This is a genomic window from Alteromonas salexigens (genome assembly GCF_025628895.1).
Taxonomy (GTDB): domain Bacteria; phylum Pseudomonadota; class Gammaproteobacteria; order Enterobacterales; family Alteromonadaceae; genus Alteromonas; species Alteromonas salexigens.
In genome coordinates, this window is sequence record NZ_JAOTJC010000012.1 from 115343 (window position 1) to 230685 (window position 115343).

92 protein-coding genes and 1 pseudogene (1 of these 93 cut by a window edge) are annotated in these 115343 nt (G+C 50.3%); 40 read left to right on the top strand and 53 right to left on the bottom strand.

Going from position 1 to position 115343, the window contains the following annotated elements:
- Window positions 1-3: 3 nt before the first annotated feature.
- Window positions 4-444, bottom strand: a complete 441-nt coding sequence (locus OCL06_RS16220) for a DUF3718 domain-containing protein (RefSeq protein ID WP_373318489.1) — start codon at window positions 442-444, stop codon at window positions 4-6.
- 261 nt (window positions 445-705) lie between these two features.
- Here OCL06_RS16220 and OCL06_RS13355 point away from each other — a divergent pair, with 261 nt between their 5' ends.
- The gene (locus OCL06_RS13355; RefSeq protein ID WP_262995394.1) at window positions 706-1491 is read left to right on the top strand and encodes a FlgO family outer membrane protein; all 786 of its coding nucleotides are present in this window, start codon (window positions 706-708) and stop codon (window positions 1489-1491) included.
- Between the two features lie 276 nt (window positions 1492-1767).
- On the opposite strand, the gene OCL06_RS13360 is transcribed toward OCL06_RS13355, so the two are convergent.
- Window positions 1768-2298, bottom strand: coding sequence for a DUF305 domain-containing protein (locus OCL06_RS13360; RefSeq protein WP_262995396.1), 531 nt, complete (start codon window positions 2296-2298; stop codon window positions 1768-1770).
- Between the two features lie 829 nt (window positions 2299-3127).
- Here OCL06_RS13360 and OCL06_RS13365 point away from each other — a divergent pair.
- The 11 genes and pseudogenes from OCL06_RS13365 (at window position 3128) to OCL06_RS13415 (ending at window position 17620) form a co-directional block, all read left to right on the top strand.
- Complete coding sequence (locus tag OCL06_RS13365; protein WP_262995398.1) at window positions 3128-3616, top strand: DUF411 domain-containing protein; 489 nt, start codon at window positions 3128-3130, stop codon at window positions 3614-3616.
- The gene (locus OCL06_RS13370; RefSeq protein ID WP_262995401.1) at window positions 3613-5040 is read left to right on the top strand and encodes a TolC family protein; all 1428 of its coding nucleotides are present in this window, start codon (window positions 3613-3615) and stop codon (window positions 5038-5040) included. The genes OCL06_RS13365 and OCL06_RS13370 overlap by 4 nt, the downstream gene beginning before the upstream one ends.
- Window positions 5040-6806 carry an efflux RND transporter periplasmic adaptor subunit gene (locus OCL06_RS13375; protein WP_262995402.1) on the top strand — a complete coding sequence of 589 codons (1767 nt, stop codon included), beginning with the start codon at window positions 5040-5042 and terminating at the stop codon, window positions 6804-6806. Before OCL06_RS13370 ends, OCL06_RS13375 begins: the two co-directional genes overlap by 1 nt.
- Window positions 6807-6825: 19 nt before the next feature.
- Window positions 6826-9927 (top strand): annotated as a pseudogene (locus OCL06_RS13380) (efflux RND transporter permease subunit); the annotation flags it as partial.
- 746 nt (window positions 9928-10673) lie between these two features.
- Window positions 10674-12506, top strand: a complete 1833-nt coding sequence (locus OCL06_RS13385; protein WP_262995403.1) for a 2Fe-2S iron-sulfur cluster-binding protein — start codon at window positions 10674-10676, stop codon at window positions 12504-12506.
- 198 nt (window positions 12507-12704) lie between these two features.
- Window positions 12705-13172, top strand: a complete 468-nt coding sequence (locus OCL06_RS13390) for a CreA family protein (protein ID WP_262995404.1) — start codon at window positions 12705-12707, stop codon at window positions 13170-13172.
- Window positions 13173-13285: 113 nt separating this feature from the next.
- The gene (locus OCL06_RS13395) at window positions 13286-14317 is read left to right on the top strand and encodes an L-dopachrome tautomerase-related protein (RefSeq protein WP_262995405.1); all 1032 of its coding nucleotides are present in this window, start codon (window positions 13286-13288) and stop codon (window positions 14315-14317) included.
- 390 nt (window positions 14318-14707) lie between these two features.
- On the top strand, window positions 14708-15037 hold the full coding sequence (locus OCL06_RS13400) for a hypothetical protein (RefSeq protein WP_262995406.1): 330 nt from the start codon (window positions 14708-14710) through the stop codon (window positions 15035-15037).
- A 341-nt stretch (window positions 15038-15378) separates the two neighbouring features.
- Window positions 15379-16104, top strand: coding sequence for a hypothetical protein (locus OCL06_RS13405; protein ID WP_262995407.1), 726 nt, complete (start codon window positions 15379-15381; stop codon window positions 16102-16104).
- A gap of 302 nt (window positions 16105-16406) precedes the next feature.
- Window positions 16407-17102 (top strand): substrate-binding periplasmic protein, encoded by a 696-nt coding sequence (locus tag OCL06_RS13410; protein WP_262995408.1) that lies wholly within the window; start codon window positions 16407-16409, stop codon window positions 17100-17102.
- Window positions 17103-17383: 281 nt separating this feature from the next.
- Window positions 17384-17620 (top strand): helix-turn-helix domain-containing protein, encoded by a 237-nt coding sequence (locus OCL06_RS13415; protein WP_262995409.1) that lies wholly within the window; start codon window positions 17384-17386, stop codon window positions 17618-17620.
- Window positions 17621-17636: 16 nt separating this feature from the next.
- Here the strand turns inward: OCL06_RS13415 and OCL06_RS13420 are convergent, their stop codons facing one another.
- Window positions 17637-18932 (bottom strand): pectin acetylesterase-family hydrolase, encoded by a 1296-nt coding sequence (locus OCL06_RS13420; protein ID WP_262995410.1) that lies wholly within the window; start codon window positions 18930-18932, stop codon window positions 17637-17639.
- Between the two features lie 258 nt (window positions 18933-19190).
- Here OCL06_RS13420 and upp point away from each other — a divergent pair, with 258 nt between their 5' ends.
- Together upp and OCL06_RS13430 are read left to right on the top strand one after the other, a co-directional pair.
- Window positions 19191-19820 carry a uracil phosphoribosyltransferase gene (gene upp / locus OCL06_RS13425; RefSeq protein ID WP_262995781.1) on the top strand — a complete coding sequence of 210 codons (630 nt, stop codon included), beginning with the start codon at window positions 19191-19193 and terminating at the stop codon, window positions 19818-19820.
- 195 nt (window positions 19821-20015) lie between these two features.
- Window positions 20016-21041 carry a LacI family DNA-binding transcriptional regulator gene (locus tag OCL06_RS13430; protein ID WP_262995411.1) on the top strand — a complete coding sequence of 342 codons (1026 nt, stop codon included), beginning with the start codon at window positions 20016-20018 and terminating at the stop codon, window positions 21039-21041.
- A 74-nt stretch (window positions 21042-21115) separates the two neighbouring features.
- Here the strand turns inward: OCL06_RS13430 and OCL06_RS13435 are convergent, their stop codons facing one another.
- The 8 genes from OCL06_RS13435 to OCL06_RS13470 all read right to left on the bottom strand — a co-directional run bounded on the left by OCL06_RS13435 (window position 21116) and on the right by OCL06_RS13470 (window position 34814).
- Window positions 21116-22618, bottom strand: coding sequence for a tryptophan halogenase family protein (locus OCL06_RS13435; protein WP_262995412.1), 1503 nt, complete (start codon window positions 22616-22618; stop codon window positions 21116-21118).
- Between the two features lies 1 nt (window position 22619).
- On the bottom strand, window positions 22620-24110 hold the full coding sequence (locus OCL06_RS13440; RefSeq protein WP_262995413.1) for a tryptophan halogenase family protein: 1491 nt from the start codon (window positions 24108-24110) through the stop codon (window positions 22620-22622).
- 146 nt (window positions 24111-24256) lie between these two features.
- Window positions 24257-27181 (bottom strand): TonB-dependent receptor, encoded by a 2925-nt coding sequence (locus OCL06_RS13445; RefSeq protein WP_262995414.1) that lies wholly within the window; start codon window positions 27179-27181, stop codon window positions 24257-24259.
- Window positions 27182-27425: 244 nt separating this feature from the next.
- On the bottom strand, window positions 27426-29132 hold the full coding sequence (locus tag OCL06_RS13450) for a serine hydrolase (RefSeq protein ID WP_262995415.1): 1707 nt from the start codon (window positions 29130-29132) through the stop codon (window positions 27426-27428).
- Window positions 29063-29809, bottom strand: coding sequence for an SDR family oxidoreductase (locus OCL06_RS13455; protein ID WP_262995416.1), 747 nt, complete (start codon window positions 29807-29809; stop codon window positions 29063-29065). The genes OCL06_RS13450 and OCL06_RS13455 overlap by 70 nt, the downstream gene beginning before the upstream one ends.
- Entirely contained in the window at window positions 29809-30393 is a 585-nt protein-coding gene (locus OCL06_RS13460) for a thymidine kinase (RefSeq protein WP_262995417.1), read from the bottom strand. Before OCL06_RS13460 ends, OCL06_RS13455 begins: the two co-directional genes overlap by 1 nt.
- Before the next feature lie 6 nt (window positions 30394-30399).
- Window positions 30400-32427, bottom strand: coding sequence for a putative bifunctional diguanylate cyclase/phosphodiesterase (locus OCL06_RS13465; RefSeq protein ID WP_262995418.1), 2028 nt, complete (start codon window positions 32425-32427; stop codon window positions 30400-30402).
- A gap of 137 nt (window positions 32428-32564) precedes the next feature.
- On the bottom strand, window positions 32565-34814 hold the full coding sequence (locus tag OCL06_RS13470; RefSeq protein WP_262995420.1) for an acyl-CoA dehydrogenase: 2250 nt from the start codon (window positions 34812-34814) through the stop codon (window positions 32565-32567).
- Between the two features lie 206 nt (window positions 34815-35020).
- On the opposite strand from OCL06_RS13470, the gene OCL06_RS13475 reads away from it, so the two are divergent.
- From OCL06_RS13475 to OCL06_RS13505, 7 genes are all read left to right on the top strand, one after another.
- Window positions 35021-37330 carry an efflux RND transporter permease subunit gene (locus OCL06_RS13475; RefSeq protein ID WP_262995421.1) on the top strand — a complete coding sequence of 770 codons (2310 nt, stop codon included), beginning with the start codon at window positions 35021-35023 and terminating at the stop codon, window positions 37328-37330.
- A complete protein-coding gene (locus tag OCL06_RS13480) occupies window positions 37327-38127 on the top strand; it encodes an outer membrane lipoprotein-sorting protein (protein ID WP_262995422.1) in 801 nt (266 codons plus the stop codon). The genes OCL06_RS13475 and OCL06_RS13480 overlap by 4 nt, the downstream gene beginning before the upstream one ends.
- Window positions 38128-38130: 3 nt before the next feature.
- Window positions 38131-39363, top strand: coding sequence for a hypothetical protein (locus OCL06_RS13485; protein ID WP_308446014.1), 1233 nt, complete (start codon window positions 38131-38133; stop codon window positions 39361-39363).
- An 11-nt stretch (window positions 39364-39374) separates the two neighbouring features.
- Entirely contained in the window at window positions 39375-39923 is a 549-nt protein-coding gene (locus OCL06_RS13490) for an outer membrane beta-barrel protein (RefSeq protein WP_262995423.1), read from the top strand.
- 78 nt (window positions 39924-40001) lie between these two features.
- Window positions 40002-40259: a DUF3081 domain-containing protein gene (locus OCL06_RS13495; protein WP_262995424.1), complete on the top strand. Its 258-nt coding sequence runs from the start codon at window positions 40002-40004 to the stop codon at window positions 40257-40259.
- Window positions 40260-40520: 261 nt separating this feature from the next.
- Complete coding sequence (gene lpxL, locus OCL06_RS13500; protein WP_262995425.1) at window positions 40521-41450, top strand: LpxL/LpxP family Kdo(2)-lipid IV(A) lauroyl/palmitoleoyl acyltransferase; 930 nt, start codon at window positions 40521-40523, stop codon at window positions 41448-41450.
- Window positions 41451-41540: 90 nt separating this feature from the next.
- Entirely contained in the window at window positions 41541-42161 is a 621-nt protein-coding gene (locus OCL06_RS13505) for a TcpQ domain-containing protein (protein ID WP_262995426.1), read from the top strand.
- 26 nt (window positions 42162-42187) lie between these two features.
- Here OCL06_RS13505 and glnE read toward each other — a convergent pair whose 3' ends face one another.
- Window positions 42188-45076: a bifunctional [glutamate--ammonia ligase]-adenylyl-L-tyrosine phosphorylase/[glutamate--ammonia-ligase] adenylyltransferase gene (glnE, locus tag OCL06_RS13510; protein ID WP_262995785.1), complete on the bottom strand. Its 2889-nt coding sequence runs from the start codon at window positions 45074-45076 to the stop codon at window positions 42188-42190.
- A gap of 98 nt (window positions 45077-45174) precedes the next feature.
- Between glnE and OCL06_RS13515 the strand changes: the two genes are divergently transcribed.
- On the top strand, window positions 45175-46077 hold the full coding sequence (locus OCL06_RS13515; protein ID WP_262995428.1) for a DUF350 domain-containing protein: 903 nt from the start codon (window positions 45175-45177) through the stop codon (window positions 46075-46077).
- Window positions 46078-46102: 25 nt separating this feature from the next.
- On the opposite strand, the gene OCL06_RS13520 is transcribed toward OCL06_RS13515, so the two are convergent.
- The gene (locus OCL06_RS13520) at window positions 46103-46453 is read right to left on the bottom strand and encodes a GIY-YIG nuclease family protein (protein WP_262995430.1); all 351 of its coding nucleotides are present in this window, start codon (window positions 46451-46453) and stop codon (window positions 46103-46105) included.
- A gap of 30 nt (window positions 46454-46483) precedes the next feature.
- Between OCL06_RS13520 and hldE the strand changes: the two genes are divergently transcribed.
- The 3 genes from hldE to OCL06_RS13535 all read left to right on the top strand — a co-directional run bounded on the left by hldE (window position 46484) and on the right by OCL06_RS13535 (window position 51165).
- On the top strand, window positions 46484-47920 hold the full coding sequence (gene hldE / locus OCL06_RS13525; RefSeq protein WP_262995432.1) for a bifunctional D-glycero-beta-D-manno-heptose-7-phosphate kinase/D-glycero-beta-D-manno-heptose 1-phosphate adenylyltransferase HldE: 1437 nt from the start codon (window positions 46484-46486) through the stop codon (window positions 47918-47920).
- A gap of 218 nt (window positions 47921-48138) precedes the next feature.
- Window positions 48139-49227 carry an XrtA/PEP-CTERM system-associated ATPase gene (locus OCL06_RS13530; protein WP_262995434.1) on the top strand — a complete coding sequence of 363 codons (1089 nt, stop codon included), beginning with the start codon at window positions 48139-48141 and terminating at the stop codon, window positions 49225-49227.
- A 9-nt stretch (window positions 49228-49236) separates the two neighbouring features.
- Entirely contained in the window at window positions 49237-51165 is a 1929-nt protein-coding gene (locus OCL06_RS13535) for an aminotransferase class I/II-fold pyridoxal phosphate-dependent enzyme (RefSeq protein WP_262995786.1), read from the top strand.
- A 72-nt stretch (window positions 51166-51237) separates the two neighbouring features.
- Here OCL06_RS13535 and OCL06_RS13540 read toward each other — a convergent pair whose 3' ends face one another.
- The 4 genes from OCL06_RS13540 to OCL06_RS13555 are packed head-to-tail and all read right to left on the bottom strand — an operon-like array spanning window position 51238 to window position 56021.
- Window positions 51238-52914 carry a TIGR03016 family PEP-CTERM system-associated outer membrane protein gene (locus OCL06_RS13540; RefSeq protein ID WP_262995436.1) on the bottom strand — a complete coding sequence of 559 codons (1677 nt, stop codon included), beginning with the start codon at window positions 52912-52914 and terminating at the stop codon, window positions 51238-51240.
- Window positions 52883-53848 carry an XrtA-associated tyrosine autokinase gene (locus OCL06_RS13545; protein ID WP_262995438.1) on the bottom strand — a complete coding sequence of 322 codons (966 nt, stop codon included), beginning with the start codon at window positions 53846-53848 and terminating at the stop codon, window positions 52883-52885. The genes OCL06_RS13540 and OCL06_RS13545 overlap by 32 nt, the downstream gene beginning before the upstream one ends.
- Window positions 53845-55416: an XrtA system polysaccharide chain length determinant gene (locus tag OCL06_RS13550; protein WP_262995440.1), complete on the bottom strand. Its 1572-nt coding sequence runs from the start codon at window positions 55414-55416 to the stop codon at window positions 53845-53847. The genes OCL06_RS13545 and OCL06_RS13550 overlap by 4 nt, the downstream gene beginning before the upstream one ends.
- Window positions 55417-55436: 20 nt before the next feature.
- On the bottom strand, window positions 55437-56021 hold the full coding sequence (locus OCL06_RS13555; protein ID WP_373318494.1) for an XrtA/PEP-CTERM system exopolysaccharide export protein: 585 nt from the start codon (window positions 56019-56021) through the stop codon (window positions 55437-55439).
- A gap of 200 nt (window positions 56022-56221) precedes the next feature.
- Here OCL06_RS13555 and OCL06_RS13560 point away from each other — a divergent pair, with 200 nt between their 5' ends.
- From OCL06_RS13560 to OCL06_RS13575, 4 genes are read left to right on the top strand one after another with little or no spacing between them, the layout of a single operon-like run.
- Window positions 56222-57634 carry a TIGR03013 family XrtA/PEP-CTERM system glycosyltransferase gene (locus OCL06_RS13560; protein ID WP_262995444.1) on the top strand — a complete coding sequence of 471 codons (1413 nt, stop codon included), beginning with the start codon at window positions 56222-56224 and terminating at the stop codon, window positions 57632-57634.
- Window positions 57635-57636: 2 nt separating this feature from the next.
- A complete protein-coding gene (locus OCL06_RS13565) occupies window positions 57637-58497 on the top strand; it encodes an XrtA system polysaccharide deacetylase (RefSeq protein ID WP_262995446.1) in 861 nt (286 codons plus the stop codon).
- A 16-nt stretch (window positions 58498-58513) separates the two neighbouring features.
- Window positions 58514-59962 carry an exosortase A gene (gene xrtA, locus OCL06_RS13570; RefSeq protein ID WP_262995448.1) on the top strand — a complete coding sequence of 483 codons (1449 nt, stop codon included), beginning with the start codon at window positions 58514-58516 and terminating at the stop codon, window positions 59960-59962.
- Entirely contained in the window at window positions 59949-60800 is an 852-nt protein-coding gene (locus OCL06_RS13575) for a sulfotransferase family protein (RefSeq protein ID WP_262995450.1), read from the top strand. Before xrtA ends, OCL06_RS13575 begins: the two co-directional genes overlap by 14 nt.
- Before the next feature lies 1 nt (window position 60801).
- On the opposite strand, the gene OCL06_RS13580 is transcribed toward OCL06_RS13575, so the two are convergent.
- The 17 genes from OCL06_RS13580 to OCL06_RS13660 all read right to left on the bottom strand — a co-directional run bounded on the left by OCL06_RS13580 (window position 60802) and on the right by OCL06_RS13660 (window position 81586).
- Window positions 60802-61857, bottom strand: coding sequence for a right-handed parallel beta-helix repeat-containing protein (locus OCL06_RS13580; RefSeq protein ID WP_262995452.1), 1056 nt, complete (start codon window positions 61855-61857; stop codon window positions 60802-60804).
- 1 nt (window position 61858) lies between these two features.
- On the bottom strand, window positions 61859-62434 hold the full coding sequence (locus tag OCL06_RS13585) for an acyltransferase (protein WP_262995454.1): 576 nt from the start codon (window positions 62432-62434) through the stop codon (window positions 61859-61861).
- A gap of 6 nt (window positions 62435-62440) precedes the next feature.
- Window positions 62441-63661, bottom strand: coding sequence for a TIGR03087 family PEP-CTERM/XrtA system glycosyltransferase (locus tag OCL06_RS13590; protein WP_262995456.1), 1221 nt, complete (start codon window positions 63659-63661; stop codon window positions 62441-62443).
- Window positions 63658-64896 (bottom strand): hypothetical protein, encoded by a 1239-nt coding sequence (locus OCL06_RS13595; RefSeq protein WP_262995458.1) that lies wholly within the window; start codon window positions 64894-64896, stop codon window positions 63658-63660. The genes OCL06_RS13590 and OCL06_RS13595 overlap by 4 nt, the downstream gene beginning before the upstream one ends.
- Window positions 64893-66272: an O-antigen ligase family protein gene (locus OCL06_RS13600; RefSeq protein WP_262995460.1), complete on the bottom strand. Its 1380-nt coding sequence runs from the start codon at window positions 66270-66272 to the stop codon at window positions 64893-64895. Before OCL06_RS13600 ends, OCL06_RS13595 begins: the two co-directional genes overlap by 4 nt.
- A complete protein-coding gene (locus tag OCL06_RS13605) occupies window positions 66265-67755 on the bottom strand; it encodes a lipopolysaccharide biosynthesis protein (RefSeq protein WP_262995462.1) in 1491 nt (496 codons plus the stop codon). The genes OCL06_RS13600 and OCL06_RS13605 overlap by 8 nt, the downstream gene beginning before the upstream one ends.
- A complete protein-coding gene (locus OCL06_RS13610) occupies window positions 67745-68734 on the bottom strand; it encodes a sulfotransferase family protein (RefSeq protein ID WP_262995464.1) in 990 nt (329 codons plus the stop codon). The genes OCL06_RS13605 and OCL06_RS13610 overlap by 11 nt, the downstream gene beginning before the upstream one ends.
- Window positions 68735-68740: 6 nt before the next feature.
- The gene (locus OCL06_RS13615; protein ID WP_262995466.1) at window positions 68741-69634 is read right to left on the bottom strand and encodes a sulfotransferase; all 894 of its coding nucleotides are present in this window, start codon (window positions 69632-69634) and stop codon (window positions 68741-68743) included.
- 38 nt (window positions 69635-69672) lie between these two features.
- Entirely contained in the window at window positions 69673-70827 is a 1155-nt protein-coding gene (locus OCL06_RS13620) for a glycosyltransferase (protein ID WP_262995468.1), read from the bottom strand.
- Window positions 70802-72688 (bottom strand): asparagine synthase (glutamine-hydrolyzing), encoded by a 1887-nt coding sequence (asnB, locus tag OCL06_RS13625; RefSeq protein WP_262995470.1) that lies wholly within the window; start codon window positions 72686-72688, stop codon window positions 70802-70804. Before asnB ends, OCL06_RS13620 begins: the two co-directional genes overlap by 26 nt.
- Window positions 72676-73665: a sulfotransferase domain-containing protein gene (locus OCL06_RS13630; protein WP_262995473.1), complete on the bottom strand. Its 990-nt coding sequence runs from the start codon at window positions 73663-73665 to the stop codon at window positions 72676-72678. Before OCL06_RS13630 ends, asnB begins: the two co-directional genes overlap by 13 nt.
- A gap of 71 nt (window positions 73666-73736) precedes the next feature.
- A complete protein-coding gene (locus tag OCL06_RS13635) occupies window positions 73737-74804 on the bottom strand; it encodes a GNAT family N-acetyltransferase (RefSeq protein ID WP_262995474.1) in 1068 nt (355 codons plus the stop codon).
- Window positions 74791-75822 (bottom strand): polysaccharide deacetylase family protein, encoded by a 1032-nt coding sequence (locus tag OCL06_RS13640; protein WP_262995476.1) that lies wholly within the window; start codon window positions 75820-75822, stop codon window positions 74791-74793. The genes OCL06_RS13635 and OCL06_RS13640 overlap by 14 nt, the downstream gene beginning before the upstream one ends.
- Before the next feature lies 1 nt (window position 75823).
- Window positions 75824-76927 (bottom strand): glycosyltransferase, encoded by a 1104-nt coding sequence (locus OCL06_RS13645; protein ID WP_262995478.1) that lies wholly within the window; start codon window positions 76925-76927, stop codon window positions 75824-75826.
- Window positions 76928-76931: 4 nt separating this feature from the next.
- Window positions 76932-77912 (bottom strand): glycosyltransferase family 2 protein, encoded by a 981-nt coding sequence (locus OCL06_RS13650; protein ID WP_262995481.1) that lies wholly within the window; start codon window positions 77910-77912, stop codon window positions 76932-76934.
- Window positions 77912-80431 carry an RIFT barrel domain-containing protein gene (locus tag OCL06_RS13655; protein WP_262995483.1) on the bottom strand — a complete coding sequence of 840 codons (2520 nt, stop codon included), beginning with the start codon at window positions 80429-80431 and terminating at the stop codon, window positions 77912-77914. The genes OCL06_RS13650 and OCL06_RS13655 overlap by 1 nt, the downstream gene beginning before the upstream one ends.
- Before the next feature lie 45 nt (window positions 80432-80476).
- A complete protein-coding gene (locus tag OCL06_RS13660) occupies window positions 80477-81586 on the bottom strand; it encodes a GNAT family N-acetyltransferase (RefSeq protein WP_262995485.1) in 1110 nt (369 codons plus the stop codon).
- A gap of 118 nt (window positions 81587-81704) precedes the next feature.
- On the opposite strand from OCL06_RS13660, the gene OCL06_RS13665 reads away from it, so the two are divergent.
- Window positions 81705-84434: a tetratricopeptide repeat protein gene (locus OCL06_RS13665; protein ID WP_262995488.1), complete on the top strand. Its 2730-nt coding sequence runs from the start codon at window positions 81705-81707 to the stop codon at window positions 84432-84434.
- A 143-nt stretch (window positions 84435-84577) separates the two neighbouring features.
- Window positions 84578-85378 carry a hypothetical protein gene (locus OCL06_RS13670; RefSeq protein WP_262995490.1) on the top strand — a complete coding sequence of 267 codons (801 nt, stop codon included), beginning with the start codon at window positions 84578-84580 and terminating at the stop codon, window positions 85376-85378.
- 348 nt (window positions 85379-85726) lie between these two features.
- On the opposite strand, the gene OCL06_RS13675 is transcribed toward OCL06_RS13670, so the two are convergent.
- On the bottom strand, window positions 85727-86554 hold the full coding sequence (locus OCL06_RS13675; protein WP_262995788.1) for a PEP-CTERM/exosortase system-associated acyltransferase: 828 nt from the start codon (window positions 86552-86554) through the stop codon (window positions 85727-85729).
- 82 nt (window positions 86555-86636) lie between these two features.
- On the bottom strand, window positions 86637-87380 hold the full coding sequence (locus tag OCL06_RS13680; protein ID WP_262995491.1) for a YdcF family protein: 744 nt from the start codon (window positions 87378-87380) through the stop codon (window positions 86637-86639).
- Window positions 87381-87413: 33 nt separating this feature from the next.
- Here OCL06_RS13680 and OCL06_RS13685 point away from each other — a divergent pair, with 33 nt between their 5' ends.
- The gene (locus OCL06_RS13685; RefSeq protein ID WP_262995493.1) at window positions 87414-88241 is read left to right on the top strand and encodes a S1 family peptidase; all 828 of its coding nucleotides are present in this window, start codon (window positions 87414-87416) and stop codon (window positions 88239-88241) included.
- On the opposite strand, the gene OCL06_RS13690 is transcribed toward OCL06_RS13685, so the two are convergent.
- Complete coding sequence (locus OCL06_RS13690) at window positions 88216-89841, bottom strand: FAD-binding oxidoreductase (RefSeq protein ID WP_262995495.1); 1626 nt, start codon at window positions 89839-89841, stop codon at window positions 88216-88218. The two genes, OCL06_RS13685 and OCL06_RS13690, sit on opposite strands and share 26 nt — an antisense overlap.
- 86 nt (window positions 89842-89927) lie before the next feature.
- On the opposite strand from OCL06_RS13690, the gene OCL06_RS13695 reads away from it, so the two are divergent.
- Complete coding sequence (locus OCL06_RS13695; RefSeq protein ID WP_262995497.1) at window positions 89928-90944, top strand: NAD-dependent epimerase; 1017 nt, start codon at window positions 89928-89930, stop codon at window positions 90942-90944.
- Here the strand turns inward: OCL06_RS13695 and OCL06_RS13700 are convergent.
- The 4 genes from OCL06_RS13700 to OCL06_RS13715 all read right to left on the bottom strand — a co-directional run bounded on the left by OCL06_RS13700 (window position 90927) and on the right by OCL06_RS13715 (window position 97050).
- A complete protein-coding gene (locus OCL06_RS13700; protein WP_262995499.1) occupies window positions 90927-91802 on the bottom strand; it encodes a patatin-like phospholipase family protein in 876 nt (291 codons plus the stop codon). The genes OCL06_RS13695 and OCL06_RS13700 overlap by 18 nt on opposite strands.
- A 165-nt stretch (window positions 91803-91967) precedes the next feature.
- Complete coding sequence (locus OCL06_RS13705; protein WP_262995501.1) at window positions 91968-94154, bottom strand: malate synthase G; 2187 nt, start codon at window positions 94152-94154, stop codon at window positions 91968-91970.
- A gap of 87 nt (window positions 94155-94241) precedes the next feature.
- On the bottom strand, window positions 94242-95198 hold the full coding sequence (locus tag OCL06_RS13710; protein WP_262995503.1) for a LysR family transcriptional regulator: 957 nt from the start codon (window positions 95196-95198) through the stop codon (window positions 94242-94244).
- A 256-nt stretch (window positions 95199-95454) separates the two neighbouring features.
- Window positions 95455-97050 (bottom strand): isocitrate lyase, encoded by a 1596-nt coding sequence (locus tag OCL06_RS13715; RefSeq protein WP_262995505.1) that lies wholly within the window; start codon window positions 97048-97050, stop codon window positions 95455-95457.
- A 471-nt stretch (window positions 97051-97521) separates the two neighbouring features.
- On the opposite strand from OCL06_RS13715, the gene OCL06_RS13720 reads away from it, so the two are divergent.
- Together OCL06_RS13720 and glsB are read left to right on the top strand one after the other, a co-directional pair.
- Window positions 97522-98952 (top strand): alkaline phosphatase, encoded by a 1431-nt coding sequence (locus OCL06_RS13720; RefSeq protein ID WP_262995507.1) that lies wholly within the window; start codon window positions 97522-97524, stop codon window positions 98950-98952.
- Between the two features lie 125 nt (window positions 98953-99077).
- A complete protein-coding gene (glsB, locus tag OCL06_RS13725) occupies window positions 99078-99986 on the top strand; it encodes a glutaminase B (RefSeq protein ID WP_262995509.1) in 909 nt (302 codons plus the stop codon).
- Window positions 99987-100013: 27 nt separating this feature from the next.
- Here the strand turns inward: glsB and OCL06_RS13730 are convergent, their stop codons facing one another.
- The 12 genes from OCL06_RS13730 to OCL06_RS13785 form a co-directional block, all read right to left on the bottom strand.
- The gene (locus tag OCL06_RS13730) at window positions 100014-101078 is read right to left on the bottom strand and encodes a lipocalin-like domain-containing protein (protein ID WP_262995511.1); all 1065 of its coding nucleotides are present in this window, start codon (window positions 101076-101078) and stop codon (window positions 100014-100016) included.
- A complete protein-coding gene (locus OCL06_RS13735; RefSeq protein ID WP_262995513.1) occupies window positions 101075-103513 on the bottom strand; it encodes an FtsX-like permease family protein in 2439 nt (812 codons plus the stop codon). Before OCL06_RS13735 ends, OCL06_RS13730 begins: the two co-directional genes overlap by 4 nt.
- Complete coding sequence (locus OCL06_RS13740; RefSeq protein WP_262995515.1) at window positions 103510-104184, bottom strand: ABC transporter ATP-binding protein; 675 nt, start codon at window positions 104182-104184, stop codon at window positions 103510-103512. The genes OCL06_RS13735 and OCL06_RS13740 overlap by 4 nt, the downstream gene beginning before the upstream one ends.
- A gap of 42 nt (window positions 104185-104226) precedes the next feature.
- Entirely contained in the window at window positions 104227-104928 is a 702-nt protein-coding gene (locus OCL06_RS13745; RefSeq protein ID WP_262995517.1) for a VC0807 family protein, read from the bottom strand.
- Window positions 104929-104972: 44 nt separating this feature from the next.
- Window positions 104973-105521: a rhomboid family intramembrane serine protease gene (locus tag OCL06_RS13750; RefSeq protein ID WP_262995520.1), complete on the bottom strand. Its 549-nt coding sequence runs from the start codon at window positions 105519-105521 to the stop codon at window positions 104973-104975.
- Window positions 105518-106681, bottom strand: coding sequence for a glutathionylspermidine synthase family protein (locus tag OCL06_RS13755; RefSeq protein ID WP_262995522.1), 1164 nt, complete (start codon window positions 106679-106681; stop codon window positions 105518-105520). The genes OCL06_RS13750 and OCL06_RS13755 overlap by 4 nt, the downstream gene beginning before the upstream one ends.
- Window positions 106682-106683: 2 nt before the next feature.
- Window positions 106684-107298, bottom strand: coding sequence for a DUF1190 family protein (locus tag OCL06_RS13760; protein WP_262995523.1), 615 nt, complete (start codon window positions 107296-107298; stop codon window positions 106684-106686).
- Window positions 107299-107308: 10 nt separating this feature from the next.
- Complete coding sequence (locus OCL06_RS13765) at window positions 107309-107725, bottom strand: DUF350 domain-containing protein (protein ID WP_262995526.1); 417 nt, start codon at window positions 107723-107725, stop codon at window positions 107309-107311.
- A gap of 14 nt (window positions 107726-107739) precedes the next feature.
- The gene (locus OCL06_RS13770) at window positions 107740-108384 is read right to left on the bottom strand and encodes a YjfK family protein (protein WP_262995528.1); all 645 of its coding nucleotides are present in this window, start codon (window positions 108382-108384) and stop codon (window positions 107740-107742) included.
- Window position 108385: 1 nt separating this feature from the next.
- Complete coding sequence (locus tag OCL06_RS13775; RefSeq protein WP_262995530.1) at window positions 108386-109438, bottom strand: potassium channel family protein; 1053 nt, start codon at window positions 109436-109438, stop codon at window positions 108386-108388.
- A gap of 189 nt (window positions 109439-109627) precedes the next feature.
- Window positions 109628-110308: a PspA/IM30 family protein gene (locus OCL06_RS13780; RefSeq protein ID WP_262995533.1), complete on the bottom strand. Its 681-nt coding sequence runs from the start codon at window positions 110306-110308 to the stop codon at window positions 109628-109630.
- 20 nt (window positions 110309-110328) lie between these two features.
- On the bottom strand, window positions 110329-110718 hold the full coding sequence (locus OCL06_RS13785) for a DUF2170 family protein (protein ID WP_262995535.1): 390 nt from the start codon (window positions 110716-110718) through the stop codon (window positions 110329-110331).
- Window positions 110719-110887: 169 nt separating this feature from the next.
- Between OCL06_RS13785 and OCL06_RS13790 the strand changes: the two genes are divergently transcribed.
- From OCL06_RS13790 to secD, 5 genes are all read left to right on the top strand, one after another.
- Window positions 110888-111163, top strand: coding sequence for a DUF6471 domain-containing protein (locus OCL06_RS13790; protein WP_373318491.1), 276 nt, complete (start codon window positions 110888-110890; stop codon window positions 111161-111163).
- Window positions 111164-111371: 208 nt separating this feature from the next.
- Entirely contained in the window at window positions 111372-112412 is a 1041-nt protein-coding gene (gene queA, locus OCL06_RS13795) for a tRNA preQ1(34) S-adenosylmethionine ribosyltransferase-isomerase QueA (RefSeq protein ID WP_262995790.1), read from the top strand.
- Window positions 112413-112553: 141 nt separating this feature from the next.
- Complete coding sequence (tgt, locus tag OCL06_RS13800) at window positions 112554-113666, top strand: tRNA guanosine(34) transglycosylase Tgt (RefSeq protein WP_262995540.1); 1113 nt, start codon at window positions 112554-112556, stop codon at window positions 113664-113666.
- Between the two features lie 24 nt (window positions 113667-113690).
- Window positions 113691-114026: a preprotein translocase subunit YajC gene (gene yajC, locus OCL06_RS13805; protein WP_262995542.1), complete on the top strand. Its 336-nt coding sequence runs from the start codon at window positions 113691-113693 to the stop codon at window positions 114024-114026.
- 56 nt (window positions 114027-114082) lie between these two features.
- Window positions 114083-115343, top strand: the 5' portion of a protein-coding gene (secD, locus tag OCL06_RS13810) for a protein translocase subunit SecD (RefSeq protein WP_262995543.1). 584 nt of this gene lie beyond the right edge of the window; only the first 1261 of its 1845 coding nucleotides appear in the window; the start codon lies at window positions 114083-114085; its stop codon lies off the right edge, out of view.

The following is a 115343-nucleotide window of genomic DNA, read 5'->3' on the forward strand; positions in this document are numbered from 1 at the left end:
CGATCAACGGCTTGCTACCAATATTTGAATCACTTTCTCATCGTCCCCATTATCAACCTTAGCAGTAATGTCTCTGATGGTGGTTGTGGGAGTAAGACGATTAGAAGGACGTGTATACCTGTTTAAATATTGATAAGTCTCTGACGCATTATACTTACTAGCGAAATTAGCGATGTAATCACCATTGCACTTTAGCGAATTTGCTACACTTTTCATCCGAAAGTGTTCGGTTCTGTGCACAGATCTAGCCGCGGGCAACTGTTTTACGCTTTTCCGCAAGGCTAATTTATCGTCAGTTACCGCAGCTATACAGACTTGGGTTTCTACAGATGCATCGCCAGCAATAAACTCATATCGATCGGCAACGGCTGATAGTGACGTTACGCATGCTGCGAGCCCTAATAGTAGATAAGACTTTTTCATGATTGCACTCCGTGTAAACATAAACTTTTTTGGGTTATTTACTTACTTAAATGTTTAATTGAATAATATTTTATTTTTCTTGATTGGTTTTTGAGTTAAAAGCTCAAAAAAATAAAATGTCAGTTATTCTTCTTAAACGGTTGTCAATATGGCATTTCTTTATTTTTTTTGACATGACAAAATATTAATCGTTTGATAATTGTTAGGTATGGACTATATTATTTAGATGAATATTTGTTACTAGCCTTATGAAATTGTAATACTAGTGCTTAGAGTGAACTCATGCGCTATACATTCAACGACTATGAGCTGGACACCCGTCAATTCAGACTTTTTCGCGCTGGTATCCCAGTATCCGTTGAACCAAAGGTTTTTGACCTCTTGGTTTACCTAATTGAGAACCGCCACCGGCCAGTTACCCGCAAAGAAATATTTGAAAATGTGTGGCATTCGCGGACGGTGTGTAATACGACCTTGAGTAATCATATAAAGTGTGCGCGAAAGCTATTGGGAGATAATGGTGAGCAGCAAAGCGTAATAGCCACCGTGCGCTGTCGTGGTTATCAATTTGTTGCTAAAACACACAGAGTAGTAGACTCCTCAGTTATTGCCTCACTATTTTCCCGTCCTAAAAACCTGACATGGGCCACTACTTTTATATTGCTGATACTCGTGGCTTATATTGCCCTCGGTCATCACCATAATGGGCTAGTAAATGACCAGATAAATATTGCTATCCGTCCTTTTAATAACCATATGCCGACAGCCGAGGGAAACTTATTCGGGATGGCAATAGCAAACCAGATTGCCGGCACGCTTTACGGTCTCAACACGCAAAAAGAAGCACCTAAACTTCAGTTAGCGGAGGAAGATAATGCAGATTATATTTTACACGGTCGTTATAAAAATGACGGTGATGGTCTGGTGGTTAATGTTGAGCTTTTAAATGCAAATACTAATAAAATAGTATGGGGGGAAACTTTCCATGTTGATAAAAAAGAATTGCATGAAGATAAGCAGGGTTTGTCAGATGAAATCGCGGAAAAGGTAAGTGGTTATTTGCGATAAACTTAAATTTTTGTGCGGGGTATATTAAGAGTTGTTTACTTTTTTATAAATGTTACTGCCGAGCTAAATGCCATTGTTAAGGGTTCACTGCACCTGGAACCTATTAGAGCCTAATGGGGCCTCAGACCTCCCCCAATTGCGTTATGATAAGGGGCTAGAAGCTCCATAACGGAGAGCCCTCGTAGGTGAGGGCTGTTGGGGACATGAAGCGGTATGTCATACAGCGTTTTCTAAATAGCTCTGTATAAAAAAAACGTATCGCGGACGTTGTGTTGCTTATTCATCACCGTTGGCTTTGTTTACCCTGCCCTTGAAGTCAGGTATGCGCCGTTGGTCGGCTTCGGTTGCGGACGTTACTTTTCCATTTTCCGCGATATCTTGTATCAGCCACTCCATTTCTTTAATTTCTTTCCTTTGCGCTTTAATGATCTCATTTGCCAGTTCACGCACTCTGATGTCTTCAATGTTCGCCCGTTCACTGGTCAGAATTGCGATTGAGTGGTGGGGGATCATCGCTTTCATATAAGCCGAATCAGACACGGTGGTCTGGGAACGGACTAAATAGATACACCCGGCAAAAATCACCAATGCGCTTAACAGAATAGCAATATTGAGTTTTTTATTGGTATACATGCCAAGCATAAAAACGAGCATGATAATTGCCATCCCGGCGCCCATATACAGGGCCATATACGTTCGTGTTTCACTGAACCAGACGTGGGAGGCTGCATAAGTGTTCAGGTACATCATGATGAACATTGCAATGGTAGAGGTAAGTATCATTGCCAAAAATTTCATGTATTTCATAAGTAATCCTTACTTTGTGATCAGAACAAATGTTGAAAACCAGTGCTGATTACTTTTTGTATAGTGTATTTGCGCGTATAGGTTCACTGGCGTTGCCTGCAGATTCGGAATAGACCCATTTCATCCTTAAGACGGTTCGGCTAGATAGCAAGTAACAAAAGAGTTGTCGGGCCTGTATCTTGTTGGGTGCAGGCTCGATGTGGAGAGGGCGCTTGGCAGGATGAGTTCATGGAAGTACGTCTACAAAGCTGCCTGTGCGCAGGCGATTTACTTTTGCGGCAATTTAGCATAGTCTTCATGAGCATTTTATTTCTGAGTTCGTATGCTAAAACCTCTTACACATATCGTAGTCGTTATTGCCATGCTTATTGCCTGTGTAGGGCAAGCGGTGGCCTATACGTCTATGCATTGTGAAGCGCCGAATCAATCACACCAGAATAATGCGCAGATGGATCATAGTTCAATGCAACATTCGGACGTCACAGCTGCAGCTATGAGCCAACACGCCCCGGGTACGCACGACGAATGTTGTGATACAGAATGCGTCTGCCCCACGGGTGCCTGCACAACGTTCACGATTATTGGCTCAGAGCCTTATACTGCGTTTGTTATACGTCAAAATGAAAGCATAGCCTTTCAGCTCACCACCCAAACGAAATCCATCTCTACCTCACTGTTTCGTCCCCCGATTTTTACCTTCACAGGATAAATGTGTCTGGTGTTCGCGAAACCTGTTTTGCGAGCGCTTTTTAAACACATAATCAACGCGTAAATATATACTTCGCCAGTATGGCATTTGAGCTTTACCTGGTTTCTCTGGGGAACAGAAATGATAGTCAAGTTTATTAAAATCATTGCAGTAGTATTGTTGCTGCCTGTGGGAGCGCAGGCGGAAGAAAATCATCACGAACCAGCCATGTCAGAGCTGATGGTCTACAAATCGCCAACCTGTCATTGCTGCAAAAAATGGATAAGCCATATTGAAGATGAGGGATTTACTATCTACGCAAATGAGTTCTCCAACTTAGCCACCGTAAAAAATAACTACGGTATCAGGCCGGAATACCGCTCGTGTCACACTGCGGTGACCAGAAATGGTTATGCAATAGAAGGTCATGTGCCCGCGAAGTTTGTTAACCAGTTCCTTGCAGAACAACCCGCCGGGGCTATTGGCCTATCCGTGCCTGCTATGCCGGTTGGCTCACCAGGGATGGAAGTTGACGACCGGTTTACGCCCTACCAGGTACTGATACTTTTTAAAGACGGCACCAGCCGGGTATATGCCCACATTGATACTTACGAGGAGCAGTTCAAATGAAACTCTTATCTTCTATACGTTCATTTTGGGGTATTGCAAAAGTGAGTGTGGGCGTAATGGTAAGCATGTCTGCGTTTGTTGTGCACGCTGAAACAGCCATCTCCTTAGAGCAGGCAATTACGCTGGCGTTGCAAAATGACCCCTGGCTGCATGGCAGTAAGCTCAGAGAAACCGCCACAGAGCACAGAAGTGTTGCTGCAGGCGCGTTGCCAGATCCGACCGTCTCACTGAGCATCATGAGCGTGCCTACCGATTCATGGGATCTGGATCAGGAAGGTATGACGCAACTGAAAGTGGGCGTAACGCAGATGTTTCCCCGGGGGGATAGTTTAGCGATAAAAGAGTCGCAGTTACGCACAGAAGCATCAAAGTTCCCGTTATTGCGTGCCAACAGAAAAGCGAAGCTAAAAACTAAGGTGTCGGAGCTATGGCTTGATGCATTTCTGGCTCAACAGACGATAGCTCTGATTGAATCAGACTGGGCACTCTTCGAGCAAATGGCGGAGATAGCCCGCGCAAATTATGCCAATGCGATTGGCCAGACCCGCCAGCACGATGTCATCAGAGCACAACTTGAAATTGTTCAACTGGAAGACCGGCTAACTGAGCAGAAGCAAAAACTGGAATCCAATGTTGCCCGCTTAAACGAATGGTTACATGTCTATAGCAGCGACGCAGACAATACGTTTAATTTCGATACTCAGCCGGCGGCGTTTGCTGTGTCGTCACAATTACCTGATGTGCGTCTGAAAAAGCCTTTAATACTGAAGCCTTCGGCCTACTCAAGAACCGATTTAGCACGCGAATTTGCTGACCACCCGGCTATTTTAGCCATTGATATAAAAAGAGAAGTAGCAGAAATGGAGATTGCACTGGCAAAGCAGCAGTACAAACCTCAGTGGGGGGTGAACGCCAGTTACGGTTATCGAAACGATACTTCTTTTAATGAAGATCGGGCGGATCTTTTCTCCGTGGGCGTGTCCTTCGATGTCCCTCTGTTTACTGAAGATCGCAAGGATCAACAGGTGGCCGCTTCCATCGCCGACTCACAAGCGATAAAAACAGAAAAGCTCTTGCTGACTAAGCAAATGATAAGTGCGGTTGAGCAAGAATTGCGACAACTCAACCGTTTGAGGCAGCGACAGTCGATATATCAGGAAAAGCTACTGAAACAATCTCATGAACAAGCAGAAGCGACTTTAACCGCTTACACAAATGATGATGGCGATTTCACCGAAGTCGTCAGGGCAAGAATTGCCGAGCTGAATACGCGAATTTCTGCCTTAAAAATAGACGTTGAAACCTTAAAAACCGTCACCCGCATTAATTACTTTTTTGTTTCGGCCCAAACGTACACTGAAGGCAGGCCAAATCTGCGCTCGAATAGCGAGTTCGACGCCACCGAAAAATCCGGAGCTCACTGATGGATCATAATAAAAACAACACCCTTAAGATTGTCGCCGCTACTTTGATAGGCGTATTACTTGGGGCTGGTGCCCTGAGTATTTTTCAGGATTCTTCTACTTCATCAGAGACAGAACAAGAATCGGGTGAAAAAAAACCGCTCTACTGGGTGGCTCCGATGGATGATAATTACCGGCGTGATAAGCCCGGCAAATCGCCCATGGGGATGGATTTAGTCCCGGTCTATGAAGAATCGTCATCAAAGGACGAGGTTGGGCCAGGCGCAGTAGAAATAGCCCCGCATGTGGTAAACAACCTGGGGGTAAGAACGTCGCCGGTTGAGCTGAAAAAAATGGACTCAGAGATAACCACTGTGGGTTATGTGCAATATGATGAGGATGAGCTTATTCATATTCACCCCCGGGTAGAAGGGTGGATTGAGAAATTATACATAAAGGCTGCGGGCAACCCGGTGCAGCAAGGCCAGCCACTGTATACACTTTATTCCCCCCAGCTGGTTAACGCGCAAGAAGAATTTCTGATTGCCCTGAATCGCAACAATAACTCACTGATCGAAGCAGCGAAAGACCGGCTAAGTGCCTTACAGCTGTCCGCTGATTTTATCGAGCAATTAGAAAGTACCCGCAAGGTTCAGCAAAATGTGACTTTTTATTCCCCCCAGTCCGGCGTGGTGGATGGGCTAAAAATCCGCGAAGGTTTTTTTGTTAAGCCGGGGACGACGTTAATGAGCATCGGGCAATTAGAAGAGGTGTGGGTTGAAGCCGAAGTGTTTGAGCGGGATGCCGCCCTTATTAAAGAAGGGCTGCCTGTGTCAATGACGCTGGATTACCTGCCTGGTCAAAAGTGGCAGGGAGTGGTGGATTATGTTTACCCGACCCTGAACGACAAGACACGCACACTTCGGGTGAGACTGAAATTCGATAACCCGGACCAACAGCTAAAGCCTAATATGTTTGCCCAGGTATCCATTCACGCAAACACTGACCAAGAAGTGACGGTGGTGCCGAAAGAAGCGGTCATTCGTACCGGCGATCAGGATCGGGTCGTTCTCGCGCTTGGGGAAGGGCGGTTCAAGTCAGTGGAAGTGTCCATAGGCCGGGTTTCCAAAGATAACATCGAAATTTTAAGTGGCCTCGATGAAAATGATGAAGTGGTCACCTCCGCGCAGTTCCTGATTGACTCTGAATCCAGCAAAAGCTCCGACTTTAAACGCATGGCAAGTAATGAGGTACCAGAGTCAGTGTGGATGGAAGGCGAAATCAACACCGTGATGGCCGGTCACAGAATGGTCAATATCACTCATGGCCCCGCCGAAGCCTGGGACTGGCCGGAAATGACGATGGATTTTGATGTATCTGAAAGTGTGGATATCGATGCGTTGAAAGCAGGCCAGACCTTACATTTCGAGGTGACCAAAACGCAGGCGGGTGGCTATGAAGTTACCGGCATTCATATTATGTCAGAACCTGAGTTTCCATCAGCTACCGTGGCAGGCACCATCAATTCAATAGACGTTTCCACGCGGATCTTAAATATCAGTCGCGGGCCAATTGAAAAGTGGAACAGGCCTGCCACAACCATGGATTTTATGCTTACCGACGCAATTGATATTGCCGGTTTAAACACTGGCGATGAAGTGGTGTTCACCTTTGAGATTCGGGATGATTTTGTGATCACCGAAATTTCATCAGCACCCTCTGGGGCGACTTCTGAAGCGCACCGCCCGATGGGCGCGGACCACGCTGATCACAGCGACCACCAGTAAGAATTAAGGAACCGTCGTTATGATAGAAGCAGTTATTAGGTGGTCGGTGAGCAACAGGTTTTTTGTCGTCCTGCTCACCTTAATTCTCGCGTTCGGGGGACTCTATTCGTTAAAGAATACTCCGGTTGACGCTATCCCTGATCTTTCGGATGTTCAGGTCATCATTAAGACCAGCTATCCCGGTCAGTCCCCACAGGTCGTGCAGGATCAGGTCACGTTTCCGTTGACTACCGCGATGCTCTCGGTACCAGGTGCCCAAACCGTCAGGGGGTACTCATTTTTCGGTGATTCTTACGTATACATCATCTTTGATGATGATACCGACTTATATTGGGCGAGGAGTCGGGTGCTTGAGTACCTGAGTCAGGTCGCTTCCACACTACCTGAGTCTGCCACACCGCAATTGGGACCCGATGCCACAGGGGTTGGCTGGGTCTATATTTACGCGCTCACCGATCGAACCGGTCAACACGACCTGAGTGAGTTACGTAGCATCCAGGATTGGTTTTTGAAGTATGAGCTGCAAACCGTACCCGGCGTGTCCGAGGTGGCTGCGGTAGGCGGTATGGTCAAACAATATCAGGTACAAGTCGACCCGGATAAATTAAGAGCGTACAACGTGCCGCTCAGCCATATTCAAACCGCGCTTAAACGCGGTAATCAGGAAACCGGCGCGTCTGTGGTTGAGATGGCTGAAGCTGAATACATGGTAACGGCCACAGGCTATATTCAGTCAGTTGAAGACATTGAAAAAATTCCTCTGGGTATTAACGACCAGGGTACGCCACTACGGGTAGGCGATGTGGCCACCGTTAATCTTGGCCCTCAGATGCGGCGGGGCGTCGCGGAGCTTAACGGGGAAGGGGAAGTCGTCGGCGGTGTGGTGGTCATGCGTTTTGGCGAAAATGCCCAGCAAACCATAAACGGCGTAAAGGAGAAACTAGAATCTCTTAAGCTGTCATTGCCGGACGGGGTAGAGGTTGTCCCCGTCTATGACCGGTCGCAGTTAATCGACCGGGCCGTAGATAATCTGTGGAGTAAGTTGACGGAAGAGTTAGCGGTGGTGGCTCTCGTCTGTTTCGCTTTCCTGTTTCACCTTCGCTCCTCCATTGTCGCGGTGATCACTTTGCCCCTCGGCATTTTGGTGGCATTTATCATCATGTATTTGCAAGGCATCAACGCCAATATTATGTCCTTAGGTGGCATTGCCATTGCCATCGGTGCGATGACCGATGGTGCCATTGTGATGATTGAGAATATGCACAAGCATATGGAAAAAACACCGTTAACCGATGAGAACCGATGGCAAGTGGTAGCCAAAGCAGCAAGTGAGGTGGGCCCTGCACTGTTTTTTAGTCTGTTGATTATCACGGTTTCCTTCCTGCCGGTGTTTATACTCGAGGCGCAGGAAGGCAGGATGTTTTCACCGCTGGCCTATACCAAAACATATGCAATGGCGGCGTCAGCGGGTTTAGCAGTGACTTTGGTACCGGTGTTGATGGGCTATTTTATCAGAGGAAAAGTGGTCTCTGAAAATAAGAATCCATTAAACCGACTGTTGATTGCCGGATACATGCCTGTGCTAAGACAAGTCATGAAATACCCCAAGTCGACAATAGTGGCTGCGATTATCGTCACCATCGTTGGTTTCTGGCCGGTTGATAAAATTGGCAGTGAATTCATCCCGCCATTGGATGAAGGCGATTTGATGTATATGCCAACCACCTATCCTGGCATTTCAATCGGCAAGGCGAGAGAGCTATTGCAGCAAACCGATAAGCTGATACGCACCGTGCCGGAGGTAGAGAATGTGTTCGGCAAGGTAGGGCGGGCTGAAACCGCCACCGATCCTGCGCCGCTGACCATGATTGAAACCTTTATCCAGCTGAAGCCAAAAGACGAGTGGCGTGAAGGGGTGACCACGGAGTCATTAAAAGCTGAACTCGACAAATTAGTAAAGTTTCCCGGCCTGACCAACGCCTGGGTGATGCCAATTAAAACGCGTATCGATATGCTCGCCACAGGCATTAAAACGCCGGTGGGTATTAAAGTCGCGGGCCCCGATTTGGATAAAATCCAAAAAATTGGTCAGCAAATTGAGCAACTACTGCCGCAAGTAAACGGTACCGCGTCGGTGTACTCAGAACGCGTTGCGGGTGGCCGTTATATCAAAGTGGATATATCACGGGATAAAGCCAGTCGGTTTGGTTTAAACATAGCAGACGTTCAGCAGGTGGTGGCCACGGCCATCGGCGGCATGAACGTGACGCAGACCGTGGAAGGACAGGAACGCTACCCGGTAAACTTACGTTACCCTCAGGATTACCGCGATTCGCCAGAACAACTGGCGAGACTGCCGGTAGTCACACCAACCGGCCAACGTATCGCGCTCGGCGACGTTGCGACAATCCGCGTTGAAAACGGACCGCCGGGGATAAAGAGTGAAAACGCCCGTATTAATGGCTGGACATTTATTGATATTGACGGGGTGGATGTAGGGAGCTATGTGGACAATGCCAAAGCTTTCCTGGCCGACAACCTGGACTTGCCGGCAGGTTATTCAATTACCTGGGCTGGGCAATATGAGTACATGGAGCGCGCGAAAGAGAAGCTTACTTATGTGCTACCTCTCACTCTGGCGATTATTGTCATCTTGCTTTATTTAAACTTCCGTTCATTCAGCGAAGTGGCGATTATCATCATAACCCTGCCGGTGGCGATGATTGGTGGATTGTGGTTGTTGTATCTGGAGGGGTTCCACTTTTCGGTGGCGGTAGGTGTTGGATTTATAGCCCTTGCCGGCGTGGCAGTAGAAATTGGTGTCATTATGCTGGTTTATCTGAACCAGGCTTATCAAAATGCTAAAGATGAGTGCGCGCGTGAGAATACCCAGTTAACTGCCGATAAACTGGCCCACGCGATCATGGATGGGGCAGGGAAGCGTATCCGTCCGGTCATGATGACGGTGGCCACCATAATCATAGGATTAATGCCAATTCTTTATGGTTCGGGAACCGGGTCTGAAGTGATGAGCCGCATTGCCGCACCCATGGTTGGCGGCATGGCCAGCGCTGTAATTTTAACTCTGGTCGTGTTGCCCGCTGTTTACTATCTGTGGCGTGTCCGCAGTCACGTACAAACTAAAAAACCGCCGTTCAGTCTGCTGAAATCAAGTCGTAAATATCACAAGTGGTTGATGGCATTTCTTGGTGTGCAGTTTTTATTCTGGTCGGTGAGTGGGCTTTATATGGTGAGTATGGACATTCACTATATACATGGTGAAGAACTCGTCAAAGAGCAGACTCAGACACTGAATACAGAGAAGATAAGCTATTCCACCGCCATGTTGCTGTCCGACTTTCCTGAAGCAACTGATATCTCCATTGGCAGATTAATGGATCGGCAGGTATACAGATTTACCAATGGCGACGCTGGCCTTGCGGTAGTCGATGCCAGTTCGGGAGCAGTGGTGCCGCCCGTTGATGAAAGTACAGCACGAGAAATAGCGCATTACGTCTACTCAGATACGGGAACCGTGGACTCGGTAGCACTGATAGAGTCGACGTCGGTGCTACCTGCAGAAGTCTCACCGCGACATTTGCCGCTCTGGCAGGTGAAGTATGAAGGCGTGACAACCCCCACCTTTTATATTAACCAATATACTGGGAAGGTGGTGGCTAAACGGCACAACTTCTGGCGGTTGTTCGACTGGATGTGGCGATTTCATATTATGGATTATGATGACGGCAGTAATGTCTCTAACTGGCTGTTATTTGTCGTGGCCACACTAGGACTAGTTGCTGCCTGCAGCGGCGCGATTCTGACCTATTTCCGGGTGCTAGCGTTAGGTAGACGGGGGGCGATGTGATGTCCTTATTCAAAGTCAGTAAAACCGCGCATAAATGGCTGTCGCTGGTGGTGGGAATTCAACTTCTGGTTTGGTTGGGTACCGGCGTTTATTTCAATCTTATGGATCATCATAAAGCGATGGGGCATGAATTCAGGGCCCATTCTCATCAGGAAACAAAAGCCGGAAACCTCAACATTGTTCCGGTTTCTTCTATTGCGAGTGCGCCGCCCATCAGTGTTCAAATGTTATGGATCCTGAATCATCCCTATTACCATTTTGTTTATGAAAAAGGCCAGCATAGTTACCAGAAACGTAATTCGGCATTATTTGATGCGGTATCCGGTGAGCGGGCTCAGCTGACCGCAGCGCAGGCGCTTGTGCTAGCACAGCAGTCATATTCCGGTCCGGGCCAGCTGCAAAAAGCGCAGTTGGTCGCGCCTCCTTTTGACGATTATGTTACCCAGCAGAATCCAATGTGGCAGATTGACGTCACGGACGACAATAGTACGCGGATCTACTTAGATGGGGTGACGGGCAGGGTTATTCGGCATACCAACGATGACGTAAGACTAAAAAATCTTATGATGAAGCTGCACTTCATGGACTACGGTAACGAAGGTGGCTTTAATCATGGATTAATCATCCTCTTTGCAGTTTTCACCCTGTTTTTATCCGTTACAGGGGTGCTGTGGCTGGTACAACAATGGCAGTCCGGATTATTGAAAATTAATTGGCGGACTCGCTACAAGCCCGTCACGGTGACGTTCTCTGATGATGGCTCGCGTTCTGATATTTCTGCTAAAGAGAGTGCAAGTGTCCTCGACGAGCTAGCAAACTCTGAGATATATCTACCTACCACCTGCGGGGGCGGGGGCACCTGTGGGAAGTGCCTCTTCAAAAGTGATGTCACCCTGCCAACTACCTCTGCGGAGAAAGAGCAGCTGTCTGAGCGTCAACTTAAACAAGGCTATCGTCTGGGGTGTCAGCACAAAGTCTCGGAAATCAGCACTATAGAAGTTGCGTCAAATCGCTGCGTGGATAGTTGCGACCTGGTGGTCACAGAAAGTAAATTTCTTACCCCCTTTATTAAAGAAGTTACCTTTAAAGAGAAATCAGGCCGTAAGTTGGCGTTTAAAGCCGGCGCCTATATGGAGTTTGACGTACCTGCCGGCGTTAACAACTTATGTCCGGTTGATTTACCGGCAAAGTTTAAACCGTACTGGACTGATTTTTCGCAAGGCGAATTTTCACACTCAGGCGCGACTCGCCATTATTCTATCGCTAATTTTGACCAGGAATCTGAAGAACTCACGTTCAATATACGCTGGCAAACCTCTGCGGGTAACTATGCTGCAGGTATCGGTTCGAGCTATCTGGGCTCGCTTAAAACCGGGGAAGAGATTAAAGCGAGGGGCCCTTATTGTGATTTTTATGCAAGCAACAATTCACATCGGGAACGGATTTTCGTGGGCGCCGGCTCGGGGCTTGCACCCTTGCGTTCAATTATCTTCGAGCAACTAAAAAAATATAACGCAAGTGGCGAAATGGTGTTGGTCTATGGTGCCAGAACCGAGGATGACCTTCTCTACTATGACGAGCTTAAAACACTGGAAGCGCAATTTGAAAACTTCAGATACATTCCCACCCTGTCAGCTCCCTCAGATAGCTGGCGCGGGGAGTCAGGGTATGTACAAAAAGTATTGTCGACCCTCCTAAATGAACGGGGGGAGCCATGGTCAGCGGAATACTATCTTTGTGGCCCCGCCGCAATGATGGAAGAAGTTGAGAAGATTATATTGGCCAACGGGGTACCGGCGGACCTTATATTTAAAGATAAATTTAGCCGTTAGTACCGGACTGTGAGTGCAAAGCTACCGGTGGACGGTGCATCGTAAACCCGTAAGCTACGGGCGTTCAATGAGTAGGGGGTTATCGCCCCTGCCGGACATGCAGTCCTTCACGGGTTATTTCACCGGGTTTGTGGGGGCATTTGGCAAAATGCGTCGTCACTGCGTATAGTTGCTATTCATTTATTTATAGGAAAAGTCATGGGACGTTTACCCTTGTTATTGCTGTTAATGATCAGTGTTTCTGCCTGCAGTGATCAGGAAGTCGGAGATGTGTCTCTGGGTTTGTTTACTACCAAAGATATTAAAATAGATGCGCTTCAGGATCCCATAGTAACCGGGGTAACCTGCCACATTTCCAGCATTGAAGCAGACTTGGACTTTTCAGACCCTTCTGACAGTGCCATTGCCTGCCGCCAGACAGGTGATATTACGGCCCGGATGATAGCGGAAATTGATAAATCAGCGTCCGGGGATGTGGTGTTCAAAAAGTCGAAAAGTATCTTCTTTAAAAACATGAAGGTCCGCCGGATATATGATGCACAGTCCAAAACCCTGATGTACGTGTCTTACTCCACCAAAGAGTCCTCAGGTAGTTTCAAGCATAGTTTGTCTACTGTGCCGCTATGGAATACCCAGGCTTATCCTTCGGTTAGCACCACCAACTAGCGGCATCGTAATGACCGTTGATATAGCGTTTTGAAAATACCGCTTGGGGCGTGAGAGCAATCTTGTTAGTGGTGTAGTGCGTAGTAGCTACATCACATTACATAAGGATTGCTATGAAACGTTTTCTCTCCCTGACCACGGGCCTCTTGCTGGCCGGCATGGCTACTGCCAATGACCTCCCGCAAGCAGAAAAAGTCGCCTATAGTGACGGCGTTCAGATAACGGGTGTCACCGTCTCAGAATCGGCACGGGTGTTTGTTAATGCACCTAATTGGCGGGACGGCGTTCCTTATGCAGTAGCTGAAGTTAATCCCAGTACCAATGCTTTCACGCCGTACCCTGATGAAAAAGCCAACCGTTGTGTCGCTGACAGTAAACCTGCTGATGACTGCTTTTTAGCAGTACAGTCGGTGGTAGCGCATGATAATAAACTCTACGTTCTGGACACGCGCAACCCGAAACTTAAACAGGTGGTAGATACTCCACGGATATTTGTGGTGGACTTAAGTAGCAACGCCATTACCGATGTCCTGATGCTGGCTGAGGATGCTTATCACAGCGACTCTTACATTAATGATCTGCGTGTTGATGACGAAACCCAACGCATCTACCTCACCGACTCAAATCATCCCGGCCTGGTGGTCTATAACCTTAATGACGATACCAGCTATCGCATACTGGATGGGCTGGCCAGCACTACGGCGGAGGTGGCTGGTATTAATGTCGCGGGGACGCCAGTAAACATGACGATTCACTCAGATGGCATTGCCCTGGATAGCCGTAACCGCACGTTGTACTTTCACGCGCTGTCTGGTTATACGTTATACAGCATCAATACCAGCGATATTAAGCAAGGCAAGACAACCGGCAAACATGTGCGTGCGATCTCCCAGACCGGGGCGCCTGATGGCATGATTTACGACGGTGAGGGGAATTTGTATCTGGCGGATTTAGAGCACCACAAAGTGCAATACCTCACGCCAAGTTTGGATTTGCGGACGCTGGTTGAGGGGGACGCAGTAAGCTGGGCTGACACCTTCAGTATCCATGAAGACTATCTGTATTACACGAACAGCAAAATCCAGCATGCAGGCCAGGATGTCACTGACATGGAATTTGAAATTTACCGGGTGCCCCTGCCATAACGGGCAGCGTGCACTGCAGGTTGCTACGAAATCAGAGAGGCGACAAACCATAAAAGCCGGGGTTGAAAACACCCCGGCTACCTTTCACACCCTGTTACGGCCTCTAAGCAAACCGCGGGGGCACCACCCCCAAGCCTCTCCGCTGCCCCCTTTTTCAACAACCACTTTCAATTTACATTTGATGCATGATTTGTGTGAAATTTAGCCACCTTGAGCTATGTTTAATGCGCGGTGAATAATCCTATTACCGTCTACGGAGAGCAGAAAATGAAAAATATAGTGAAAGGAGTAGCAGTATTTTGTTTTGTTAGTTTAATTTCAGTCTCAAATGTACTGGCGAATGATCACGAGCCCCCCTTTGTTAGCGGCCACTATTGGGAGGTGACGGGTGTGAAACTCTCAGATGGTGCCGGTCTTAAATACAGCAAATGGCTGGCTGACGAGTGGCGTAAAAACCTGAACTTTGGTAAGTCTGAAGGCTGGCTGGAGCGTTTTGAGGTATTAAGTAACGTACATCCCCGGCCTGATGAACCGGATCTGTACCTAATAGTGGTTTTTAAAAATATGACCACGCCCGACCAGGATGAAGAACGGCGTAAAAAGTACATGGAGTGGGCCAAGAAAAGCATGGAAAAAATGTACGCAGAGAGTGCAGACCGGGCGGAATATCGCACTGTGATGGGCACTAAGTTGCTGCAGGAGATGAAATTCAGAAAGTAATTAGATGCTTAGGGAGCGGGCGCTTTTGCATCTGAGATGCGGTTCGCTCCCTCATCTGGCTCTTCACCGCTCCCACTGGGTGCTTCCAGGCTGAAGCCCGGAAAGTTTATGAGCATCTTCTAGTAAAGCATGTGCCATCCTGCGTATATGTTAGTACTTCCTCCAAAGCGGTACCTTACCCTTACTACATACAAAACTTAGTGACCCATTACGCGCTTTTATCCGTTTGAAAATACCAACATTATTACTGGCCGTTGACCAGTAATCTGAACAACTTGAGAGAGCTGCGTCCGACAGTGACGAACAGGTTTTATTGCTACCGGGCCAGAAAGGGAAGAGTTATGTTGAGAATAGAAGGCGGCATTATAGCCGTATTTTGTTTAATTCATTTATTCGCCGGTAAGCTACGGGTACTGGAGAGAGTACCCCGTAGTCGCTGGTTATCGTTCGCTGGTGGCGTATCTGTAGCTTACGTATTTCTGGTGCTATTTCCCGAAATCGCTGAAATACAGGTGTCGCTGGAATCACACAGCCCAATTGCGTTAAGCAGCGAACATCAGGCCTATCTGTTGGCGCTGGTGGGGTTAAGTGTTTTCTACGGCGCGGAACGCCTTGTTAAAGGCCGAAAAGACGGGCATGAGCAGCCAGGTGAGCATAAGCAAGGGGTGTTTTTCATGCACCTGGGGGTCTTTGCACTTTACAACGCCCTGGTGGGTTATTTGCTCGTTCATCGCGAATCAGCGGAAGTTCAGAGCCTGGTATTTTATGGGCTAGCCATGGGCTTACATTTTCTTGTTAACGACTACGGGATGAGGAAGATCCATGCGCACCGTTACCATCAGCTAGGACGCTGGATATTAGCAATAGCTATTGTGGCCGGTTGGCTGGCAGGATTGGCACTGGAAGAAAGCAGTGCGTTGGTTCACGGGCTCTTTGCATTCCTGGCGGGAAGCACCATCTTGAATGTACTTAAGGAGGAGTTACCTGAAGAACGGGAGAGCCGGTTTATTCCGTTTGCGGCCGGTGTAGTCTTATTCACCTTGCTGGTTATATTTTCTGCTGGTTGATTAGTGTCCGTTTGCGGTATTATCGCATGTTAACCTTTATTGAGGGGAGCGCACCAACGTTTAGAAAAGTATCACTGGATTATAGTGAGTCATGGTTAACGGGCTGGTGGAATTAAGTCCCGATAAAGGGGCATATTGGTAAGTGAACATCCACTGTCGGTGATCACGCCTTTCCCGGCGCACATTCACACCGGTGAAATGGCAATTAAGGAATGAACATGAGGTTCACAACATACCGTGTTATCGCTTGCGCCTTTTGCATAGCGGTAGCTCTGCCGGTACAGGGTGCTGTGTTGCGTGCGGTGACAGAACTGTACTCGCCATTCCAGGAGTATAATGAGGAAGGTAAATTAACCGGCTGTGCGACTGAGTTGGTGAGAGCTCTGGCTGAAAAAAATAATCATGAACTGGCAATAGATGTGATGCCCTGGAGCATGGCCTATGCGGTGGCCAGGAGCACGCCAAATACTATGATTTTTTCAATCGGTCGCACACCCCAGCGAGAAAAGAGTTTTCATTGGGTGGGAGAAATAGCTCAGCAAAAGCTGTATTTCTGGGTTCTGGCGAACAGCGCTATTCAAGCCAATGAGTCATTGGACGCGTTTCGAGATTATAGTATCGCAGTAGTGAAAGATGCCAACACTCACCAATTACTTGCAAGGCAAGGGTTTAAAAATCTGTATCTGATGTCAGCAACCGAAAGCAATATCAGCGAAAGTAGCCGGGTGCAAATGCTGTTAAAAAACCGGGTTGATATTATGATTGGCACCACGGTGCAAATTGGTCAGGCTTTGAGTGAGATGGGGCTGAGCGATGCGGTTCTGCGCAGAGTGCATTCAAGCGATGCGTTGAATACCAATCTGCATTTGGCATTCAGTAAGCCTTCTGATCCTGAAATAGTGAAACGATACCGCCAGGCCTTTCAGAGCACTGTTGCAAGTCATGGCATTAAAGAATGCCTTGCGACCTGGCAAGCTCGCCAGTTGGCATCAAGATAACCCCACTGTACTAATTGGAAAGTGGTTGTCATTGCCGTCGGGCGTGGTAAGGTTAAGATGAAAATTACGCGCACAGGCGCCATCGTCGAATTAGATTGATCAAGGAATTCTCATGCAAACCGTTACTGCACAGTATAATTATAATTTTACCTACTGATTGCGCCTGACTTGGTGTTCAGGGGCTGATATCGCTTCTGGGCATCGCAGGTAAACGTTTTGCAAAAAAGCCCAGAATGGTTTCCCATCTGGGCTTTTTTAATGCCCTTTGCAGAGTGAATAACATGAAAGATCTAACACTGGGGCAGATTCGCCGCCAAAACAGAGTAAAACAGGAAGTGGTAGCCATGGCGCTTTGTGTAACTGCGTCGGGGGTGAGTAAACTGGAAGCAAAGCGCATTCAGGACGTACCCTTGCAGCGGGCCGCAGCGTACTTAGCGGCGGTTGGGGGACAAATGAAAGTAGAGCTGACGTTACCGGATGGCGTAACGCTGTCGTTAGGGGAAGGGGACACGGCCTGAGCCGTGCCCTGCATGACTAATTTGTGTAGCTAACACTGTTTTCCCGGAATCGTACATCCGTCGCGAATGCGTGTAGCCAGGTTTTAAACGCCACGCCTTCTGCGCTGCTCTCATTGAAGAACGGGCTGGGCTGGCTTACCGGTAACGCATTGTGCTCACAGAAGTCGGTTAATACCATATGGCAGGTACCTTCACCGATGTAGTACTGATAATTCCACGTAAATGCTGACAATGTGTGGGCAGAGGCTCCCATGCGAACATGCCACGTCAAAAAGTATAAGAACTCTGACTGGGAAAGCGCCCAGTCCGCCGGGTTCAGGTTACCCCGATCGATCTGATCTGCAATTTTCAGAAACTGTACCTGTACCGCATCCAGCCCGGTGGTGTACTGAGCGAATCGGTTGAAAGGGTAAGCGTACGCCAGCGCACCCATTAACTGATTATTCAGCTTGTAAAAACGGTAACCACCAAGCTTACGGTTAAACGGTGCCGGTAGGGTGTTTTCAAGATTCCAGTTTCCGCCCGGGGTAAGCACGTCATTCACAAAGCCCCGGGTCATCACCGCCATGGCTGAGTCAGAGAGCAGGGAAGCCTGTACGTCCGGGAACGCCGACTGCATATAAGGGAAGTTGAGGGTGGCGCCGTAGCCACCGGCACTGCTACCCGCAATTAGCATATTGTCTGGCGTCTCTGAGGCATAATGGGATTTCAGCCATTCGCGTACCGCCAGCACATTGTCATGGCCACGGTGCTTAATGGACACAGGCGCACCTGGCATGCCGGTTACTACACCCGTATTATCGGTATATTCGACTTCGCTCGAACCCGCATGCAAGTCACCACTGCAATAAGGAATGAATACCTTACTCCAGTCTTTAAACGGGTTATCGTCTCGCTGGTCATTAAAAATCCCCCCCATTTCGGCGGGGTGATTTTCCGTGTGTATAGACGGATTATAAGCTGGGCGGCTTTGTGGATTGCCGTCGTGTTGCAAGGCTAACGAGTCGACGCAGGTGGCATCATTCCAACAGGCACCGCCGCCCTGAAAATAAACCAGCACATTGTCTGACTCACCCTGTTTAAAGTAAAAACGAAAGTCGTTGGGAATGAAATCAGGCGTGCCCGGAGGCGCATCAGCCGGCGCGGGCAGTGCTTCCATAGCACAGGCAGGTTGTATTGTTTTGGAGGTGCCATCTGACAGCGTTACCTGCATATTTTTTTCAACAGGAATGGTTTGCCACTCCTGCGCATGAGCGCAGGTTAAACCGAAAACTGAACAGGCTGAGAAGAGAAACAAGCGCTTGAGAAACATAGTTTCGTTCCTTGAATTATTGGTTGAACAGCCTATACCGCAGACTATTAAAAAAAGTTCATCTTAAAGAAATAAATTAATGTTGGATAGAGTAAAAAATACTCAGTTGTGTTGCGTCTCTACTCCTGAAAAGTAGGTGGTCACCCGCTGGGTTGATGCGAGATTGCGCGCTTAGTCTGAGGCTGGCGGGTAACGCTCGCATATACGAGGAATTTTTCCTACCATATGGGGTTAATTACAACCCGCAGCGAGACAAACATGGCCGTTCACGAGATTACCCACCCCCTTATTCAACACAAAGTCGGACTGATGCGTGATGCCGGTATAAGCAGTAAGCATTTTAGGGAGCTGGCCGGTGAAGTCGGTAATTTGTTGACCTATGAGGCGACCCGGGCGCTGCCAACAGAGGAAGCAACCATCACCAGCTGGTCCGGGGATCAGGTACCGGTAAAACGCATTGCCGGCAAAAAAATCACCGTGGTGCCAATTTTACGGGCGGGCCTGGGGATGCTTGATGGTGTTCTGGAGCTTATCCCCAACGCCAAAATCAGCGTCGTTGGCCTGTATCGTGATGAGGAGTCACTGGAGCCGGTGGCCTACTTTGACAAGGTGGTGAAAGATATCGATCAGCGCATGGCGCTTATTGTCGACCCCATGCTGGCCACCGGGGGCACTCTGATCGCCACCATTGATTTGTTAAAGCAAAAAGGCTGCACACAAATCATGGGGCTGTTTTTAGTGGCCGCCCCAGAAGGGATTAAAGCGGTGACAGATGCCCATCCGGATGTAGACATTTTCACTGCATCCATCGACGAAAAGCTCAACGATAAAGGCTATATATTGCCCGGCCTGGGTGATGCCGGAGATAAAATATTCGGCACCCGTTAACATTTATTTCTCAATAAGGTTGCGGTCTGGCGATCAACATTTTAAAATTATGTTAATCGATTAAGCCCTCGTCGGGCTTTACTTCGCAAAGCACGTTTAAACAGCACTACAAATTTATACCGGCTCATTTGCTTGGTGAGGTGCAAAATTGAAAGCGCTTGCATGCGAGGGTGGCCCTTATTACTAAGCCAGGCAATGACAAAAACAAAACTGACTCTTCGGGATGTAGCTACCAAGCTGGGCGTCTCAACTGCCACAATTTCAAACGCCTTTAACCGGCCGGACCAGTTATCAGCAGCAAAGCGTGAAGAAATTCTGGCTGCTTGCAAAACTATCGGCTATCACGGCCCAAACCGGGCCGCGCAAATTTTGCGTAAAGGTCACTCTAATATCATAGCGCTGGTGCTGGCAGACAGCATTCAGTATGTAGTAAGCGATCCGCTGGCCAGTAAGTTTATCCAGGGTGTCTCCGGAGAGTTGCAGAAGCACAATAAGCACCTGTTGCTGTATGCCGGCGACTCAGAAACTATCATGGATATTGTGGATTTCGTGGATGGCTTTATCTGCTATGGTGCCCCCCGCAATGCGGCACTGGCTCAGGAAATGGCCCAGCAGAGTAAACCGGTAGTGGCGGTGGATTTTGACCTTCAGGGGTTTCCGTCTATTAACATAGACAACGAGGAGGCCGCCTATCAGGTGGCCAGGCAAGCTGTTAACGCAGACGACCATGTAGCTATTCTTGGTTTACGGCTGATTGATTCACCGAGTACCTGCCGGGTTTACGATACTCCCCTGTTTGAATGCGACCGTTCCATTTCACACCGTCGGCTGGAAGGGTACCGTCGAGCCGTGTCAGAAGCGGGGGCGTCGGTCAGCAGTGACTGGATTTGGCATATACCGGAAAGTGACAGCACCTACGCCCGGCAAGCCGCGCGGGAAGTGCTGAACAGTCACCCGCGCCCGGATACGGTGCTGTGCATGAGTGATATCATTGCGCTTGAGTTGCTGCAGTGTGCGCTGGCCATGGACATTAAAATTCCCCAGGAACTGCGCATTACCGGCTTTGACGGTATAGACGAAGCGCTGCGAACCCGCCCCCCGTTAACCACGGTCTGTCAGGCCAGCATGGAAAAAGGCCAGCTGGCTGCACAATCGTTATTAAATCGTGAACAGAACGCCATTAAGATGCCGTTCGAGCTGAAACTGGGTGAAACCAGCTGATTTGCTTCGCAACCAATTCTGGCAGAGAGAGTTATCCGGTTAAGCTTGGATAACTCTCTTTGCATCCAGTGTCGCTAGGCAGGGCGGTAACGGGTTAATACGTCGGTGTGCGACTGGAAATTCAGCGCACACCCTTCGAAAAAGCGGGGCAGGCCGTTTTCTTCTAATAAATCGCCTGTGCCGGGCTGGTTGGGCGCCACGGGCGGAAAAATCCCATAGCCTGCCAGCATACAGTGCCACGATGTCGCTCCAAAATGTGATTCCAGTTGCTGTCGCTGAATTTCCTGCGTGAGGTCGCCCTTGCGATACCATACGTCCAGTAATTGTAATAACGACTCCGACAGCGCCATATTGTTACGGTTGTCCCGCCAATAGGCTGAATCATCCCGGGTATTGAGCTTGTAGTGACCCACAATGTAGTCCCGGACCCGCTCAAAGCGTTCTGAGATGATGGCGTTATATTCGTCCCGGTACTGCGGCGAGAGCTCACCAGCGGTAAACTTATCGATAAATATTTCGATACCCAGCTGTACCAGGTGGAGTGCGGTCGCCTCCAGTGGCTCGATAAAGCCCTGTGATAACCCCAGTCCCAGGCAATTGTGGCTCCAGGCTTGTTCTGTCTGGCCTACCCGCATGTTTAAAAAGCGTGCTTCCACGTCACTGTCCAGTAACCCCAGGTGGCGTCTTAGTTCCGTTTCGGCGCTATCTTTATCCAGATAATCCGTGCTGTATACATAGCCATTGCCGGTACGGTTGGTTAACGGGATCTGCCAAGTCCAGCCATTAGATAACGCCGTAGCCCGGGTTTCCACCGGCGGTTTCTCCATGGCCGGGGTAGGCAACACCACAGCGGCACCGTTAAAAAGGTTTTCTTTAAACGAACGGAACGGAACCTTTAGCGTGTTTTGCAGCAACAGCGAACGGAATCCTGAGCAATCGACAAAAAAGTCACCCTCGATACGCCGGCCGTCGGCCAGCTGTAAGGTTTGTATATCCTTACTGGGGGCCGTGATGACCTCTGTGATATTTGCCTGAATATGCTCTACCTGATTTGCCACCGCACGGGTGCGAAGAAACTCGCCGAGCTTGCCGGAATCAAAGTGATAGCCGTATTCAATACGAAACGGGAAGTTGTCGGGGGTGACAGGCGCCAGTCCGCGATTGGCCAGATAACCATTAAACAGAAACTTTTCTGGCGTCGTTTCAACGTCCAGACCCAGCCGACGGGTGCGACTGTTCACATGGAAAGGGCGTTCACTGAATGTGTCCAGTTGCGAAATAAAAGGGTGGCTGTACTCAGCCACACCCATCTGCGGGCTCCAGCCGGCGAAGCGAATGTTCACTTTGTAGGTGGCATGACACGCCGGCATCCACTCTGATTCGGCGATCCCCAAATCATTAAAAAACCGCTTGAGGGTGGGGGTTGAGCCTTCACCGACGCCGATGGTGCCGAGATCGGGTGATTCAATCAGCGAAATGCGTACACGCTGGTCGGCAAGGTGGTGGGCAAACAGGTTGGCGGCCATCCAGCCGGCGGTGCCACCGCCCACAATCACCATATGCATAGGTTCAGACATATCAGGCCCCCGTATACCGGCGCAGAAATTCGTCGTGAGCCAGCATTTGTTCCAAAGGTTGCCGTTTGGCGTCATAAACTTTTTTCAAAGTCTCGTTCAGGGTGCCTAGCTTTGGTACATCTGCAACAGGGTGGTAGTCGCGGGGCATCAGTCCCTGACCCATCATCACCTGCACCCAGGAAGAATCTCTAAAAATGTCGCTATTTTCGTTGAAAATGGCAGAAGTTTGTTTGAACGCGTCTATTTTATGTGACAGCCGCTCAGGGATCGCCATGTTTCGCATATCCCGCCAGAAGTCACTGTCATCACGCTCATTTACGTGGTAGTGCAGAATAATAAAGTCGCGAATGGTCTCAAACTCCTGCTTCGACTCCGCGTTGTACAGCGCCACCATGCTGGGCTCAATCCCCTGATTGGGAAACATTTTCATAAGCCGTACTATGCCTGACTGGATCAGGTGAATACTGGTGGACTCCAGCGGCTCAAGAAAACCACTCGAAAGCCCTATGGCAACCACATTTTTGTGCCACTGCTCACGGGCTCGGCCAGTACGAAAACGCAGCTGGCGCGGCGTATCGAGCGCCTCAGTTTCGAGATTGCCCATGAGCGTGTCATGGGCCTTTTCATCGGACAGGTAGTTGCTGGAATAAACAATGCCGTTGCCATTGCGGTGGGTAAGGGGAATTTGCCACTGCCAACCTGAAGGACGAGCAATGCTGCGGGTGTAAGGGGCGGTATTCGCTTTTCTGGCTGACGGTACGGCCAGCGCACGGTCGGCCGGTAACCAGTGACTCCAGTCTTCGTATTCCACGCCCAGCGTTCGTTGGCTTAGCAGAGCACGGCTGCCGGTGCAGTCGATAAACAGGTCGCCCTGAATGGTTTCGCCACTTTTTAACTGCAGCGCAGTGATAAAACCAGATTCGGGATCCTGCTGGACATGTTCAATGAGACCTTCGGTACGCACAACTCCCATCTGTTCGGCTATCTTTCGCAGGAATTGGCCGTACAGGGCAGAGTCAAAATGGTAGGCGTACTGCATTTCGAACATGGGGTTCTGGGTATTAATTTTATTAAATTTACCCTGTTCGCAGCACAGTGCGTTTAAGTCGTAATCCCACAGTGAGGCCGTGGCACCCTGCTGTTTCGCGCGTAACCAGTAATGCTGAAATCCACAAAAACCCAGCGTGGCACCCGGTGCGCCAAAGGTATGCAGGTAGCGTTCACCGGGGACACGCCAGTTTTCGAAACTGATAGCCAGCTTAATCGTGGCATGGGTTTCTCTGAGAAACGCTTTCTCGTCTATTCCCAGTGTCTGGTTAAATGTCTGGATAGGGGGAATAGTGGCTTCACCCACTCCCACGATGCCAATGTCTTCCGATTCAACAAGACGCAGGTTCACGTGTTTTGGTAACACTTTTCGAAGTAGTGACGCCGTCATCCAGCCAGCCGTGCCGCCACCGGCGATGACCACATTTCGAACAGGTTTTTGCATGGAATAATTCCCGGGTATTTCGTTATTGCGGTAACTTTGCTTTTGCCTTTAGTTAAAGTAAAGCCAAAAGCAAAATTAATCGTCAAAATGTACTAATAAAAAGCCCCCGCACAAGGGCAGGGGCTGATCTATTGAGCCTGAGTTGCTTAGTAGAACGAGTAGTTCAGGTTAAGCATATAAGATGGGCCGAACTCCCGACGCAGGGTCACAATGCCATTGCTGTCGATAGTTTCTTCTTTCTCGTCGGTCAGGTTAGTGCCCTGTAATGACACCCGCAGACCTTCCAGATACTCAATACCACTGTCTTCAAAGTCGTAGCTGATTTGTGCATCGACCTGGGTTACCGCATCGCGGGTGGCGGCATCGATCTTGTTCGAGCCCCCACGCTGGTAGGTCAGATACTCAGAACGGTCCGTCGCAGCAACCCGCACTTCAAGGCCGTTCATTTCGTAGTACGCCGTGATTGAGTACACTTCGTCGGACTGGCCCGGAATGGCCGAGCCATCTTCCAGTTCAGCGTCAATGAAGGTGGCCGACGCTGCGATACCAAAACCTTCCAGCGCGTCAGTTAGCATGCTCAGGGGGACGTTAGCAGTTAGCTCAGCCCCTTTAAGTTCGCCTTCCAGGCCGTCTTCGAAGAATGAATAGAAGCCAAAGTCCGGTGGCGTGACCAGATCACCTGCCTCGTACGGTGTATCTTCCGGACCATAGTTACCGTCCGTGTCGATGACGCGGTCATGGAAGCCAGGAATGAAGTAGTTCGCGCCTTCGTTAGTCGGGTCATTGGTGAAGTCGATTAGCTGGTTGCCGTCACGGGTCCAGTTAACCAGATCTTTATAGAACACCGCTACCGATACATAGCCTTCGTCATCGAAGTAATTCTCAAATGAGATATCGAAGTTGTTAGCTTCCAGCGGACGCAGTCTGGGGTTACCCGAGAACTTGGACCAGGGCGAGCCGTATTCTTCCACTGCCGCTTCGGAGTTTGGCGTAGCAATCAGCTCGATGTTTTGATCGAATTTCACAAAGCCTGAGGCTTTCATTTGGTCGATACGGGCGCGGCTGATGGTTTTGCTTGCCGCCAGGCGCAGGAAGCGATTTTCAGCAAGCTCAATGTTCACGTTCACACTGGGCAGGAAGTGGGAATACTCGTCACCATCGGTAATCACACAGTCGGCATCTACCACGCCGTTGCCATCATCATCACACACGGCAAAGTTGTCGCCGACAATACCAATGAAACCGGATGAACTCTGATCGGTTTGTACGTATTGGGCACCTAAGTTACCTGATACCGGGAAGTCACCAATATCGGTATCAAAGTCGACCATGGCATACAGGGTGATAATTTCTTCATCAACTGTATAGGTATCACCCAGACGATCTGGCTCCAGCAGTCCCGCATCGTTCAGGGTGTATTCGCCGTCCTGGTATGGGGCGAATCCGTTATAGGCCACTACCTGACCTAAGCCTGCCCAGCGCAGATCGGCAAGGCCGTTGTACAGGTATTCTGAAGGAATGGAATCAGAATAGGGATAGGCTGACGCAGTCGCAAAGAAGCCTTTGTTATCTTTTGCTTTGAAGCGGTCGCTGTAGTTAATACCCGCGGTAAATTTCGTGACCATGTTCCAGTCGACGTAACCCACAACTTCCAGACGAGTGGTAGTCAGCTCTTCTTCGAAATCGGCGAAGTTCAGGAAGCCGTCCTGGGCATTAAAGTAGCTAAAGGGGTCGCCATTGGCTTGTAGGACATTTGTCGAGAACTGGTCGGCAATATTTGCCATACCGCCACCCCATACCTGCGGGCCGGTAAGCTGTAGCAAACTAGGATCAGAGAAAGCTTCAAGTCCGGTGCTACCCGTGAAGAAAATGCCATCCGGGCTCATTTGAAACTGCCGGGTACCAAATTCATCTGAGCTAAGCGCCCCAGAACGTGCAAGGCCTGCATAAGATTCGCCGCGCAAGTCTCGTTTGCTGGACTCACTGTCTGCCACATCCAGTTCAACTGTCCAGTTGTCGTTCACGTTATAAGTTACGTTCAGGCCAAAGGTTTGCAGTTCACCGTCTTTCTGAGCCGGGTCGGTTCGCAATACCGGGTTCACACCAACCTGGGTGCCGGATGCATTAATGCCGCTGCCGGTGATATTTTCTGCCGCAAAGGGTTCTATGAAGCCGCGGATTACGCCTGAGTCTGAGTAGTCAATATCCAGTGCATCAACAACGATATCCAGATCATCGGTAGGGCGCCACTGAACGATAGCAGACATGGTGTCCCGCTCCAGCTCCCGGCTGATTGCCTGTGTATCCAGGCCGAACGGAGTAATCTGACCGTCCTCGTTGGCGCCGTATCCCCACACACCGTATTTACGTTCATTACGGGGTGACTCGGTGGTCGCCAGTGATACAGCTACACCCAGCGTATCATCTGCAAATTTCTCTACGAACGACAATGCATAGCGTTTGCCTTTGTTATCAAACTCCGGGTTATCGGAATCGTTACCGCCCACTTCATAAACACCGGTCAGTGTGAGTGTTTCCTGAGCAGCCAGCGGGCGAACGGTTTGCAGGTCTACGGTGCCGCCAATACCCTGCACTAACAGAGTGGCATCGGTGGTTTTGTAAATGGTGGCGCCGGTCATGATTTCAGCAGGGTATAGATCGTATTCAACACCCCGGTTATCACCGATACCAATTAATTCACGGCCGTTTAGCGACGTACCGGTAAAGTCTTCCTTGAAACCGCGAACTGAAATACCGGAAGTACGACCGCCTACACGTTCGCCGGCCAGCCCGGGCAACCGTGCCAGTGATTCGGCAATTGAAGAGTCAGGAAGTTTACCAATGTCTTCAGCTGAAATGGCTTCGACAATGGAGGAGTTATCCATCTTGACAGCCTGCGCCCGGATTAACGAGCCCCGGATCCCTTTAACTGCAATAACCTCAACATTTTTGTCGGCGTCTTTTGCGGCGTTGTCGGTGTCTGTTTGCTGTGAAAGTGCGCTGCCTGAATAGATTGCTGAAGACACTGCCAGAGATAGCAGTGCAGGCTTAAATAATTGGTTTCTCTTCATTTTGTGTGCCCTTAATCGACCTTGTGTTAGATGCAACTGGCGTTACATGACATTAACAATAGTGAAACATTGTTCGATAATCAAGCATTTTGCAAAAAAAATCTTAATTGATTAAGTTTCTTGTGCAATGCGGCTTGAGCTGGAAGTTGGAGTGACCGCGGGGGTGTAGCCTTAATGCTTTCAGTCTGGCGTCGCCTGTTGCAAAAATGTTTCGTGCATCAATGCGTTCAAAAGGAGGTCGGGCTTAGGGTGTCCGTCGGAAGGTCATATCCCTGAACGGGTGATTTCTCTGGAGGCGGACCGTGAAAGGTGCCAGAGTAAATTGAGAGATTTGGTCATCACTGCTTTGCTCGAAGGTCACCAGTACGGGCTCCATAACATCCGGGTTGTCCCAGAGCACTTTAAAGCTGTGTTCATTAAACGGCTTGAGCCGGCCTGTGAGTGACGGCATTTTATGACTGTGAAGATAAAGCCCATCTTCATCTTTGATGACAGAGACTTTGCCAAACCAGGTGTCTGCGTAGTGACCCGCGTAAGCACCCAGAGGGAGAGTCACGGTTCCTGAGCCCTGGGGCGGTGTGTTGCGTTCCGAGGTACGTTGTTGCCAGTTACGCTGAAATTCCTGATAGGCGGCAATCCAGTCACGAGGGGCTTGCTCCGGAGCCAGAAAGTGCTGAAGGATAGTTTGCATCACCGCCCCTCGGCTGCCGTAATCAGAGCCATTATTTAATAACACCACACCAAGCTGGTGGTTAGGAACGAAAGCGACAAATGCCTGATAGCCTGACACCGTGCCAGTATGCGAAATTACCTGCTCGCCGAATTGATCGGCTACCCGCCAGCCTAATGCGTAACCAGCATGTCGGGTATCGAACCAGGCTTTATCGGTCCCGGATACCGGCAATGGTGTCACTGGCGTCGTCATGTGTTTTACCGTGTCAGTGGTAAGCACCTGGGTACCGTCAGCGGCTTTGCCCTCTCTCAGCCACATGGCCAGCCAGTTCAGCATGTCGCGGGCGTTACACACGATGCCACCGGCGGGTGTCCAGACAGGAGCATCGGTGTTAATCGCATTTCGGGGGATCGGGTAGGTGCCGCGACGTTCCGTAAATCCGTAACTCTGCGCGACATTGTCGTTGTGGGTATCGGGTAACCTACCGACAAAGCATTGCATTTTCAGCGGGTTAAATATCTCTTCCTGAACCAGTTGGTCCCATGACTGTTCGCCAGCCGCATCGACCACCGCTGCTGCGGTTATATACATAAGGTTGTTGTACGCATAGCGCTGCCGAAATGCGCTTTGCGGTGTTAAAAAGCGCAGGTTGTGGATAATTTCGCGGCGTGAAAATTTACTGGGGGCGGGCCACAGCATGATATCTCCGGCGCCAGAGCCGAGGCCGCTGCGATGGGTGAGCAGGTCGGTCAGGGTAAAGTTTTCAGTTGCGTGTTCGCTGGCCAGAGCAAAGGAGGGCAGGTAAGCCGTGACCTTATCCTGCCAGTGCAGATCGCCACGGTTACTGGCTACAGCCATAGCCGAAGCGGTAAACGCCTTACTGGCCGAGGCCAGCAAGAAGTAAGTATCTGGCGTGACCGGCAATTTATGTTCAAGATCACGGTAGCCGTGCCCTGCCAAATAAATTATCTTATCCTGGTGCAGAATACCGACAGCCATTCCCGGAGTATTAAAGGCTGCCAGAGATTTATCGACGACACCGGCGAGGCGCTGCTCAAAATTGCTACTCTCACTGTCCGCAACAGCGAGTGCCGGAGAAAGAAAAACGCAGGTAAGCAGTGCTACGAGCCATGCATTCTTCTTCGTGAGGCGCGCGCAGATAGCCTGCCTGCTGAATGCATCGAAAGCAAAGCACATCCCGAAGCCGTTTAGCTCATTTTCGCCAGCCAGGACAGCGGCGCGACCCGTAATACCGCCTGCAGCAGTGCCCACGGCCATGCTGGCACGTAACAATTGTCAGGTTCTTTATTAATCGCAGCAACCAGTGCTTTGCAGCCGGTTTGCAGGTCGACAATAAACGGCACGTTTTTCACTTTGGCATTGATGTCAGTGCGAATAAATCCGGGGTGTACCGTGGTCACCTTGATAGGGGTGTTTCTGACGTCTATACGTATGCCCTCGCTTAATGAAGTCAGCGCGGCTTTGGTGGCAGCGTAAACATTGAGGGCACGACGAAAACCACGCACGGCACTGATGGATGACATCGTCACCAAATGGCCAGCATTCTGACGCCGGAATATTGTCATGGCGGCTTCACACTGTGCCAGCGCAGCAACGAAATTGGTTTCGGCAGTCTGACGGTTGGCGTGGAAGTGACCCGTACCTACCGAGGCACCTTTGCCCATACCGGCGTTAACAATTATGCGGTCAAGAGTGCCGAACTCATCCGTAAAGTCCTCGAATGTGCTGAACACTGCGTCGTGGTCGGTTACATCCAGTTCACGTACACTTACGCGAACATTGGGGTTTACGGCTTCGCATTCGTGTTTAACTGACAGCAAATTATCCAGCCGACGGGCACACAAGGCCAGGTCATGGCCTTGTCTGGCAAACTCCCGGGCCATGCCTGCGCCAAGCCCCGAGCTGGCGCCGGTGATAAGAATGGTTTTGCGCATTATGATTTGTCCCAGACCAGCTGCTTGAAATGCTTGCGGCACATTGACTCATAGCGGTCGTTACCACCAATTTCAACCTGATCGCCGCTGGTGACGGCGTGACCGTTTTCATCCAGACGGACTACAAAGCTGGCTTTACGCCCACAGTGACAAACGGTTTTCAGTTCCGATAACTTGTCAGCCCAGGCTAACAAATAATGACTGCCTTCAAAGGTTTCACCCAAAAAGTCAGTGCGCAGGCCATATGCCAGTACGGGGATGTCTAATTCATCCACCACTTCAATAAGCTGTCGTACCTGGACTTTGGTCAGAAACTGCGCTTCATCAATAAAGATACAATCCAGCGGTTGTTTACGATGGTTATCGAATATTGCATCGAACAGATTATCAGTGGGAGTGTATAGGGACGCGTCAGCCTGTAAACCAATGCGAGAACTCACCTTACCTTCGCCATACCGGTTGTCGATGGCCGCAGTGTAAATGATGACCTGCATACCACGTTCGCGGTAGTTGTAGGCGGATTGTAACAGGGACGTGGATTTGCCGGCATTCATTGCCGAATAGTAAAAGTAAAGCTGAGCCATATTATTTTAATTATCTGTGTACCAGGCCAGCAGCTCGCGGGCGGGCATAGGCCGGGCGTAGTAAAAGCCTTGCAGGCAGTTTACACCCATGGCGCGTAACCGCACTGCGTCTTCTGCCGTTTCAATACCCTCTGCGACGGTCAGGCAGTGAAACTCATTGGCAATCATGAGCGTTGCCCGCACGATAGTATCACTGCCTTCTTCGAGTTTCTGCACAAACGCGCGATCAATTTTAATATGATCGAACTGCAAACTGTGCAGTTGCCCCAGCGAAGAAAATCCGGTACCAAAATCGTCAATAGAAATTTGGATATGTCGGGCTTTGATAGCCTGAATTTGTTTCAGCACGTGTTCGGTATTTTCAGCAAACACTGACTCGGTAATTTCCAGGTGCAGTTGTTGCGGACTTAAGCCGCTACCTTCCAGCACCCGATCAAGCGAGCGGATAAAGCTGTCATCCATCAGCTGGCTGACCGATACATTGACGGACACGGCAACGCTGTCGTCAAACTGCCACTGTGCGGCATCGATACACGCGCGGTGCAGTACCCAGTTGCCAATATCATGGATAAGACCCGTGCGTTCGGCGAGCGGAATAAATACATCAGGCGGGATATTGTCGCCTTTAAAATTCCAGCGCAGTAAGGCTTCGGCTGCCCACATGCGTTTGCCGTCCGCATACATAATAGGCTGATAATGCAAAGTAAATTCGTTTTTCTCAATGGCGTAGCGTAGGCCGTCCCGCAGCGACTGCTCGTGGCGCAACGCGGTGTAAATGCCTTCGTTAAAAACACCCACCGAGCCCGGCCCTTTGCGCTTTTGCTCATACATGGTGAGATCGGCTTCCTGTAACAACGCCTGAGCAGTCTCGCCATGCTCCGGAAACAGTGCGATCCCAATAGTGGCATCCAGATTGATATGGTTTTCGTCTAATGTAATAGGAATGGTAATGCCACTGCGTGCCGCATGCGCAACCGCCACCGCGGTGTTTTCAGTGGCGTAGGGCAGCAGTAATACGAACTCGTCGCCTCCCCATCTGGCAAGGTGGTCAGCTTCGCAAAAGCGAGTTAGTCGTGAGGACACTTCCTGCAGCACCCGGTCGCCAACCTGATGGCCAAGGCTGTCGTTTACCTGCTTAAACCCGTCCAGATCAATAAATAATACGGCAATTTTATTGTCCATCTTACGGGCTTTTTTCAATGTACTTTCTAAATGCCGCATAAAGCCACTGCGATTCATGAGGGAGGTGAGCGGGTCGCGGTTAGACAGGCGGTGAATATCGTCGGTGCGCTTGAGAACCTCTTCTTCAAGGTTGGCGTTTGCGTTATCCAGTTTTAAGTTTGATTCTATGAGCTGCTCGTTGATGCGGGCCACCTCCTTGCGCTCGGCCTGCATCTCTTCAAGCAGCGTTTCGTTACTGGCCTTAATATGCAGCGCGTGCCGGAAAAAGTGATTGGCACGCAGTGAATTGATAACGATAGCCACCCAGAAGCACAGCCCCAGATAGCCCAGCAAAGACAGGTTACTGGCACTGACTAAAATAGCCACAAGGGAGATGGGAACGAGCAAAATGGAACAGTAACAGATAACCAGTGGCCGCGAGGGCGACAATACCGTGGCTGAGCCCGCCGCCAGTGCTGACACCACTACCATGGTGCAAGCCAGCTCTACGGTGGTCATGTAATCGAACAGCAATACACTGTAGGCACTGATCACCAGACCAGTGGCGATGGCGCCGGTAGAGAAACGCATGAGAGAAAGTGACGGGTTGTAGTCTTTATCCCGTTCAAACACCTGCCAGTAAAGCACATCACAGGTACGTAAAAACAACACCGCAGAAAGCAGCATCCAGGCTAATTCTTTATTTCGGGTTATCTCAATGGAGGAATCAGTATCGTTGAAACCAAAAGCTAAACCGGTCATGGCCAGAAAGGTGACCGCGATAGCCGTATAAACGTTACCGTAAAGCATGCCAACCAGGTCGCGTTGCATGGCAGGAGTGTGGTTGCGGGGGCCTGCAGGCTGTTTGCTCACTACTAATTCAGTTTATAAGTTATGGTCACAACGTACCGTATCGGCGAAGTTTGTTCAAACACAGCCTTTAGTATAAAGCACAAATAAAAAAGCGGACAGGCTATGTCCGCTTTCATTTACTTATAACGAGCTAATAGCTAGGCAGCATCTTTCTCATCAACTTCTGATGGCATGGTTTCCGATGCCGGTAACAGTTCCATATCAAAAGTAAACTCGTCCACCCGGATAGCCAGTTTCCGCTTCTCATTATAATCGTGCAGCAAGTCCGCTTCTTTGGCATCAATGACACCCTTTTCCTGCAACTTGTTCAGTGCGTTTTCGAACGAAATGAACGGAATAACCGGCTCCTGACGCAATGCTGTTTGCACTTTCTTCAACAAGTGGGCCACGGCATGCTTCGCTTTAAACGCCTGCTCGTTGATGTCATTACCGTCGCCTGCCACCGGACGAACCAGGTGGGTCAGTTGTGCTTTAACACTGTTATCCTGCATTGCCGCCATCGACAGCTCGCGAACCAGATCGTCGCTGATAGCCGGCGTGCTGTTAGAATAGGTGTTAGTTAATACTCGCATCAGCGCACGGGTCGGCGCATTCGGGAAGTTATTAACAAAATCTACCAGCGCTTTTTCGGCTTGCTGTAATGACCACTGCATGGCGTATTCAAAGTACGGTAGTGCCAACTGACGGTCTTCAATGCGTTGCTCGTAGAAACGAATTGCCGCCATTGCGCCGTACAGATAACTCATAATGTCACCCAGACGGGCACTGAGTAGCTCAGCTTTTTTCAGATCGCCACCCAAAACTGCTAACGACAAGTCAGCCAGCGGTGCCAGTTTGGCAGCCATGCTATTCATGCGTTTTTCATATTTCTTCACTTCAGGCAGTGATGACCCTGCATCACGCATGAAGGGCAGGTAACTTTGCCCCAGGCTGCGGAACGCATTTTTCACACTGAACCCAATGGTTTTCTTCAGAACTTTGTTAAATTCTTTGTCTGCGCTGCTCTCATCACTGTGAATAAGATCAACCATCTCTTTCAGATAAGGGTGGCAACGCATTGCGCCTTGGCCGAATATCATCAGGTTACGGGTCAGGATATTCGCGCCTTCCACGGTAATTGCAATAGGCAGTGCTGAGTAGCCACTCGCCAGCGTGTTTTGTGGGCCACGCTGAATCGCCTTACCGGCTTGTACGTCCATAGCCGTATTCATTACGTCGCGGCCAAGCTCGGTCATGTGGTACTTGGCGATTGCCGTCACGACCGACGGTTTAACACCCAGGCCGAGACCTTCGGTGGTTAACACCCGCATTGCTTCCAGCAGGAATGTTTTGCCGGCGATGTCCGCCACCTGGCTCTGGATCCCTTCGAAACGCCCGATGGGTAAGCCAAATTGTTCGCGCACAAACGAGTATTCAGCGGTGCTTTTAAGCGCTGACTGCGCCGTCGCCACGCCCATCGCAGGTAACGAAATACCGCGGCCTGCGCCCAGGCAGCTCACCAGCATTTGCCAGCCGCGTCCAATATTCTTCTGACCGCCAATGATAAAGTCCATCGGAATGAACACATCCTGACCACGAGTAGTTCCGTTATAAAAACGCACGCCCATTGGGTCATGACGGTTACCCAGCTCTACACCGGGGTGGGATTTAGGTAACAGGGCACAAGTGATACCCAGTTCCAGTTTATCGCCAAGTAGTTGGTCTGGATCGAACACTTTAAATGCTAGACCCAGCACAGTGGCAATAGGCGCTAGTGTAATGTAACGCTTATCCCAGGTTACGCGCAGTCCAACGACTTCTTCACCGTTCCATTGTCCTTTAGTCACAATGGCGGCATCCGGAATCGCGCCTGCATCGGACCCAGCTTCCGGACTGGTTAATGCAAAACAGGGGATATCCCGGCCATCGGCCAGGCGGGGCAGCCAGTAGTCTTGCTGCGCTGTGGTGCCGTAATGCATCAACAGTTCGCCCGGACCTAATGAGTTAGGCACCATGACGGTGACCGCAATAGCGCCGCTTTTTGCCGCGATGGTCGCCACAATCGTGCTGTTCGCGTAGGGGCTGAACTCAAGGCCACCGAACTTCTTCGGAATAATCATTGAGAAGAAGCGATTCTTACCCAGAAAATCCAGAATATCCTGGGGAATATGGTCGCCATTGCCGAGTTCGAAATCGTCGATCATGGACAATAATTCGGTTACCGGGCCGTCCATAAACGCCTGTTCGTCGGCGCTCAGGGTTGCTTTAGGAATGGCGCGCAGGGCATGCATGTCTGGCTTGCCCTGATAAATAGAGGCCTCAAGCCACACATCACCCGCATCGAGCGCTTCTTGCTCGGTTACTGAAATTGGGGGTAGGACTTTTTTCAGGCTAGTTCTGATACTCATATAAAACTCATCCGCTCATCTGACCAGTTGCTTGAGTTAATACTACCGCACTTGTAGAAAAGATCAAATGATCTGTCATCAGAGGGTTATCAATTACCTGTCTAGGCAGGCATACAAAGGCCGCATTTACGTAATATAGATTGGATCTGAGTGCAGCAATGGGATTAAGCTACCCACTAATAAAACAGAGCCAAGGACGTATATTCATGCAGCCTCGTCACGGTTGGATTTCCACAGTACTTACACATCCCAGAAAACTGCTGGTGTTCTTTTTAATCATTTGGGGGGCGTTGGGCGCTGGGGTAACACAGTTGGTGTTTAATGGCGACTACCGGGTGTACTTTGAAAACGATGACCCGCATAAGGTAGCGTTCGAGGCAATCCAGACTGACTTTAACAAAAGCGAAAACCTTTCTTTTCTCATCGTGCCAGAATCAGGCACTGTTTATCAGCCGGAAACATTTCGTTTGCTTTATCAGCTGACTGAGGCTGCGTGGCAGACGCCACTCTCTAACCGTGTCGAATCGTTAGCGAATTATCAATACAGTTATGCGGACAATGATGATTTGGTGGTTACTGACTTAATAGGCGCTGATGCCGTCTCCGACAACGATATTGCCTGGGTGCGACGGGCTGCCACCAGTACGCCTGAAGTTGCCGGACGCCTGATAGCTGACGATGGCCGGGCTGCCATGGTGAATGTGACCGTGCAATTACCTGATGGCGATCCCACCGCAGCCGTAAGCCGAATTACCGCCTTTGCACGTACATTGCAGAAGGAATACAGCACGCAATTTCCCAATCATACAATCATGCTCACTGGTGTGGTGGTATTGAACAACGCGTTTTCAGAAGCGGCACAACGGGATGCCAGTACCTTGATACCCCTTATGTTCGTTATTATTGCGGCTATGCTGGCGGTGCTTGTTCGGTCGGTGTTTGCAGCATTTGCAACCTTGCTTGTGGTTTTTGCATCTATCGGTATGACCATGGGCCTGGCCGGATGGGCGGGATTATATCTGAGTACCGCAACGGTAAACGTCCCGACGTTGGTTACCACACTCGCCGTAGCAGACTGTATACATATTATTGTGACCACCCGCCTGATGCTCCAGGGTGGTATGGAAAAGGCGACGGCACTACAGGCTGCGGTCAGACAAAATCTTAAACCTATCCTTATTACCAGTATCACCACGGCCATAGGTTTTTTAATGTTGAATTTTGCGGCCGTCCCGGTGCTGGCGGATCTGGGCAACCTAACCGCTCTGGGCGTTATGATAGCCTGTGTGTTGTCGCTAACCGTATTACCTGTGCTGCTGCTTTTGATGCCCTTCAAGCGTCCTCGGGCCAGCCAGAAAACAGCGGGCTTCTTTGACACGACAGGAAAGCTGGTGGTACGCCACCACCGCCGCATTTTGCCCTATTCAGCGCTTCTTATGGTGCTCGCTGTAGTGTATGCATTTAACAACACACTGAACGATGTAGTAGTGGATTACTTTGATTCATCGACCACCTTCCGCCAGGCAGTAGACACCAAATCAGACTACATGGGCGGCATGGCTACCATCAACTTTGTAGTGGATACAGAAGAAGAGTATGGCATCGCTAATCCAGCGACCCTGCAGAAAATTGCGGTATTTACCCGGTGGCTGCGGGATCGCGATGAGGTCAATCATGTACTGAGTTTTTCCGATACGCAAAAACGCCTTAATCAAAACATGAACAACGATGATCCAAATGCGTATTCTTTACCTAGAGAACAGGATCTTGCGTCACAATACATGCTGCTCTATGAGATGTCGTTGCCCTACGGTCTGGACTTAAATAACCAGATTAATATGGACAAATCGGCACTGAGACTGGTGGTCAGTCTGGATAATTTGGGGAGCAAAGAGTTAATCAGCCTGGAGCAGGAAGCCCGCAAGTTTTTTAAAAAACTGGCACCTGAGTTAACACTTCGGGCTGCTAGCCCGGCGCTGATGTTTGCCCACATAGGCGAACGCAACATGCAGAGTATGGTTGCAGGCACACTGCTTGCATTGGTGTTGATCTCATTTTTAATTGTATTTGCGTTGAGGTCGTGGCGGTTGGGCCTGGTGAGCTTGCTTACCAACCTGATACCCGCGGCGGTAGGATTTGGGATATGGGGGCTAATCTCAGGAGAGATTAATATGGCGCTGTCGGTGGTCTTGAGTATGACACTGGGTATTATCGTCGATGATAGCGTACACTTTCTAACCAAGTACCAGGCCGCGCGGCAATCAGGAAAGGATGCCGCCGCCGCAGTTCGACATACGTTCAGTACAGTGGGAGTAGCGCTGGCCACCACCACTGTGGTGTTATCAGCAGGATTTGCTGTACTGATACTGTCGTCATTTTTACTTAACGCGGATATGGGGTTGCTTACAGTCATAATTATTGTGGCTGCACTTATTATTGATTTGCTTTTTCTACCCGCTTTTCTTATGTGGCTGGATAACCAGGCAAGTCAACACAAACAAGGAGACTTTACATGACAGGTCGATCACGTTTATTGCTGCCACTGCTGGCAGTGTGGGGAATGTTGCTGGCAGGCTCCGCGCACGCAGATGCAGCGTCGGAAGAAGCCGGCCTCAAAGTAGCTAAAGAGCGTAAAGCCAGAGATCAGGGCTGGGATAACTCCGTAGCAGAAACGCTGATGATATTGCGCAATGCACAGGGCCAGGAGTCCACCCGGGATATGCGGGTTAAAACTCTGGAAGTAGACGGCGACGGGGACAAAGCGCTGACCATTTTTGATTCACCCAGAGATGTAAGCGGAACGGCATTTTTGAGTATCTCCCATACCACCGACGCAGACGAGCAATGGATTTACCTGCCCGCACTAAAACGCGTGAAGCGTATTGCTTCCCGCAATAAATCTGGCCCGTTCATGGCCAGTGAATTTGCGTTCGAAGATCTGACGTCCTTTGAGGTAGAAAAGTACAGCTATGATTTGCTACGCGAAGAAACCTATGAGGAAATGCCGGTATATGTGCTGGAGCAGAAGCCGCAAGACGAATTTTCCGGGTATTCGCGGCAGGTGTTATGGATCGATAAACAACATTACCGGGTCCACAGAGTCGACTTTTACGACAAAAAAGGCGAACTCCTGAAGACGCTGGAATTTGAAGATTACAAGTTGTTCAAGGACACTTACTGGCGGCCGATGACGAGCCTGATGTACAATGTCCAGACACGAAAGTCTACAGACTTAATCACTAAGTCTCTTGAATTTGGAGTAGGTCTGGAAGACTCAGACTTTGATAAAAACAGCCTACGGAGAGCACGTTAACCTGTGATTTCAATACGACTATTATCTGCCAGTCTGGTACTCGCCAGTGCGGGCGCTTCCGCCAGTGTTGATATCAGCGGAAGTGCGGGTGTTGAAGCCCGCTATTTCTTCCAGGAAGCCGCCTATCAGCATCAGGACCGGGCTCAGCAATCACTGTTCGTTGAACCGGAATTTTACACAGAGTGGAATGACGGCACTGACAGTGTTCTTTTTCGCCCTTTTGCTCGCGTGGATAGTGCTGATAGTGAGCGCTCACATATCGATATCAGAGAGTTACAGTGGCTGCATTTGGCAGACACCTGGGAGACCCGTGTCGGGGTAGGGAAGGTATTCTGGGGGCAAACTGAATCGTTGCACCTGGTAGACATAATAAACCAGACCGACGGTGTGGAAGGCGTGGACGGCGAGGACAAACTCGGCCAGCCCATGATCAATTATCGTACGTTCGGTGATTGGGGAACGTTGTCGGCCTATGTATTGCCGTACTTCCGTGAGCGAACATTCCCCGGCGAAGACGGCAGACTGAGACCACCCCTGCCAATTGATGGCGATGCTGCTATTTATGAGTCGGGTGCGGAGGAGCACCATGTTGATTACGCGCTACGCTGGCAAAAATCTATGGGCGACTGGGAAGTGGGTCTGAGTTGGTTCGACGGCACCAGTCGTGAACCCGAATTGATCGCACCTGGCGTTACGCCGGATGAGCTGAAAGACGTGGCACCGGTAATTGGCCCCAACGGTGAGCCTGTTATCGTCCCCTATTACGCGCAGATAAATCAGTTCGGTGTGGACTTACTGAAGGTTCAGGGTGCCTGGTTACTCAAGTTTGAAGGTATCTATCGCACTGGTCAGTCAGAAGACTTTACCGCTATGGTGGCCGGATTCGAGCGCACCAGTGTGGGCGTGTTTGGTACGCAATATGACCTCGGCCTGCTGGTGGAATATCAGTACGATGAACGAGACGATAATTTCTTTGCCACCGGTCAAAACGATATTATGGCGGGCGTGCGCTGGAATCTGAATGATATTGATGGCACAGAAGTATTAGCCGGTGTCATTCAGGATCTTGACGAAAGTGACACCTATAGCGCATTTATTGAAGCATCCAGTAGAATGACAGATGCGTGGCGGTGGCGGCTTGATGGCTATTTCTTCTCATCGAATAATCCTACAGAGACTTATTATTTTGTGCGACGAGATGACCACGTGCAATTTACACTCGAATACTTTTTCTGACAGAGATAATAATGAAAAAAATAACTGCAGTTTTGTGCCTGTGTCTGGCGGGGCTTCCCGCCGTCGCCACGGAGAAAATGTATGGTATTGCCGGAGGCAGTTTTACTGACCTGGAATACAGCCAACAGGGCGAGAAGGGCGCTGGCTTTACTCTCGCTGTGGGTCATCAGTTTCATCCGCAGTGGTACGTAGAGGCTGGCTATAACCAACTTATCGATGAAACTACAGACACCGGAGACCTGAAGGGTGATGCATTGTATCTTGCGCTGTTGGGCAAGGCGGGGAATCATACCGGCGAGTTATTTTATAAGCTTGGTATTATGAATGTGGCCATGCAGGGTAGCGAGTTACCTGTTGAAGGGAATTGTGCACTAGGCGAGTTAAGCAGCGATGGAGCATGCGCTTTTGATGAAAGCGGTTTAGCCGGCGTGGTCGGTCTGGGATTCGACTATCACTTAGGGCTTCGTTCCATGCTGCGGGTAGAATACAACTATGTGGGCGGGGAAAACGACCTGCAAGCACATACTGTTAACCTGGCAATACGTTATAACTTTAACTAACCAGCGGGCGGTTGAGTAATCTAAATCGTGACACGGCTGGTACAAAGACCAAAGTAGTTAAAAAGGGACACGACATCCATGCAAAATGAACTGGACAGTAAGTTTCTGCTGCGCGTATTTGACAAAATCCGTCAGTTTGGTGAAAAGAAAGACGATAAGTACCTGCTTGGTGGTATCACTGCCTTTACAGATTTGGACGGTTATACGTTGTTTGTGGAAGACCCGCAGGTAAAACTTTCGTTCGGCTTTCATAATCAATATCACTTTGATTATGAAGATAAAGAACATTACGAAAAGTTTGAGAAAAAGCTGAAACAAATCGACAAAGAGTATTAACTGGTTGTAGTGCAGGTGCACACAACCAAACAGCATTACAGCATTCTGTTTTAATCCATAAGTGGGTACTTACACCCAGCTGCGCTCGCCCTGACCAAGCTTACGACCTCTCATGTAAACTGCCGGTGCGCGCGCTGTTCCACTGCTCGATAATCGCACCCTGGTATGTGTCTGGTCACCTCTCCAACAGGAGATGGGGCTGTGGCTAGGCGAACGTCCCACAACTCGTTACAATAGCCAAAAACATGCAGGACACGTATTTTGGCAGCAGCAATTAAAGCCCCTCCGTTCAAACTTGCCTATCTCGGCCCCAAATACTGGGGGATCTGGTTAGGTGTCTTACTGTTAAACCTGATCATACTACTGCCGCTGCCGATCATCCGGCTAGTAGGAGGTGGTACAGGCAAACTCATCGCCCGGCTGGCCCCGAAGCGTGCGAAGGTTGCCCGCCGCAATATAGAACTGTGTTACCCCGAAATGTCAGAGCAGCAAAAAGACCAGCTGGTGCGCGAAAATGTCCGCCGCACTGGTATGGCATTGTTTGAGATGGCCATGGGGTGGTGGTGGCCTGCGGGTAGGGTGAAACGTCATTTCCATGTGGAAGGGTACGAACATGTAGAGGCAGCCCTGGCACAAGGCAAAGGGATCCTCGGCATGGCGCTACACAATATGAACCTGGAGTTTGCGTGCCGGGGATTTGGCTATACCCATCCCAGTGTGGGCTTTTATCGCAAGCACAATAACCCGCTGATGGATTACCTGCAGTATCATGGCCGTAATCGCTCGAATAAATATATGATCCATAAGCGAAATGCGAAGGCGTTGCTGGCAGCGCTGGATGAGCAGGAACTGTGCTTATACTTACCGGATCAGGACTATGGTCGAAACCAGAGCATGTTTGTGCCATTCGGTGGCGTGAAAGACACCGCCACAACCACCGCCACCTTAATGTTTATGCGTCGGGCAAATTGTGTCCCTATGATTTTTACGTCTCAGTACACTGCAGGTGGCTACAAAGTTAAAATTTATCCGCCGCTCGATAACCTGGCTGATATGGACGATGAAGCCGCGCTGACCAAGCTGAATGCAGAGATCGCAAAGGTAATCAAAGAGCAACCGGAGAGCTATTTGTGGATGCATAAACGGTTTAAAACCCGGCCTGATCCTGACTCACCGTCACTTTATGACTAGCGGAATGGCTCGTCCGATACGAGTTGTATGTGGTCGCGGTTTAGAAATATACTGGAATAGCAGTATTTTTATTATTAACGGATAAGCGGTATGGCAAAAAAAGGATTCTCCAGCTCTTTGTTTTGGGCAAAGCATATAGGTCTGGCATTGGCCCTGGTGATTATTGCTGGCGTGGTCATCACATTGCAAAGAGAAATGGCGTCGGAACCGGTGCCGGAGGGAGAAACCAAGTCCAAGTCAGTGGCTTCAGGATTATCAGATTTTTACCGTGAATTTCGCATGTCTTCCACCGATCCCATTCTCGAAGAAATTGGCGATTTTGTGCTAAGTATTGGTGATTCGGAAGAAAGTCTGGATGAGCGGCTTGCCGGGATGTCCAGTCAGAATCGTCCGGTCAACCGTGGCTGGACCGGAGAACACAAATTCCGAACATTTAGCGCCGGTAATACGTTGCGTGATGCGATCTCGTCCTACGCTCAGCAAGAGGGCATGCAAGTTATCTGGGACTTAGATCAGGACTTTGTCATTAAGGATCAGTTCCAGATTGATAATACGGTAGCCGGCTCGCTGGCGAAAATAGCCAGCGCAATTGACAGTAATTTTGAGGGCGAAGTAAAAGCCTATCTGTGCCCACAGCAGCGTTCACTGGTGCTCACTGCCAGTGACAGCCCGTTTATTAAGGCAAACTGCTCGCTGGTGCGGGCTGGCTAAGCGGCTCACCACTTCCATTCAAGAAGTCAGCCGGAGCTGGTGCCCAATACATCATGCCAGATGGCAGACACTTCGCTTCGCAACGCGGTCAGTTCTTCACTTTGTTGCGCATATTTATTGTCGGCTAACGTAAGCTGATGATACTGGTTACGCAGCTCAAGGTACGCGTGCTGTAACTTCCCGGCCTGCTGGGCTGTCAGTAAACCGGCTGCCGCCACACTATCTATAAGCCGGAGGTTGTCAGTATATACGGTGAGCGTTTCTGTAGAATGGGCGTGAGCCAGCACCCAGTACTGGGTAAGAAACTCAATGTCAGTAATCCCGCCTTCGCACTGTTTTAAATCAATTTCATCAACGCTTCCTGATAATAAATGCTCCCGCATTTTGTAGCGCATAGTCACCACATCCTGTTGTAACTGGTCAAGATCGCGGCGACGGGTAAGAATTTCGTTGCGCACCTCGTTAAACGCGGCCAACAGGTTCGAGTCGCCTACGATAGCCCGGGCCCGCACCAGCGCCTGGTGCTCCCAGGTCCACGCCTCCTCGCGCTGATAGACCGCGAACCCATCAACGTGGCAGCAAAGCAAGCCAGACTTTCCTGACGGGCGTAAGCGCAGATCGGTTTCATACAGTTGACCAAACAGGGTGGTGGTATTTAGCAGATGCATAATCCGCTGCGCCAGCTTGATATAAAACTGCTGGGCTTCAATGGACTTTTTGCCATTGGTGACAGAATCACGGGGGGCGTTATGCAAAAATACCAGGTCGAGATCGGAACCATAACCCAGCTCAAAGCCGCCCAGCTTCCCGTACCCTATGACGGCGAATCCCTTGGTATCGGCGTCGAGGTGGCCAGGTACCCCATAGCGAACTGCAATTTGTTTCCATGCTGCGTTCACTACACTGGCCAGGATGACTTCTGCCAGCACCGTTAGTTTGTCGCTGACATTCGGAATTGGCAGTGAGCCACTGATATCGCTTGCGGCAATACGTAACTGCTGACATAACTTAAACTGGCGCCATGCATCCATCATCATTTCCACGTCGTCGGGCTCAATGCGTAATAACGACTCGCGAAGTTCCTGCTGATATTCCCGTTGACTGCTGGCAATGTCGGTATTCTGTTGCTTCAGGTACATCGGCGTCAGCAACTCGTCTAACAATAGCGGGAAACGCTGAATTTCGCTGGCGATCCACTCACTGCGTTCACATAATTTAATCAGCTGGCGCAGCACATCAGGGTTTTCCAGCAACAGGTCGAGGTAGGTCGTACGGCCGGTGATGGCGTTAATCACCCCCAGGACTCTGGCTAGCACCTGCCGGATATTATTCACATGGCAATCCAGCAGAATATACAACAGTTCAGGCATCAAGCGGTTCAGGGTATCCTCACCACGCTGCCCGATGCGATAGCCAGGTAACTGGTCGCGGAAATTAACCAGCATGGTAAAGAGCAGGGCGGCATCCTCTCCGTCCAGTTCACCGGCCAGCAGCGCCACAAACTCCTCAGCATCAAGGGTCAGGTTCCATGCATCACGACACACGGCAAACCGTTCGTCGGAGTCGGTGTGCGATTCATGGGTTTCTTCTACCAATTCATTGAACTGCTGGTGGATCCGTTCCATCACCTCAGCCAGTTCTTCCTGAAAAGCCGCATAGCTCTCACATTCCATTACATGGGCGAGGATCTGCTGCGCCCACTCATCATCTGGCAGGGTCTGAGTTTGCCCATCCTGCCACTGTTGCAGGGTGTGCTCTACTTTACGCAGGTAAAGGTAGTCCTGCTTCATCTGCGATGTACTCTGGGTATCCACAATTTCGAGATCTGCCAGGGCATCCAGCGTAGCCAGTAAGTTTTTTTGTCTGAGCTCCGGTTCGCGGCCGCCGTGAATCAGCTGGAAGCTTTGTGCGAAAAACTCCACTTCCCGGATCCCGCCAGCCCCAAGCTTGATATTGCCGGACAAACGACGGCGGCGAATTTCAGTGGCAATCAATTGCTTCATGTCACGCAGGGCATCGATGGTGGTGAAATCCAGATAGCGACGAAACGTAAACGGCCGCAAAATTGCCTGCAAGTCGTCAAAGTACGGCGAATTTGTATCATTGATGACACGGGCTTTGACCATGGCAAATCGCTCCCAGTGCCGGCCCTGTTCCTGATAATAATCTTCCAGCGCCGCAAAATGCATTGCCAACGGACCACTTTCACCGAATGGTCGCAGGCGCATATCCACGCGATACACCTGACCATCGACAGTAATCTTATTCAGGCTGTTAATTAACTTTTGCGCCAGGCGGGTAAAAAACTGCTGGTTTTCGATGGGCTTTTTGCCGCCTTCGGTTTCGCCTTTGTGAGGGTAGGCGAAAATCAAATCGATATCTGAAGAAAAGTTAAGTTCATTACCGCCGAGTTTCCCCATAGCGAGGATAAACATGGGTTGTTCACCATGCTCACCCATTGGCGTGCCGTGTTTAACGGCAAGTAACGTGTAGAGTCGCTGGTAGGCAACGTTTATTAGACTTTCAGCCAGCTTCGACACCTGCTGCAAGGAAATCTCTACAGTCTGCCTATTGGTGACATCCAACACGGCGATAGTGAGCATCATCGCGTTTCGGGTATCGCGCAATACTTTTGCCAATGCGTCTTCGCTATCTGCTTTTTCACAGGCGCCCTGCACGGTGTGAGCAATGTAATCACCGGTCAGTGAGTGGGGGGTGCACTGTAGTGCACTCACTAACCACTCGGGGTGCCGGATACTTTGCTCGGCTATGAATTCCGAGAGGCCAAACACGGTTTTAGCTTGCTCCTCGCTGACGTTGTGAAGCACATCGTCACTGGCAGCATCACAAAACCGCTCCCAGAACTGAGTGGCGTGTTGCTCAATCAAACTATTATTTTGTGCGGGTGTAGGCATAATACAGGTACGCAATGTAGATAACTGACATGCAGAGTCTGTCACACTTCAAATGGGCACTCCAGCATACTGTCAGCGTCTTAAAGGGAGAATATACGGTGGAAGCGTTAGTAAAGTTGGTACCCCTGTCCCACGAGTTGTGGGTGTACCTGGCAATCGATTTGGCTTTGGCATTAGTGCTTCTGGTCATCATGAAGTGGCTTACGGGCTTATTGCGAAAGAGTTCGGTCACCGAGGAACTCGGGGTAAAAGACAATTTTGCCTTCGGGATCAGTATTGCCGGCGGTATGTTGTCGCTGTGTATTGTGCTTAGTTCAGTCGTAGGCCGACATATTGGACAGGGCTATGAAGATGCTGCTGTGGGCATGCTTACATTCGGCGTAGTGGGGATAATACTGGTTAAGTTTGGCCGTTTTGCCCATGACAAGCTGGTACTGAACCGGGTTGACACGGTCGCCATGATTTCTGACCGGAGCGTGAGTATAGCGCTGGTGGACGCAGCCAGTCTGGTGGCCAGCGCCATTATTCTGCGTAGTATGATGTTATGGGTAGACGGCAGTAATATGAATGCCATTATCGCGATATGTACCGGGTTTACCGTGGTGCTGACCATTCTGTTGGTAATGACCCGTCTCTATGAGGCACGATTTGCACGCTACAACCAGAATGACTCGTTTCAGGGCGCGCTGGAAAAAGGCCAGTTAGCGCTGGCCATTGAGCATGCCGGAAACTTATTGGGCACGGCGATGATGGTCTCTGTCGCTAAAAACCTCATTGAATACAACCCGGATGGGTATGTGTCAAATGTGACCGGTTGGCTGATAGTGAGCGTCTGTCTTGCCATCGCGTTACACTTGATTATTATGGTAAGTAAGAAAGTGATCCTGTTTGGCATGAATTACCGCCAGGAGGTTGACCAGCAACATAACGTGGGGGTGGCGTGCCTGGGGCTGACACTCAGCATAGGCATAGCCATGATTGTTAATGGCGTACTGAGTTAAGTAATACTGAATTTAAGAGAGGCGCCTACAGGTGAGTGAACCGGGCGCTCTCGCAACGAATGTCTTCCGGCAAGGGCCCTTTGCCGTTCACTAACTGCTCTTTTTGTCGACGGCTGAAGCGCTTCACCTGATATTCCAGTTTCATCGCTGCACGCTTATCCGTTACTTCAAATACCGCGCGATAAATCAGCGGCGATTTTCCTTTCAGTGCCTTGGCACCACCTGGCTTCTCGCCCCGGTGCTGCGCTATTCTGCGCTTTGGATCGCAAGTTATTCCGGTGTAGAACTGACCCAAGCGATTTTCAATAATGTAGATATACCAAGAGGAGGGTGCTGATTCCTCATTTTCGGCGTTGGCTGTTATACTAGCTGACAAAATGGACGTTCCCGACACAGCGATATCTTTATGATTTTACCAGATTTTAGCAAAGCAAAAATTCTCGTAGTGGGCGATTTAATGTTAGATCGCTATTGGACTGGCGGCGCAGGCCGGATTTCTCCGGAAGCGCCGGTGCCCGTGGTCAACGTAAAAAGCACTGAAGACAGGCCTGGCGGTGCCGCCAATGTGGCCATTAATGCAGCCGCGCTGGGAGCCAAAGTCACCCTGATTGGTTTATGCGGTAAAGACGATAATGCCAGGATCTTGCGACAAAAGTTGGAATCGTTCGATATTGACTGCCAGTTCCACGAGGCAGAGGATAAAGAAACCACCACCAAGCTGCGGGTAATGAGCCGGAATCAGCAATTGCTGCGCATGGACTTTGAGTCAAGCTTCGCCGATACCAATAAGGATGCGCTCGAAGCCTCTTTTGAAAAAGCGTTGGCACAGGCCGATGTGGTAATTCTGTCAGATTATAACAAGGGCTGTCTGGCCACGCCGCAGAAGCTCATTAGCAAGGCTCGCGAGGCCAAGAAAACCGTGATTGTGGATCCCAAAGGCACGGACTTTGAAAAATATCAGAATGCCACATTAATCACCCCCAATATGGAAGAGCTTGCCGCCGTCACCGGCGAGTCAAAAGACGAAGCTGAGCTGGTCAGCCATGCCCATGCTATGCGTGAGCAGTTAAAGCTAAGTGCATTGTTACTGACCCGCTCAGAGCAGGGCATGACCTTGTTTGAAAAAGGGCAGGATGAATTTCATCTGCCAGCGAAAGCCAAAGAGGTTTACGATGTCACCGGTGCCGGCGACACCGTGGTGTCAACATTAGCCGTCGGTGTGGCCTGCGGCCTGCCGGTTCAGGCCGCCTGTGTGCTGGCCAACCTGGCCGCCAGCGTGGTGGTAGGTAAACTGGGTACTTCCACGGTGACGAACACTGAGCTGGCGCTGGCGTTAGGTGAGCAGTCGCTGCACCTTGACGGCGGCGTAATGAGCGAAGAGCAATTAGTTATGGCGCTGCAGTCTGCCCGCACCCGCGGTGAGAAAATCGTTATGACTAACGGCTGCTTCGACATTCTTCACGCCGGCCATGTGTCCTACCTTAAAGAAGCCGCCGACCTGGGCGACCGCTTGATTGTGGCGGTGAATACAGATGAGTCGGTCACCCAGCTGAAAGGGCCGGGCCGGCCCATCAATAACGCGGCGCGCAGAATGGCCGTGCTGGCCGGATTAAGTTCGGTAGACTGGGTGGTGCCGTTCTCAGAAGACACCCCCCGGCGGCTTATTGCCCGCTTATTGCCCGACGTGCTGGTAAAAGGTGGCGACTACAAGCTGGAAGCCATTGCCGGTGCCAAAGAAGTGCTGGATAACGGCGGCGACGTGAAGGTGCTGAATTTTGAAGATGGCGTTTCGACTACCGGTATCATCGACAGCATCGTCAACCGGGATGTGAAAAAAGCCTGATCACACCATGAACGCATTACGTCCAATGGATTCGTCCATCTCTGAAAAGGGGAGGGCGCTAATTCCGGGACCGAAAACTTACCTGTCTTATTCGCGCTTGCAGCCATGCAAGCGTCGATTAAATGCACGCTACATCCCATTCACGCATAGCGGCAACTGGGTGTTTGCGTTAAGCTAGATTTATCCTCGTTGTAACCAACAGTATTAGCGGTATTAACATGTATGAAAGTTATTATGGACTTAACTCTAAACCGTTTCAGCTAACGCCGGATCCGGCGTTTTTCTTTGCCAGTAAATGGCACAAGCGTGCCATGTCGTACCTACAGTACGGCCTGTCACAAGCCGAAGGGTTTATCGTTATTACCGGCGATATTGGTACAGGTAAAACCACTATCGCAAACAGTCTGCTAAATGATATCGAAGACGATATTGTCGCGGCGCAGATTGTAACGCCCAAGCTTACGCCGGACGAACTGGTAAAAATGGTCGCGACAAAATTCGGGCTGGATACCACGGCTAAAACCAAGGCCGATATTCTCAAAGAGCTGGAAAAGTTCTTATATGATCTCAGTACGCAGGGGCGTCGGGCATTGTTGCTGGTAGATGAAGCGCAGAACCTGCCACTCGAAACCATCGAAGAATTGCGGATGCTGTCTAATTTTCAGCAAAAGGGAAAACCGTTGTTGCAAAGCTTTTTGCTGGGACAGGAGGAGCTTCAGCCCATTTTGCGCGCGCCTAACATGGAACAGTTTCGCCAGCGTATCGTGGCATCCTGTCACCTGGCGCCGCTCACAGACGCGGAAACCAAATCTTATATTGAATACCGAATGCAACATGCAGGCTGGAGTGGTAAGACGCTGTTCTCAGATAATGCGTTCACACGAATCCACCATTTTACCCGGGGCGTGCCTCGTAAAATAAATACCCTGATGGACCGAATCTTACTGTTTGGTTTTCTGGAGGAATTGGACGTACTTACTGAAGAAGCTGTCGACGCGGTAATCGATGAAGTGAAAGAGGAAATGTTCGAGCCGGAGACGCTGGCCGTTCAGAAAGAGGAAGAAGTAAAGCATAGTGGTGACGAGGAAAGTAGCGAAGGGAGCTACAAGCCGGCGCAAAAAGTACTTACTCCCAACGGGAATGAAATTCAGGACGCAGAGTACTACAAAGCCATGTTGGCCGAGCTGGTAGATGCGCTTGATGATGCCATCGGTCATAAAGTGAAACTTACCCAGTACATAGACAAACTGTTAAAGAAAAAGTACCGCACTTATGTTCGTCTGAAGTCTGACGAGGGCGATGAATAAGTGGTCCCACTGCTGCCTAAGCTCAAGATTTTAGTGGTCGAAGATTCTGATGAGTTACTCGAACAGTTATCGGCCAGTATCCGTTCAACCATCGACTTCTTCGATCGTCCTGATATTGAGGTGTCGGTAACTGAAGCGATTTCGGTAACCGAAGCGCTCAGGCAGGTCCGTGAAGACGGCGAAATTCAGGCGGTGGTTTTTAGCTGGGACACCCGGGTCACAGAGGTTGATATCGGCGGTGATAGTGACGCGCAGGTGGCTAACAATGCCGTAGTTATTAACGCCATTAAATATATTCGGCCTGAACTGCCCGTTTACGTACTGGGCGACGCTGTGAAAGGGCTGGATATTGTGAATGAAGCCGGCAGCATGGAGTCGTTTTTTTACCGTAACGACATCATAAGTGACCCTGAGTCGATTGTTGGCTATATCATTAATGACTTCGATGACCGCAATGAAACTCCGTTCTGGACCGCTTACAAGGAGTATGTGCTGGAAGCCAATGATTCCTGGCATACGCCCGGACACAGTGGCGGCGCCAGTTTTCGACATTCCCCCTACATCAGTGATTTCTATCGGTTCTTCGGGCGCAACGTATTTGTCAGCGATCTGTCTGTCAGTGTGGACTCACTGGGCTCCCTATCAGACGGCACCTATGCTATTGGGCGCGCCCAGGCGAATGTGGCCAGTACCTTCGAAGTCAGACACTCCTATTTTGTGACTAATGGCTCGTCTACTTCTAATAAAATCATTTTGCAGACCTTGCTGAGGGAAGGCGATAAGGTCATTGCCGATCGCAACTGTCATAAATCGGTCCACTACGGCATTGTGCAGGCTCGCGCGATGCCGGTGTATCTGGACAGTGTGTTTAATCCGGACTACGGCATTTTTTCACCGCCCCGATTAACGCAGCTGCGTGAAGTGATAGAAGCGAATCCGAACGCTAAGTTAGTCGTACTGACCGGGTGTACCTATGACGGTTTACTGACCGACCTGAAACAGGTGGTGGCGCTGGCACATAGCCGTGGTATCAAGGTGTTTATTGACGAGGCGTGGTTCGCTTACGCCTCGTTCCACCCGCACTTTCGCCCGTACTCAGCAGTCCAGGCCGGCGCTGACTATGTCACACATTCAGCCCATAAAGTGGTATCAGCCTTTTCACAGGCGTCGTTGATACATGTTAACGATCCTGACTTTGACAAAGACTTCTTCAAAGAGGTGTATAACATTCATACCAGCACCTCGCCAAAATACCAGCTAATTGCCTCGCTGGATGTATGCCGCCAGCAGCTGGAGATGGAAGGGTACAAGATCCTCAATGAACTGCTTGCCAATGTACAGGAACTTAAGCAGCAGGTGGCTAAGTTTACACGCCTGAAAATCCTCGACCGGCAAGACTTTGCGCGCATGTTTGACCACGTAGAACAGGATAATGTGGGGCATGATCCCCTTAAAATTCTCATTGATATTTCCGCACTGGAATACTCGAATCAGGAAATTCATCGTTTTCTGATGGATGAGGTGGGGCTGGAGATTGAGAAGTTTACCCATAGCACCATTTTGGTATTGCTTACCCTCGGTGGTATGCGCTCGAAAATCGTCCGCTTGTACAATGCACTGAAGAAGCTGGATGATGGCTCAGTATCCCTGCAGCGAAGCAAAAACAGAAAGCCACTACCTACATCAATCCCGCCCATATCACTGGCTGAGCTTCCGTCCAGAGCTTTTTTTAGCGAACGGGAGGCGATACCGTGGGAACAAAGTGCCGGTCGCATAGCTGCTGGCCTGGTGACACCTTATCCTCCGGGCATCCCCCTTATCGTGCCCGGACAACGGATTGAGCACGCCCATATTAATTATCTGCAGGCGCTCGCCAGTCAGAAACTAACCATTCAGGGCGTGTATGACGGGGATATTTATGTGATGACAATCAAATGAACTGCTAAATTAAAACGCTTGTGCCAGTGCATGGGTGTCGTCCGACGTCAGTGCACTGGCGATGATAACCCTCTATTCGTAGCGATAGGTAAGCGACAGTGAAATGCGTCGCTCGGAATAGTTTCGACCAAGGTTACCCGTGGTTAGGTCACCTGACTTATCAATATAGCTGGAGGCTACTTTTGCTTCAAAGTGCTGGCCAATCTCTCTGGTGAGGCCCACAGAGCCATTCCAGTTTTCGCTGGCACCACTTTGAAACTCTATCGAACGTTGCTCAATATTGGCATAGCTGATGTCACTAACAAGACGGGTATAGCTGCCCAACCGGTAAACCATATCAAAGGATACCGAGTACGTCCGGCGCATGCGATCTTCGTCCAGGTAATCATCTAACGAGTAGCGAATATTGGAACCTAACTTTATTCTGGAAAACTCGTAGCCAATTTGCCAGTTAGTGGCTTTACGAAGAATAATGTCATCATCTATTTCAAAGTTAGACGTAGAGAACTGAACTAATTGCTCACCTTCCTTTGGCACATAGCTCAGTGAGTTTGGTTGATAACAACTACTCAAGTCAGCCTGGCCTATGTTACATACGAAGACCCCGAGATTCTCAGGGTTTGCTAATAATCGCGATGTACTGGTAACTGATTCATCGTAAGAAAGGCTGGAACGAATATGTTTCGTATTATAGCGGAACTTTACAGTAGCCTTTTCCCCCCAGTAACGTCTGCCGTACTGAGCAGATAATGACGTTCTGGGTGTGAACGCCCAACGCATTTCTGCACCCACAAAAGTTTGGTAATCTTCATCGTCGTTCGCTTTCCCCTGGTTGATGGTAAAGGAAACAAAACGGCCGGCCGCCTGGCGGTACGTCAGACCCACACCATAACTATCATAAGCACGGGTGTTTGAAATAGAGTCGTTTCGTCCGAGCACCTGATCGGCATTATGTCTGGCACTCAAACGAATGCCAAAATCACTGATTAACATGGCATCAATTTTTGCTTCTGCGCCTCGGGTGATAAAGTCACCCAGGCTACTGGTCGAGCGTTCAGTTTTGTCGTAACTGCCCTCCAGGCTCCATATTAAATTCGTGACTTCATCGCCGTTACGCAGCTCACCAATTGTGGAATAAGTCTCATTGTCCAGGGCCAGGTTATTGGTAACCGGGCTAGCTTCAGACTCAACCACAGCGTAACTGACAGTGCCCCTTCCGCGAACATAATCGCCCTGCGTGAATTGCAGTGTTGAGGCGAGCCTGTTTGAGCGGGTTTTAGCCAATGCATCAGGGTCAGTGAAGTAATCTGAAAGTAGATAATTGGCCCCGTCTGTATTCTGATAATTTAGGGCGCCTGATGCTCTAAACGAAAGAAAGCGCTCTATCGGCGTCCATTGCGCGTTGTACTGATATTCTTCGTAAGTATCGTCGCTATCGCCAAGGTCGTCTGTGGAACGATCGATATAGGTCACATTCCCGGACCACAACGCGGAGATGGTGCGGCTTTCGTAATATGCACTTACCACAGGATTGACAGACCAGGAGTCAACGCTGCGCGACCCCCGGTCTTTCGCCTGCACTTCTTGCGTGACTGCCTCGGTCTCAACCTGCAAGGCAAGGTTCAGATCATTGGCCAGGGCCAGTTTGATTGGAAGCAGACACGTGCCAATTAGTACGCTGCATCCCAGCAAATATCTGCGTTCTACTGCCATTAGATTAGCTTTTTCTCTCTGCGTAGTAATAGCCATAATAGCCAGTACCTTCCGTGTCCTGATTTACCGATTTATTGACCACAAAACCTATGGCCATATCAGGATTAAGCCGATCGACACAATGCCGGATATCGGGGATTTTTGATTTGCCCTCTTCGGTCACCACTACTGCTTGCCCGGCAAAGTTAGCCAGTACCGCTGTTTCAGTAATACCGATCAAAGGGGGCGTATCAAAAATCACAATCCGATCAGGATAGCGATTAGCGAATTCGTCAACCGTTTCATGCATTTTCTGACTGGCCAGTAATTCAGTGGTCAGGTGGTGAGACTTCCCTGCTGGGATAATCTTCAACTTATCAATATTGGTAGGGTAAAGTACGTCCGCAATATCAGCCACTTCACCAGATAAATATTCAACCAGACCTCTGCGGCGTTCTAAGCCAAGCGTGTTTAAAACATTCGGCTTAAGTACATCCGCGTCTACCAATAACACTGTCTTATCCTGTTCAGCGGCAATGCTCATAGCAAGATTGGTAGCTGTGAACGTTTTGCCTTCTGACGGGCGGCCACTGGTAACCATAATGATATTACTGTTATGCAGTGTTTTGGCCAAAGGGCCAAAGGCATTGCTTAACAGCTTACGTTTTATTTCCCGATACTCTTCATTGATCTGTTTGCGCTCGCCGGTTAAAGAAATATGACCATTGGCTTCCAGACGCTGAAGATCAATATGAAACGGTTGCTTGTTATCAGGTTCCCGTTCGGGCTGAACAACCCTCTCCACCGATTCGGTAGCCTGCGACGATTCGGCAACTGCTTTCGGTGGATTTTCCGTCGGCGCGTCCGATGACTTCTTCGCTTTTTCAGCGCTGACCGCACGTTCGAGCGACGTGGTGCCTTCCTGCTCGGCTTTTTTACGGGCTTGTTCTTGCTGCTGTCGCTGTAGCGCTTTCTCTATCGTACTGCTCATCTCATTACGCTCTCAATGAAGTTGATGTTCAATACCTCTGCACTAACCAAAAATCCGTACATGCATATGATCGCCCCTGACGACAGAGCGAAGACGGTTATCCTTAGACGGTTTCGTCGTCTTATTTGTGTAATGTTGAGGTGCGAGACCGTCCCCCATATAGGGTAGTCTGTTACTGTCTGCAGTTGTCTGGCTCTGACCAGTACCGGAGACAATTGACTTACCAGGAACGCGAGTGCGATACCGGATCCAAAGCCAAGTAGCAACACTATAGTGTACAACAAAATACGGTTCGGGCCTGACGGCACATTAGGCATTAGAGGCGGCTCGATAATTCTGAATTGCAATTCCTCTGCTGAGACATCTGCGCGTCGGGACAGATCGGCGGACTCACGACGGGACAGCAACTCTTCGTATTTACGTTTGGTAATATCGTAGTCACGGTTAAGTGCAGAAGATTCTGCTTCAATCTGCGGAACCAGGTCTACCTTTGACTCTAGTTCAGCAATCTTCTGCTTAAGACTGCTTTCCTTTACTTTCAGGGACGCTATTTGACCTTCCAGACGACTGATTTCAAGACGAAGCTCTTTTTCCAGTTCACTGGTGGGCATCGGCTCATCGTCAGTCGTATCATCCCGATAACTGGCGACTTCTTCTTTACGTGCGTCTTCAAGCGAAGACAACAGGTGCTGGGTTTCAATCACATCCGGATGTTGTTCAGTAAATCGCAGTCTAAGATTATCCAGCTTTTCTTCTAACGCCTTAATCCGTTCGTCGTACCGGGTGCGGAATACGGGACCATCGCCGCTCGTGACACCAAAGCCATCCTGTGCCCTGGCTGAGTTCAGCTTACTTTTCATTGACTGAACCTGTTGCAGAGTTTGTTCAATTTCCAGTTGAGTCGTTTCGAGGTCCTGATTGCGTTGTTGCAATGCATTATAGAAGGTGCCGGACATTGGCAGAATATCGTTGTACTGACGCTTGAAGTCAGCCAACCGCTGTTCAGCCTCGCCGAGGCGTGCTTCATAATCAGCTATCTGCTCATCAAGGAAGCGCCCCGCAGTATCCGTATCTTTGCGGTTATTGCCCAAGGCTCCTTCAACGAATAGATCCAGTGTTTCCTGCACAATGCGCTGTGCCATAACCGGGTTTTTGTTTTGGTAGGTGATAGTATAGATATTGTCCCGGCCAGTAGAGCCAAGCTCAATATCATCACTTAGCCGGTCAATAAGATCTTCAAATTCCCGGTCAGTGGTGGCGGTAATATCCAGATCGGATTCACGGGCAATTTTTTCCACGTTCGATCTGCTCAGTAGCGTTTTGGCCATCATCTGAATTTCCTGATCGGGATCAGACTGAATGGCGAGTCCCTTCAGGAGTGGCTGTAAAACCGAGCGGGTATCAACGAATACTACTGATTCAGATTCGAACTGGTCGGGGAGGGTTGCTACATAAATAAACCCCAACGGACAAAATAACCAAGAGCAGATAATGACAAATCGCTTCTTGATCCATATCCCTTTTATATAATCAACGACCTGATTTAAGGTCTGCTGTAAGTCCTGCATATTGTTTGGATCCGATACTTCTAGAACCAGGCTTCAGGAATGATTACGACATCTCCTGGAAGCATGTCGACATTTTCTGCAATGTCGCCATCTCTGATTAAATCGTCAATATTGATTTCGTAGGTTTTGCTTTTACCGTCAATCACGCGTACTAGTTTAGCGTTGTTGCCGTCTGCAAACTCTGTCAGACCGCCAACAGCAATCATCAAGTCAAGCAGCGTCATGTGTTCACGGTAATTTATGGCCTGCGGATTCGCAGCCTCACCGATCACCCTGACCTGTTCACTCAGTGGCCCGCTAAAAGAGCTGACGCTAACGGTAACACGGGGATTGTTGATATAGGTAGAGAGTTTTTCTTCTAACTCTCTGGCAAGCATGGAAGGGGTGCGCCCAGATACATCAATATCTTCGACCAACGAGGTGGTTAATTTCCCGTCAGGACGAACAATATATTCGCCAGAAATCTCGGGGTTTCGCCAGACGAAGATCGACAAACGATCACCCGGCCCGATAAGATACTGATAGTTATTCACATCGGTTGTTAAAGAAGCTCGTGAAGTGGCCTCGGGCAATGACGACGATGAACTACACGCAGAGAGATTCATTATTCCCAAGCCTAAGCCGATAACAGCCAGGTATTGAATATGCTTCATAAGAGATCGTCCTACACTCAAATGGGTGAATTATTTAGCTTAAGGTGATTTACCCTACGGTAATTACCACTATAATGCCATCATCATTTGTAGTCTATTACAATAATTCGCTTTATGATGGAAAGCACAGCAGTAATTTCAGGGGGCCGAGGGTGGCAGTAAATAAGCGAAATCAGAATAAGCGCTCGAATATTTTAGTAATTACCGAAGCGCTGTTGATCGCGTACATGGGGTACATATCACAGTTCATTCTGGTTCAGCTTGGAATGACCAGAGAAGTACCTATCGAGAAATTGGTGGTCAATGTGGGCTTGCTCACCGCCAGCATACTCGTATGTTCGTTATCGGTTGGCCTGTATGAAGCCAAATTGAGAGAGACGTTCCGGGGCATCATTCGCCGGATTTTTGTCAGTGTGGGGCTTAGCTATTTCCTGGTGGAAATCATAAGTCGTGCATTCTTCGATAATCTCGCCATGCACCCCTACTATCTGCCATCTGCAGTGTGCTCGGTGATAATCACGTTGGTGGTATTCCGGTATTTCACCAACCGGCTGGGCCTGTTAGGTCTTGGAAAAATCCGCATCGTGGTGCTGGGCGCCGGTGAACGGGCCAGTATTATCGAAAAACGTATGCGGCGGGATGTTGACCGAATAGGCTTTGAATTGCTGGGGTTCGTGCCCATTCCGGGCGATAACCGCGAAGATGGTGTCAAAAACGAAAAAATTGTTCATGTGAAAGTGGATGAAAACTTTCAGCAGTTTATTGCCGATAACGATATCGAAGAAATCGTTATCGCCTGCGATCAACGTCGCGGCACCTTGCCCATTGATGTCCTTTTTGAAAGCCGGTTGCGGGGAATAGAAGTGACCGATCTGCTTGATTTCATGGAACGTGAAACCGGTCAGATAGTGGTAAACCTGATGTACCCAAGCTGGGTTATTTATTCGAATGGCTTTTCCAGTCAGAATTATTTGCGTGATGCACTGGATTACAGCCTCAATGCGATCCTAGCCTTCTGCATTTTCTTTTTTGTGTGGCCCATAATGGCCATAACCGCGTTAATTATTTATCTGGACGATGGACGCCGTACCGGTACGCCAGTGTTTTACCGGCAGGAACGGGTAGGGTTAAATGGTAAGTTATTTAAAATTATTAAGTTTCGCAGTATGCGTCCTGACGCAGAGAAAGACGGCGCGAAATGGGCCTCTAAGAACGATGACCGGGTGACCCGCATCGGCCATTTCATCAGAAAATACAGAATTGATGAACTCCCTCAGCTGCTTAACGTATTCAAGGGCGAAATGTCATTTATCGGCCCCCGTCCGGAGCGCCCCGAGTTTGTTGAGAAGTTGGTGAGAGAAGTGCCGTATTACAATCAGCGTCATAATGTTAAACCTGGCCTGGCCGGGTGGGCGCAACTTAATTATCCTTACGGCGCCAGCGTGGAAGACTCCATGGAAAAGCTGAAATTTGACCTTTACTATGTCAAGCACCAAAGTCTGTTGCTGGATATTCTCATTCTTATCAGAACGGTGGAAGTCGTTCTCTTTGGTAAAGGACGTTAGTCATGCCAGAAGGACGCCTTAATGCCATGACAGTGGACGTTGAAGACTATTTTCAGGTTTCAGCGTTCGAAGATGTTATCGCCCAAAGTGACTGGGATACGCTGTCGTTACGGGTAGAAGATAATACTAACCGTTTACTGGACCTGTTTGCTCAACATAACGTGAAATCCACGTTTTTCACGTTAGGCTGGGTCGCCCAGCGTTGCCCGCAGTTAATTAAGCGAATTGTTGCTGAAGGACACGAGCTGGCCAGCCACGGTTTGTTGCACAAGCGTGCTACCACCATGTCCCGACAAGCATTGTTCGAAGATATTAAAACCAGTAAAGACATACTGGAAGATATCAGTGGACAACCGGTTTTTGGTTACCGCGCCCCCAGCTTTTCTATTAACGATAGTAATACCTGGGCATATGAGATTTTAAAAGAACTTGGTTTTGTCTACTCCAGCAGTACCTATCCTATCGAACATGACCTGTATGGCGTGCCTGACTGGCCGCGCTTCAAATTTGTTCGTGAGGAAGGCATTATTGAGGTGCCAATTCCCACCGTCAGAAAAGACGGGGTCAATACCGGTATCGGTGGCGGGGGCTATTTCCGGCTTTACCCTTACTGGTTATCTAAACGCCGTATCGAGAAATATTTCCGGGAAGAGTCTGCACCCTATAGTTTTTACTTTCATCCCTGGGAAATAGACAGTGAGCAGCCGCGCGTAGCCAGCGCTCCATTGAAGTCACGGTTTCGTCATTACGTGAATTTGTCCCGCATGGAAGGCAAATTAGTCAGGTTGTTGCAGGACTACCGCTGGGGAACCATGATCGATGCCTACGAAATTGAAGTTGCGCCTACAGGCCATGTAGCGTAGTTAGCAGGAGCACGGAATGTCAACGCAATTGCAGGGAGCAGCCCGCTTTACCATGGCAAGCACAATATTGCTTGCGGCCTGGGTATTACTTACCTTTAATGGTCTGCAATCTGCAGTGGGGATTTGGTGGGAAAATGAAATTTTCAATCATTGTCTGCTCATTCTTCCCGCAGTTTGTTACCTGATTTATCTTAAGCGCTATAAACTGGCAAACCGTGAACTGAAAACCGATGCCAGCGCGCTGGTTCTCATTTTACCCGCCTTGTTGGTTTATGCGGTTGGGGAACTGGGTAATGTCCACCTGCTCATGCACGTTGCGACCTTTTCTCTGCTTCCCCTGCTGATTTGGTTTGCTATCGGCTTTAAAGGCGCGTTCCAGATACTCTTTCCACTGTGCTTTATTCTCTTTGCAGTACCTGTGGGCGAGGAACTCATCCCGTATTTGCAGGAAATTACTGCTGACGGTGCGGTGGCGCTGTTACAGGTGTCAGGTATACCGCTGTTTCGTTCAGGTTTATATATAGAGATCCCGCAAGGGCGTTTTCTGGTGGCTGAAGCCTGCTCCGGTGTCAGTTTCTTTATTGCCAGTGTAGTAATAGGCAGTCTCTATGCTTACCTCAACTTTGTGAGTCGAGCCAAACGAATCGGTTTTTTCATCATCGCGTTGGTCCTCCCCATCGTGGCCAATATTTTTCGTGTGTTTGGCATTATCGTCATCGCGTATCAAACCGATATGGAGTACGCGGCGGGTGCTGATCATCTTATTTATGGCTGGTTCTTTTTTGCGTTTGTTTTGATCTGCCTGTTAATGATTGGCGAGTTCATGCGAGATAAAGATGCTGAATGGGAAGCGCCAGCGCCTGAGCATGCAGTATTTAATTTCAGTGTCAAAACGCCACTCATTGTTCTCACAACAGGGCTGTTTCTGGGCACCGCTGGCTGGCTGTATAAGCTGGACAACACGTCCTATCCGGTTGCGTTGCCAGCGCAACAAGCTCAACTCACCGAGAAGGGCTGTACACTACCTTACACCTGGGAAGCGCAGTTGCGTAACCCGACAGCAGAGAACTATCAGGGCTATACCGAGGGAAGTACGTGTGTCATTCATTACCGTGCCTCCTTCGATGAACGAAATGGCGAATTAATTAGCGGGCGGCACCGGTTTTACTCCGACGAACGGTGGACGTTACTCAGCACGTCAACCTTGCCCGTGGTGTTGGCGGGGGAACAGCGCAACCTGCCCATGCAAACCATTGTGGCCGCGGACGGCACGCAACTTTATCTAACCTATTTTTACACCCTGAACGGTCGGATATTAACTAACGGTATAAAGGTTAAGTTTTTGCAAATCTGGCAAAAGCTGCTTGGCGACAGCCCTGTTGGTGTCATGCAGATTTTTGTATCTGATGATCCGAATGTTATGCAACCCGCAATTCGTGGAAGCAAACGTAATGACGATAAGTGAAACACAAGCCCCGCCTTCGGCAACCGGTGAAGGTACGCTCCCTGATTTTATTGGCGTTGGCGCGCAGCGAGCAGGGACAACCTGGCTGTATCGGTGCCTTAGCGAGCATCCGGATATTTTCATGTCCGCTAAAAAAGAACTGCACTTCTTTAATCGTCACTTTGAGCAGGGACTGGAGTCCTACAAGGCTAATTTCCCTGCCAGCGAAACGGCCAACGTTAAGGTTTGTGGCGAGATAACACCTAACTACTATCACCGCGAACAAGCCTTACAGCGCATTAAGGAGACGATTCCTGATGTAAAGCTGTTCTTCGTGTTACGCGAACCTGTCTCTCGGGCGTTTTCTCAGTATCAACTCTACGTCCAGTCCGACTATCAGGGGCTGAGTTTTGATGAGGTGCTGACTAAATACGATGATGTCACAGACCTGAGCTTACAAGGTAAGCACCTGCAACGAATATATGAGATCTTTCCCCGGGAAAATGTGCTGGTGCTTTTCTACGACGATATCGTGCGCTCGCCAGCAACTGTGGTGAAATCAGTATTTAATTTTCTCGACGTAGATAGTAGTTTCTCCCCAAGCTTTTTGAATAAAAGAGTGAATCGGGTGGTCTTGCCGGGCACTCAAAAGTGGCTGAAAAAGTTGGGCCTGGGGTGGGGGATTGAACTGGTGAAGCGCTCACCCGCATCAGAGTGGATAAAGAACGCTTTCCATAAGCCAGTAAAAAAAGCCGATGACACCGACTTTACGGCATTCTCGACTCGTTTCAAAAACGATATAGACCTGATTGAAAAGCTAACGGGCAGGGCGCTGCCAGGCTGGAAGCGCCCTGATTAGCCTAGGCGCCGAATAAGCCCGGGGCAGGCTGTTTGAGGCAACGGTTCGTGTAGGTGTACGCCTCACCGCCGTTGCGGGCTTTGATTGCCCGGTTTGTGTTGTTATTTTCAATTACTACGTCTTTAGTAGCAGAAAAGCGGTATTCGATTGCGTTGGGATAATCAACTGTATAGAAGATTGTGTTGTTACGGACGATGGTATCCGGACTACTTTCCAGTCCAATTGCTACGTCGTTGAAGAGGTGGGACTTGTCATTACTGATGATGATGTTTCCTTCTATCAGTCCACCAATGTTAGACCGTTCAGCGTCCCGGTTACCCAAGCCAAAGCCAATTCCCCGATCACTGTTAACCACCACATTGTTGATTACTTTGATGTCTTCTGTGCCATCCCAGAAGTGAATAGCGTGTTCGGCAATTTTGTCACCCGGGCTGGCAATATTTCGGAAGGTATTGTTTTTCACCACCCAACCGTGCGATCCATGAACATCTATGCCGCCGGTGTACCAATTAGGCGCCTGTGAGGCCGTATACTCGATTATACAATTTTCAATCAGGGCATTATCAGCCGTCCCCTTGTCTCCTTTACCCCGCATTTGGCCAACTTTCAGAAACTGCTCGTAACTGTCTCTTAATATGCAGTTTCGTAGCGTAAAGTTATCTGCGTCCTTACCGCCGCGCACCTGAATAATATGATTCGAGACATTCTGGGCGGTAAAGCCGGCTAAAGTAACGTGTTTACTTTTTATATCAAAAATGACTTCAATATCGTTCCGCTTCTCCATGCCTTTTCCGGTCAGCACCACATTTTCACGAATGCCACTTTTAGACCGGATCGTGACGTGCGGCGCGGTAATAATTATTCGTTGGCGAATTGCATATTCACCGTCGGCAAGCAGAATGTCGGCGTGTCCTCCAGCTTTGTTAGCATTCTTTACTGCCTTCAATAGTTCATTTGCATTGGTCACTTCCTCCACCGAGCGCTGAGCCTGCGCGCAAAACGCAATCCCCATACACAAAAAGGCAATTGCAAAAGTTTTGATATTACACCGTAACATATTATTTCCTCCTGATTAGTTTAGCCGGGTTACCCGCAATAATGGAGTTATCAGGGAAGTCATTCGTTACTACAGACCCTGCGCCAACAATACAATTGTCACCGATGGAGGCCATAATGATGGCCCCATTTCCTACCCAACAGTTTTCGCCTATTGTAATTTTGCTGAACTCACCGTGCTGATCCTTTATGGGTGTATCCGGGTCATCGAAGCTATGCTGATTTTTACCACTGAGTAAGTGGACACCACTTCCCAGCAGCGTATTCTTCCCTATTAAACAGGAACCAATATTACCCTGCGGTCCGATGTACACCCCGGTTTGAATTGTGGTATTTTGCTGAGAAAATACCGTGCCAAACCCAATATATACGACGTTATCAGTTTGTTCAAAAATTACACTGCAAAAGCAGGCGCGGAAATAACTTCCTGTCTTACCCGGTAATAATGACAAAAACTGTGTACAGGCTTTCACGGCATCGTCTTTATTACTGAGCATTGCTAAGCCGGTATAGATCACATACATGGGTAGCAACAGCAACATAACAATGGCTCTTATCAGAGCTTTAAGTAACTCCACTGACGACTACGCCTCCCCTGTAAGCAAGCTATTGAACTTAGTTAACACACCATTCCACGAGTAACGCTGAAGCACTTTATTCAGTGCCGCCTGACGGACTGCATTAAAACGCACAGGCTCCTCGAGTAAATGCAATATATGTGCAAAAAACGCATCGGCTTCATCCGCCACCAGTAGGTGCTCGCCAGGAGTGGCATCGAGGCCTTCCAAGCCTTTTGTGGTGGTCACTACCGGCAGGCCGCATGCAAACGCCTGGAGAATCTTGTTCTGGATACCGCGCGCCAGTCGGAAGGGTGCCACAAACACACTGGCCTCATGGTAAAACGGTAATATCTCATCCACAAAGCCGGTAACCCTGATACCGGGTGTGGACGCCAGTGCAGAAATCTCTGGGGTGGGGTTCATGCCGCAAATTACAAAAGTGGCGGTGGGGTAGCGCTCCAATAATTTTGGCCAAACATGCTCAGTGAACCAGAGCACAGCATCTACATTGGGTTTATAGTCCATTACGCCCGTGAACAGGAAGGCAGGCGCGGGTTGATCGGCAGCCGTCTCAGAGGGGCGGTATGCCTTCGTATCTACGCCATTTTCTATAGCATGCACACGTTCGGGATTGCCCGTTCGCTGACGAAATAAATCCGCTTCAGCCTCAGCCACGAATACAGAAGCGTTAAACGCCTCATTAATACGTTTTTCATAGTCACTCAACACCCGCGCCTCGCGGGTATAAACCCAACGCATAGGCCACCCTGCCTGACGAGCGTACTGTTGCCATTTGTCAGAATCCAAATCCATAAAATCCATCACCAGTTGGGTATTAGGAAAGGATGACAGGTCATGCCGACTGTTGAAGGCGTATTTGGCCACGCTCGAGGCGGTGAAAACGATGGCATCAAACACCGTCTGATCAAACAAACCGTCGATCATCGTCTGCATCTCCGGCGCATAAAAGTTCCCCACCGAAAGCGGCTCCCGGCGAACCAGAGCTTTGCCCAATCGTACTGGCTTGGCGGGCAGACGTACGGAGCTAACATCGCATTTCAAATGCACAGCCAGTTCCTCTCCGAGCCGGGTGTCTTCTTCAGAGTCTGCCGGAAACAGAATTGTGAGGTTATGACCCTGATTGGTGAGGTGTTCAAGCTGGTGAAAGGTTCGTATTTTTTCGCCTTTGTTAGGAGGGAAAGGAACCCGGTGTGCAATATAAAGAATATTTAAAGCGGTATTCACTGCGTATCCTTGATGTCAGGTTGCGGCCCGTTCCATGCCAGGTGGTAAACCAGTAAGAGCGGCAAAGGGGCGGGATGAGTGGTGTCGGCTTCTCTGAGTAGCAGGTAAAGGCGTTGCTTTTCAGCCTGATAATAAGCTCCGTAAATAAGTTCGTCATGGGTAAAGAGGGGCAGTTCACCATATGCCACAGGCTCGATTAGTGAGGGGAGAGGCGCAGACAGCGCCGCGTCCATTTCGTAGCGCCAGAAGTAGTTCTGATAATCGGTGTGAACTTTGGCGCAAGGGCCGGGGCACCGGTTGCCATTATCCTGATCTATTTTGTAGCCTAGCCCACTGTGGTGGCCGCCAGATGACCCTACCACCATGTAACTGCGACTTTTGACGTGAAGAAAACCGGTAAACGCTTTCGACACAACCGTCCACATATCATTAGTGCCGCTTTCATTATACTGATCGGGATGGAGCGGTGACTTTAACGAGTAGTCAATTACGGGCAAAGCCGGGATGGTGCCTTTTGGATCGGTGGTAACTACATCGTTGGAGTTAACAATATACATTGATGGGCCAATGCTGTGTCTCAATGCTATCGGAAAGTTTGACGCATTGCCCATTATCTGATCTCCCCCTAACAGAGATTGAAAGACAGCCGGCACAGGTGTAATCCAACCTGCTGCATGGGCCTTGCCGGTAATAGTTTTAAATACCGGCCCAAGCGAAGCACTTAGATTAAAAGCGTCTGCAGCCACCACTGTGGTATTTAAATTATCACCCCCGGCGTCGTAGTATTCCGCTACATTCACAAAAAGGCGTCCGTCGGAGACTGCCATGCCTGTGACCCGGTTAGCATCATTACGCAAGCCGGCAGGACCCACAGCCGTGAATGGCTGCTGCTGGATAGCCAGAGGATAATCAGCTACTTTGGTACTCGCCACAGGCTCTGGCAGTGTGTATTGTGCAATGGCAAACTCCTTGGCTTTGCCGGCTATCCAGATTTTATCTTCGCCCTCCACAGACTTTACGAAAAAGGCGCCGCTGGTATAGGGCAGAGAAGAAACACCGGAGGCTTTTTTGGGAAATCGAATTCCGCCTTCAAAACGAAAGGTAAAGCCACCAGCCTCCTGTACCGGCACAGCCTGAAGTTGTGGCGTACTGGTTGCGATACATGTGTGGGGCAATAATAAGAGCAGGACTGCCCACAGTCGGCGAGATGCGATGGATGTGTAAAGAGTTGTCATACGGGCCTCCCATAAGCATTGCGGGGGTATCGTGTAGGTTTAGCTGGCGCCGTCTCAGTTTCTGTGTTGGGAGCCAGCCTTCCATTCACTATTGCGCAATAAGTGGCGCAATAGAGGATCAGCCAATACAGCAGCTGGATCCTGAATGCGTCGATGAACGAAGCGGCCAGCAAAAATGATATGCACCCAGCTTCAATCGCCACCCCCATATAATACATATCAAGGTTGCCCACACTGGCTGCCAGCTTTCTTGCTTTAAGCACACCTCGCCAGAGGCTGAGTAACAGTGCCAGGAAAAAAATGAAGCCGTGCCAGCCTATTTCTGCCAGTGCCTGAAACCAAATTGAATGTACAGCACGAAATTTCACGCCCTGATCCCGTATCACGTCCTCAAAATAGCTATCGTCTTTAAGGTAAAAGGGACTCCAGGTCTGATACCCGAAAATACCAATTCCCTGAGGCTGATCTTCCAACATATCAAAGGTCGCTAACCAAAAGTTGATTCTTCGGCCGCCACTGCCCTCAGACTCTTTAGATGACTTATCGTCAATCGTTGCCATTCGTTCCCAGAATGTGGCGTCGGTAACCCTGATAGTGGCACCAGCTACACCAACAAAAATGACCAGCAGCATCACACGCTGTTTCGGCAGCTTGTATTTGGAAAACATCATGAACATTAAAAAGTAGCCCACTCCCACGGCCGCCCCGAGAAAGGCCCCGCGGCTGTTTATAAGTACGATACCGTTGGCAATCAGGGCGCCCAGAATGGCCACGGCCACTTTATATTTCCAGTTAAGCCGCCACCCGAAATAAATCAGTACTGGCAGTATCGCCACCAAGGATGCTGCGGTGGAATTTGAGTCGGGCGAGTCCACCATGCCGATACCTTCAACCCGGCCCCAACTGTCGCGCCCCACGTTCATGGCTTCAAAACCAATATACGCAGCACCTACGGCATAGAATAACAAGGCATATTTAAGCTTGGCCTCTGAGTCCAGGATCCGGTACGCCACTACGATGATGATTACCTGTTTTAGCAATTCATACGTGAAACGGCTGTGCTGTTCTGGTGAAACAGCCCAGAACAGCGCAACCACATAGCTAAGAAATATTAGTACAAACCATTTGAAGCCGGGGAACCTGGCAAAGGTATTATTAGTAAATTTACGCAGATGAAAAACGTAGGCCACTAAGATAAGCGATGAAATGATGAACGAATAGTTGAGCGAGGGCACGCCCGAAAACCACCAGCGTGCGCGGGGGTTGAGGAAGTAATTCACTTCATAGAAGTAAAAACCGATGGATGGGGCGACGAACAGTGCCGCATAGACACAGTAAACAAAACCGAGAATGAATACCAAAGCCAGTTTAGACATGGGTAGGTCCTTGCTTACGGAAGAGCTTGCGCAATTTGTTGACGGTCTTCCGCTTAATAAACTCACAATCCTGGCTCGGTATAATCCAAACCAGTGTTAGATAAATTATTCCCCCTGCGGGTATCAGTATCGCCAGCCGCAGCAAGTCGCTGTGCTCGGCTAACGCGGTGGCATCGGCCACTTTCAGGGTAACCAGCATAACAAATGACGCCAGCACCGGCAGCCAAAGCGGAGCAACAATAGTGATAAGTGGGAGGCGTAAGTGAAAACAGAGTAGCATGCTGGCAAAAACCACCCGGGCAATATGGAAAATCAGAACCACGGTGGCAACCGCCTCAATACCCTCTGACACCACGGCCAGCATACTGACGACCAGTCCGGAAGTCAGCACCAGCGAAAGTGCAGTCTGGAGTGCAATTTTACCGGAAGCGATGTTAATGGACTCCACAGGATTCGCTAACGCGCTAATCGCGAAGCTTGCGCACAGCAATACCAGACTGGTGATCATGGGAGCCCATTTATCCCCGAGAATAAGCATTACAAAAGGTTCAGCCACCGCAGCGAATCCGGCCAGCAAAGGGCAGATTATGACTGCATTAGTAGCTGTGAGCCGGCGAAAGTAGTACATGAGCTCATCAGCATTCTGTCGGGTCCGGGAGAATGTAGAAAAGGCGATGTTGGCAATTTTTATAGAGATTTGATCGTGGGGCATTTTTGCCAGCCCCATCGCTTTGTCGTAAAAACCGACTTGGGCAGCACCAAGACTTTTGCCGATAATAAGTTTATCGATATTGTTAGCTACCAACTGCAATTGACCACTGAGAAAATCCCACTTTCCAAAACGAAACAGGTCGCGCATCAGTGACCATGAGAAAACAGGTAACGGTACATAGCGGGTAACGACGCTTAAAGGTATTAGTGTGGCTGTCTGAGCGACTAACATGGCAGTTATTAAGGCCCAGAAGCCGTACCCATTCAGAGCAAGCGTTAGCGAAAATGAAATTGATACCGCTACCTTGAAGGCTTCTATCAGCGCCAGCGCTTTAAAGTTTAATTCCCTGCGCATTTTCACTTTCATGGGCGCTGAAACAGCGGTTATGACAACCATGAGGGTAAATACCTGCACCGCCGCCTCGAGTTCCGGAATGTCAAAGTAGCTGGCTATGTTGCTCGCGTTAAGTTGAAAAATAACCAGAATGGTCAGGGAGACAAACAAGTTGAATGCGAAGTAAGTGTCAAACACAGCCCGGGGAGCCTGCTCACGATTAATAATTGCTTTGGCAAATCCAAAATCGGTGAACGTATCGCTGTAATACAGGATAACTGTAATAATACCAATGATACCGAAGTCTTCGGGGGCCAGGATCCGCGCCAGCAGCAGCGAATTTAAAAACCGTATCATGTGGGTGGCAAAGGGCAGGGTGGAATACCACATCACACTCTGTTTAGTTTTCTGGCTAACGTCGCCGGCACTATTGGTCATGGTTATTACTGCATCCGAATTTACGCAACGCCTGGTAGTCGGGCTCCAGTGCTTCGCTGTAAAACTCCATCCCAAAAATTTTCAGTACATTAAGAATATTGGTGATTTGGGTGTCGGTCAGTTTGTGCTTCCAACCCGCCAAAGGGTCTTTACCCTGACGTATCATTGAGTCCTTGGTGCTGGTATCGCTGGGTTGTGCTATTTGCGCTTCGGCCGCCGCCGGGACGGTTTCTCCCCAGGCATTATAAATACGCTTGAGCTCGGCGGCACCATTTCTTACCAGCGCCTCATAACTGACCAGCACAAACCGTTGCGGAGCTGGCGAAAAGAGTGGCGCATGGTAACGCAGACACCACGCCAAGGCAGCTAACTCTTCCGGCTCAGATAAGCTTTGGCATGCACTGCGGAGCTCCGGATAGTTGTCCAGGTAAGGGTTTGAAAGCAGCAGTTGCTTGCCGGGCGGCCACTGTTTGTTTAATTGCGACGAGATGACCCCACAGGGGTGCCTAATGACCAGCACCGGCGCGCGGAGCCCGTCCAGCCGGCTTAGCCATGGGAGCATCAGGTTGGCACGGACAAATTTAATTACCAGTTGCTTGGCGGCCGGTAGCTCGCCCGGCTTAACCTGACTGAGGATCCAGGGGTTTACCAGGCGCCCGGCAAGAATCCGGCGAAACAACGTCTCTCCCTCCGGCCAAGCTTCATCCGGAGCCACATACCAATTGGGGGAGGGGATATGTTTTTTTACCTCTTTGACATACTTAGGATGCAAGGGTTCGAACAGCTGAATATGGTGATCCAAGGCACTGAGCATTTCCGCCAGCCAGGTGGATCCACTGCGAATTGAACCACATATGACAATGGCATTTTCAGCTTTGAACCGCTTTCGTAATAGCATCGCAAATAACAGGTGGTTTAACGAGCCTGTCACTATGAGACGCAAACGACGAGTAATTACAGGTAGCGATAGTTTCTTCATGAATAACTAAAACAACTTACTGAGAAGCGATGCAGGCGACAGTGCACGGGGGCGCGGGTAGCCAAACTTTTTACTTTGTTTACCAACATACAATTCCGCTACAAAAGACGGGATATAGCCCATTTTCTTCCATCTGGCATTTTGATCTGAATTTGCCTTAAATGAACTCCCGCGGCCCTCAGTCATGCTCATGACATCTGTTTGTGCCGGCTCGATCTCCAGACCAAGCTGGTCCATCACCGGACGAATAATGGTGTAATCATCAACAAAATCTTCATAGCGTAAAAAGTGAGAGCGATCATATTTATTGGCCCACGCATGAAGCTGGTGGTTCATGGCTGCCCACGACCGGGCTATACGCATTAATATCGGTAATTGCAGGATACGCTTAATGCGGGGGTATTTAGATTCACCCTGGTGAAACGTCGTCAGCTGGCTTTCGACCACATTCAAACCTTCACGTACCACAGACAGGAAAACTGCCTGTGGGTAGAGGCTTTGCAGGAACCTCAACACTTCGGGGTTTTCGCCATAACGGATCTCTTTAAATCCCCACACTCTGTGCTTGCCGACCTGCTCTGGGTTGAAGATACTCTCCAGCATCGTACGGTAAAAATCATCGACGTTTTCCGGCACGAACCAGTTGGTCCACGCCTGCCACTTTTTGGGATCTTTATAGTAGCCCAACAGGTTTTCACAATTTGCCGGAGCGACATTTTTATACGCGTATTCGTGCATCGAAGGATGTTCCTTCAGTGCAAAGTAGGATTTGGCCAGGTCCTCAAGAAATCCCTGGTGCTCCCCCCATAACATGATGTCGGGGTGGGAATTGAGGAAGCGTTGGATAAGCGTAGTGCCACTTCTTCCCGTTCCCAGCAAAAACAGCGGTGTGGTTTGCATAGTTTGTCCTTGTTTGTTCTTCTCGCAAACGCGTTAAATTAGTTAACTTCCTGATACAGGCTGACGTATTGCTCGTTCATGATGCTTCTTGCGAAGCGCGCCTTAAAATCGTTTATGCAATTACCGGCCAGCCCCTGATATTCTGATTCGGACAGCAACGCCGCGTTCATAAGCGCCTGACTATAGGCGTCCTGATCATCATTCGGCGTCACAAAGCCGGTGACACCGTCGGTAATAACTTCCGCATTGCCACCCGCGTCAGTGACTATGCATGGGATACCAATGGATAACGCTTCCAGAAGCGTCATGGAGGTGCCTTCGCTTAACGAAGGCAACAGGAAGTAGCGCATCAGGGCCAGGTAATCGGTAGGGTTGGTTATATACCCCGTGAAGATTACGCGATCGCGTAAATCGAGATCATCAGTTAATGCCTCCAGTGACTCACGCATTTCTCCGTCACCGACAATCAGTAACTTCAGATTACGTTGAGCCTGGCATGCATCTGCAAATGCTCTGAGCATCATCAACTGGTTTTTTATGGGATCGAGCCGGGCGATGGTACCCACCACAGTATCACTTTCAGCCAGCCCTAATGTGTGTTTAAGCTGCTCAACGTTATTCGCATCCGGCCGGAGTGGGGCGATGCCATTGTATATTACCTCACTGCGGTCCTGCGGGATGTATTCGAAGCGGCTAAGCGCATTCCGGGTTGCCTGGGAGATAGCAGTAACTCTGTCGGTAGCCTTTAACAACAAGGGATTAATTACCCGACGCTTCCACGTGGTAGAGTCGGGGTAGAACCTGCCGTGTTCAGTGAAGACCACAGAACAGGAGGTACTCAGTGCCGCGAGGGCGCCGTACACCCAAGGGGTATACTGGTGACAATGCACCACGTTGATCGCATGTTCGCGGATAAACGCGCGTAACTGCTTAATCACCTTTACATCCAGGCCTTCATTGCGCTGGCAACATGCGGTAATCACATTTTCATCACGCAGCGACTCTCCCCACGGACCGAGAGGGGCTTCAACGCAAAACAGATAATGGTTGATGCGGTCGCGGCTGCCCTCAATGATATTTTTTATGACCATCTCTGTGCCGCCAATACGCATGTCGAAAGTGACATGGGCTACGTTGAGCAGGCCCGAGGATCCCGTGCTGCTTTGTTCAGTCATCACTACAGTACCGCTCATGCCATAACTGAAAGATAAGCATGCTCCAAAGGATCGCGCCATGGTTATGGCTAGACGCCTGATGCTGCTTCCAAAGCCTTTCAATTGCATTGACTCTAAATACCGAGTGCAGCCCCTTATTGGGTGCCAACAGGCAACGTTCAGCAAGCGGCTTTAATTCGCCACGGAACCAGGCGTCCAGTGGCACAGAAAAGCCCATCTTTTTGCGATGCAACAGGGAGTCAGGGATGAAAGGTTCGAAGACCCGTTTGAGTAAGTATTTCTTGGTGCCTTGCTTGTATTTTTGCTCACCGGGCAACGAGGCGGCAAACTCTGCGACCTGGTAATCAAGCAGGGGGGCCCGGACTTCCAGGGAGTTAGCCATGCTCATCCGATCTACTTTCACCAAAATGCCGCCACACAGATAAGTGTTGATGTCGGTGTACAAAATTTTACTCAGGTGGTCTTCGCCGTCACATTCGTTGTAGAACCGTAACGTATTTTCGCTGGGGTGATAGCTCCCCAGTTTCCCTTGTAACTCTGGTGTCACCAGGCTTTGCCACTCTTCGTCGGTCATCTGACTATTGGTAATATAGAAGCCCATGCCCGGTGTCTGGCTCAGACTGGTGAGCAACGATTTTGCTTTTTTCCCTAATGTTCCTGGCAACTTACCAGCAATACCGGCAAGTTTAGGGAACAGTTTCTCGCGCAGCGCCAGCGGAAAGCGTGCACGAAGTTTATTTTCGATATCGTCAGTGGTGTATTTTTCGTACCCCGCAAACATCTCGTCGCCACCATCACCCGCTACCGCAACCGTAACGGCTTTACGGGCCAGCTCAGAAACGAAGTAAGTGGGCACTAATGACGGGTCAGCGAATGGCTCATCGAAATAGCCAACGATTTGTTCCAGCCGCTCAGCTACGTTCTGGTGAACAGTAAACTCATGGTGTTCTGTTTTATACAGCTGTGCAATTTCACGCGCAAATTCAGATTCGTTAAAAGCTTCGTCATCAAACCCTATGGTGCAGGTCTTGACGGGTTTGTCACTGGCCTGCGACATCATTGCCACGACGCCGGAACTGTCCACACCACCGCTCAAAAAGGCGCCCAGAGGGACATCACTGATCATGCGCTTGCTGGTAACATCTTCGAGAAGCGATTTCAGGTCAGCAGTATTCTGCTCTTCGCTTTGTTGTCGTACATTTGCAAAGCTAAGCGACCAGTAGCGCTGAACGTGGATCCCGTCGGCGTTGATCGTCATATAATGCGCTGGTGGCAGTTTTCTGATGCGCGCAAATATTGACTTAGGGTCAGGCACATACTGATAAGCAAAATAATCGTGAATGGCCTCGTGATCCAGAGTCTTATCGATATCTTCCAACGCCAAAATGGCTTTAATCTCAGAAGCAAAGGCGAACCGGTTTTCTGTTTGGTAATAATACAGCGGCTTTTTACCCAGACGGTCGCGGGCGATAAACAGCGAATGGGTATGGGTATCCCATAATGCGAACGCAAACATACCGTTTAGCATGGATAAGCATTGCTCACCATGCTCGGCAAACAGCTTGAGGATAACTTCAGTGTCGGTATGACTGCGGAAAGTATGTCCGGCCTTTTCGAGTTCTGCCCGAAGTTCCAGAAAGTTATATATTTCTCCGTTGAACACAATTACATAGCGTTCGTCATCGGAAAACATGGGTTGATTACCCGCTTCAGACAAGTCAAGAATACTCAGCCTGCGGTGACACAACCCTACCTGGTCATCCAGGTAAACTCCTCCGGCATCCGGGCCACGATGAAAGATCGCCTGGCCCATGGCGTGCAATGCAGACTCATCCCCTTCGGGATGATGAAAGCGGGTATATCCAGCTATTCCGCACATGTGAAAACCTCCTCAAGACGCGCCCAGGTCTGATCGGTAATCGCGGAGATACGGGTAATGTTTTCTTCGCTGAGACTTTCTTTCCACGACTCAAAGTTAAAGTCTTTACCCCGGTAGACGCTGTAAAAGGAATCGGACGCATCCCGTTTTAGTAATGATTTTTCGTTAGCGTCCTGTTCATCACCTATGAATGACAGAGTATTGGGCGATAACGACAAACCCAGAATATTGAATAGTTTTTCGGTGCTCGCCCGTTTATGGCGTTGGCAGTGTTCGTAGTTAAATACGTGCCCGTTTAGCTTTGGCAACAGCTGCAACATGGTTTCGTGGTAATCGCGCCAGCGGTAGCTCAGGAAATCAACGTCGTCAAACTGTTGATAGCTGGCCTTAACTTCCTCATACAATTCAGGGTTTCGCTCTTTAAGGCCCGCGGCCCACTCTTCAATTTGCTGCGGAGGAGCAGACTGCATGACCCCTTTTTTAATCCCGGTTAAGTGTGAGGCGATACTGCCGTGGGGGCGTCGCACTAAAAACACCGTGCTATGCGCGTTCAGACCGGTTAAAAAATGAGTGAACTGATTGAGGGTACGGGTTTCTTTCACCAGGTACCGCGCATCATCTGAGTGGGTGGTGAAGGCTTTTTCGTACAGACTTTCAAGCAATGGCAGGGTTTTGGTGCCCAGCCAGGCATAATGATGCAGATTCGGGTACCGCAGAAGGCCGAATTTTTTGGCGAAAAAGGGCGGTTTGTCTGTATCAATATGGGCAGCGCTGATCCAGGCCTGCACTTCCTCTTGCTCGATGTCGCTGAGTTCGGTGCCGCTGCGCAGTTTCTGAAACGTTTCATCGTTAAGGTGAGTATAGTGTCTGCCGATTAATTCGTGACGATACAACACCTGTTCATGTGTATTGATGAGATTGGCAAACCACGTTGTCCCTGAACGGGGAAACCCCGCGAGCATGATCAGTTTAGCCAAGGTGTACTCCTTTGCCGCGCGTTGAGTAAGCGACATGAGAAAAAGCGAACCACATTCACAGTCTCCTTGTGTTACAAACTTATGTAAGGGCGAATGGTCGCACCGGCTTTGATAGTAAACGCGAGCGGAAGCTTGCGCCAAATGTTTTCAACCAGCTCACGGGTTGTACTGTTGCCCGCGACCGCACTCGTTACCGGTTGCAGGGTGAAGTCTTCATTCGTATGTTGCCAGTTTAATGCTACTGGTGACGCGCCCCATTGTTTTTTAAATCGGTAGGTGCCTTCGTTATAGGTAGACCTACCGAAGTCGAACTGGCGGATACCGTTATCAGCGCAATGTGCCAGTAATGACCAGTACAGTAACATGTTCGGCGCCAGGCGGTTATACCGTTGATTGGTGGATGCCCAGGGAATACATGCAGTTTCGCCGCTTTTCAGTATAAGTCCGGCGCCAATCGGTAGCTGGTCTTTGTAAGTCACGCTGATTACCGCGCTGGTGCCATAATACTCGACGATACGTTCAAACCACCTTTTAGCATGAACTGGCGAGCCTAAGTCGCGCATATTGATAGAGTAAACAGAGTAAAAATGCTCTAAAAGCTCTGCAGATCGCCCGGTCTCAACCCGTAAGCCATTTTTTTCAGCCTTTCTAATCTGACTGCGCAGTTTTGACTTAAAGGAGGCGAGCAGGCTTTCACTGTCTTCGGCAAGAGCAAGCAGCATGCGTACCTTTTTGCCTTCCAGCGAGGCCGTATCGTGCTCGTAAGCGTGAGCGCTTTTGCGGATTTCCCAGCTCCGTTTCGTCACTTTTGCCAGCTGCAGCAGGTATGTTTCCATCGCACCCAGCAGTTGAGCATTATCAGCGAGCCCATAGCCCACGTCACAATATGGCAGGGCGCAATACTTACTTTTACCCAACGGCATGTTCATCTTAATACAGGGAAACACCCCCATTATGGTGCCCGCGGAGGGCTCGACCACAACGATAGAAGCATCATCATGCTCATAAGCGCTGACCACGGCATTCAGCCAGCCGCTACGGTGGTAGGGAGTGGCTTCAGCATGTTTGTCGACATAGGTGTCCCACTGAGCATCGTCAATTTGGCGACGTGGCACAATTTTCAGGTTATCCGGTAACATGAACAGACCTCGGTTGAAACAGTGGGTTGGCATCTGGCTGCCGCTGAGACAAGATCTCAGCAGCTTCAGTGATAGTGCAAAATTTTATGTTTGCACGGGTTTGCAGATATTGCAGCGAATCACTCATGCGGTTACAAATTTTGGTAAATGCGTGGCGCTCAGGAAGCAGTCCGGTCGCCCCATCTATCAGACTGGAACTATGCAGATACATATGGATACAGGGCGCCTGGTTGGCAAGTACAGAATCGATAAGGCGATTCATATCTTTACTGGATGAAAGCTCCGGGCTCAGATAAATTTTGCGCAACAGTCTGGTGTGCCAGAGGACGCCAACCGCTTTAAGCCTGGCGAGCATTGAGCGGGACATATGGCTGTGCACCTTCTCTGCGAAACGGGCATTTTTCAGATTAAACCCTGCCGTGACAGGAAGCTCCATAATATCCCGCTGCTCGCCCGTGGCCAGGGGATCAGATAAGGATGGCCAGTACGGCGTGGTGGGAGCGCCTGCACAAGAAAAATAGTCATTTTCATAAAACGGATAAACACTTGAGTCGACCCGGAACCCTCTGCTTCTGAGCAGCGCCAATACATTGCCATTCATTCCCCAACGGCCACTTCGGAAGGACCTGGGATGCACACCTACCGCGTTCTCCAGTACGTCCATCAGGCTATCCAGTTTCGCCTCAGTCTGATGAAGAGGCAAGTTGACCACATGTGAGGATGCATCCGTTGTTTCGCCAAATAAAGGCGGGTTACACCACGGATGCAGATGGGCGCCAATCTCTGCATGACGTGAACGGGCAATATCAGTTATTACCTCTTGAGCTCCAGGTGCGTTGGCCACCGCATAATCCACAAAATAGGTTGGACGGATGCCCAGTTTGGCGCAATGTGCCTGAAACGCCGGTAGTTTCTGAATATTATCCAGCGAGTAATCGGTAGACGGAAACTGACTACTCCAGTCCCACTCCTCTTCTGTGTCGATACTGAGTATAAAGAGTACTTCGGGTTTGCTCATATCAGCGGGCACCCAGTAGCCTGTCAAACAGCGTCATGTACTCACCGGCCATACGCTTGGCGGAAAAATGGGTTTCTACAAACTCGCGCGCATTTCGTCCGAGCCTTTTTGCCTGTTCATCGTCATTAAGTAATGTTTCCCAGCAGGACAACAGCGCATCCTTGTCTTTTAGCGGCGCCAGCAAACCTGTTTCCTGATGCTGAATGAGCTGATCGATGCCGGGAATATCATAGGCTGCCACTGGGGTCTCCATTGCACAGGCTTCCATCAGACAGCGGGGGATCCCTTCCAGTGTGGAAGACATCACGAAAAGATCGAAGTCTCGCAGGAGTTGCAATCTATCATCTCTGAAGCCGAGGAACTCTATAGCAGTAGAGCTGTTGAGTGAGCGTGCGTATCGCTCAAGTTCCGGACGGGAATCGCCGTCACCCACAAAAACCAGTTCAACATCCTGGCGCTTGTGGTAAAGGGTATCGAAACAGTCGAGAATATCTTCAATGTTTTTTCGGCTAATCATCTGGCCGACAAAGCCAATACGTTTGCGCGGGAAGGGCGAAGTTTCCGGCTTGGTCAGGCGCACAGCTTCTACCTCTGACAGGTCGACGCCATTCTGGATGTACTCGATTTTTTCATCCGCCACCCGAAACCCTTTAACGTCTTCCAATAACTGGCGTGATAAAGGTACCACAGCGTCAGCGTAGCGCATCACCTGGCAACCGGCCCAAATGAACGTACGTAACTTTAAGTCCCTGGCATTTTCAAAACCGTGGGGGGTAACCACACAGGGAATGCCAGCTTTTCTTGCCGCAAGAACCCCAATGATATCTGATTTATAACCGTGGGTATGGATCAGGTCTACACCTTGCTCTTTAATGAGCTTAGCCAGGGAGGAAATAACACCCATATCAAATTTGTTTCGCATTGGCAGGGCATGGGTGGGGCCGATAGATTTGAACTCTTCCACCAACTTAAGGTTTTCGGTGCCTGGTTCCAGGGTGACGACCAGTTCACTGTCAACGTGATCCGGGAGGTGTTTAGCCAGCGCCAAAATCCACCTTTCCGCGCCATAAAAACCGGTAGAACATATAAACTGTAATACTTTCATAATGCTATTTGTGTGAGTCCGTTGTGACGTGGCTGAAAACACCTTTCAGGGTGCCAATGGTTCTTGCAGGAAAATACAATATATAGAAAAGCAGACAGGAGAAAGTGCTGACTTTTTCGTTAGGTATAGATTTGACCCTGGCCGTGTACGCAATACACGGTACCAACCCCAGTATCAGGAATACAGCCGCGGCTGGCTGCATCCCAAGAATCAGTAATGCAAGCGCTAAGATAAAAGAGCCGCTAACTGCCAGAGGAACTATAAAACTGGGCAGCTCCCGTAGCGGAACCTTGCGGCCGGATAGTGACGCAAGGTTCGACTGTCCGCGCCAGATTTCTTTTTTGAACATCGGAAGAAACGCTTTGTCTTCACCAAGGTGAACATATTCCGTAGCGGACGTATAAAATAATTTGCCGAGTTCATTCACCTTGTCGGTAAAGTAATAATCTTCACAGGTCATCAGATGCTCAGGGAACTGGCCAGCCTCTAAAAAAGTGGCTTTGCTCAGAAACAGATTGCGCCCCGGCAAGAAGTGGACGAAAGCGTCCACTTCTGCATTCGACAGTGCGGTGCGTATGCGCTCAAGTGGCGGTGCGTCATCGCTATTGCGCTGTCTGGCGCTCACCAGAACGGTGTGCGCCTGTTGCTGCAACGTTTGATGCATAGTTTCAAGCCAGTCAGGCGCAAGTCGCACGTCGGCATCGAGAAAGGCTAAGAACTCTCCCCCCGCATGGTTCGCGCCAAGGTTCCTGGAGTGCGAAATGGTTTTACCTTCTTCATTAAACAGCACTGTTAGCGGCATCCGCGATTTAAATGCTTCCAGTTCCTCGGAGGCGGCAGAGTTTTGACTCACCACTATGACCTCATAAGTGAGTGTTTCACAACGCTGGGCCGCAATGCTGTCCAGCGTCTCGATGAGCATCGCCTCCCGGCCTTTGTGCGGAATAATAAAACTGGCAGTATACGTGGGGCGCTTGTCTTCCATCAGGCCAGCTTCCTCAGGGCGGCGAACCGCTTTTGCAATTGTGCTACCTCACCTTTCAGCGAAAACGATCGCAGGGTAGTAAACAGGTAGGGCATAAGGGTAAATGCCGGAGCCTTACTCCCGGTGGCCTGCTTAACCTCGAGGGGCCGCGGAGCGAGGGCATAGCCAGCATCATTATAATTTTGCATCATTAAGCACAGCACCCGGGTAGTCGCTGCTTCAGGTGAAGCCTGTAAGCGATGATTAATCTGTTGGAGTAGTGTCTCACATTTGTTGGCAAGCGACTCGCTCAGTACAGCAGGAGCGTAAGCCTGTGCGAACGCCAGAATATTCAGCTTACGTAAGTCCTGAGCGGTCCAGGTTTCGTTGGGAAACTCCAGCGACTGTGCATGTTCCAGTGTGAGAGTTTCATGCTCCGCCATCCAACCGGCATAATGCAACAGACTATCTACCGCATAACGGTAGGCGCGCTTATCCACTTTGCTTTCTTGCTCCAGGGTGGTGATATAGCGGCAGAGGGCCTGCAGAAAAACGGTGTAAAACCAGGTGTTCTCTTTGTCGTCCAGGTTTCGGCTGGCAATGCAGTCGGCTGGCGAGACTGTATGTTGCACGATAAAGGTAGCACGCTGTAGATCCCGCTTGTGATTTAACAGGGCGTAGCGGTCAAGCATGGCTTGCAGGTAATTGCCGGTACCGCGGTCAAAAGGATACTGACCGCTGATAATATCCTTACTGTCAGCTGATTTAGACTTTCTCATGGCCAGCAGGGCGCCAAACAGGGTGCCGTCGCCTTCGTACACATGCTCTATCCAGCTGCACAGACGCAAAAAAGCATCCCGGGATGCATCACTGCCAGTCAGCAGGAAGTGCAATAACAGTCCGCTGGTGTAGCAGTGCTGCCCGCCCGGGCCACCGCCGCCGGCATGATCTTCATATACGTCTGAAGGCTGGCGTTTGGAATATGTGCGGTGGGTGGCGGTAAAGGCCTCCACATAATGATCGGTATGCCAGAACATCCCGCCGGAATATTCGGGTTTATCCTGCTCAGTATGATAAACGTCAATATCGGCCACGTGTCTGGCTAAATCATCTGCCAACTCAAACCATTGAGGGTTTCCGGTTAAAAGCCATTGCAGCAACATGCCGTAAATCGGGTCATACTGATTGTTGTAATGAGAAATAAATTCACTTTTATCAGGCGTAAGGGCTTTTTCATGGTCCGCATAGAGCTCGCCGAAATGCCGCCAGCCAAATTCGTCAATCGCCAGGCGTTTTTCAAAAAAGTTGTTATCGCCTGTAAGGCCTGCTTGTATCAGACCGTGTAACGCATTTTGACAGGCTTCGGTGGCAAAAAATGGAATGGCCTGAGTCAGGGCAACAGGTTCAGGCAACACGGTGATAACAGGGGGTGGGTTTGTCAGGCGTGCTGTGGAAGAAGAAAATATCAGCGTTCGGGTCTTTTGCTCACCCGGCTGCAGTTCTGTTTCTGGTCCGGCAGCGCTTCCTAACAGACTTACCTCTGCTGAATTTTGCGTGGTATTGATGCTAGCTGGAAAGTTTTGCCAGAAATGGCGGATGGCCATGCAAAGGCGACCGGAAACTTGCAGTACAGGACTGGCTTGATCACCGTGGTGAAGCACCTCACCGTCGCTGGTGGTGACCTGAAACCCCCTGAAGGGAAGATTCACCTGATTGTCTTTGGTTACGTGATTCCGGCTTTGCCAGTTTGGATGTCCACTGGAGGCCTGGTGCAGGGACATAGCATCTGACTGTAATTCTTTACCATCAATTAGCAGGACGGGGTGCTGTGACGCGCTGATCCGGCAGTTAAGTTCGTGCAGGTACTGACTGTTAGGATCGCCCAGATCCCATTTTCCATCCTCGTGGCGCGCGGCCTCCGGGTTGGTAATACTTACTTGGGAGTGCAGGTCTCCGCTGTCTAAAAACAGCTCCTGCGTACACTGCGCACGAAGCGGGCTGCCCGGAAACGTTAGCGACTGGGTGATTTGAAGCACCACCGGCCCATCGGGGCCTGAAATCATACGGTGACTAAAGTGGCAGCAAGTGGCCTGAACAGGCTGGTCTTTTTCCGCCAGCGCAGCACTTACGCCGGTCCACTGGGAGCCATCCGGAAAGCTTACCAATGGCTGTTCGTAAGAAAAATGCATCTCACCATCCGGAACGCTCACAGTCAGACAGTCAGATTTCTCCACCAGGGGGGCATTTTGTTTGCAGTTGGTATTTACTGACGCCTTGTCAGCGAACAATGTGAGTTCAGAGTCAGCGGGCAAGTCCAGTGTGCCAATGACGCGTATCCATTTTACACTGTTATCAGGCCAAAATGCGGTTGGCTGACAGGCCAGAGTGGACACGGGCACGCCGTCCGCGTCATATACCGCCAGGGGATCCTGAGCCAGCACTCTGCTGCGGGGCAACGGCAGTCCAATAGATACTGCACAGGCGGTGATCGCCGTAGGTTGGCTGTTAGAAATAGTGAACGCGGCGCCATAAGACTGCATTGGCTTTGAATTCCCTGTCGTCAAAAAATCGCTGTAAGACTTTACCTACTTTTTCCAGAGGTGCCAACGTCTGAGACGGGCACCGGCCGATTTAAACCTTTGCAGCTGTTTTATGACACTGCCTTTTGCTGAGGGGAGCAGAATATCGAGCGTGTAAAGAGAATAAAGCTCATTGCTGAGCGACTTTTTATACCGGCTGAAGCCAGCGAGAAAGTCGTAACACGCTAAACCTTTACTTGCGTAATCCTGCAGCAACAGATAATGCAACACATAGCCCGGTTTAATTTTGTTGTCGGTAAAACGGTAGTTCATACCAGAACAGTAGAAATATACTTGGTGGTTCCAAAAAAAGTTCAGGCTGTATCCTAATAATTTTTCGCCGGCCGTCACTCTGACGAGTTTGGCATGCTCCGGGTAGTCCGACAGTAGCTGTTGGTGGTGCGCCACGAACGCCGGATTATCAAAACCACTGCCTTGTTCCGTCTGCCCCCAGCGTTCGCGATGGAGAGTGGCCATTTCTTCAAACCCCTGCTGCAATTCTTTTGGATCTGTGAGAGGTGTGAGCGCCAGGGCACCATATTCTTTTTCGACTACTCGGATACTTCGCCGGATTTGTGAACGGGTATTCGAGGACAGATGCAAGTCGATTTCCTTGCCATCAAAACGGAATCTGGCGGCAAATTGTGGCTCACAGCTAATTGTTAGCTGCCTTAACCGGGCCACGTTCTGCCATGCTTCAGGTGTGTGGGTCATACTAACGGTAAGTCTGTGAACACGATCTCTTATCAGCATGCTGATTAACGCGTCAATGCACAGTTGCTGCTCAATAATGCAGATAATGGTGTTGTACTCTATCCAGATTTGGTCTGGTCCGGCATGGCCGGTTTGATTGAGGTAACCCTGTCGCCAACTGAATAGGCCACGCTTTTGTTGACGCTGACCCAGGAAGGTGAAGCCTACAATTTCCCCTTGTTGCCTGAATACAATTAAATCAGGGATAAGCTGATGGCTTTCCAGCCATGCGGTTATCCACGGCAACGAGGTAAAAAAACGCTGCTCCGGTAAGGCATCACCCAGCTGCCCCACAATTCTGACTATTTCTTCGGCAGAACTCTCGGGGTAGCGTTCGGCGGTTACTTTTTGCTTCTGATTCACAATAACACTACTTCTAATTGATTATCACTCTAATAATGAGCCACAATGCGACGAACGTCTGGCTAGTTCTGACAAGAATTTAGCGTGCTAGAACACATTTTAAAGCCGAGGAATGATCATGTTTAAAAAGGGAATGCTCTCTCTTACCATTGCTACCATACTGTTGACCGGTTGCCAACCCGCGACGCCTGAAGAAAGTTTGCAGGCAGCCCAGGAGGCCATGAGTAAGCAAAACTACCAGGAAGCGGTAGTGGTTTTGAAAAATGCTGCTCAGGATGCACCACTTAACATGGAGATTCGGGAAGCGCTGGGACAGGCATTATATCACCGGCGCGATCTCGCCGCAGCTGCCAAAGAACTCACCACGGTGATTGAAGATACCTCTTATCAACATGAGCCGATTAGCGAAGACATGTTGTTTGCCAGCCTGTATTTCTCCAACCGGGCGGAAGATCTGGTGCTGTTAGAAGAGAACCTGGGTGACAAGGCCAGTGACAAAATTCGCTTGTTCGCCGATATTGGGGCATTAGTGGTAAACCCGGATGTCCAGAATCAATCCAACGTAATTGAAGGCAATAGTAGAGCTGAAAAAGTGCTGCGTACCTTTCAACTGATCCGCGCAGGGGATTTTTCCGGTGCGTTGAAATTATCAAACGTCGTGGTTGAGTCAGACATGGCGGTGCTTGACACAGTGTTACATTTTACTCATGCACGACTACTGGCGAGAGAAAACTCGTTCGCTGAAGCGCTTACCCATTTACAGCCTGTATATGAAGAATTCCGAAATATAGCAGTAGTTGCGATGTTCAATGCAGAGTTACTCGTGAATATGGGGGAGCTTGAAAAAGCAGAAAAGATTACCCAAGCTTGGCTGGAAGAGAAGCCAAAAATGCCATTGCTCAATCAGATTCAGGCTGACATTGATATGCAGCAAGGCGAGTTTGATTCGGCTATCCGCCATGCAGAAATAGCTGCGCAATCACCGAGCGCCAGTGTTAAAACTAACATCATTGCCGGCCTGGCCGCACTAAAAGTGTCGAGCTGGGAGAAGGCTTACACTTACCTGACCCGCGCACACAATCAGGCGCCGGAATATGCCAAAGTGAAGCGTTTGTTGGCCCGGGTTCAACTGGAGTTAGGGTATTTTGAAGAAGCTACCGCGGTATTGCAGTCGCTGGAAATGCAAAGTGAAGAAGATTCGGCCTTCCTGATTTCGGCGAGCGATTACCTGTTTAAGCATGGCAACCATGATGAAGCCAAGCAGGTACTTGAGAGTAGTCTGGGACGAGCGGAAAATGACCAGGCAATTTTGCTGCAGTTGTCGTCCCTGCAAATGTCGTCTTCAGATGAGGCCGTGGAGGAAACCATAAAACGGATGCTCGCATCTGACAGTGAGAGCATCGGCGCCAAATTCCTGCAAATCCAGCGTCATGTTAAAGCCGGTGATTACGCGGCGGCCAAGGAAGTTGTAAAAACTTTTGACAATCAGGAGGGCGCCACGCCAAATGTGTTGCGAGCGATGATTGCAATGGGCGAGCAACAACACGAGACAGCATTGCAGTATACTTCAAAAGTCCTCGAACAAGACCCCGAAAATATGAGTGCGTTGCGTATCGCAATGATTGCCAATTATCAGTTAGGTAATCATGCCGAAACGCTGGATCAGTCTGAACGTCTCTTGTTATTGCAGCCGTTTTCCTGGATTACAGTCACTGACTATCTGAAATTACTTGAAGATGAAAAAGTGAATGTTGGTGAGGTGCTGAAGCGGAAGCAAAAGGAAGCCCCGGATGCTGTGGGTTTCAGGCTTGCCAATGCAGTTTTTTATTTTCGAAACAATAACTATAAAGAGGCTGCTTCACAACTGGAACCGCAGGAAGGTGAGCTGCCGCCCCTATTTAGAAAACTGTTGATTAGCTCGTATTTAGAACAGGGAAACTACGGCAAAGCTGAGGAAGTCGCCAAGCGGTGGCTGGAAAAGAGCGAAGGAAATAATGAGGCAGCATTGACGTTAATCGGCATACAGGAATTGGCAGGCAATATAGAAAAAGCAACAAGCCTGGCCGAAAAGTATGCAAAGCAATTTCCCGCCGATTTACGATTTGATGTCTCCCAGTTCTACCTGTTGATGAGACAGGGCGAATTTGAAAAAGCAGAAAGTTTATTAGTGGAGTTGCGGAGGAGCACAATCCCGAGCGGGTTGCTTTCTCAGTTCGAGGGTGAGTTGGCGATGGCTGACCGCAACATAGATAGCGCTATCAAACACTTTGAATCTGCACTCAAAAATTCACAGAACTTTGGTACCGCGGTGATGCTTGCGAGGGGGTATGGTCTAAAAGGAGACATCGAAAAAGGTTTAGAGGTTTTAGAAGCGACCGCAGCTGGAACTGAACAGAATGATCCAAAGCTTCAGCACGCAATAGCGCAGTACAGCATGACATTCGGCGTTCCTAAAAAAGCCGTACAAATTTACAAAAATATAATTGAAACTAACTCTGAAGATGCACATGCCCACAATAACCTGGCAGTTGCACTTTATGAGCTGGGCTCCCTCGATGAAGCACTAGAACACGTGAATACGGCAATTTCCTTACAGACCTCGGAATATTACTTTGATACCAAAGGTCTTATCCTTAATGAAAAAGAAAACTATTCAGGAGCTGAAGAAAATTTCAGAAAAGCTTTGAAAGTGAATCCGAATTACAGCGAGGCGGCGTTGCACTTGAGCCAGGTCCTGGTGAAGCAAGGTATGGATAAGGAAGCCCGCCAGCTGCATAAAGATTTTCACCAGAAGGCAAAATCTAAAAAGGAAAGAGACCAATGGAGAGAACTTGAAAAGCAGATTTAGATCGTCAGATTTTTTTACACAAACAATGTCTTGGTCTCGATGTAATTTGGAAAGCTCTTTAAAATCATAATGTTGCGACGTTGGCACGGGATGTGTATATATAATTCCGAGAGCGACACAAACTAACTGGCAAGGAATTATTTATGTTTTCAGTTTCCAAACAAACAAAGCAAATCGTTGGCGCATTGACTTTGACCGCAGCCGCAGCCGGTGTGAACGCAGGTACCATCAATGCGGGTGGTATTGAATGGGATACTTACGACCAGAATGGAATTACGTTCTGGGATGCGGGCGTGACGTTCCAACAGTGGTACACTACTGGCACTTACGCGAACAATGGCGGCGTGATGCAGTTAGATGCTGACTCTGTAGTTTCATCTGCAATTGCCCCAGGCGCAATGTTATCTGGTATTGGTAAGTTCACTGCATTCAGTGATGGGCGTGAGCAAAATGCTGCACCTAGTTTCTGTGCTGCAGGTCCTGGAACATGTGAGCTGACATTTACGTTCGGTGGACTGACCTTTAACGGCACCAATACTCTTGACGCAAACAATTCATGGTTGAATATTTATTTTGATGATTCGCCTGACTTAGGTGGTATCAACAGCAATGAATGGAGCCAGTATGCAAATGCGCAAGATGGAACTCTGTGGGCATCAATGACGTTTGACGACTTTGAAATCTACGCAGGCGACGCCACAGGCGGCTTTGCTGACGGCTATCTGTCTGTAGTAGATGGGCTGGCAGATGTGATGGCGGCGTTAGATAAAAACGCTAGCGGTTCAGACATCTTCTTTACCTCATCGTCGCAGATTAACCCAAACACTGGTTACTCAGCTTCTAGTAACGGTCAGGTAACTCCGGTATCTGCACCTTCTACAGTAGCGCTGTTCGGTCTGTCTCTGTTAGGTCTTGGCCTGGCAACTCGCCGTAAAAAAGCGTAAGAGATAATACCTTCTAAAAACCGGCCTTACGGCCGGTTTTTTTATGCCTGTCAAAAAATTTTACAACCTGAATTTTAACCTAATCACATAGCTCTGTTGGTGCGCCGGATCATACCGATCGCTGACAAGCGGCCTACTTACCTACAGTGCTGACATACTGAGAGGGTGGATAAACAGGCCTTAGAAGCTAGAAGGTCCGTCAGCTCAGCCTGTATGCATAGTTAGCCGCATGATAGCGGCAGTTAAAATCATCAAAGGCTACGAGGTAAGCGTGAATAGAAATGCTGCGCGTCTGTACCCGCCAGACCAGGGGCAGCGCGTAAGAAAAGCTATGGGCCAGTTCAAACCTTACTGGCTGAGGGTATTCACTTTCGTGCGTATATCAGAAAGCATCTTTGCAAAACCAGGTGTCAGGTTTTTAGACAGTAGCTCCTGATTAATATAGTAGGGCGCGCGTTTGCCATGATATTCCACTACCGGCCCAATTTGCTCAAACCGGATCCCCACAAAGCTCATACTTCTCGCCAGGCGAGGCTCCATCATGACATACGCATGCTTTATTCCGCTTTCAAGCGCCATAGCGGCTGCCGCAAAGTACAATCCTACGGCGATAAAAGGGAAGCAGCGTAACTCCGTTTCAGAATAGGTCTGCTGGTTAATAACACCAGTAGCAGCGCCGGCAAATTTATCCATTTGACGACGGCGGAAATGTAAGGGGACGGCAAGACGGGACACCTCACAAATATCCTTTCTGTCAAACAAGAAAGGATTAAGCTCTTTATGGCTAATCGAGCTTAAACAGTACTTTTGGATTGGGAGTTGTTCAGTCTCCTGCTGGGGACGCACGATACGCACCGTGCCGGCAAACTTATCAGAGTTGAGGTGATGGATAAGACAATGCTGGGAGAAGTCATCGAACTCGTCTTTTTCTATGCCAAGTTCGTTAACCGGTTCAAATCCCAGCTCCTCGCAATACACTTTATGACGAATTTGGTAAACCTGCTTTCTGAGTTCGTCATCGGTGGCGAGCATTGGTTCAAGGTAAGTCGAAAAATGTGACGAAATATAATTCGCCTCTCTCAGCTTGCCATATCCTGCGATTAGCTTCCCCAGCTTATTGTTTTTGCCGACAATTCTCGATACGCGTTCAAGAATATTTCCCTGCCTTTTCGTCATCACTTAGATACCAAAGTATGAGCCTACATCTTCATCGAGTGTAGCAGAGATAAATTCAGACTACATTGAGATTAGCGTGCTTTTACCTGAAAAAGTAATCTTTGGTAAGTGCAACATACTCGTAAATAGCGCGGCGGGAGAACTCCAGTGCATATAACGCCGGCGGCGATAACCATTTATTCAGCTCCCCGGTGCTTAGAAAATCGACAGGGTAGTATGACAGCTTGTATGAATGCGGGAAAAGCAGGCGGAGTCGATGGATGTGAGTAGCTGAAGAGACTACCAGTGTTGGGCGGTTAGCTATAAGTGGCGAAACCAATGCTATTTCACCTGCCGTAGTACCGCCGCCTTTAATACGCGTGATTTTATTCGCCGGAACGCCCAGAGACTTCAAAAACTGCCCGGCTTTCTCGGCATAGATCACGCCGGGGGCTGATGCGTTCTCAGCCCCCGAGACCACAACGTCGCCGCCGTATTTATGATGAAGCCGGGCAGCCGCTGCCAGCCTCTGCAGCGAGCACTCTGACCAACGAGCTATTTCAGGCACGTTCTCAGTTGTGTTGTAGTAGCACGCAAGTACGTAAATTTGTGAGCGCGCGTATTCTTCTTTTGGTGGTTCCCGGCCCATGTGTTCAAGCGGAAAGAGCAGTAAATCGCTCACCAGTGGCTGAGAAAAAAGGGTCAGTATAGCAGCGGCGGCCAAAAAACAATGTTTGGCGGCATGACGCCGCAGCCTGATTGTAAGAACCCAGCCTGTCACTGCCAGCAGAGCCGCCATCACCAAGGGGGAGCAAAGGTGAACAGCAATGACTTTTAGCACCTCCATAGGTACACTTCCTTATATACTCGTGGCTACAGGATGGCAGCCGTGTTACACGCTAAACAAAACAATACAATAACTCGCTGGGTAATGCTCATATTGATTATGGGTTTCAGTAAGGTCAGCGCGCACTCTGACGAGCACAGGCTGACTATTATTGACACTGTATCGCGCAGCGTGGTGGCAATTGGCAGAATGACGCCGCTTTATTCTAACCGCAGTGATGTGCTGGGAACCGGTTTCGTGATCGGTACCGGTAATTATGTGGTAACCAATCATCACGTGGTCGCAGAGCCTCTGGATGAAAACCTGGTGCAATCGTATGTGGTGATTACCGGTCGCGGGCGACAGATTAAATATACAGAGGCGGACATTGTTGCCACGGCGCCGCGATATGATTTGGCTATATTAAAAATCAAAGGGGCATTACCCCCATTGGTACTGAATAAAGCACCGCTCCACCCGCCGGGGACATCTGTTGCTTTTACCGGGTTTCCCATCAGCGGTGTGCTGGGGGTTTATCCCGCCACCCATCGTGGCTATGTGTCCGCACTGACTCCTGACGTGTTGCCGGCTGACAGGGTTACTGTTCAAAGTGCTCGAAATCTGTCGCGACTCGATAACCCCGCCACTGTTTATCAGTTAGATGCAACCGCCTTTCCCGGCAACTCGGGGAGCCCCCTGTATTTACCTGAAAGCGGGGAGGTCATTGGCATCGTTAATAAAGTGTATATATCTGAAGGCAAAGAGTCAGCGTTAACTGCGCCGTCGGGTATTTCCTATGCTATTCCCTCGATACATATCCAGCAGCTGTTAAGTACAGTCATGGATGAACCTGGGACTACAGGTCATAACGACCCGGACTGAGTATATTGTTGCTGTCTAGGCTGGTGTTAATCTGCTTAGCGGCTTTCCAGAACGGCGCTGCTTTATCGATTTGCTGCTGTTGTTCGATATTCATTCTGTAGGGCACAAAACCATTTTTTATCCCTTCTTCAAATAATTTGTTCAGGCACGTCTGGGCGTCGGCTACCGCGGCCGGGTTTTCCCGATCAAACACAATAGGAATGGTGCTGTCAGTGCAGTGGGCAGAAAAGTTGGTGAAGGTCACCATGGGTTCGATGTTATATGTCGCACAAATGCGACGAACCATAGCGATAAACAGCTCCATTTGGGGCACTTTTGCAGGAACCAGAGGGGCATACCATAAAATACCACAGCCATCTTCTGCGGGGTTTAAAGCGCGCTGCCCATCTGGCCTTACCCGGGGATTACGCCAATAGGCTAAGGGTAAAGCTATCTGATTGGGTATGCCTTTCATTATCTGCATCCCCATTTCCAGCTTTTCCAATTGCTCTTTGACAGGAGTGAGAAAGGAGAAAGGCAGGTGTTTGACCAGCCATTGCCCAAATTTGATTTTTATCCCGCTGGAAAAAAGCACTTCATCTGCCCTTCCCGCAGCAAGGGCGGCAATTTCCTTGCGGGCGGCCCGGGACACGCTTTTGGGCGCATAGATAGTGCCCACTACAGTCCAGTGTGGTACCTGATGACGCTTCGCAATGTCATCAAGCTGTTCATCGGTCATATTCTGGTGGGTGCCGGGCCCCTGAGGGTTTTCCGAGACCATGGCCGCCACACGGCGTCGATCCATTAAATTGATCGATCCCACCACGGCCCCCAGAGACTGAAAAATACTTTTTACGGTTAAATAGGCATCAGCAAAGCTATCTGGCTTATAGAAGCGCATATAAAAAGAATCAAATCCGTCCTTCGGCTTCTCAAGCACCAGGGTAACTTCAGTTACAACCATGTTCCCTGACTGGGTGAATAATCCATCCAGGTATGGTCCATGTTTCCACTTAAACGCCTTGTCTACCAGCTTGTCCGAGGTCTGGTCCATCGCTGCCAGGCTGGACTCATAGAACTCACCCGTTGGCAGATATCCTTTGATGCAGGTGACAGTGGCGAAGTGGTCTGTTCCCGGGGTGATGCCATACCCCCTCTCCAGTGCGTTAGCCAGGACACTACAACTTGGGCCGGCACCGGTCACGGGCACCATGTAATCCGACCCCTTGCTTTGCAAAAACTCGTAGAGGCGTTGTTGGGTGACGCCTGGTTGCAGTGAACAGATTCCGTCTTCTTCATCAAAATAGGTGACGTTGCTCAGAGCAGACAAATCCAGGATGACGGCGTCCCTGTCATCGGTTTCCGGTAGCCCTGTCCCATACCCCCAGTTATTTCCTGTACTCACCGGAAAAATCGCAAACGGGTTGGAGGCCAGCGTCTCTGGTGCATTTGCCAGTTTGAGCATTGCCTGAATGTCGTCCGTAGCGCCAATGGACACCACGCCGCGAATATTGCGGGTAAAGCCTTCGGGAGAGCGCGCGAAGCGTGCCGTGGCTGTTGGGTCTTCGGAATAAGAGGAGCTGGAGGAAAGAACCTGCTCGATTGAAGCCTGTAAAGTCATGGTAAACCTATGATAGGTAAAAAGTTCGCATCAAAATTGCATCAGATGTTAGCATAGACAATAACACCAACCAGGCATAATCACTCATGAAAATTCTCGTAACCGGCGCGGCTGGCTTTATTGGTGCGGCCGTATCTCGTTATTTGTTGGACCGCGGCGATACCGTGGTGGGTATCGATAACATCAATGACTACTATGATGTGAAATTAAAACACGCTCGCCTGCAATCGTTACAGGAAAGTCAGCATGCGGAGCGGTTTTCTTTTATAAAAATGGGCGTAGAAGATCGCGAGGCCATGGCCAGATTGTTCGAAGACGAGCAATTTGAACGGGTGGTGCACCTGGCCGCCCAGGCGGGCGTGCGCTATTCCATTGAGAACCCCCACGCGTATGTAGATGCCAATCTGGTTGGCTTCATGAATATTCTTGAGGGCTGCCGCCATCATAATATTGCTCACCTGGTGTATGCGTCTTCCAGTTCAGTGTACGGCGCAAATGAAACCATGCCGTTTTCCGAGCAGCATAACGTAGACCATCCGGTCAGCTTGTATGCAGCCTCGAAGAAAGCGAATGAGCTGATGGCACACACGTACAGCCATTTATATAACCTGCCTACTACCGGGCTGCGGTTCTTCACTGTATATGGCCCCTGGGGCAGACCGGATATGGCGCTATTTAAATTTACCCGGGCAATTTTGGCGGGCGATACCATTGACGTCTACAACTACGGCAACCACCACCGGGACTTCACCTATATTGACGATATTGTTGAGGGGGTCGTCCGGTCACTGGATCGTATTGCCCAGCCTAATGTGCAGTGGAGCGGTAAAAACCCCGATCCTGCCAGCAGTAAAGCGCCGTGGAAGGTTTACAATATTGGCGCCCAGACACCGGTACACCTGCTGGAATTTATTGAGACGCTGGAGCAGGCGCTGGGTAAAGAAGCCAATAAAAACCTGCTTCCAATGCAGCCTGGTGATGTGCCAGACACCTATGCCAATGTCGAGGATTTAGTCAGAGACACTGGTTACCGGCCGTCTACCTCCATAAAGCAAGGGATCGGTGAATTTGTAAACTGGTACCGGTCATTCTATAAGGTGTGACTCAGGCCGTTTTAGCTTAATGCAGCGGGTAAGCTTGGCGGGTAAAAAACGCAGGGTTGTCTGATAACCCACATCAAACAACCTGCGTTTGGCTGCTTCAGTCATGGAAAAGTCCACCGCGGAAATATCGCCGGTATTCACCACCAGGGTGTTGTGCCAATACTGCGCATGCACATACTCCCGGGAAACCGCCGTCATAAAGGTCTGAATAAGCAGCGAGATATACTGGGGCAGCACGAATCCACGGCGTGGCGTCAGCGGCCTGCGCTTGGCGTTACTTTTCAGTCTGAAGCACACCGAGGGTGTGCCGTCTTGTTGCCAGTCCTCGAACAACGCATCCTCCGATAAAATGGCGCCGTCTACCAGCAATTGGTTCTCAAATTCCTTGAATGAAAAAATCAGTGGAATAGACATAGAGAAACGCACCGCCTGCGACACCCTCACGGTGGGCGTGCGCGCTTTGTTAAAGAGTACCGGGCCTCCGCCATTCACGTCGGTAGCCAGGATATTGAGGGCAAAAGGTAACTCTGTAAACGTGACGCCTTCCAGTAAATCATCCATCCACTGTTCAAAATGATCGCCGGAAGACAACCCGCCTTCGCGGACCAGTCGCCATAAAGAAAATGCGGTAAATTGCTTAAAGTCAGTGGAGATAGCCAGTTTAAGCATATCTTCAATAGCGTACCCTTTACTGTAAAGCGCGGTGATAACCGAGCCGCCGGACACCCCAACCAGAGTGTTAAACTTGATGTTCATTTCATCCAGTGCCTGCAGAATGCCCAAATGGGCAGGTAGCCGGGTGCCCCCACCAGAAAAAATGGGCACGATGTGACTGGGTAGCGGCATAGATAAGCTCATAAAACTCCTGTATGAAGTCCCTCTATTGAGCATAGTGAATTTTCAGGCAAGTGGGGCGTTATCGCGAAAAAAGAAGCACTTACTAACAACCGTTGCATGATACAGGCAGGGGGCAGGATGATGATGATTTCCGTACCCGGGAGCGCTCGGGTACGGGCAGAAGGATCAGGCGTGAGCCGCAAGCATGGCTTTCATTTCACGGCGGCGCGCATGTAACAATGGCTCGGTGTAGCCACTGGGCTGCTCTTTACCCAGAAAAATCAGGTCGTGAGCTGCTTTAAACCCAATCGAGGCCTCGGCATCAGGGGTCATGGGAATGTAGTCAGGATCCTCAGAATTTTGCTCATCCACCAGTTTGGCCATGCGCGATAAGGAGGCTTCTACCTGTTCTTTGGTAATGACATTGTGGTGGAGCCAGTTCGCCAGATGCTGGGAAGAAATCCGCAGGGTGGCGCGATCTTCCATCAGCCCGACGTTATGGATGTCGGGCACCTTTGAACAGCCAATACCCTGATGTACCCAGCGTACAACATACCCGAGGATCCCCTGAACATTGTTGTCGACTTCCTGTTGAATGCGCTCTTCACTTAACCCGTGGTCGGAGGCCAGCAAGGGGACTGTTAAAATATCTGACAGCCCCTGGTAGCCTGGATCCAACTGCTGCTGGCGTGCGGGTACATCTACCTGATGGTAATGGAGCGCATGGAGTGTTGCCGCCGTGGGTGAGGGGACCCAGGCGGTGGTGGCCCCAGACTCTGGATGGCTGATTTTGGCCTCCATCATGTTTGCCATCTGATCGGGAACTGGCCACATGCCTTTGCCGATTTGGGCCTTTCCGGCGAGCCCGCAGGCAAGACCGGTGACCACGTTGGCTTTCTCGTACGCTTTGATCCACGGGCGCTCTTTCAGGCTGGCTTTGTCAGCAAAGGGACCTGCCAGCATAGAGGTATGAATTTCGTCGCCAGTACGGTCTAAAAAGCCGGTATTGATGAAGACTACCCGGGATTTTGCTGCTGCAATGCAGGCTTTCAAATTTGCGCTGGTGCGGCGTTCTTCATCCATAATGCCCATTTTCAGGGTGTTTACCGGCACCGCGATTATTTGCTCTATTCGCGCAAACAGTTTGTCAGTAAAAGCCACTTCCTCCGGCCCGTGCATTTTTGGCTTCACAATATAGATGCTGCCTTCACGACTATTGGTCAGATTACTGTTGCCAATCACATCGTGTTTGCCAATGAGCGCGGTGACAATGCCATCCATAATACCTTCCGGCACCGGTTGCTCGTCGAACAACATGGCATCGTTGGTCATCAGGTGCCCGACATTGCGCACAAACATCAGACTGCGTCCCGGCAGGGTGAGTTCGTCAGTTTGCGTCGTATGACCGGCGGGAGTGTAGGTACGGTCAGCGTGCATAGTGCGGGTAAGCAGGCTTCCATTTTTATTGATATCAACGCTGAGTGACCCCTGCATGAGCCCAAGCCAGTTGCGGTAAACCTGCGTCTTATCGGCGGCATCTACTGCCGCCACCGAGTCTTCACAATCCATGATGGTGGTTAACGCAGACTCCAGCAGGATATCTTTCACGCCGGCCGGGTCGGCTTTACCTACCGGATGGTTGGGATCCAGCTGCAATTCGAAATGCAGTCCATGATGCCGGAACAGTAGTGCTTCAGGTGCCTGCATATCGCCCTGGTATCCCTGCCACTGCGTGGTATCAGCTAAGGTTGTGACATCACCGTTAGCCAGTGTGACAGCCAGCTTGCCGGTGGCGATAGAATAGGCGGTAGCATCGACATGGCTACCGGTGGCCAGTGGCAACAGAGTATCCAGATAGTGGCGGGCGGCGGTGATCACTTTCTGGCCCCGGACAGGATTATAGTGACTGCCGGGTTCGGCACCGCCGTCACTGCTGATGACATCGGTACCATAGAGGGCATCATACAGACTGCCCCAACGGGCATTCACCGCGTTGAGTGCGTAGCGAGCATTATTGATAGGAACAACCAGCTGCGGGCCGGCGAGGGTTGCGATCTCTTTGTCCACATTAGCAGTGTCCACCTGCACATCCTGTGGCGCTTCGGTCAGATAACCAATCTCCCTGAGAAAGGCTTCGTAGCTTGCGCCAGTGACGGGCTTGCCGGCCTGATGGTACGCATCAATCTGCTTTTGCAATGCGTCCCGGGTGGCCAGCAGCGCCTGGTTGGGAGCGATAAAATCGGCAAACAGCGCTTCCACACCTTGCCAGAACCCGGCTTTATTAAGCTGCGTGCCCGGTAATGCCTGTTCGTCAATAAAGGTGTAGAGCTCGTCTGCAATCTGCAGACGGCCTCGCTGGACATATCCTTGCATAGCTACCTCTGTGCTTGTTGTTTAACTCCCAGTGTAGAGACTCTATACCTGTATTTTTAATTTATGGTTTGTATTTTTGCTATTGTTTCAGTGAATGTCAGAGCCGGCGTTGATTTCTGCGGCCACTTCGCCAATAAGACGGCGCAGCCAAATATGCCCGGCATCATGGTGCAGCAAGGCGCTCCAGGCCATCTTCAGGGCAATAGGGGGAATATCAAACGGCGGCGACTGTACGACTACGTCAGGATCATTAGCAAATAATTTAGCGGCTTTGCTTGGCAAGGTAGCAATCAGATCCTGAGTTTTTGCGATTTGCAGGGCTGCATGATAATGCCGGGTAAAAACGCGTATAGACCGTTGCTTGCCAATTTTCGTTAGCTCAGCATCAACCCAGCCGAGCTTCTGAACCTCATTGGGGTCGATGCCCACTCCGACACCGAAGCCGGTTTTACTCACCCAAATATGCTGCGCCGCCAGATAACTGTCGAGGTCAAATTTGTCCACCAGCGGATGGTCTTTACTCATAACGCAGCTGAACGTGTCATACCAGATTACCTTTTGGTGAAATGACAGCGGCAACTCTTCAAACCGGTTTATGGCCATATCGACTTTACCCTGCTCAACATCGTGAAACGTCACGTCTGAAGGGGTAATTAAATCCAGAACGATATTCGGCGCCTGTTCGGCCAGCTTGCCGACCAGCTCCAGCAGCAGGGTACTTTCGGCATAGTCACTGGTCATGATACGAAATGTGCGGGTGCTGGTGGCGGGGTCGAAATCAGTTTCCGGCTGAATGGTATTTTCCAGCCTGCTTAGTACCTCTCTGACCACGGGTTTAAGCTCCAGCGCTCGTTTCGTTGGGGTCATGCCTTCGCTGGTACGCACCATGATGGGGTCTTTAAACAAGTCACGTAAGCGCTTCAGACCGTTGCTCATCGCCGGCTGAGTAATACTTAACTGATTCGCCGCCTTGGTCACACTGCCTTCACGAAGCAGTACGTCCAAGTAGACCAGTAAATTTAAGTCTACCTTGGCAATATTCATAGTTGTAATGTCCTTAATTACTTCAATTAACCCTACCGAGTATAAAGGCTTTTTTACCAGAAGCTACATACTACTTAAGGGGGAATCCTTATACAGGTAAAACGATGGGGAGAGGGGGTCAGGAGCCGGGCGTACTTATTATAAAGCGCAAATAACGCCTCCCATGGCGAGTTGCTGTAGAGCCGGGCGACGTAACGCGCCAGCACGAACGAAAACAGGCCCCCGAAGGAGCCTGGCGGAAAGGTTGGGACTTTCCTTAAACGTCGAACTGGTTCATGGTGTTATCTTTTCCGGAGGCCTTTAATGCAGCCTCGCCTGAGAAGTACTCTTTATGGGTATCACCCAAATCTGAGCCAGCCATGGCCTGGTGTTTTACACAGGCAAGACCTTCGCGGATTTCCTTGCGCTGCACGCCGCGTACATAGGCCAGCATGCCGTCTTCACCAAAGTAGCCTTTTGCCAGGTTGTCCGTAGACAGGGCGGCAGTATGGTAGGTAGGCAGGGTGATCAGGTGATGGAAAATACCGGCTTCCCGCGCCGCATCTGCCTGGAAACTCTTAATTTTTTGATCCGCCTCCAGCGCCAGTTCACTGGTATCGTATTCGGCGGCCATTAGTTTATCGCGGTCATAGGCCGTCACATCTTTGCCCGCCTCCTGCCAGGTATCAAATACCTGCTGACGGAAGTTCAGTGTCCAGTTAAATGACGGGGAGTTGTTATATACCAGTTTCGCGTTGGGCACCTGCTGACGTATAGCCGCCACCATGTCACCAATTTGACCCACGTGAGGCTTTTCAGTCTCAATCCACAATAAGTCCGCACCATGCTGAAGCGACGTGACGCAGTCCAGCACCACCCGGTCAAAGCCGGTGTTATCCTTAAACTTAAACAGCCCATTAGGCAGGCGAACTGGCTTCACCAGCTTACCATCCTGTTTTATTACCAGTTCGCCGTTGGACAGATCCTCTACACCTTCAACAGGGGTGGTGTCCAGAAACGCAGTGTACTGAGAAGCTAAATCCCCCTCTGACTGGGATACCGGGATTTTCTGAGTCAGGCCAGCGCCCAGTGAATCAGTGCGGGCCACAATTACCCCGTCATCGACACCCAGCTCCAGGAACGCATACCGGACCGCATTGATCTTGGCCAGAAAGTCCTCATGGGGAACCGTCACTTTGCCGTCCTGGTGTCCGCACTGTTTGGCATCCGACACCTGATTCTCTATCTGAATACAGCAGGCGCCGGCTTCAATCATTTTCTTCGCGAGCAGGTAAGTGGCTTCCTCATTACCGAAGCCGGCGTCGATATCAGCAATAATCGGTACGACGTGCGTTTCAAAGTTGTCAATTTGTGACTGAATGGCGGCCACATCGCCGCCATTCGCTTTGGCCGCATCAAGTTGCTTAAACAGGCCGCCCAGTTCCCGGGCATCTGCCTGGCGCAGGAAGGTGTACAGCTCTTCAATCAGCATAGGTACCGTGGTCTTTTCGTGCATGGACTGGTCGGGAAGGGGCCCGAACTCCGATCGCAGTGCGGCGACCATCCAGCCGGACAGGTAGAGATAGCTTTTATTGGTGGTGCCCTGGTGTTTTTTTACCGCCAGCATCTTTTGCTGACCGATAAACCCATGCCAGCAACCCAGCGACTGGGTATATTGGGAAGAATCGTTATCGTACTCTTCCATGTCGCGTCGCATAATTGCCGCTGTGTATCTGGCAATATCGAGACCAGTCTTGAAGCGGTTCTGCGTTTTCATCCGTGCGGCATATTCAGGATCGATGCCGTTCCATGTGCCATTTTGTGTCGCTTTAAGCGTAGCGATAAGGTCGATGTCCTGTTGATATTGCGACATGAGCGATTCTCCCGGTTTCTTTTATTCTGTAGACAAAACGGTAAAGCAGGTGGCGTTACCGCTGATTGCCACTTAATACTAGGCATGGATTGAAGATAACAAAAATGTATAAATGCTATTTTTGATATTCATTGCGTGAATTTTTTGGGTCAAGGGAAGGTATTATGGGCAACGCTAATTTGTGGGTCAGGGACCTCGAAACGCGCCTGATAGGTGGCAGCCTGACCATAGTCGCTGCGACTCAGGCGCTAAGATGAAGTGGGGCATTTCATAAATTTAATGGCAGCCCGGCTATGCCGGCCATAATTAAGTTGAATGTAGCCTGTCTGTTTGTCATGCCGTTTACAACGGCGTGAACAATATAGCCTGAGACAACCTGTTAGTTTGTCGGGGCTGTTGACTAAAAGCATTTTTGAGCTTCACAAAGGGAACCGATACACTATATTGCATATTTAGCTCAGGGATATTGTCATGATTCGACGCTCTTTTTTATTGGCGCTAACCAGCGCTGCCATGCTTGGCGGGTGTGCCTATACTGCGGCCAATGCCGATCAGCCTAACGGGGATTCGGCTCCACAGGTGCCTAAAAACATCATTATGGTCGTAGCTGATGGCATGGGACCGGCATTTACCACGGCATACCGGAACTATCAGGACGATCCGGACACGCCGCAAGTGGAAAGCAGTGTGCTTGACGATATTCTGGTAGGGGCGGCCTCTACATATCCGGCGCAAGAATCAGGGTTCGTCACCGATTCCGCCGCGGCGGCCACAGCGCTGGCGACGGGTATCAAATCGTACAATGGCGCTATCGGGGTCGACTCCGATAAACAGCCGCTGGAATCTGTCATGCACCGCGCCAAGGCGCAAGGTATGCGAACTGGCCTGGCGGTAACATCACAAATTGTGCATGCCACCCCGGCGTCCTATGTGGCCCATAATGAGAGTCGTCATAATTACGATGAGCTGGCTGAAAGTTTTTTCGATTTTCGGGTAAACGGTGAGTTTGTGGCCGATGTCATGTTGGGCGGCGGAACACAGTTTTTTGAGCGAAAAGACCGGGATTTAGTAGCTGAATTTATCGATAATGGCTACGAATATGCCGACACGTATAACCGTCTGGCAGCTGTGCCCACAGGCAGTCAGGTGCTGGGTTTATTTGCGCCGGTAGGTTTGCCACCGGCATTGGATGACACCCGTCAGAACCGTTTGTCTTATCTGACCGAACAGGCTGTTAAACACCTTGAAAATGACAAGGGCTTTTTCCTGCTGGTGGAAGCCAGCCAGGTAGACTGGGCGGCACATGCTAATGATATCGCTGCTGCTATGGCCGAGATGCATGATTTAGCGTTAACCATGGCCTACTTAAAAGACTACGTAAAACAGCACCCTGATACATTGGTCATACTCACTGCCGATCACAGTACCGGAGGCCTGACCATTGGCGCTGACGGTGATTACCGCTGGAGCCCCGAATATATACAGAACCTCAAGGCGTCGACTCGCGCTATCGCTGCCAATATGGGCGAGGCTGACAAGCCGGGTGAATTTATTGCATCCCAGTTAGGCTTCGAGCTCAACGATGAAGAGAAGCGTCATTTTGACGACCTGAAAAAAGCCAATAAAGTCGAACGGTATACCGCCCTGAAAGCGTTTATAGACGGCAAGACGAATACCGGTTGGACGACCAGTGGTCATACTGGCGTGGATGTGGAAGTGTTTGCGTTCGGGGCGGGCGCAGCCGCGTTGGCCGGCAAAATGGATAATACCCATATTGCCCACACTATTTTCAGCATGCTGGCCCGCGGCGGCAGCCAACAACAGCCGGCATCTGAGAAACCTGTTAAAGCGACCAACAGCAATCCGAATTGCGATTACAAATCCGATTGGCGCTGCCAGTAGCCATCCGCGCGTTGGCAGAAAGAACCCGGGCTCGTGTCCGGGTTTTTTGTGTCATTTAAAATCGTTTAAGCCATTATAGGGTCAGTGTGCGTAGTTACAGGCAGATGACAGAATAAGGAACAGGAATGCAGGCGTTACTCAACGACATTATGCAAGAGGTGCAGCCACTGATTGGGCAGGGGCAGGTGGCCACTTATATCCCGGCACTGGCAAAAGTTAACCCAAATCAGTTCGGGATTGCGGTATGTGATACCTCCGGCAAAGTGACCACTGCGGGCGACGCCACCACTGAGTTTTCTATCCAGAGTATTTCCAAGGTGTTTAACCTGGTATTAGCCGTAACCTACTACGGTGAGTCACTGTGGCAGCGTGTGGGGTGTGAGCCCTCTGGCTTGCCATTTAACTCGCTGGTCCAGTTAGAGTATGAAAATGGTATTCCTCGTAACCCGTTTATCAATGCGGGGGCGCTGGCCATTGCCGATATGAACCAGTCACGCTTAATTGCGCCTCATGTGGCCATGCGGGATTTGGTGCGTAAACTGTCGGGAAACGAGGGGCTGCTGGCCAATCCGGATGTGGCGAATTCAGAATTCGAGCATCGCGCCCGAAACGCTGCGATGGCGTACTTGATGAAGGCATACGGTAACTTCCACAATGATGTGGAAGAGGTGCTACATAACTATTTTTACAACTGCGCACTGGAAATGAGCTGCGTGGATCTGGCCCGGGCCTCGCAGTTTCTGGCCAACCGCGGTCACTGTACCATTACCAAAGAGCCGGTACTGACGCACGATCAAACCCGCCAGGTCAATGCGTTACTGGCCACCAGTGGTCTGTACGATGAAGCGGGCAGTTTCGCGTTTAAAGTTGGCTTACCGGGTAAAAGTGGTGTGGGGGGCGGCATTATTGCCGTGGTGCCCGGCCGGTTCTCCCTGTGTGTGTGGTCACCTGCCCTGAACCGGATGGGCAACTCCCAGGCTGGCGTGGCAGCCCTGGAATCACTCACCCGGCGGATCAACTGGTCAGTGTATTAGCCTGGCGACCACTCAAGATCCTGCCGGCTAATACCCGGTAAGCTCCATAAAACCGCTGCCAGCATGGGTGCCTGATACCTGCATCCGTCCCTCATAATAAGGGAACTGGGCCCGGTTGTACTGGTCGGTTTTAAATGGTATCAGCTGAATGTCGACTTGCTCAGACGGGATGACCATGTGCCAGTTAAGGGGCATGGTTCGCCCGGCAACTGACAAGGTTGCGGTTGGCTGAAGGTCGATGTCATTGCTGTCGAGATGGTGGGATTGTCCCTCACGAGTGACGTATGTTCCGGTCACATAGGGAGTCGCGTCATTTACATGCATCCTAAACGCCATGATTTTATCGCCATTGTCCAGATGCAACGAAAACCAGTCCCAACCCAGCGCATCCTGATCCGCTAGCGCGCTGGTCCACTCATGATCAAACCATCCGTTGCCGCTTACCGAGTGTTGACCTGACGGCAGGGTAAGTGTACCTGATGCCTGAATAAAAGGCTGGCTGTAATAGTAGGAACGAAAACGGCCATCGGCAGACTTTTCACTGTACCCGTTGTCACCGTGCATTGCGTAAGGGCCATGTTGAGTCAGGTCCAGCGTCAGCTGAACGCCGGCTGCGGGGGAGAAAGACAGGGTCGACGGAAACAGCTCATGGCTGGTGGCTTGCCAACGCCAGTCGTCCATGAACGCGGCAAAAGGCTTTTCCTCAATACCCGCATTGCCCACCCCACCGCGGGCAAAACGTTCGCCAAACCAGTGGTGACGCTGTGAGTGCACACTGACATGGGCCATATAAGTCTGCGCAGTACTCCAGTCAGAGTTGTCTGGCCCCGTCAGCAACCGAAACAACGTGAACTGCGCGGCAAAGGGCTCTCCCTGGTCGTCGTTGAGCACCAGCGTGAGATACCACCACTCCAGCTGGTAGGCATCGTGACTGCGGTGATCGCCGGGTAAGACGGGCGTTGCGGCTGGCGTGACGTTCGCGGTCTTCCCGGTGCTGGCACCGGCGAACAGACTGTTGCCTGGCGCTACAGCCTGATTATCCGGTGAGCATCCGGTAAGGATACACAGCACGAGCAGCAGCCGTTTAATCATAATGGTGCCTCATTGCTTAAATCGGCCCGGGCATTCAGGCGACCAATGGGAATGAGCAGAAACAGGCTAACCACCAGCAGACTTGCCAGAGCACTGCCAAGTAACACAGGAAGTTCTATTTTGAGCGGGTATACCCAGGCAAACGCGAATCGGTTAACCCGCTCAATGAAGGTCCACGCGAGTAGTATGCCGAAGGGTAGCGCCAGCGCAATGGTCCCCAGGCAGAGTAACAAATATTGCGCACTCAGCGCGCGCTTCAGGGCGCTTGCTGAGACCCCCAAGCTGCGAATCAATGAAAATTGCGGCTGGCTGTCCATAGTAAGCAGACTGACAGAAAGTAAAAAGGACAGGCCAGCAACCAGTAACGTAGCGATATTCAGGGCGTCAGTGACCACAAAGGTATCATCAAACGTCTGCATGGAGAGGCTAATCAGTTGCTCACGGTCATAAATGCGCACATTACTTTCTTGTGAGGCCAGCCAGGCTTCAAGCGCGCTGTATTGGGGGTCATCAGGGGCTGGCGTGGCGGCAACCACACTGGCAAACTGTGATGCTTTGGCGGTAAACGCCTGGGGAGGCAATAGCAACTGGCTTTCAGGGTTGCCGTAATCGGGATAAATAGCCACAACCTTTAGAGATGAGCGGGTGGCCAGATCCGGATGGTCAATAGTCAGCGAGTCGCCCAGTGTCATTCCCTGACGGAAGGCCAGTTGCTGACTGATGAATACACCTTGCCCGTAACTAAACGCCTGCCATGCATTGTCAGAGGTGCTGTTAAATACCATGGCCTGAATAAATGGCGACTGCGGATAATATGCCCGTGCCACTACTGGTCCTTGCTTAAGTTCAAGACGCTGACGGTAGCCGGGGTACACACGGGCGCCTGCCGGCTTGCCCTGCTCATCAGGCAGCGATTCGGTATAGGCGTAAACCGGTGCAACCAGTCGTTGTGTCAGCCAGTCGGCAGTGGCCTGACGGAAACTGTCGGTCATCACGTTCATGCCGGTATTGGCGGTAAGGGCAATGAAGAATGCGCACACCGCTAACCGGGTCCGTTGGGACAGCTCACAGGCGCTGGCGATGCTCCATTGCGCCAATGGAAACCGGGCCGGGACCAATTGGCGAATACGGTTAAGTAATATCGGTAGCCACATTAACACCATGCCACACCCACTGGTGAGTAACACCACCACACTGAGTAACGCGGTAAATGCCGACCAGGGTAAGGCAGTGGCCACCGTGCACAGAATAATAAGCACCAGCGTAAACAGCAGCCGGAGACCGGAGGTGAGTCCGGTAACGGGCGTAGATCTCATTATCAGTTGCTGATTTAGCCTGCGCAGTGGCAGTAAACTGACCAGTGTGATAGCCAGGGCACTGATTGCCCAGCCTTTGAGGAGCAGTGCCGGAATAAGCGCATCCGGGCCAAAGAAGCCGACCCCGAACAACGAGGAGAACGTATCCTGCAGGGTAGGGGTTAATGCCCGCGTTAACCAGGCACCGCCAATCACGCCCAGGGTACTGCCAAAAATGGCAAGACCCACCATTTCACCTAGCAACGCCAGGCCTAATATCCGTACGCCGATCCCAAGTTGCCGCAACTGGATCAGCGTGGGCAACCTGGCCCGGTACATCAGGTGCAGGGCGTTGGCGATGATAAACAGGCAGACCACGGCCATCAACATGCCCATCGCCCACAAATTCAGCTGAAAACTGTCAGACAGACTGCCGGTATTTGCTGTCGGCTGCGGTGGTAACAGGGAAAGGTGTGACGGCAGTGCCTGCCGTAATCTGTCCAGCTGTGCGTCGTTGTCCTTTGTGAGGAACTCCAGGCTGGTGAGGGGATAATCCGTCAGGGTATGAGGCGGCTGATAAAATGTGGCGATATCAACTAACACGGTGCGGGGAGGAGCCGCGGCGTCAGTGATGATACGGGTTAGCCTTAGCGACTGGTTCACCATCAACGCTTCATCGCTGCACTGCAATGCCCGCCAGGTTGCCGGGGAAACTATCGCCCTGGCCTCCGGCACCGCACCCAGTTGCTGCGCGGGGTTTGAACTCACACGAGTGGCAAGTGCAAATGTATCAACGGCCACTATATTGAGATTTGTTGCTTCTGACCCGGTGTCACAGCTTACTGGCAAGGTATGTCGGGCTACTGCCACCAGCTCAGCGAAGCCTTGCCTGCGCAGGGCGGCGTAGTCTGCTTGTTGTAGAGGCTGCATTTCATCCCGTGCGGTCACCTGATAATTACCGGCAAACGCTGAATCCGCTGACGCCAGCTTACCTTTTCCAGCGCCTTCATTAATCAGGGTAACCGCACTCAGTCCGGCTGCAGCCAGTGTAACTGACAACAGCACCAACAGCGGCTCCCACGGGCGGCTTTTGCTCAATGCCAGTAGCGTGAGCAGGCTCATTCGCCAGCTTCGGCTCACTGAGCTTCTCCGTTACCGGTGAGCGTTTCCAGACGGCCGTTATGCAAGCGAAAACAGGTGTCCGCCTGGGTTGCTACCTCAACACTGTGAGTGACGACAACTAAGGTGGTGTGTGTCTCGCGGCACAGAGTATAGAGGGCGTCAGCCACCCGCTCGCTGGTGGCTTCGTCAAGGTTGCCGGTGGGCTCGTCGGCCAGCACCAGGGCCGGCTGATGGTTCAGCGCCCGGCAGATCGCCACCCGCTGCTGCTCGCCGCCAGAGAGTTGAGTCAGCGGCGCTTTCGCCAGATGACCGATATTCATCAGCGCCATCAGCTTGTGCTGATAGTCAGCCTGATAGTTACCTTTCAGTCGGGCGGTAAAGGAAATGTTGTCCCACACATTAAAGCAGCTGAGCAAATTAAATTGCTGGTAAACCAGACCCAGCGACTGACGGCGGAAAGCGTCTTGGTCACGGGGGGGAAGGTCAGATAATACGTGGTCGCCTACCTGAACCAGACCCTTGTCTGGCGCAGCGAGACCGGCAATCACCGCCAGCAGGGTAGACTTGCCGCAGCCCGATGCGCCCCGAATACTGGCGCTTTGCCCTGCGGGCAAGGTTAATGAGAGGTTGTCTAAGACTGGGGTTGCTGCGCCAGAGTAGCGCAGCGTGACCTGATGTAATTGCAGCATGATGCCTCGTTAGTCTGACCGGGCGCTGCAAGAATGGCAGTGCTACTGGTTAATAAAGTTATCCAGATCCTCGCCGGTAATTTTTCTGATTTGCGCGAACAGATACCATAACGCCGCAACCAGTAACACCATACTCGGGATCACAATCACCGGGTAGCTGAGTGCAGTCATACGGCCCAGTTCTTCGGTATAGGCCGTGGTGCCCGGTTCACTTACCAATATGACCTTCGCCAGAATATAGTTTAGTGCGGAGGATAAAAAGAATGAGCTGGCCACAATATATGAGCTGATTGCCACCTTTTTATCAAACTGCCGGCGCTTGCCCTGATTATCCAGCACCTCATTCAGGTGCGGCCAGTTAATTATCTGGTCGTTCAGAATGAGCAGTTTCACCAGTGGTTTTTCGGTAAATTGGGTGATCAGTACAGCCAGTCCTATCAATGCAGGAATGGCGGCTTCTTTAATGGCAATATACTCGGCGGGCAACTTTAGCAGACTGATGCCGCCGGTCAGTACCACACTGATGATCCCCAGCACCGAAAACATGTTTACCTTGCCGCTGTCCTTGAGATCCCACAGGCCGTAACCGATAGGAAAACTGAGCGCAGCAACAATACTCCACGCCGGTCCTAAATAGTCTTCGGCACTGGCGTAGCTCATAATGACAACCGGAATGACAATATTAAATGCCATGTTGCCAAAGAAGTTTGAATTTTGCGGCTGTTGCCGGGTAGATGAGGTCATAAAAGCACTTCTGTTACTTGGTCACGCTAGTATAAGCGATAGCGCTAGCGTGCCCAAGCCCACGCAGCAATTAAACCGCTTACGAAGCCAAACAAGTGATATTCAAAGGAAATAAATCCCTGGGAAGGTAAAACGCCCACCAGCATACCGCCATAGAGCAGCGCGACCAGTACAGAAATGATCAAGTAGGGGATTTTTTTACTGACAAACCCGGCCAGTACCAGAAAGCCGAAGTAACCGTACACCATGCCACTGGCCCCAATATGGTAGGCCTCACGCCCGAACAGCCACACTGCCAGCCCGGCACCTATCATAATGGTCAGTGTGGTCAGCACAAAGACGCGGTTGTTCCACTGCATGGTTAACCACATAAACAGCAGCAATGGGAGCAGGTTTGTAAGCAGGTGGGGAATATTGCCATGCAGAAAAGGTGCGGTGAACAGATAACCGATATGTGATAACGACCGGGGCACCAGCCCGAACTGATTCAGTATATTGCCAGTCACCAGGTTCACTATTTGTACGCCAATCAATATCGCGGCAATCAGTGCCAGCCAGCGCAGCTGCTTTTTAAGGAGTGGTATCTGGCTCATACAATAATGTGCGGCAAGTAGCGTGACAGATCCTGAGTAATGCGGCTACTGTCTTCCCGGACAGAGATCCCCGCCGCCTGATCATCAACCAGCCAGCTGCCAATAAGCGTATAATTATCATCGAATTTTGGCAGCGGGTGATACTGTTGCACAATGAAGCCTTCTTCACCGTACGGGCCCTCACTGAGCACCTGCTCCTGGCCTTCATCCAGTAACGATATGTTTGCCCCTTCCCGCGAGAACAGCGGCTTCTTCACCCACTTACCATCTAATGATGCGGGCAGGGCGTCGGCAAAAAACGCTGGCAGCAAATTTGGATGATTTGGAAAGTATTCCCACAGCATGGGCAATAATGCTTTGTTCGATAAAATTGCTTTCCAGAGCGGCTCCAGCCAGTTCACGGCGGCGCCCTGCAAGGCCCCGGCATAGTCTTCCCGAAGCATAAACTCCCACGGGTAAAGCTTGAAGCAGTCGGTAATAGGGCGGTTCTCTAGATCGGTATACACCCCGGTATCTGACAGCCCGATGTCTTCTACAAACACAAAGTCGGTATGCAGACCGGCGGCTTCAGCGCAGTCCTGCAGGTACTGCACGGTACCGCGATCTTCTTCGGTGTCTTTGCAACAGGCAAAGTGAAACTGTGGTGTGACATAGTGGGTGCTGATTTCAGCGAAACGCGCCACCAACTTTTCCTGCAAACTATTAAACTGATCTGCCTGACGGGGTAACACGCCCCTGTCTACCTGCTGTTCAAGCCAGAGCCACTGCCAAAAGCCGGATTCATATAAGCTGGTCGGTGTGTCGGCGTTATTTTCCAGCAGTTTGGCAGGACCCTGACCGCTGTAGACTAAATCCAGCCGGGAATAAAGTGAAGGGTCTCTGGCCAGCCAGCTGTGTCTGACCATATCCCAGTGTGGTTCGGGTATAGCAAAGCGGCGCATCAGCGCATCGTCGTTAACGACCTTATCAACCACATGCAAACACATTTGATGCAGTTCAGTAGTGGGGTCTTCCAGATCATTTTCGATCTGAGATAACGTAAACTGGTAGTAGGCCGACTCATCCCAGTAGGGTTCACCGTACATGGTGTGAAAGTGAAACCCGTACTCGGCTGCTTGTTGCTGCCAGCCAGGGCGCGGCTGGCAACGAGAGCGAAACATTCTTATCCGCCCCAGCCGCCGGAGCGGGAGCTGCTGCCCCAGCTTGACTTGGCCCGTACGCTGCTGCCAAAACCACCGCGACTCATGGTGCGGTTTACGGCAGGTTTTGGCTTATAAATGTCGGGCCTGACCCGATAGTTGCGTTTACGTATGTCGCCATTAAATACATGGCCGTCGGCAGTGACCCAGCGTGAGCGAAACGACGAATAGGGCGAATATGAGGTATAAAGGGGGCGCGAGTAATAGCGATTTGGCGACATCAGCTGACTCACCATATAGCCAGCCATAAACGGCATGAAAAAGCTGCCATTGTTGGTCTCGACATATCGGCACTGATTCTGGCCGAACTCGTATTCACAGTCGTTTTCACTGTTGTAGCGAGGGGCAGTTTTGGACGCTTCTTTAACGGCACTCTGGTAAGCGGCTTCACAGCGCTGCATGGCATCGGGGAAGTCTTGTTTACATTCATCCAGTGACGTGTAAATACGGGCGTCCTGACGATTGTCGGCGCAGGCACTGACAAATACGCTGGCCACACCCAGCGCCAGAGGGCGCAAAGCAAAGGCTTTACGCATTTGCCGCAGGTTAATGTGGCGGGTTCGTTTTTGTTGGGTCATGCTTGCCTCCTTAATAGGTCATGCAGGCAGCGTTGAGCAGGCCAACTGCAATGGACATACATGCCAGCATCACGCCTGCCGACACCTCGTTATTGTTGATGCGCTCGGCTATTTTCGGCATGAACGTGAAACGTAGGAGGGCAAAGGCCAGTGATTGGGCAATGATGGCGACTACGCCCCAGATGGCAAAATCGATAAGGGCGATAGAGTTGGAAGCTGCACCGCCCAGTGCAATCGCAAAGCCTACCAGCGCGCCGCCAAATCCGACGGCAGCCGCAACGTTCTTTTCCTCTTTAACCAGTTTCCATTCATCATGGGGCGTGACAAATGCATACACCACTTTAAAGATGAACAGAAAAACAATGGATATGCCGAAGTAAATGGCAAAATTATCCAGGCCCGCCAGTGAAGTCATGATGAGATCCATGTTGTTGTTATCCTCTATCCGTTAATGCGAATATCCGCAGGTTCAATATCAAATCCGGTACTGACGACCAAACAGCGATCAGCATTGCTACCGACAATCTTTTCTTCCCCGACGACCAGCAGAGACTCGGTTCTGCCGTTGTCGAGCGGGCGCTCGTAAAGCATCATAAACTGATCCGTAGTGCTGACGTCGCCATCTTCCTCATAGGTGGTTTCGGTAACCGCCACCGGCGGTGAGGTGTCACCTACCGCATCCCATACCCGGGTGTACTGATGGCCTTCCAACGTATAGGTGGGCTGCGAAATGGTGTTTTTCAGGCAATCCTGCCACTGCTGTTGTGAGCCTACTGTTTGCGTGGAGTAAAAGTGCCACAGCTTTACATCAGTGATGTGGTTTTCGGTGTTACCCCCGTCCAGCACAACCTGTAAAAAAGCGTCGTCATCAGTATAGAAGCGCAGCAGTTCACCGCCACTGTCGAGCGGCGCCCGACCCACAGCCTGGATTAGATGGGAGCGCGCAGCGCCCTCGATGGTCAGTTCAGGTTCTAAGAGCGATAATTTCAGTGAGTCCAGTTCGAAGGAACCGCCCAGATACAGGCCCATTATTTCTGGCGCCTGAGGTTTGGCGGGGGCTTTTTTACCGAAAAGTTTGCTGAACATATCAGGCTCCCATCGCTTGCCAGTTGATATTGGCGATACGCTTGTCGGCAATATAAAACAACTTGTCACCGGCGTTCACCGGGGTTTGTAAGTCAGGGTTCACTACCATATCTTTGTAAGCCCCACCGGGCGCATAACCGATAAAAATGGCGTCATGGTGGCGTTTCAGATTAACGAACAGAGTTTCCACTGAAAAGCCCGCCGTGCCGGCCGGGACTTCTACTGAAAACTGGGCCTGGCCTTCATCGACACTAAGAAGATCGTGGTGCAGCATACTGGAGCCGGGATCAAATGCTGCTTTCGCCAGCATTTCTACGGCCACTGACGGGGTGCATTCCACTTTCGGGCAATGCTGTTGAAGAAGCGGCACGAGGGCATCGTCAGTAAAGTAGGCCACCTGATGGGCCTCGGGATTACGCTGACTACAGTACAGCGCCGTGGTCATGGTGACATCATCCTGAGGATTGTCTATCAGTATGGTGCTGGCTTTGCCGATACAGGCCTTGTCCATATCTTCGTCTTTGTTAAATGACTCTACCCGCACAAACTCCACCTGACCCGGCATGGGATTCATGATATCGGCTTTAACACATAGCACGATGTCGGGCTTGCCCGGCACTGCTTCGCGCTCCTGCAGCAACAGGTTAAGCAGCAGCAGTGTGCGGTGCTCATTCCAGCCAATAACCAGAATATGATCCTGTACATCTAACTGATTCATTCCCAAGAGTCCTTTTTGCCATTGATTACTTACCCACGCTGCGACGCGCCCGACCACCATAGCAAAGATACTTAGGCCCAGCGGAATGACATACAGCGCAACGACCAGTTTACCCGCCGGTGTGACGGGGGATAAATCGCCATAACCCACCGTAGAGGCGGTCACAGCTAGCCAGTAAATAAAGTCGGTTTGCGAGACCAGTGCTGTTTCACCGGCTGCAAACAGCATTAACCAGGTGGTGACCGCATAAAAGACAGTCGCACCAATAATGGTATACCAGCGTGACTCGGCAAAGTATTTAAGCATGACTTTGCGAACCAGATTCCATGTAAACATATCAGCAGCGTTGTTCCGGCGTGTGGTTATTATTGTGTCTCAGTCTGCCATGACGGCCAGCGCAAATCGAGGATTGTGACCTAACCGATAAGGAATAAGCCACTCGTTGCAGCCTTGTGCTGAGAAACATCAGCTTTTGTTGGGCGCGACATAAAAACGGCTGCCTGATTGGCAGCCGTAATGTGTGGCTTATTTACCCAAAATGCGACTTAATTCGTCGTCGGCGGAGGTGGTACCGCCTTTAATACCCGCTTCCGAGAGCCGTTTTTCCAGGTCGCTGCTGGACTCTTCACTGGCGAGCTCTTCCGCCGCTTCCAGTTCAGCGTTACGCAGCTTTTGTTTTTCCTGAATGCGGCTAAGTGACTCGGTGGCCGTCTTCATTTTGCTGTTGGCACCCATGTGGCGAGAGGACACCGCCACCTGAGCTTTCTGTACGCTCTCTGTGGCCTTGACCATGTCGACCTGTTGTTCCAGACGACGCAGGTTGGCTTTAGCCTGTTGGATATTATGCGAAAGTTGCTTCTCAGACTGTTTGAACTGGTCAAGATAACCCTGTTCCTGTTCGCGTTCGCTCTTCAACTCCGACACTTTCTGTGCACAGTCCAGTGCCAGCTGACGATCAGTATCGGCGGCTTTGCGGGCATGGGCTTCATATTCGGCAATACTGGCATTAAAGCTGTCTACTTTCTGCTGCGACAGCTTACATTTGGCCAGAATCTGGGTGCGGGCATGGTCAGACTTTCTTAGTTCTTCCTTTGCCTCACGTATTTCTTGCTCCAGGATCCGGATAGCCTGGCTGTCCGCCACTGATTGTGCGGCCTCGTTGGCACCGCCTTTCACGGCAGTAATTAACTTTTTCCAAACTGACATTCGCTTCTCCTAAACCACGCTTACTTAAGGTGAGTTTCGTAGGCATCAAGAAACGATGCTACGTTCTGAAATAAGGTTTCAACTTCAATCACGATACTTTCGGCCTTTGAGTGAGCACTCAGCGCGCCGAAAGCGGTGTAATATTCTTCGCCACTGATGGTAGATATACCGACGGTAGTCAGGGGAAATACCATGTGCGTGGATAAAATTTCATGATCCAGCGCGGCTTTGTCGGCAACCTGGTCAGCTGCAAACAGCAGGCTCTCAACCAGGATCTGCTCTCCACTTATAGCCAGCCAGGCGTCGATACCATCCTGATTGGCGATCAGTAGACAGCCTTCCTCGCGGGTGACGACAAAGTCATCATATTCTTTTAGCAGGGATTCGAGCTTGTCCAGATCCCAATTCATAACGTGTCTCCTTTACGATTGAAGCGAAATTGTCATGCTCACTGTAACCACAAATTGTCAGCACGCCAATATTCACCCTTGCAGTGTAGCCATAACCTGCGATAATCGTCAATAACAAATGCAGTCTGAATGTGTAAAAAAGTGTTTCTTTGTAAATTATACGTCACAAATGGGGTGCGTATTGAAATCGAAAAATGATTGGCGTGAAGTGGTACAGCGCGTAGTGAAGTCAGAAATGTCTATGCGCGGTGTAAAATATCAAGGGCTGAGTGAGCGTCTCGCCGCTATCGGCGTGGTGCAGAGCGCAGATAACCTGCGAAATAAAATAAATAAGGGTATTATGGGCGCTGATTTATTGTTGCAGGTTCTGTACGTACTGAACGCAAGGCCGCTGAATACGGAGACGTTGCAGGCAGTGTTGGATGACTTTGAGAGTGGCCAGTGATCAGTCAGGCAAAAAAAAGCCCAACGCAGGGTTGGGCAAGCTGTGTACTGGTGCCAGGGAGAACATCATCACATTTGATGATATCTTAACCGTTTAAGCTTAAGTCGCCCATAAAATTCACGTATAGAACGCGATGCATAGGTATATTTTTTTATACGACAAAGGACGTCGCGACGCTCAGCCCAGATAATTGAATAGTAAGTAAATGATGAAGTTAAAAGATTTTAGTTTTGAGCTCCCTGAGCATCTCATTGCCAAGTACCCCACCGAGCAACGCGCGGCCAGCCGCTTGTTACATCTTAATGGTGTGACTGGCGCTGTGCACCACCGGCAATTTGCCGACATGCTTGAACTGGTAGAGGCCGGGGATTTACTGGTCTTCAATAATACCCGGGTGATGCCAGCCAGATTACTGGGGAAAAAGGCAACCGGCGGCCAGGTGGAAGTGCTGGTAGAGCGGATCCTGCCTGATGAGACGGTACTGGCCCATGTTCGCGCCAGTAAAGCCCCTAAACCGGGCGCCCGGCTGTTGCTTGAAGACGCGGTAAACGTGGAAGTAACAGGACGTCAGGACGCCTTATTTGAGCTGAAGTTTCTGCATGACGAACCGGTGTTATCCTTATTGGAACAGTATGGCCACATGCCGCTGCCGCCTTATATCGATCGCCCTGATGAAAACAGCGATAAAGAACGCTACCAGACCGTCTACAATGCCAAGCCAGGTGCGGTGGCAGCACCCACCGCAGGCTTACATTTCGACGATGAGATTCTGCGAAAACTGAAAGAAAAAGGCGTGGAGCTTGCGTTTGTGACGCTGCACGTGGGAGCGGGAACTTTCCAGCCGGTGCGGGTTGAGGATATTCAATCGCATAAAATGCACGCCGAATATGCAGAAGTTCCCCAGAGCGTGGTAGATGCGATTCTGCGCACCAAAGCGGCAGGTAAGCGCGTTATTGCTGTAGGTACGACTTCCGTGCGTTCGCTGGAGTCTGCCGCCGTGGCGGCTGAAACCAGCGACGACCTGTTGCAGCCATTTTACGCTGACACAGATATTTTTATTTATCCGGGTTTCAATTTCAAAGTGGTGGATGCCATGTTCACCAACTTCCACCTGCCCGAATCAACCTTAATGATGCTCATCAGCGCCTTCGCGGGACGCGACCATGTCATGCAGGCGTATCAGGAAGCCATTGCCACTGAATATCGCTTCTTCAGTTACGGTGACAGCATGTTTATCGAGAAAGCCTGAACGCGGATACGAGCGATTGCAGCGGGATAACACAAATTCTGTACACAGAGGGCATGATTTGGCGGCGATTACTGGTATAATCGCCGCCAAATTTTTATCCGACCCCATGCGCCAGGCGCAAAACCAAGGGATCTTATTTTCATGCAATATGAGTTGTTAAAAACGGATGGTCGTGCCCGACGCGGCCGGCTGAAGTTTGAACGCGGCGAGGTAGAAACCCCGGCGTTTATGCCAGTAGGTACCTACGGCACGGTAAAAGGCATGACGCCGGAAGAGCTGACTGAAAGTGGTGCGCACATTTGTCTGGGCAATACCTTTCACCTGATGTTGCGTCCGGGCACTGGTATCATCCGTCAGCACGGCGATCTCCACGACTTCATGAACTGGCATAAGCCTATTCTGACCGACAGCGGCGGCTTTCAGGTATTCAGCCTGGGTGATTTACGTAAAATCACCGAAGAGGGAGTGACGTTCCGTTCACCGATCAACGGCGAAAAAATTCTGCTGACGCCTGAAAAGTCCATGGAAGTCCAACGCGACCTGGGCTCTGATATCGTAATGATTTTCGACGAGTGCACGCCATTCCCGGCTACGGAGCAGGAAGCGCGCCTGTCTATGGAAATGTCGTTACGCTGGGCGAAACGCAGCAAGGCGGCCCATGGGGACAACCCGGCTGCGCTGTTCGGTATCATTCAGGGCGGCATGTACGAGCCTTTACGGGATATCTCGCTGGCCGGCCTGGAAGAAATTGGCTTCGACGGCTACGCCATTGGCGGTCTGTCTGTAGGCGAACCGAAAGAAGACATGATCCGCATCATCGACCATACCGCACCGAAGATCCCGAGCGACAAGCCCCGCTATCTGATGGGCGTAGGTAAGCCAGAAGATATTGTGGAAGCGGTTCGTCGTGGCGTGGATATGTTTGACTGCGTTATGCCAACCCGTAACGCCCGTAATGGCCACCTGTTTGTTACCGAAGGCGTGGTTAAAATCCGTAACGCCAGACACCGCAATGACACTGCGCCGCTGGATGAAAATTGTGACTGTTACACTTGTAAAAACTATTCCCGCTCATATCTCCATCACTTAGATAAGTGCAACGAGATACTGGGCGCACGTCTGAATACCATTCACAATTTACGGTATTATCAACGGGTAATGCAGGGCCTACGCGATGCCATCGAAGCAGAACAGCTTGATGACTTTGTGAAAACCTTCTACGAACAAAAAAATATGCCGGTACCGGCTTTATAATAATCGTTATTTTTGGGGAGCAATATGAGTTTATTTATTTCTAATGCGTATGCACAGACAGGCGGCGCTCAGCAGGGCGGCGGCTTTGAAATGCTGATTATGCTGGCAGTGTTTGGTCTGATTTTCTATTTCCTGCTGTATCGTCCTCAGGCGAAGCGCGTTAAAGAGCACAAAAACCTGGTGTCGTCGCTGAGTAAAGGCGATGAAGTGCTGACACAGGGCGGCCTGGTTGGACGCATCACCAAAGTGTCAGACGAAAAGGATTTCATCGAAGTGGCACTGAACGAAGACAACAACATTGTTGTTCAGAAGTCCTCGGTTACTGCGGTACTGCCTAAAGGTACCATGAAGTCTCTGTAACTCTCTTCGAACCGGTGCCAGGTATTACACCTGGCCGCCGGTAAAAGGAACATTGCGTGTTAAACAAAAATACCATCTGGAGGGTACTGGTCGCCATTGTGGTGATTGGCCTGTGTGCTTTATATGCCCTCCCTAACATATACGGCGAAGATCACGCTGTACAAATTTCTGCCGGGCGCGACGCTACTGTCACCGAATCTATGGTGAAGCAGGTAGAAAAAGCGCTGTCTGAAAAAGATATCACGCCTAAGCGCATCGAATTCGAAGATGAGCAAATCCTGGTCCGTGTTAACGATTCCGATACTCAACTGGTTGCCCGGGAAACGCTGGAAAATGCGTTAGGTGATGACTATTTCGTCGCTATGAACCTGGCTCCCGATACACCTCAGTGGCTGGAAGATCTTGGTGGCACGCCCATGAAGCTGGGTCTGGATCTGCGTGGTGGTGTGCACTTCCTGATGGAAGTAGACATGACCGAGGTGATGACCAAATCGCTGGAAGATGCCCAGAGCGATTTCCGGACTGCATTGCGGGAAGAAGGCATTCGTTATCGCGCGGTAACTCAGCGTGATGATTACGTCGATATCAAATTCCGTGATGAAGAGGCGCTGGATAGCGCAGAATTCTTCTTACGTAACCGCAACCGCGATCTGACATTCACCGAAATGGATGACCTGGTGCTGCGGGCAGTATTTTCTGAAGCTAAATTAGCAGAAATCCGTGACAACGCTGTGAAGCAAAACATCACCATCATCCGTAATCGGGTGAACCAATTAGGCGTTGCCGAGCCGCTGGTTCAAAAGCAGGGCGCGGATCGCATCGTGGTGCAGTTACCGGGTATACAGGACACCGCGCGGGCAAAAGAAATTCTGAATGCCACGGCTACACTGGAATTCCGCATGGTAGACCAGAGTAATGACATCCGTGATGCATTGAATGGCCGGGTACCGCCGGGGTCACAAATTATTGAAGATCAGCAGGGCGTGCCCCAGTTACTGGAAAAGCGCATTATGCTGAAAGGCAACCATATTGTTGACGCCAACAGCGGCGTAGACGAATACGGCTTGCCGAACGTCAATATTTCCCTGGATTCAGAGGGCGGCAATAAAATGTCACGCTCTACCCGCGGCAACATTGGCAAGCCAATGGCTACCGTGTTTATTGAATACAAAGCCACTGACGAGCGTAACGAAGACGGCAAGCTGGTGTTCGAAAAGCACGAGCAGGTGATCAGTGTCGCGACAATTCGGGCGCAGCTGGGCAGTAAGTTCCAGATCACAGGCCTCGATTCGCCCAAAGAAGCCCGGGACCTGGCAC

Bases quoted from the DNA above. Each gene is read 5' to 3' on its own strand.
- OCL06_RS16220 (WP_373318489.1), bottom strand. From the start codon at position 444: ATGTTTACACGGAGTGCAATCATGAAAAAGTCTTATCTACTATTAGGG.
- OCL06_RS13355 (WP_262995394.1), top strand. From the start codon at position 706: ATGCGCTATACATTCAACGACTATGAGCTGGACACCCGTCAATTCAGA.
- OCL06_RS13360 (WP_262995396.1), bottom strand. From the start codon at position 2,298: ATGAAATACATGAAATTTTTGGCAATGATACTTACCTCTACCATTGCA.
- OCL06_RS13365 (WP_262995398.1), top strand. From the start codon at position 3,128: ATGATAGTCAAGTTTATTAAAATCATTGCAGTAGTATTGTTGCTGCCT.
- OCL06_RS13370 (WP_262995401.1), top strand. From the start codon at position 3,613: ATGAAACTCTTATCTTCTATACGTTCATTTTGGGGTATTGCAAAAGTG.
- OCL06_RS13375 (WP_262995402.1), top strand. From the start codon at position 5,040: ATGGATCATAATAAAAACAACACCCTTAAGATTGTCGCCGCTACTTTG.
- OCL06_RS13385 (WP_262995403.1), top strand. From the start codon at position 10,674: ATGTCCTTATTCAAAGTCAGTAAAACCGCGCATAAATGGCTGTCGCTG.
- OCL06_RS13390 (WP_262995404.1), top strand. From the start codon at position 12,705: ATGGGACGTTTACCCTTGTTATTGCTGTTAATGATCAGTGTTTCTGCC.
- OCL06_RS13395 (WP_262995405.1), top strand. From the start codon at position 13,286: ATGAAACGTTTTCTCTCCCTGACCACGGGCCTCTTGCTGGCCGGCATG.
- OCL06_RS13405 (WP_262995407.1), top strand. From the start codon at position 15,379: ATGTTGAGAATAGAAGGCGGCATTATAGCCGTATTTTGTTTAATTCAT.
- OCL06_RS13415 (WP_262995409.1), top strand. From the start codon at position 17,384: ATGAAAGATCTAACACTGGGGCAGATTCGCCGCCAAAACAGAGTAAAA.
- OCL06_RS13420 (WP_262995410.1), bottom strand. From the start codon at position 18,932: ATGTTTCTCAAGCGCTTGTTTCTCTTCTCAGCCTGTTCAGTTTTCGGT.
- upp (WP_262995781.1), top strand. From the start codon at position 19,191: ATGGCCGTTCACGAGATTACCCACCCCCTTATTCAACACAAAGTCGGA.
- OCL06_RS13430 (WP_262995411.1), top strand. From the start codon at position 20,016: ATGACAAAAACAAAACTGACTCTTCGGGATGTAGCTACCAAGCTGGGC.
- OCL06_RS13435 (WP_262995412.1), bottom strand. From the start codon at position 22,618: ATGTCTGAACCTATGCATATGGTGATTGTGGGCGGTGGCACCGCCGGC.
- OCL06_RS13440 (WP_262995413.1), bottom strand. From the start codon at position 24,110: ATGCAAAAACCTGTTCGAAATGTGGTCATCGCCGGTGGCGGCACGGCT.
- OCL06_RS13445 (WP_262995414.1), bottom strand. From the start codon at position 27,181: ATGAAGAGAAACCAATTATTTAAGCCTGCACTGCTATCTCTGGCAGTG.
- OCL06_RS13450 (WP_262995415.1), bottom strand. From the start codon at position 29,132: ATGGCCGTGGGCACTGCTGCAGGCGGTATTACGGGTCGCGCCGCTGTC.
- OCL06_RS13455 (WP_262995416.1), bottom strand. From the start codon at position 29,809: ATGCGCAAAACCATTCTTATCACCGGCGCCAGCTCGGGGCTTGGCGCA.
- OCL06_RS13460 (WP_262995417.1), bottom strand. From the start codon at position 30,393: ATGGCTCAGCTTTACTTTTACTATTCGGCAATGAATGCCGGCAAATCC.
- OCL06_RS13470 (WP_262995420.1), bottom strand. From the start codon at position 34,814: ATGAGTATCAGAACTAGCCTGAAAAAAGTCCTACCCCCAATTTCAGTA.
- OCL06_RS13475 (WP_262995421.1), top strand. From the start codon at position 35,021: ATGCAGCCTCGTCACGGTTGGATTTCCACAGTACTTACACATCCCAGA.
- OCL06_RS13480 (WP_262995422.1), top strand. From the start codon at position 37,327: ATGACAGGTCGATCACGTTTATTGCTGCCACTGCTGGCAGTGTGGGGA.
- OCL06_RS13490 (WP_262995423.1), top strand. From the start codon at position 39,375: ATGAAAAAAATAACTGCAGTTTTGTGCCTGTGTCTGGCGGGGCTTCCC.
- OCL06_RS13495 (WP_262995424.1), top strand. From the start codon at position 40,002: ATGCAAAATGAACTGGACAGTAAGTTTCTGCTGCGCGTATTTGACAAA.
- OCL06_RS13505 (WP_262995426.1), top strand. From the start codon at position 41,541: ATGGCAAAAAAAGGATTCTCCAGCTCTTTGTTTTGGGCAAAGCATATA.
- glnE (WP_262995785.1), bottom strand. From the start codon at position 45,076: ATGCCTACACCCGCACAAAATAATAGTTTGATTGAGCAACACGCCACT.
- hldE (WP_262995432.1), top strand. From the start codon at position 46,484: ATGATTTTACCAGATTTTAGCAAAGCAAAAATTCTCGTAGTGGGCGAT.
- OCL06_RS13530 (WP_262995434.1), top strand. From the start codon at position 48,139: ATGTATGAAAGTTATTATGGACTTAACTCTAAACCGTTTCAGCTAACG.
- OCL06_RS13540 (WP_262995436.1), bottom strand. From the start codon at position 52,914: ATGGCTATTACTACGCAGAGAGAAAAAGCTAATCTAATGGCAGTAGAA.
- OCL06_RS13545 (WP_262995438.1), bottom strand. From the start codon at position 53,848: ATGAGCAGTACGATAGAGAAAGCGCTACAGCGACAGCAGCAAGAACAA.
- OCL06_RS13550 (WP_262995440.1), bottom strand. From the start codon at position 55,416: ATGCAGGACTTACAGCAGACCTTAAATCAGGTCGTTGATTATATAAAA.
- OCL06_RS13555 (WP_373318494.1), bottom strand. From the start codon at position 56,021: ATGAATCTCTCTGCGTGTAGTTCATCGTCGTCATTGCCCGAGGCCACT.
- OCL06_RS13565 (WP_262995446.1), top strand. From the start codon at position 57,637: ATGCCAGAAGGACGCCTTAATGCCATGACAGTGGACGTTGAAGACTAT.
- xrtA (WP_262995448.1), top strand. From the start codon at position 58,514: ATGTCAACGCAATTGCAGGGAGCAGCCCGCTTTACCATGGCAAGCACA.
- OCL06_RS13575 (WP_262995450.1), top strand. From the start codon at position 59,949: ATGACGATAAGTGAAACACAAGCCCCGCCTTCGGCAACCGGTGAAGGT.
- OCL06_RS13580 (WP_262995452.1), bottom strand. From the start codon at position 61,857: ATGTTACGGTGTAATATCAAAACTTTTGCAATTGCCTTTTTGTGTATG.
- OCL06_RS13595 (WP_262995458.1), bottom strand. From the start codon at position 64,896: ATGACAACTCTTTACACATCCATCGCATCTCGCCGACTGTGGGCAGTC.
- OCL06_RS13600 (WP_262995460.1), bottom strand. From the start codon at position 66,272: ATGTCTAAACTGGCTTTGGTATTCATTCTCGGTTTTGTTTACTGTGTC.
- OCL06_RS13605 (WP_262995462.1), bottom strand. From the start codon at position 67,755: ATGACCAATAGTGCCGGCGACGTTAGCCAGAAAACTAAACAGAGTGTG.
- OCL06_RS13610 (WP_262995464.1), bottom strand. From the start codon at position 68,734: ATGAAGAAACTATCGCTACCTGTAATTACTCGTCGTTTGCGTCTCATA.
- OCL06_RS13615 (WP_262995466.1), bottom strand. From the start codon at position 69,634: ATGCAAACCACACCGCTGTTTTTGCTGGGAACGGGAAGAAGTGGCACT.
- OCL06_RS13620 (WP_262995468.1), bottom strand. From the start codon at position 70,827: ATGAGCGGTACTGTAGTGATGACTGAACAAAGCAGCACGGGATCCTCG.
- asnB (WP_262995470.1), bottom strand. From the start codon at position 72,688: ATGTGCGGAATAGCTGGATATACCCGCTTTCATCATCCCGAAGGGGAT.
- OCL06_RS13635 (WP_262995474.1), bottom strand. From the start codon at position 74,804: ATGTTACCGGATAACCTGAAAATTGTGCCACGTCGCCAAATTGACGAT.
- OCL06_RS13640 (WP_262995476.1), bottom strand. From the start codon at position 75,822: ATGAGCAAACCCGAAGTACTCTTTATACTCAGTATCGACACAGAAGAG.
- OCL06_RS13645 (WP_262995478.1), bottom strand. From the start codon at position 76,927: ATGAAAGTATTACAGTTTATATGTTCTACCGGTTTTTATGGCGCGGAA.
- OCL06_RS13650 (WP_262995481.1), bottom strand. From the start codon at position 77,912: ATGGAAGACAAGCGCCCCACGTATACTGCCAGTTTTATTATTCCGCAC.
- OCL06_RS13655 (WP_262995483.1), bottom strand. From the start codon at position 80,431: ATGCAGTCTTATGGCGCCGCGTTCACTATTTCTAACAGCCAACCTACG.
- OCL06_RS13665 (WP_262995488.1), top strand. From the start codon at position 81,705: ATGTTTAAAAAGGGAATGCTCTCTCTTACCATTGCTACCATACTGTTG.
- OCL06_RS13670 (WP_262995490.1), top strand. From the start codon at position 84,578: ATGTTTTCAGTTTCCAAACAAACAAAGCAAATCGTTGGCGCATTGACT.
- OCL06_RS13675 (WP_262995788.1), bottom strand. From the start codon at position 86,554: ATGACGAAAAGGCAGGGAAATATTCTTGAACGCGTATCGAGAATTGTC.
- OCL06_RS13680 (WP_262995491.1), bottom strand. From the start codon at position 87,380: ATGGAGGTGCTAAAAGTCATTGCTGTTCACCTTTGCTCCCCCTTGGTG.
- OCL06_RS13685 (WP_262995493.1), top strand. From the start codon at position 87,414: ATGGCAGCCGTGTTACACGCTAAACAAAACAATACAATAACTCGCTGG.
- OCL06_RS13690 (WP_262995495.1), bottom strand. From the start codon at position 89,841: ATGACTTTACAGGCTTCAATCGAGCAGGTTCTTTCCTCCAGCTCCTCT.
- OCL06_RS13695 (WP_262995497.1), top strand. From the start codon at position 89,928: ATGAAAATTCTCGTAACCGGCGCGGCTGGCTTTATTGGTGCGGCCGTA.
- OCL06_RS13700 (WP_262995499.1), bottom strand. From the start codon at position 91,802: ATGAGCTTATCTATGCCGCTACCCAGTCACATCGTGCCCATTTTTTCT.
- OCL06_RS13705 (WP_262995501.1), bottom strand. From the start codon at position 94,154: ATGCAAGGATATGTCCAGCGAGGCCGTCTGCAGATTGCAGACGAGCTC.
- OCL06_RS13710 (WP_262995503.1), bottom strand. From the start codon at position 95,198: ATGAATATTGCCAAGGTAGACTTAAATTTACTGGTCTACTTGGACGTA.
- OCL06_RS13715 (WP_262995505.1), bottom strand. From the start codon at position 97,050: ATGTCGCAATATCAACAGGACATCGACCTTATCGCTACGCTTAAAGCG.
- OCL06_RS13720 (WP_262995507.1), top strand. From the start codon at position 97,522: ATGATTCGACGCTCTTTTTTATTGGCGCTAACCAGCGCTGCCATGCTT.
- glsB (WP_262995509.1), top strand. From the start codon at position 99,078: ATGCAGGCGTTACTCAACGACATTATGCAAGAGGTGCAGCCACTGATT.
- OCL06_RS13730 (WP_262995511.1), bottom strand. From the start codon at position 101,078: ATGATTAAACGGCTGCTGCTCGTGCTGTGTATCCTTACCGGATGCTCA.
- OCL06_RS13740 (WP_262995515.1), bottom strand. From the start codon at position 104,184: ATGCTGCAATTACATCAGGTCACGCTGCGCTACTCTGGCGCAGCAACC.
- OCL06_RS13745 (WP_262995517.1), bottom strand. From the start codon at position 104,928: ATGACCTCATCTACCCGGCAACAGCCGCAAAATTCAAACTTCTTTGGC.
- OCL06_RS13750 (WP_262995520.1), bottom strand. From the start codon at position 105,521: ATGAGCCAGATACCACTCCTTAAAAAGCAGCTGCGCTGGCTGGCACTG.
- OCL06_RS13755 (WP_262995522.1), bottom strand. From the start codon at position 106,681: ATGTTTCGCTCTCGTTGCCAGCCGCGCCCTGGCTGGCAGCAACAAGCA.
- OCL06_RS13760 (WP_262995523.1), bottom strand. From the start codon at position 107,298: ATGACCCAACAAAAACGAACCCGCCACATTAACCTGCGGCAAATGCGT.
- OCL06_RS13765 (WP_262995526.1), bottom strand. From the start codon at position 107,725: ATGGATCTCATCATGACTTCACTGGCGGGCCTGGATAATTTTGCCATT.
- OCL06_RS13770 (WP_262995528.1), bottom strand. From the start codon at position 108,384: ATGTTCAGCAAACTTTTCGGTAAAAAAGCCCCCGCCAAACCTCAGGCG.
- OCL06_RS13775 (WP_262995530.1), bottom strand. From the start codon at position 109,438: ATGTTTACATGGAATCTGGTTCGCAAAGTCATGCTTAAATACTTTGCC.
- OCL06_RS13780 (WP_262995533.1), bottom strand. From the start codon at position 110,308: ATGTCAGTTTGGAAAAAGTTAATTACTGCCGTGAAAGGCGGTGCCAAC.
- OCL06_RS13785 (WP_262995535.1), bottom strand. From the start codon at position 110,718: ATGAATTGGGATCTGGACAAGCTCGAATCCCTGCTAAAAGAATATGAT.
- OCL06_RS13790 (WP_373318491.1), top strand. From the start codon at position 110,888: ATGGGGTGCGTATTGAAATCGAAAAATGATTGGCGTGAAGTGGTACAG.
- queA (WP_262995790.1), top strand. From the start codon at position 111,372: ATGAAGTTAAAAGATTTTAGTTTTGAGCTCCCTGAGCATCTCATTGCC.
- tgt (WP_262995540.1), top strand. From the start codon at position 112,554: ATGCAATATGAGTTGTTAAAAACGGATGGTCGTGCCCGACGCGGCCGG.
- yajC (WP_262995542.1), top strand. From the start codon at position 113,691: ATGAGTTTATTTATTTCTAATGCGTATGCACAGACAGGCGGCGCTCAG.